Genomic DNA, 114,245 nt, shown 5'->3' on the forward strand with positions numbered 1-114,245 from the left:
CCTTATCCACCTCGCGCCGTCGGCGGTCACCACCTCTATGGCGCGCCTCTGCTCGCGCGTGAGCTCGTCGAGGAACAGGTTGAGCACGTCCTTGCCGGTGCCCTCGTGCGCCCAGATGAGGCAGCCGCGGTCGTGGTCGACGACCACCGTGACGTACTTGTGGCCCTTCTTGTACGACGTCTCGTCGATGCCGATGCGGCGCACGCCGTCGAACCTCGAGGCGCCGCGCGCGGCCTCCAGCTCGGCGTAGACGCGCCTGCACACGCCGCCCACGCTGTGCCACTCGACGCGGGCGAGCTCGGAGACCGCCGAGGCGGTGCAGCGGACCGCCAGCCACGCCACCCAGTCCTCGAAGTCGCGCGTGAAGCGCGCCCCGTGCCGCGCCCAGGGGACGGCCTCGGTGCGCACGCCGTGCTCCGGGCAGCGCACCCTGCAGGGCGCGTACTCCAGGTAGCAGGCCGAGCGCGCCAGGTCCATCGCCCTCCACAGCCTGGGGGCCCCGCGGTTCGCCATGTCGTAGAAGTCGCAGGCCCTGCCGCATACGGGGCAGCGGCGCTGCTCGCGCTTGTAGGGCCGGACGCTCACGACGATGCGCTCGGCCTCGATGCGCGCGCCCAGGACGACCGTGCGGGCCAGACCGAGGGCGAGAAGTAGTAGACTCTTCATGCGTCACACCTCTTCGGTTGTCTGAATTTGGCTTAGCAATCATAGGCGGATGACGCGGAAACGGCCCCTCCCGGGGCCGTTTCAGTTCCAGATCGTTGTTTTCGCCCGCTGAGCTGGGCCTATGCCGGAATCTCTCCCACAGAAACCACCGAAGAGCCAGATTTCTTCTGGGGCGGTTGACAAGGGCTGTCCTTCAGCCCTGCAATTAAGAGGATGATGAGCTGGCTGAGCTCATGAAGGGCCTTGGGAGCGAGGGGTGCCCACCAGCAATTCAGCCTCGATGGTGATGCTTTTCACACGCGATAGATTTAGGGACTCCGCGTCGATGCCGAACAGCAGCGGCGTCATCTCGGCGAACACGCGGACGTCCCTTTCGGACATCTCGAAGGTGCGCGTCACCTTGATGCGGTCGGTCATCTTGAAGTGCTTCTCAAAGCAATCGGTCACCAGCTGGTTTGAGTATTCCTTGCTGCGCAAAGATCCTTCAGCAAGGTGGCGCAGCTCCGTAAGATGATTGCTGCCTGGAACCACTTTGACCAGCACTCCTGGCGCGGAGGCGTTTCTGGTTGGGGTGAGAACGCGCTTGAATTCGTCGTAGTTCGAGGGAGCGAATACGTCCACCACGCAGTTGATGGAGCCTTTCAGCACGGGGATGTTCGTCAGGTCGCCAACCAGCCATTTGACCGCCTTTCTGGAATCGTGGCGGGCCGCCATCAGCATGGCGTCTTTTGAGAGGTCAAACGCCACCACGTCGACACAGAGGTTTTCTCGGATTGCACGTGCATAGAAGCCTTCTCCGCATCCCGCGTCGAGCACGCGGAATGGCGTCGCGTTCACAGCTGCAGGACCCTCGCTTGGGGAAAGGGCCCTTCCTACCGCGGTGAGGACGGCTTCTTTCACGTGGTCGTAATACCCTGCCTCCAGGATTGCCATGCGGCTCTCAAAGGATTCTTTGCTGTAGTGGGCTGACTGCCTGGAGGGCCCTAGAAGGTTTACGTACCCCTGCTTTGCGATATCGAAGCAGTGCCTCTTCGGACATACGAGGCTCCCTTCCTGCAGCTTCAGGGCGCTGTGGCAAAGGGGGCAAGAGAGCACGTCGGCGCTGTCAGCAAATCGCGCGTATCTGTCGAGTACCATTGCGTCTCCTTTCGTCCAAGCAATTCTAGCATTCGATGCAGCCCTTTCTGCTGGCATAAAAAGCGTGGCCGAGGGCGGTGATACCCTGGCCACGCTCGTGTTCTATAACGGTGCGCGTCCTAACGGTCGGCGAGTGGCTTGTACTCCAGTGGCTCGATTACCGGACGGTATGCCGGGCGAATAATACGGTGTGCGCAGAAGAGCTCTTCCATGCGGTGTGCCGACCAGCCTGCCATGCGGGCCACGGCGAACATCGGCGTAAAGAGCGTCTCGGGTACGCCGAGCATCTTGTAGATAAAGCCCGTGTACAGGTCAATATTGGCGCAGATAGGCTTGGTCATGCCGTGGTCGCGCATGACCTGGGGCGCCAGGCGCTCGATGCGCTCGATCAGCGCGAATTCCTCGCCCAGATCTTTCTTGGCGGCGAGCGAACGTGCGTAGTGGCGGCAGACCTCGGCGCGCGGGTCGCTGAGCGTGTAGACGGCGTGTCCCATGCCGTAGATGAGCCCCGTGCCGTCAAAGGCCTGCTTGTCGAGAATCTTGCTCAGATATGCAGCGACCTCGTCATCGTCTTCCCAGTTGGAAACATGCGCGCGAATGTCCTCGTGCATGGATACGACCTTGGCGTTGGCACCGCCGTGACGCGGGCCCTTGAGCGAGCCGATAGCCGCGGCGTAGGCGGAATACGGGTCGGTGGCCGAAGACGACAGCACGCGGCAGGCGAAGGTGGAGTTGTTGCCGCCGCCGTGCTCGGCGTGGAGCATGAGCATCACGTCGAGCAGCATGGCCTCGTCGCGGGTGAACGCCATGCCGCCGCGCAGGACCTGCAGAATGGTCTCGGCGGTGGAGAGACCGGGCGTGGGGTGCGGCACGTGCATCTCCGAACCGTGGCACTTTGCGATCGATGCCATGTGCGCAAAGGCGGCGATGCGGGGCAGACGTGCCAGCATGGAAATGGCAACGTCGATCTCGTGCTCGGGTGTGATTACATCGGGCTCGGCATCGAAGGCATAGAGCAGCAACACGGCGCGCTGAAGCACGTTCATGATGCTCGAGGATACCGTGGTCATGGGGAACACGCGGACGTATTCGTCGCTCAGGTGCCTAAAAGCACCCAGGCGTTCGCAAAAACCGTCAAGCTCTTCCTTGGTGGGCAGAGAGCCCGTGATGAGCAGGTAGGCGACTTCTTCGTAGCCGTAGCGGTTCTCGGCCTGGGCATTGTTGACCAGATCTTCGATGCTGTAGCCACGAAGCGTGAGCTTACCCTGATCGGGCACAGCCTTTCCGTCGACCTTGTTGTAACCATGCACATCCGAGATGCGAGTGAGGCCTGCAACCACACCCGAGCCATCTGCATTGCGCAGGCCGCGCTTGACATCGTGCTCGACAAACAGCTCCTCGTCATAAGGGTCGGTCGGCAGGCCGTAGTATAAATTTTCGCTTTCGGGCGAAATCTGGCGGCTTGCTTCGTAGTCCAAGACCAGGCGGCTCAGGTGGTCGTCGAAGCGGTAATAGATTTTCTTGGCGTCGTAGGCCATGCGCGCTCCTCTCCGGGCTATGTGGCGACGTTGCGCCTGGGCGCACGTTGGGCCGTCGTCACGCAGCCTGTTCGCTACAGGCGGTACATAAAGTTAAAGACGTCCTCGCGCTGGATGGACACGTTGACGCCCGAAAGCTCGCCGGCCTCGGCCAGGGCCTTCTGCAGCTCGGCGAAGTCGAGCTTGGACTCGGCGGTGTCGGCCAGCATGGTCATGGTGAAGATGTCCTCGATAATGGACTGCGTAATGTCGCGGATGTCGACATTGGCTTCGCCCAGGACGCGGGTGACGCCGGCGACAATGCCGGGGCGGTTCTTGCCAAGGACGGTGATGACGATACGGGAGGACGAGATCTCGGCCATGGGAAACCCTTTCGCGTGTTAGCGGCGCGCGGCGGCGCTCCGCTACGGTACAGTGTTCATCATTGTACCTGTCCCGTGCAAAAAGGGGCACCTTTGCTGCGGCGTTACACGTCTGCAACATGGAGCGCTTGTCTCGTAGGGTGTATTTTTGGCACCCTGGACAGCTCGGGCGGCTCTGTTGGCGCCGCGATCGGGCAGATTCGCCTGTGCACTCCGGCGTAAAGACCGTGAACCTTTTGTGGGACGCTCGACGCCGTGGTAACATAGCCGAGTTTGTTGTCTTGGTCGGAAACCAAGACGCCTTATGCGCTGATCGGTAACCAGCGCCTGACCAATAAGGAGTCCTACCATGAAGCAGGGTATCCATCCCCAGTATGTCGAGTGCACGGTGACGTGCTCCTGCGGCAACACCTTCAAGACGCACGCTACCGTGTCCGAGATGAGGGTCGAGCTTTGCAACGAGTGCCACCCGTTCTACACCGGCCAGCAGAAGTTCGTCGACACCGGTGGACGCGTCCAGCGCTTCGCCGACAAGTTTGGTGGCGCCGCTGCCGCCCAGCTCAAGAAGGCCGAGGAGGCCAAGGCCGCCAAGGCCGCCAAGGCTGCTGAGGCCGAGGCCGCTCGCAAGGCCGCCGCTGAGGCTAAGGCTGCCGAGAAGGCCAAGCGTGCCGCTAAGTTTGCTGAGGAGGCTGCCAAGCAGGCCGCCGAGGCTCCCGCAGAGGCTCCCGTCGAGGAGGCCGCTGTCGAGACCGAGACCACCGAGGCTGCTGAGTAAATAGCTCGCCGAGGAATCGCTCGCATTCATGGCAAAAGGGCCGTGCATCCAATTGGGTGCACGGCCCTTTTCTTATCGACGCAAAGTAGCACGTCCTCTTTGCACCGAACGGTGGGGATTTTTCGTTTGCCCAGATAAAACCTGCCAAAATAAACCTGTCCCTTTTTGGCAGGTAACCGATAGGAGGCTACGTGGACACATCGACGTCCTTGGGCAATCGCGAGCTCGCGGTGGCAAAGAAGCGTGCGCTCGATGCTGCCTATTTTAGGAAGGGTATCGCTGTCGCGGCGCTTTCGAGCTGTATGTATGCGCTGTACACGGCCTTTGTTACCGCCGGTCAGCTCTTTGGCGTTTGGGCCGGTTGGTTCGATGCATTTGCTCCCTCCGGCCTTTTGGCGGTATTCATCTTGCCCACAATCGCCTCGGGCGTCAATGACGTGCTGAGTGCCGTCTGGGCCACGTTTTTCACTGCCGGTCAGGGCAAACTCGCCGACCTAGGCCGCTGTATCGCCTCAAAGCCCGGCGTCATCGTTATCGCCGCCGCCTTCATTGGCGGGCCCATCGCTTCTGCCGCCTACGTTATCGCGCTTTCGCAGGCAGGCACGCTTGCCGTGCCCATCGCCGCGCTCAACCCCGCGATCGGTGCGGTGCTCGCCCGCGTGCTCTACCGACAGCCGCTTAGCCCCCGTGTCGTCACCGGCATCGTTGTCTGCGTGGTCGCCGGCGCCATGATCGGTAGCGCCGGCCTGAGCGGGCAGGCATCTTCTGGCATGGCGCTTGGCTTGGGCCTGGCGCTGTTAGCCGCCCTGTGCTGGGGCGTCGAGGGATGCGTGGGCGGCCGCGCCACCTGCATAATCGATCCTCAGATCGCCATCAACATCCGTCAGCTTGTCTCGGGCGTCGGCAACCTGTGCTTGGTACTGCCGGTCCTAACCTTGGCATGCGGAGAGCCCCTTGGTCAGAGTTACGTCCTTGTCGCCCAAGCGCTCACCGACAAATCCTCCGTCGTGTTTTTCGCCTGCTCCGGTTTTGCCGCCTACTTTTCGTTTATGAGCTGGTATCGCGCCAACTCCATGTGCGGCACGGCGCTGGGCATGGCCATCAACGGCACCTATACCTTTACAGCGCCGCTGTTTACGTGGATTATCGTCGGCCTGGTCTTGGGCTTTGACGGCTACGCGCTTCCGTCCGTCGCATGGGTGGCGGCCGTCGTCAACCTCGTCGGCATTTGCCTGATCGCCGTGAATCCCCTCGACATGGTTAAAAAGGACGGTGATCGGGATGCTTCCGCTTAACTATGCCATGCTCGATTATTTTGTTTGCCATGACGAGGCTTGCGTCGACGATGTGATGGCCGATCTCGCGGCCGAGTACGCATCGTTTGCCGCCTTTGCAAGGCCGCGCATGCAGGAGGCGCTCATGACCGCGCACAAGAATGGCCTGATTGACGAGGCGCGCTTTGATTTGAATGCCGAAGGCGAGCTTCGCGTCTACTATCGGGCGAGCGTCGAGCAGCGCAAAGTTATCGGCGCCTATCTGGGCCGTAGCCACTAAAAATAAAACGTCCCTTTTTGGCAGGTCGGTCGTAGTTATTACGTGGGGGATGAGGTCGAGCGTATAGCGTGCGTCCCGTTTGGCTAAAGTACAACTATCTGTGTTTAACTCGCCCAGTGCAGTGGCTACGGGCGATGGCCAAAAAAGGAAAACCACATGGGATTCATGTCAAAGCTGCTGTCCTTTGGATCCGATAAGGACCTTAAGCGCTACTACAAGATCGTTGACCAGATCAACGGGCTTGAGCCTCAGTTTGAGAAGATGACCGAGGAGGAGCTTCGCGGCCAGACCGATAAGTTCCGCGAGCGTTACGCTAACGGCGAGTCGCTTGACGACATGCTCCCCGAGGCCTTTGCCACCGTGCGCGAGGCTTCAAAGCGCATCACGGGCATGCGTCACTTTGACGTACAGCTCATCGGCGCCATGGCGCTGCACGAAGGTCATATCGCCGAGATGAAGACCGGCGAAGGCAAGACGCTCGTCTCCACCCTGGCCGGCTATCTTAACGCCATCGCCGGCAAGGGCGTGCATGTCGTTACCGTCAACGACTACCTGGCAAAGCGCGACTCCGAGTGGATGGGCCGCATCTACAAGTATTTGGGCATGACCGTCGGCCTGCTGCAGAACAACATGCCGCTCGAGCTTAAGCGCCCGGCCTACCAGGCCGATGTCACCTACGGCACCAACTCCGAGTTTGGCTTTGACTACCTGCGCGACAACATGGTCACCCGCCCCGAGCAGCGCGTCCAGCGCGGCCACAGCTACGCCATCGTCGACGAGGTCGACTCCATCCTGATCGACGAGGCCAGGACCCCGCTGATCATCTCGGGCGCCGGCACCAAGTCGGCCAGCACCTACAAGGACTTCGCGCGCGCCGTGCGCGGGCTGGAGCGCGGCGAGGACGTGTCGCACGATATGCTCACCGCCACCGAGGACGTGGAGCCCACGGGCGACTACGTCATGGACGAGGCCAAGCACACCATTGCCGCCACCGAGCGCGGCCTCAAGAAGATCGAGCGCCGCCTGGGTATCGAGGACATCTACGCCGACCTTTCGGGCCAGCTGGTCAACCACCTGCAGCAGGCGTTGAAGGCCCAATACATGTTCCACCGCGACAAGCAGTACGTCGTTACCAACGGCGAGGTCAAGATTGTCGATGAGTTCACCGGCCGCATCATGGAGGGCCGTCGCTACTCCGAGGGCTTGCACCAGGCTATCGAGGCCAAAGAGGGCGTGCTCGTGCGCGAGGAAAACCAGACGCTGGCTACCATCACCCTGCAGAACTACTTCCGTCTGTATGACAAGCTTTCCGGCATGACCGGTACGGCGCTTACCGAGGACGCCGAGTTCCGCGAGATCTACAAGCTGCCCGTCGAGGTCATCCCCTCCAACAAGCCCGTGCAGCGTGTCGATCATGAGGACCTGGTGTACCGCACCATCCAGGCCAAGTACAACGCCGTTGCCGACGACGTCGAGCGACGTCACGCCAAGGGCCAGCCGGTCCTGGTGGGCACCGTCTCCATCGAAAGCTCCGAGAAGCTGTCGGCCGCCCTTACCAAGCGCGGCATCGCGCACGAGGTCCTCAACGCTAAGCACCACGAGCGCGAGGCTCATATCGTTGCCCAGGCCGGACGCTACGGCGCCGTGACCATCGCTACTAACATGGCCGGTCGTGGTACGGACATCTTGCTGGGCGGCAACCCCGACGAGCTGGTGCGCGAGCGCCTTGAGTACGAGGGCCTGACCATGGAGGACGTGACGCCCGAGCAGCTCGAGCAGTTTAACGCCGAGGCCAAGGAGACCTGCAAGGCCGAGCGCGAGCGCGTGCTTGCCGCCGGCGGCCTGACCGTCATCGGTACCGAGCGCCATGAGTCCCGTCGTATCGACAACCAGCTGCGCGGCCGCTCCGGTCGTCAGGGCGATCCGGGCGAGACCCAGTTCTACCTGTCGCTCGAGGACGATCTGATGCGCCTGTTCGGTGGCGACAAGATGGACCGCGTCTCCAAGATGATGGTCACGGCAGAAATGGGCGACGACATGCCCATCCAGCACAAGATCATCTCCAAGGCCGTCGAGAGCGCTCAGCACAAGGTCGAGAGCATCAACTTCTCCATGCGCAAGAGCGTTCTTGAGTACGACGACGTGATGAACAAGCAGCGCCAGGTTATCTACGCCGAGCGCAACAAGATTCTGGACGGTAAGGACCTGACCGACCACATCACCGAGGTCATGCACGACACCGTGTACCGCTGCGTGCAGGAGTTTTGCACTAAGGACAGCCACGACGGCGAGCGCGACCTCGATGGCCTGCGCAAGTGGGTCGTGGAACTGACCGGTCATATCGATACGCCCAAGTTCCCCGACGAGGATTACGAGGCCCTTGCTGCCGATGTCCTGGCCTACGTCGAGAAGTGCTACAACATGAAGGCCGAGCGCTTGGGCGAGGACCTCATGCGCGAGCTCAATACTCAGGTTATGTTGCGCGTTATCGATACCCGCTGGATGAACTACCTGCAGGAGATGGACTATCTCAAGACCGGTATCGGACTGCGCGGCTTTGGTCAGCGCGACCCGCTGGTCGAGTACAAGACTGAGGCCTATGGTGCCTTCCAGATGCTCGTTGACACCATGTACGAGGATTACCTGCGCACCGTCCTGCGCATCGAGATCAAGGCCGCCCCGCAGGCTGTGGAGCGCAAGGAGGACCCCGCGCTCGAGGGTGCGCGCTTCTCCGGCCCCGCCGACGTCGATGGCGACAACGGCAACTCGGTCCTGCGCAAGGAGGCACGGGCACAGGCTCGCACGGCCGTCCAGGGCGGACCGGCAGCCGTCAACAACGGCGCTAAGGTGACCACCTACCGCAAGTCCGAGAGCGACGACCCGTATGTCAACGTGGGCCGCAACGAACCGTGCCCTTGCGGCAGCGGTAAGAAGTTCAAGTACTGCCACGGCAGGAATCGTTAATGGCGGATGCTTTAGAGGTAACGCCCGCCGAGTTGGACGCGTTTGCGGACCGGCTCGGCGAGGTTGAGTCGTATCTTCATTTGGACGAGAAGCGCACCCACGTGACCGAGCTTGAGGCCAAGAGCGTCGCTCCCGGCTTTTGGGACGACGCCGATGCCGCTCGCGCCACGATGGAAGAGATTGCGCGCGCCAAGGAGGATATCGCCGCCGTGGATACCGCGCGCGGCGAGCTCTCCGATGCCCGCGCGGCGCTGGAACTTGCCGAGGAAATGGGCGATGACCCCGATGCCGCTGCACTGCGTGAGGAGGCTGCCGCCACGGCTGATCGTCTGGCACGCGCCATCGATGAGCTCGAACTTTCGAGCTGGTTTACCGGCGAGTTCGATCACGGTGACGCGATTGTGACCATCAAGCCCGGACAGGGCGGCTTGGAGGCGCAGGACTGGACCTTCATGCTCTTTAAGATGTACATGAAGTACTGCCAGCGCCGCGGCTGGAAGGTCACCATCAACGATTGCCCCGCTGCCGAGGTCATTGGCATTGATCGCGCGACCTTTACCGTTGAGGGCAAGGATGCCTTCGGTATGCTTCGTGCCGAGGCCGGCGTTCACCGTTTGGTGCGCATTAGCCCCACCGATGACAAGAAGCGTCGACAGACTACGTTTGCCGGCGTCGAGGTCATTCCGGTGCTGCCCGACGATATCGATATCGAGATCAACCCCGACGATATCCGCGTCGACGTGTACCACGCAAGCGGCCCGGGCGGCCAGGGCGTCAACACCACCGACTCCGCCGTGCGCGTGACGCATTTTCCCAGCGGCATTGTAGTGACCTGCCAAAATGAGCGCAGCCAGATTCAGAACAAGGCCGCGTGTATGCAGATTCTCAAGGCCCGCCTGTACGAGATTGAGCTCGAGAAGCGCGCCGAGGCGCTCGACGAGATCCGCGGTCCCAAGACCACGATTGGCTTTGGCAACCAGATCCGCAGCTACGTGCTCTATCCGTATCAGATGGTCAAGGACCTGCGCTCGGGCGTGGAGACCAGCAACGTCGACGCCGTTCTCGACGATGGCGACTTGGATCCGTTTGTGATCGGCTACCATCGCTGGGCTACCGGCAATGCTGATGCGGAGTCTCCGTCCGCTTAAGCCCCGGGTGAGTCACGGACCGACACTAAACTCTGGACAGGCGGTTTTATATCCAGAGCAAACCCGCCGCGGGGTGGTTTTTCCTCGGCGAATCGGTAGAATCGAATACGGTAAGAAGTTCAAAGCGCACCCAAGGGGGTGCGCTTTTTTGAGGGAGGTAGCATGGCATATCGTCTGGATATCAAGCGCATTCTTTCAATGAACTTCTTCCGCGATCTACCCCAGATCATGCTTGGGTGCGCTTTGGCGGCCATCGCGACCGACCTGTTTTTGATTCCCAACGGTCTTGCCGCCGGTGGCGTTACGGGCCTTGCGACTATTATCCAGGCGGTCGGTGCCGCGCGGGGCGTGTCGCTGCCCGTCGGTATCCAAACCATCGTGATGAATGCCTTGCTGTTGCTGGTCGTCATGCGCGAGGGCGGCATGTTCTATGTGGTACAGACGGCGACAGGCTTTGTGCTACTGGGCTTCTTTACCGACCTGTTTGCCCCGTTTGTAGCGCCTCTGGCAGATTCAGACCTGATGCTTCCCGCTATGTGGGGCGGCATTATCACGGGCATTGGTTACGGCATGGTGTTACGCGCCGGCGCCAACACCGGCGGCTCCGACACCATCGGCCAGATTATCTCGCGTAATACCTCGCTGCCGGTGGGTTCGACCGTCATGGCGATCGATGTCGCCGTATGCGCGGCATCGGCCCCCGTTTTCTCTCTAGAGAACGCGCTGTATGCAGGGCTTTCGATGGTAATTAGCGGCTATGTGATCGACGCTGTGGTCGATGGCGGCAACAAGCGCCGTATGGTGCTCATCATCTCGGAGAATTTCCCCGATATCGCGGCCGATATCATGTATGGCCTGGGTCGCGGCTGCACTAAATTTAAGGCGACCGGCATGTATTCGGGCGCTGAGAAGCCGGTGATTATGGTGATCGTTAGCCGCCGCGAGCTCAATACACTCAAGACCATCGTGCGCGAGCGCGATCCTCAAGCTATCGTGACGGTCGCCGACGTTACGGAAGCCTTCGGTGAGGGGTTCAAGGACATTAACGCGTAGGGTAGACTGCGCTCCATCCAAAAGACGTTCACATTGATAAACCGATTCATCAGCGGGTCTGCCAGCTAAATTATTCAAATAATGATAAAAACTCTGGTAAAGCCTTCAGTTTCCAGCATAATGAATGGCGCACGTGCATTGCGGCTGGGTTGGGATTACCTTCTGCGCCGTGCGCATCTTGTCTAAAGAGGATGAAAGGAAGGCACAATGAGCGACGAAGAGCTCAAAAAGGTTGCCAACGAGGTAAGGAAGGGCATCGTCACCGGCGTGCACGCTGCCAAGTCCGGCCATCCGGGCGGTTCGCTCGGCTCTGCCGACATCATGACTTATCTGTACTTTGAGGAAATGAATATCGACCCGGCCTATCCTCGCAAGGCCGACCGCGACCGCTTTGTGCTCTCCAAGGGCCATTGCGCTCCGGGTCTGTACGCCGTGCTCGCCGAGCGCGGATTCTTCCCCAAGGAGGACCTCGAGACGCTGCGCCATATCGGCAGCCACCTGCAGGGCCACCCCAACATGAACGACACCCCGGGCGTCGACATGTCCACCGGCTCGCTGGGCCAGGGCATCTCCGCCGCCGTGGGCATGGCCGTCGCCGCCAAGCACTGGGGCGATACTTACCGCACGTACGCCCTGCTGGGCGACGGCGAGAGCGAGGAGGGCCAGGTCTGGGAGGCCGCCATGTTTGCCGGCAATCAGCAGCTCGACAACCTCTGCGTGATCGTTGACCACAACGGTCTGCAGATTGACGGTCCCGTCGAGGAGGTCAACGATCCCATGCCGCTCGCCGACAAGTTCCGCGCCTTTAAGTTCCACGTGGTGGAGCTCGCCGACGGCAACGACTTCGGTCAGATTCGCGCCGCCTTTGCCGAGGCTCGCGCCACCAAGGGTCAGCCTACCGCCATTATCGCCGAGACCATGAAGGGCAAGGGCGTTTCCTTTATGGAGAACCAGGTTGGTTGGCACGGCAAGGCCCCCAACGATGAACAGTTTGAGCAGGCCATGGCAGAGCTCACGGCCGCCGGAGAGGAGCTCTAGGATGGCAGACGTCAAGAAAATCGCCACGCGTGTAAGCTACGGCGAGGCCCTCGTTGAGCTCGCTGCCGAGCACGACGACTTTGTGGTCCTCGACGCCGACCTGGCTGCCGCCACGCAGACCGGTAAGTTTAAGGCCGCCTGCCCCGACCGCTTCTTTGACGTGGGCATTGCCGAGAGCAACCTGATGGGTGTCGCCGCCGGTATCGCGACCACCGGTCGTACTGCCTTTGCGAGCACCTTTGCCATGTTTGCCGCCGGCCGCGCTTTTGAGCAGGTCCGTAACTCCATCGGCTATCCGCACCTCAACGTCAAGATCGGCGCCACGCACGCCGGTATTTCGGTGGGCGAGGACGGTGCCACGCACCAGTGCTGCGAGGATATCGCCCTTATGCGTGTTATCCCTGGCATGACCGTGATTGTCCCGGCCGACGACGTGGAGGCCCGCGCCGTGGTCCGCGCCGCCTACGAGTGCGACGGCCCCGTGTACATGCGCTTTGCCCGTTTGGCCTCGCCGGTCATCAACGACCCCGAGACCTACAAGTTCGAGCCGGGCCGCGGCATCGTCATGCGTGAGGGCGCCGATGTGACCATCATCGCCTGCGGCCTGATGGTTGGCGAGGCTCTCGAGGCTGCCGAGCAGCTCGCTGCCGAGGGCATCGACGCCGAGGTCATCAACATGCACACCATTAAGCCCATCGACGCCGATCTGATCGTCAAGAGCGCCGCCAAGACCGGCCACGTCGTGACCGTCGAGGAGCACTCCGTGATCGGTGGCCTGGGCAGCGCCGTTGCCGACGTGCTCTGCGCTCAGTGCCCGACGCCGCTCAAGAAGATTGGCGTCAACGATACCTTTGGCGAGTCCGGCCCGGGCGCCGAGCTCCTGCACAAGTACGGCCTGGATGCCGCCAACATCGTGGCAACCACCAAGGAGTTCTTGGCCTAGGGCAAGACGAGGCAAAGTATCGCTTTAGCAACCGTATGCAAGCCAGAACAGGGGCGCCCCCAAAGAGGGCGCCCCTGTTTTTTCGGCAACAAACAAATCGGGCCCGCACCAAGCAAGGGCTACCTCCGGGAAGCGGGCCCATATCAGCAAAGTGCAACTCAGCCCTTCCAACTTTGTATATGCAGCACCCCAAGAAAAACGCGGCGACTCCTTAGTAGCCGCAGGCCGCGCACAGGGCTACCTCCCAAATCATTCCGCAGGACGGAGGAGTCCCCGCAGCGCGAAGCGCGTAGCGGGGACTCCGACATGTCCGAGGACGATTTGGGAGGTAGCCCTGTGCGCGGCCGGTGAGACCAAAACCCTGCCATGCTTCTTATGTGCAGTGAAGCTAATGCTGCTAAAATACAAAGCGCTCATGTAGTTTAAACGCACGATGATAAGGAGCACCAGTGGGTAACCACTTCCGTACCTCCGGTGCGGGCGATGAGGCCCCCAAGACACGGCAAGGTGTCCCGGGCACACGTTTCGCCACTCCGGATTCAGAGGGCCAGCATAATGCCCAGGCCCCCGCACAGCCGGCAGATCAGGCACGGCCGGCATCCGATCCCTTTGCCTACAATCCCACCAGCGATGTCGAGCTTTCTGCCGCTGCGGGCTTTGAGCCCGTCCAAAAGGTGACTGCTCGCGTGAACCAGCCTCAGACGTCAGCCGAGCCTCAGCCGACCATGGCGGGCATTCCCGATCCCATGGTTCCTGCTACGCCCGCGCCGCAACCGGCGCAGTCCGGCCTCTTTGCCGGCATTCCCGATCCTACGCAGCCCGCTGCGCCCATGGTCGAGAATGATCAGGCTGCCGAGGTCGCAAGTCTTGACAATGCGCTCAACAACCCCGATTTTACGTCGGTGTTCGCGCCTATCGATCCGCAGGCAAGTCGCAAGAAGATGGCCAAGCAGGCCGGTGTCGAGCCCGTCATTCTGATGGAGCATGTCACCAAGATCTACCCGGCACAGCCCAACAAGCCCGCACTCGACGACATCAACATCGAGATCTATCCGGGTGAGTTCGTCTTCTTGGTCGGTCATTCCGGATCGGGTAAGACCACGCTGCTTTCCACGCTCAACCGTGATGTCAGGCCTACGAGCGGTCGCATTTTGGTCGCCGGTCAGGATCTCATGAAAATCAAGAATCGCAAGGTTCCCTTCTTGCGCCGCCAGATTGGCGCCGTGTTCCAGGACTTTAAGCTTTTGCCGCAAAAGACCGCCTATGAAAACGTGGCGTTTGCCCTGCAGTGCATAGGCAAGCCCAAGGGCGTCATTCGCAGCCAGGTGCCCGAGGTACTGCGTCTGGTCGGTTTGGCCGATCAGATGGACTCGCTGCCCGATCAGCTTTCCGGCGGCGAGCAACAGCGCGTGGCCGTCGCCCGCGCCATGGTCAACCGTCCGCCGCTGCTGATTTGCGACGAGCCAACGGGCAACCTCGACCCGGCAATTTCGCTCGGCATCATGAAGCTGCTCGAGCGCATTAACCGCACCGGCACGACCGTGATCGTGGCTACCCACGATCGCGAGATGGTCGATAGTATGCATCGTCGCGTGATCGCCCTCGAGGGCGGCCACGTAATCCGCGACCAGGAGAGGGGAGGTTACGGCAACTATGGCACCAACTAACGTGGGCTATTCGCTCAAAGAGGCAATGAGCCACTTCTTCCGTAACTGGACCACCTCGCTCGGCGCCGTCATCACGATTTTCCTATCGCTGTTTATCATCGGCCTGTTCATCATGGGTTCCGCGATGCTGAACTCCGTGATCGGCACCGTTGAGGATCAGGTTGTTATCAACGCGTTTATTAGCGATGACGCCGACCAGGCCGACGTCCAGGCTTTCGAGAGTGAGCTCAAGACGTGGAACAACGTTAAGTCCGTGACCTATAAGGACAAGGACGACGCGCTGGCCGAGTACACGAGCAAGATGTCGGGTAACGCCGACGCCACTCTGAGCGCACTTGATGGCCAGAATCCGCTGCCTGCTTCGTTCGCGATCGAGATGGACGATCCGTCCCAGGTCGAGAGCACGGCCAAGAAGCTCAAGAAGAACTCCGATTTCCAGAAGATCGCGGATGACGGTGACGTCGATGCGAGCGTTCTGTACGGTCAGGAGGAAGTGAGCCGCCTGTTCCAGGTGACGAACTACATCCGCATCGCTGCCGTTGTGCTTGTTGGTTTGCTGACGTTTATCGCGTTCATCTTTATCAACAACACGATTCGCCTGTCGATTACGGCTCGCCGCCGCGAGATTGCTATCATGCGCTTGGTGGGCGCCAGCAATGGCTTTATTCGCGGTCCGTTTATCACCGAGGGCGTGCTGCAGGCCGTTTTGGGCTCGCTGCTTTCCATCGGTGTTTTGGAGCTGCTTCGCAACCTGTTGGTTCCGCGTCTTCAGGAGAGCATTGGCTGGATGTCGTTTGCGCTGCCGATGCAATACTACCTGGTGACGTATGCCGCACTGATTCTGGTCGGCGTGATCATCGGTCTCTTTGGTTCCGCCATTGCCATGCGTCGCTACCTGCGCGTGTAGACACAGCTGGAATTAGTTTTGCTAACGGGCCGTCCCGCTCTGGGGCGGCCCGTTTTTTGATTCCCGTGCGACGGAGGAAAAGGGCTCACCGGCAGTTCGGCTTGTCTCGATAATTCGATTTTCTCCGTCACATAGGGATCATGACGCGAGGTGCGTGCCCCGTTGTTGATTGGGTAGACTCTTTGATGCGTGCGGTTTAGGCCTGCACGGTGTTTTGACATGATGCGGTTGCGCCTGCGGGCCCCGCAACAGATAGTAAGGAGGCGCCATGGGGCGCAATAACAAACATAAGCGTAGCGCTCGCAACAAGCGCGCGCCGGTGCGTAGCGAGCGGCGTCCCAGCCTGACGGGCCGTGTGCAGCTCCATGAGCACAGCGCCTATGTTGTCACCGATAATGGCGACTATAAGGTTATGGGTCGCGGCAAGCGCGAGATTATGGACGGCGACATCGTGGCCGTGAGCATTAAGACCGGACCGCGCGGCGATCGCCGTGCCGTGATCGAGGGCGTTGTCGAGCGCGCGGCCATAAGCGTGGTGGGCACGTATCAGACGGCAGGCCCCCTCGGTGTGATCGAGCCGCTTGATTCGCGTCTCAAGGCCGATTTCTTTATTTTGCCCGAGGATACTTCGGCGGAGCGTTTGGGCGTGCATCCGGGCGATGCAGTCGTCGCACGCATTTTGACCTATCCGACACGCCTGGAATCGGGCACCGTGACTCTTGAGCGCCGCATTGGCGGCGACGATGCGCCCGACTTGGGCGTTCAATATGTCATGGCTCGTTACGGCTATACCGATAGTTATCCCGAGACCGCCCTTGCCGAGGCCGAGGAGCTATCGCTCGACGTGGCGACAGCTCTTAAGGACCCACTTCGCCGTGATCTGCGCGACCGTTTTATCATCACGATCGATCCGGTCGACGCGCGCGACTTTGACGACGCCATCTCTTTGGAGCGCACGACGCAGGGCGGCTACAAGCTGGGTGTCCATATCGCCGATGTATCGCATTATGTGGCCTGGGACGGACACATCGACCTAGAGGCTCGCCATCGCACGACGTCGGTGTACCTTGCCGATCGCGTGCTTCCCATGTTGCCCGAGCGCCTGTCGAATGACCTGTGTTCCTTGCGCCCCGACGAGGATCGCCTGGCGTTTACCGTCGACATCGAGCTCGATGCGCAGGGGCACGTCCGCCACTACGATCCGTATCCTAGCGTGATTCGCTCGCGCGTGCGCATGGACTATGACGGTGCCGAGGCACTGCTGGTGCGTGCCGGTGCGGTGGAGTACTCCGTGTTGGAAGGTGCCGCCGAGGATGTTGCTGCAGCCGAGGCGTCGCGCGAGGAGGCGCTTGAGCGCGGTTTGACTTGCGAAGAGACTGCCCGCGACTACGACGTGGATCTGAGCGATTTCCTAGTTGCTGCCAACGAGCTTGCCGAGCGACGCCGTCGCATTCGCCGTGCGCGCGGCTCGGTCGACTTTGACACGGCGGAGATTCGCGCTTTGCTGGACGAGGACGGCATTCCCGTGCAGATCGTGGCCCGCGAGCGCTCGTGTGCCACGTCGCTCATCGAGGAAGCTATGCTGCTTGCCAACGAGTGCGTTGCCGAGTGGCTGGCAGACCGCGATATTGAGGCATGCTATCGCGTGCATGAGGATCCCAGCCCCGACAGCTTGCACGGGGCCGCTGTGGCGCTGGCGCAGCTGGGTATCATCGACGATCGCCGCGCGGCCGGCATTGCCCTGGGAAGTCCCGATGAGCTGCAGGCGGCGGTTGACGCTGCCGCTGGCACGGCAAATGCCCCGCTTGTCAACACGTTGCTATTGCGCAGTATGCAGCGCGCGCTGTACAAGCCGCGCAACGAGGGCCACTTTGCGCTCGCCGCGCCGTGCTACTGCCACTTTACGAGCCCTATCCGACGCTATCCGGACCTTGTTGTCCATCGCGTGCTCAAATTGCAGCTGGCGTATGAGCAGCTGGGCGGCAAGGATGCCTTGGTGCGCACGCCGCGGCTGATCGGCAGGGGTCGCGAGTCGCTGCCGCGCATCTTGCCGCAGATTTGCCGTGCATGCAGCGATGCCGAGCGTGCGGCCGACGCCGCCAGCCATGCGACGCAAAAGATTAAGATTGCCCAGTATTACGAGGATCGTCTGGGCGAGCGCTATGCCGGAACCATTTCGTGGGTCAGCAGCATGGGCCTCTTTGTGCGCCTCGACCTGACACAGGTCGAGGGCTTGGTCTCGATTAAGAGCTTGGGAAGCGAGTGGTTCGAGTTTGACGAGGACGCGCTCACGCTCACGGGTGCCGACACGGGGACTCGCTATGAGCTGGGGCAGCGCGTGATCATCGAGGTCTCGCGCGTCAACACGACCCGCGGGCACTTGGACTTTAAGCTCATCCATTAGTTTGGCCAGAAAAAACTTGGTTGGCGACCGGGTGCATAAGATTTTTGTTCCCGGCAGGCACTTCGACATTATTGACCTGGGTTTCGATGCTGCGGGCGATGTCACCGCTATCGTGCTGGTGCTGCTGGTGGCCGCGTTGGCGCGTTATGCCACTCGTCCCATCGGCGCCCATGCAAGACGTGTCTGGATACCCAAGATACTACCGGCATCGTTGGATACTCTTTATGGCAACCGGTTACAATGTCAACTGTCGATACGCGCCATCGACGCTTCGGCGCTTACCCAGACATGCGTCTTTACGAAGAGGAGATTCCTGTGGCAGTGCTATTTGTTGAGTATCCCAAGTGCTCTACCTGTAAAAAGGCTAAGGCATGGCTGGATGAGCACGGGGTTGAGTATATCGATCGCGATATCGTAGCGGATAACCCAACAGCCGAGGAGCTTTCCGCGTGGGTTGCGCGGTCGGGATTGCCGGTGCGACGCTTCTTTAACTCGTCGGGCATGAAATATCGAGAGCTTGGTCTGAAAGCGCGCCTGGATGCGGGTATGACGGACCAGGAATGCTGCGAGCTGCTGGCGACTGACGGCATGCTGGTTAAGCGCCCGCTGCTGGTGGGCGACGACTTTGCGATCCCCGGCTTTAGGGAAGCGGCTTGGACCGAGGCGTTGCTGTAGCGACTGCGGGGAAGCTGTATCCCGTTTTGGATGCCGATTTTGGGATACAGTTTTCGCTGACAGGCTTGCTCCGGTCAGTTTTTGAACCGCGGCCACCCGTGCGGGCCGAAGAGCTATGCGTGCTTGTCGAAGTATCGCTTCGCCATCCTTTGTCCATAAGGGGCAGATGTGTCGCTTCACAGGTCCTTCACGGGTTGGCTAAAATCAGGCCAATTTTAAAAAAGTTAAAATAAAGACTTGCGTCATCGCGATGCTTCCCGTATATTTCTTTCTTGCGCAAAGGCACAGCCGAGCGCAGCGATGCAGTCATTGGGATGTCGTCTAATGGCAGGACAGCGGATTCTGGTTCCGTCAATGGGGGTTCGACTCCCTCCATCCCAGCCATTGCATTTGCTACATATGGCCCGTTCGTCTAGCGGTTTAGGACGCCGCCCTCTCAAGGCGGAGATCACCAGTTCGAATCTGGTACGGGCTACCACAAATTGAATGCCCGGGCCTCGCAAGAGACCCGGGTTTTGTGTATACACCGCATGTGTGGAATGAGCCGCGTTTCACCTGGACCGAGGAGTTGCCATGGACCTGCCCATCAGCCTACAAGACATTACGTATGCCGAGAATTACCTGGCGCAGGGAGACCTGGCCACGGCGACGCCGCTGCTGGAGCGTTTGGTGGAGCTCGCCGAGGAGTATATCGATGCCGAGTGCAAAACGGAGGAGAACCGCCAGTACTTTAGCTTCGATAGCAAGTTTGAGCGCCTGGCCTACCGCCGCGTGGAAAAGGATCCACGCGAGCTGGTGCAGGTCGAGGTGCCGTTTGACCGCCTGTACTCCGACATGGCGTTTGCCTACATCCGTCAGCAGGATTATGTGAGCGCTCGCAATGCCTTGATGCAGGCCGTGCGCTGGGACCCCATGAACTGCAACTACCGACTGGATCTGGCCGAGCTGTTCCGTGCGCTCGAGGACAAGCAGGAGTGGGCTTCGCTTTCGTTTTCGGTGCTGGAGCGTGCGAGTGACGGCAGGTGCGCCGCCCGCGCCTACGCCAACTTGGGCCAGTACTTTTTGGAGCCCGAGACCGAGAACGTCTCGGCGGCCGTGGGTTGCGCACGTCTGGCGCTGCGCTTGGCCCCTGGCGATTCACATACGACGCGCTTGCTCAGCAAGATCCATGCCACCTATCCGGATGCCGCCGACGAGAGTGATGAGCATGTGATGGGCGAGCTGGCGTTGCAGGGCGTACCGACCTCGCCTTCGGCCGAGATTGCCATTTGTCTGATTATGTGTGCGACCGACGCTGCGGGCGACGGTGACAAGCAGGAGGCTACACGCCTGACGGTCCGTGCCCGCGACCTGGTGGGCGAGGAGGCATGCGCGGCGATCATTAAGCTGGTGCGCGAAAGCGATGCCGAGCTCAACGCCGAGCGCAAGGCCAAACGCGAGGCCGCGAGCGGGAAAGCCGATGACGCCGAGGAGGCCGGCGATGCCCAGTAAGCGCGAGCGCAAGCTCATCTCCAAGAATCGTTCGGCGCATCACGAATACTTTATCGACGAGACCTTTGAGTGCGGCATTGAGTTGAGCGGTACCGAGGTCAAGTCGATTCGCGAGCGCGCCTGTCAGATTACCGATACTTTTGCGCTGATTCGCGGCGGCGAGTGCTGGCTGGTGGGTTTGCACATCCATCCCTATAGTCACGGTGGCGTGTGGAACCGTGATCCCGATCGCCGGCGCCGTCTGCTGCTGCATCGCAAGGAGATTGATTTTCTTGACGGCAAACTGCGCAACCGCGGCTATGCACTGGTGCCGCTCGAGCTCTACTTTAATACCGATGGTCGCGTTAAGCTGCTGTTGGGCCTGGGCCGTGGCAAAAAGCTCTACGACAAACGCGAGGACATGGCCAAACGTGACGTTCAGCGCGAAATCGATCGCGCGCTTAAGGAGCGTAATCGCTAAGGGTTGATATCCGGGCGGGCGGGGATGTTCATCCATCACTGTTGTCGTACTCCCGGTCTGCTCCTCGCAAGTTGCGGTGGAATAGTTCCTGTTTGTTGGGTATCCAGGCTTAAACAGGGACTTTTTCACCGCAACTGCGTGTGGCTCATTTTTCTTACCGTTCTGACACATATGTCTCATTGTGGGTATATACGTCTGCAAGGCTCAATTCCGAGTTAGGGGAGTGATCGTTTTGGATAAAGCTGCGTTCTTTACGATGCCGTGCGGGCTGTATGTGGTGAGTGCCGCGGCAGATGGATCGCGCGCCGGCTGTATTATCAACACCGCAGTGCAGGTGACGTCCACGCCGCCGCGCATTTCGGTTGCCGTGAACAAGGAAAATGTCACGTCTGGCGTTATCTCGTCTGCCAAGGCCTTTGCGCTGACCGTGATCGATCAGACGGCCGATATGCCCTACATTGGTAACTTTGGATTCCGTACCAGCAGCAACTATGACAAATTTGCCAAGTACGAGACGCGCGAGACCGCACTGGGCATGCCCTATGTTCCCGAGCATGCGGCAGCCTTGTTTAGCTGCCGTTTGATCGACACAGTGGATGTGGGCACGCATCTACTGTTTATCGGCGAGGTCGAGGATGCCGAGCGCCTGAGCGACGAGACGCCGCTCACCTACGATTACTACCATAAGGTCCTGAAGGGCAAGACGCCGCCCAAGGCGTCTTCGTACCAAGGGTAGAAATGCGGTAAAACCGCTTGCATTATATTATTAAGAATATATACTAATTAAGCAAAGTACACCAGCAGCCACGTTCGAGAGGAGAACATCATGGCCGAGGAAAAGAAGACGTACAAGTTCGTGTGCACCGTTTGCGGTTACGAGGTAGAGGTCGACACGCCCGAACTGCCCGAGGATTACGTGTGCCCGGTGTGTGGCGTCGGTCCCGATCAGTTTGAGCTCGTCGAGGAGTAGTTCGTAGAAACACGACTTGCAGCAACATGTAGCTCTGTCCAAGGGCCCCGGTCGGATATCCCGGCCGGGGCCCTTTTCCTCCGTCCCCAAGGGATCACGGCTGCTATTAGCCGATCCTGTCTGTTGTGAGTCCGGCCGACCTTTTGTTTTAACCTGCAACATCTAACGGCTCAAAACGGGTCTTCCTGTTACAGAACGAGACAAACCAAAACCATCATTCTCAAAATCTCAATCTATAACATTTAGGCACGTAAAACCCCTCTACTTGTTACAGATCGAGACAAAAGGTTGGGGCTGAAGAAATATCTCGATCTGTAACATCTGGGCGCGGAAATTGGGTCCACTTGTTACAGATCGAGACAAACTGAAACTATCTCTCAGAAAATCTCAATCTGTAACATCTAGGGGCTCAAAGCGGCCTCATGTGTTACAGATTGAGACGTTATATCTGGACAGTCACGCCATCCCATTACATCCCCGTTAGCAGCACGATGTCGAGAATCGTCACGATGACACCGATCCCTACGAGCAACGCGTTGAGCGGGCGCGAGTTGGCGTATTTGCCCATGACGCGGGGCGAGCTGGTGAGTCGTATGAGCACAAAGACCGTAATCGGCAGCTGAAGCGACAACAGTGCCTGACTCCAAATGAGACCCTCAAAAGGATTCGGGACGATCAGGCACGCCGCCACTGCGCCGACGAAACAGGCCGCCACTCCGATCGAGGAATGTCGGTCGTGGATGTCGTATTCCTCGTCGAATATGCCCGCGGTGATGGTGCCCGCCGCCATGCCCGCCGTCACGCTACTCGATATGCCCGCAAACAGCAGTGCCACCGCAAAGATGGTCGAGCTTGCCGGGCCCAGAATGGGGGAGAGCGTGGCCGCTGCGACGGCGAGGTCGTCTACGACAATGCCGTGCGCAAAGAAGGTCGTTGCGGCCAGGATGACCATGGCCGAGTTGATTGCCCAGCCCACACCCATCGAAAAGAGCGTGTCGAAGAGCTCGTAGTGCAGGCGTTCTTCGATAACCTGCTCGCCTTGGCCTTCGAAGTGCATGGATTGGATGACCTCGGAGTGCAGGAAGAGGTTGTGGGGCATAACGACCGCGCCTAGGACACTTACGATAATCGCGACTGAGCCGGTGGGCATACTGGGTGTAATCCAGCTTGTGGCGGCTTGCGGCCAGTCGACCTTGACCAGCAGAAGCTCGGCTAAAAACGAAAGTCCCACCACGCCCACGAAGGCGATGATCCAGCGTTCGGCGCGTTTGTAGGAGCTTGTCATGAGCATGACAATCGATGCCGCCGCCACGATGATGCAGCCGGCACGTACGGGCAGGCCAAAGAGCATTTGAAGTGCGATCGCACCGCCCAGGACTTCGGCCATGGCGGTGGCGACCGTGGCTAGATACGCGCTGCCGAGTATCGCACGCCCGACGAGGCGGGGCAGGTGGCGCGTCGTGGCCTCGGCAAGACACATGCCCGTGGCGATGCCCAAGTGAGCCGCGTTGTGTTGCAGCACGATGAGCATGATCGTGGACAGCGTGACGATCCACAGCAGCGCGTAGCCAAACTGCGAGCCGGCGGCCATATTGGAGGCCCAATTGCCCGGGTCGATAAAGCCGACGGTCACGAGCAGCCCGGGGCCGATATGCCGTGCGATGTCGAGTCCGCCGTGGCCGCCGGTGCGCGGGGAGCCAAAGTGATGTTTGAGATGGTCGATCATGGTGCACTCCTGCGTGCCGTTTGTTTGACGCCGCAAAGGATACCCGTTTTAGGCTCAAAATTTGACCATGACTAACAAAATTGTTGTATTTGAATAGGGTGGTAAAAGGGGGTTGCCGAAATGTCTTGATCTGTAACAACTAGGGATGGAAATTGGGCCTAGGTGTTACAGATCGAGACAGGAAGAAATGGTCCTATGGAAAATCTCGATCCGTAACAGCTGGCCGCCAAAACCGGCCCCTCGTGTTACAGATTGAGACATTCGTAACCGTCTCTCGAGAACATCTCAATCTGTAACAGTTGGTCGTCGAAATTGGGTCTTCCTGTTACAGATTGAGATGTTTGAAGCGGTGAGCTTACAGGCCGAACCTGGGGCCCTTGTTGTTGCCCTTGAGGTCGGCGGTGTCCACTCGTAGGGCGTGCGTTACGCAATTGTTTCGAAACGGGCGGGAAACACAATGGGCCGGCGATGCTTCTAGTATGCCTATTCAACTGACTGTCTAAATATCTAGGGGAGGATCGCGATGCAGGCAGATTCCGCTCAGCAGCAGGGCCTTTATCGCCCCGAATTCGACCACGATGCATGTGGCATCGGCGCTCTTGCCGATATCAACGGTGAGCGCCACCACCAGATTCTGGACGATGCGCTGTCCATTCTGGTCAACCTGGAGCACCGCGGTGGCACGGGACTCGAGAAGAATACCGGCGACGGCGCCGGCATCCTGTTCCAGGTTCCGCATCACTTTTTCCGCAAAGAGGCTCAAAAGTGCGGCCAGATTCTGCCGGCAGAGGGCGACTATGGCGTGGCCATGCTGTTCTTTCCGCAAGACGACAAGGGCGTAGAGGATGCCCGCCGCGTGTTTGAGGAAGGCTGTGCCGAGGCCGGCGTGCCGCTGCTCTTTTGGCGCGAGGTGCCGGTCGACCCTCACGATCTGGGCGAGACGGCCCGCGCCTGCATGCCCACCATCCTGCAGGCCTTCCTGGGCCGTCCGGACGACACGCCCGCCGGCGATGCCTTTGAGCGTCGCCTGTACGTGTGCCGCCGCACCATCGAAAAGAAGGCCGACGCCGAGTTTGCCCTGCGCGACAAGATCTTCTATGTGTGCTCCATGAGCTCGCGTACCATCGTGTACAAGGGCATGCTGGTCGCCACGCAGATGCGCCGCTTCTTTATCGATCTCAACGACGCCGCCGTTAAGACGGCCGTGGCGCTCGTCCACTCGCGCTACTCCACCAATACCACGCCTAGCTGGGAGCGCGCACATCCCAACCGCTTTATTATCCACAACGGCGAGATCAACACCCTCAAGGGCAACGTCAACTGGATTCGCGCTCGCGAACCTAACCTGTACAGCCCCGTGCTGCAGCATGATCTTGAGCGTGTGATGCCCATCATCAACCGCGAGGGTTCCGACTCCGCGATTCTGGATAATGTGCTCGAGTTTTTGGTCATGAACGGCCGTCCGCTCACGCGTGCCGCGTCCATGTTGCTGCCCGAGCCGTGGGACCACAACGACAACCTGAGCGAGGAGCGTCGCGCCTACGATGCCTACCAGTCCATGCTCATGGAGCCCTGGGACGGCCCGGCGGCCATCGCCTTTACCGACGGCCGTACGCTGGGTGCCGCCCTCGACCGCAACGGCCTGCGCCCGGCTCGCTACTACGTGACGCGCGACGGCCGCTTTATGCTGGCAAGCGAGGTGGGCACCATCGAGGTGCGCCCCGAGAATATCCTGACAAGCGGTTGTTTGGGACCGGGCCAGATGCTCGAGGTCGATTTTGCCCGCGGCCGTGTGATCTACAATGACGAGCTGCGCGCCCGCTATGCCAAGGAAAAGCCCTACCGCGATTGGATTGCCGAGGAGACGCTGACTGTTGATGCGCTCGACAAGCCCGCCGCGGCAACGCCCGCCGAGGATGCCGAGGTGCCTGCCGCCGTGCGTATGGCCAAGCTCGGCTACCACTGGGATGATGTTGACGAGGTCGTGCGCCCCATGGCCCAGCAGGGCAAGGCCCCGCTCGCCTCGATGGGTATCGATGCGCCGCTGGCCTGCCTGTCCAAGAAGACGCGCTCGTTCTTTGACTACTTCTATCAACTGTTCGCCCAGGTCACGAACCCGCCGATCGACGCCCTGCGCGAGCATATGGTCACCTCGACCACGCTCTACCTGGGCAACCACGGCAACCTGCTCGAGGACTCTCGTACGGCTTGCCAACTCGTGCGTCTGGAGCGCCCACTGCTGAGCGAGGAGGAGTTCGACCGCATTTGCGCGATTGACCGTGTTGGCTTTAAGACCCGCCGTTTCCGTGCTGTTTACCGCCGCGATGCCGGTGAGGGCGCGCTGCAGGCTGCGCTCAAGCAGCTTGCAGAGGACGTTGAGGCTGCGGTCCGCGACGGCGTGAACATCGTGGTGTTGAGCGATCGCGCCGGAGCGGACGAGGTACCCGTGCCGTCGCTGCTCGCCGTGGGCTGCGTGCACAACCACCTGATCCGCGCCGGCGTGCGTACCTTTGCCGACATCGTGGTGGAGTGTGGCGACGCCGTGTCTCCGCACGACTTTGCGGCGCTGGTGGGCTACTCCGCGAGCGGCGTCTATCCGTACAACGCGCATGCGTGCATTCGCGACCTGGCGGCGCGCGGCGATCTGGACGTGACAGCCGAGCAGGGCATCGCCAACTACAACAAGGCTGCGACCGCCGGCATCGTTTCCATTATGTCCAAGATGGGCATCTCCACGGTGCAGAGCTACCATTCGGCGCAGATCTTCGAGGCCGTGGGCTTTACGCCGGAGTTCGTCAACGCGTACTTTGCCGGCACGGTGAGCCGTGTGGGTGGTATGGGTGTCGAGGACGTTGAGCGCGAGCAAAACGAGCGCTACGACGCCGCGCTCGCTATCCTTAAGAGCCCGGCTCCCGATCAGCTGCCCACGCTGGGTCTGACCAAGTGGCGCCCGCTCGGCGGCGAGGATCACCTCATCGATCCGCAGACTGTCTACTTGCTGCAGACCGCCTGCCGTGAGGACAGCTACGACACCTTTAAGGAGTACAGCGCCCGCCTGCACCGCACCGGCCGTGCCGTGCGCCTGCGTGACTTGCTCGACTTTAATGCCAACGGCCGCAGGCCGGTTTCGCTCGACGAGGTGGAGCCTGCGCGCAACATCGTCCGCCGCTTTAACACCGGTGCCATGTCGTACGGTTCTATCAGCAAAGAGGCGCACGAGTGCATGGCCATCGCCATGAACCGCCTGCATGGACGCTCTAACTCGGGCGAGGGCGGCGAGGATCCGCGTCGCGAGACCCCGCTGGCTAACGGTGACTCCAAGAACTCCGCCATCAAGCAGGTGGCAAGTGCGCGCTTTGGCGTAACGAGCCGCTACCTGTGCAGCGCTTTCGAGATTCAGATCAAGATGGCCCAGGGCGCCAAGCCCGGCGAGGGTGGCCACCTGCCCGGTAAGAAGGTCTACCCCTGGATCGCCGAGGTCCGTCAGTCCACGCCCGGCATCGGCCTGATCTCGCCTCCGCCGCACCACGACATCTACTCCATCGAGGACCTGGCAGAGCTGATCTTTGATCTTAAGAACGCCAACCCCGGTGCGCGCGTGTCGGTCAAGCTGGTCAGCGAGGCCGGCGTCGGCACCATCGCCACCGGTGTGGCCAAGGGTGCCGCCGACAAGATCTTGATCAGCGGCCACAATGGCGGCTCGGGTGCCGCGGCGCGCGATTCCATTTGGCACGCCGGCCTGCCGCTGGAGCTCGGCCTTGCCGAGGCTCAGCAGACGTTGCTGCAAAACGGCCTGCGCTCCCGCGTGGTGCTCGAGGCCGACGGCAAGCTCATGGACGGCACCGATGTTGCCGTCGCCTGCCTGCTGGGCGCCGAGGAGTTTGGCTTTGCGACCATGCCGCTCATCTCCATGGGCTGCCTCATGCAGCGCGACTGCCAGCAGGATACCTGCCCGGCCGGCATCGCCACGCAAAACTGTCGCCTGCGTCGCGGCTTCCGCGGCAAGCCCGAGCACGTTGAGCACTTTATGCTCTTTGTTGCCGAGCAGCTGCGTGAGGTCATGGCGAGCCTGGGCTTCCGCACCGTCGACGAGATGGTCGGCCATCCCGAGTGCCTGCGCCAGATCGAGGTACCGGGCAACCGCAAGGCCAACCTGCTTGATCTGTCGCCCGTGCTGGCGAGCGCGACCTGCGAGTTCGGTGCCCATATCCCGGGCGCCGACGGTCGCCACTTCCTGCCGCAGATGGCTGCGGACAGCGAGCTCGACAAGACGCTCGACTCCACGTTGTTCGTGCCCTATACGGCCGATGCCCGTGCGCACCTGCGCCCGATTCGGTTCCGCGCCGATATCGCCAACGTCAACCGCTGCGTGGGCACCATCCTGGGCAATGCGGTGACCAAGGCGCATCCCGAGGGCCTGCCCGCCGGCTCCATCACCATCGATTGCGATGGTTCGGCCGGTCAGAGCTTTGGCGCCTTTCTGCCGCGCGGCATTACGCTCAACGTGTGCGGCGACGCCAACGACTACTTTGGCAAGGGCCTTTCGGGCGGCGAGGTGTCGGTGCGCCCCAACCCGCATGCGACCTACAAGTTCGACGAGAACATCATCGTGGGCAACGTGGCGTTCTTTGGTGCCACGAGCGGCCGCGGCTTTATTAACGGCCTTGCCGGACAGCGTTTTGCCGTGCGTAACTCCGGTGCCACCGTGGTGGTCGAGGGCTGCGGCAACCATGGCTGCGAGTACATGACGGGCGGCCTGGCGCTCATCTTGGGCGAGGTCGGGCAGAACTTCGCCGCCGGTATGACGGGTGGCGTGGCCTATGTCTTTGACCAGTACGGCACGCTCGAGGCCCGTGTGAACCACGAGAGCGTGGAACTCAAGGCCCCGACGGCTGGCGAGCTGGCACAGATTCGCGCGCTCATCCAGGAGCACGTGGACGCGACACAGAGCCCGCGCGGCATTAAGCTGCTCTACAGCTTCGACTCGATGAGCAAGCACTTTGTGAAGGTCATTCCGACCGAGTACGAGCGCGTGCTGGCGATTGTCGCTGCGGCCGAGGCCGTGGGCAAGACGCATGCGCAGGCCGAGGAGTTGGCGTTTGACATCGTGACCGGCCGCGCGAGCGCCGCGGATGTCGCTCGCTTTGATGTCGCGGGCGGTGCTGCGCCCGTGGCTGTCAGCTCTGTTGCTTCGACCAAGAAGGAGGCGTAAGTGCCATGGGTAAGCCCGGTGCTTTTCTTGATATCGATCGCGTGACCCACGAGCTGCGCCCCGTGGAGGAGCGCAGCCGCGATTTCGATCCGCTGTATGTGGAGCTCGACGACGATGCGCGCCGCGCCCAGGCGAGCCGCTGCATGATGTGCGGGGTGGCGTTTTGCCAGATGGGTGCGAGCTTTGGCAAGGCGCGTCCGAGTGGCTGTCCGCTGCACAACCTGATTCCCGAGTGGAACGAGCTGGTGTATCGCGGTCGCTGGGACGAGGCGGCCGAGCGCCTGTCGCTCACCTCGCCCATGCCCGAGTTTACGAGCCGCGTGTGCCCGGCACTGTGCGAGGCTGCGTGCAACCTGGGTTCGGTCGACGGCCAGCCCACAACGATTCACGATAACGAGCGCGCGATCAGCGACCACGAATGGGCAAACGGCGGCCCGCGTCGCTTTGAGCCGGCAGGGGAGGACGCGCCCTCGGTCGCCGTGGTGGGCTCCGGCCCGGCTGGCCTGGTGGCTGCATGGGAACTTGCGCGTCGCGGTGCCCGCGTGACGGTGTTTGAGCGCGACGACCGCCCAGGCGGTCTGCTCATGTACGGCATTCCCAACATGAAGCTCGAGAAGTCCGTGGTCGAGCGCCGCGTGGCGCTCATGCGCGAGCTGGGCATTGTCTTTGAGCTGGGTACTGACGTTACGAACCCTGCGGTGGCGGCCAAGCTCAATGGTTTTGACGCCGTTGTGGTGGCTGCCGGTGCTCGTACGCCCCGCGGTCTTTTGGCTACGAATGTGGATGCCCCGGGCGTGGTGTATGCCGTGGACTACCTGACGGCTTCGACCGTCTCGGTGCTCGATGGCGGTGAGCCCGCGGTGAACGCGCGCGGCCTGGACGTTGTGGTCATTGGCGGCGGCGATACCGGCAACGACTGCGTGGGTACCGCGGTGCGCCAGGGCGCACGCAGTGTGCGTCAGTTTGAGTTCTTGCCGGCCGCACCCGATAAGCGTGCGGCGAGCAATTCCTGGCCGCAGTGGCCCAACGTTAAGAAGACCGACTACGGTCAGCAGGAGGCTATCGCTGCCATGGGCGGCGAGATGCGTGCTTGGGGCGTGGATACGCTCGAGGTATTGCTGGACAAGAAGGGCGCTGCCGCGGGCCTGCGCGTGGTCGATCTGGACTGGTCGGCCGGCAAGCCCGAACGCATTGCGGGCTCCGAGCACGAGGTGCCGGCCCAGCTGGTGCTGATCGCCTGTGGCTTTACGGGTCCGGAGCACGGCGTGTTCGACGCTGTTGACGTGCCTATTGCCACGGCGGGCCGTCCGTTGCCCGTGATGGCCTCCGAGGACTCGCATCTTGCGGCTCGCGTGGATGGCGTTGCCGCGGATGCCGCGCCGGTGTATGTGGCCGGCGATGCCCGCAACGGCAGCTCGCTCGTGGTGAGTGCCATGGCCGATGCCCTCGCCTGCGCAGCCGAGGTCGCCGAGGCGCTGGGGCTGTAAGACAATCACGGAGTTACTCAACAATCGAATCGGCAAGGGCTGTCCCCAACGGCCGGCACATAAGGAGCGTCCCCAAGTGCCGGCAGCTGGGGACGTTCCTTACGTGCCGGCATCCGGGGACACTCCTTGCGGGTTTGCGAGCGTTTTGCTCGTTTGCCGACGTTTGGCTGCCTACCCGTTGGCGTTTGCGCTCGTTGCGCTCTGCTGTTTATGTGGCGGCTTTAGTTGTTTGCGGACAGCGGCGCGGGTGATTCGTCTAGTTCTACCCGCGATTTTGTGGCAATTTGCATAATCTGCAAGTATCCCGTCAAGTGCTTGGTCAGCATCTGGTTTGCAGCCCGATGCCCATTTTGCCCGTGATGGCGGCGACCACCCGCCCTCCTCGTAAGCTCAAATTGAGGTTTATCAGTTTGAGGAGGATGCCATGGCTGATCATGTTTTGGACCGGGGACGTCTGGCCGAGGCCGTCGGTGACGATATCGCCGGCATGGCCCAGTTTTGGATGCTGCGCAAGTTTCAGTTTTTGGAGTCGGCGCGTACACAGTTCGAAGTGATAGTCGATCCATGGCTCAGCTATTGCGAGGAGCCCTCGCAAAATGAAATCATGGCCTATAACATGGCATTTACCGATTGGCTGCTGTTCGAGCGTCCCTATTACCATGGCAAGACGCTGCTTGAGCTGTATGTTGACGAGCCGCCGGCGTCGCTTTCGCCCGTCTCGCTCAGACGGCTCGAGCAGGTGCGCGGCACGCACTATTTCTCGCGCTTTGGCATTTTGGATAAGGATCCCGCGACCGGTATGGTCGCGCTGCGTGACACGCGTACCGACCGTCGCTTTGACGTCTACGATCCGCATATCGTGCAAAAGGAGCACTGGCGCGATGGTGCGATTGCGGTGCGCCTCGCGTGCGTCGACGATGTCTGGCTGACGGCGGGGCAGCTCTACCTCTATGACATTGCGCGCCTGAGCGACACGGCGGTCGACGGGCCTGGCGCGGTGCATCCTGAGGACCTAGAAGATGGCTTCGATACCTCGTGTATCAGCTTCTTCTTACGGCTGGTTCGCGACATCATGGGTGCCCAGGGGCGCTACGTAAAGTCACTCAACATCTACAAACAGGAATGGGAGTAGGGGATGGGCAGTCGCGCCGCCGCCGCCCGTCTATTTGTCTCGGTCTGTAACGTCAAGGGACAAAAAACCGGTCCACCCGTTACAGATCGAGACGAGTGCTTGGGCGTTGCTGGTTTGTCTAAATCTGTAACGTTTAGGGGTCTGGAGAACGTCTAACTGTTACAGATTGAGACGTTTGGAACCCGGCAGGGGGGGATGTCTCGATCTGTAACATCTGCAGGTCAAAACTCGATCCAACTGTTACAGATCGAGACGTTTGGCACCTAGCTGGGGAAATGTCTCAACCTGTAACATCTACAGGCCAAAATTCGACCTAACTGTTACAGATCGAGACAAAGGTTGGGCGCGGTGCCGAACAATCTAAATCTGTAACAACTAGAGGCTCAAAGACTGTCTTCCTGTTACAGATCAAGACATTTGTCAGCGGAGGCAACGGTGACGATGGTCCATTTGTCTGACGTGGTGGTGATGAAAGTGTCTAATACCGTTTTCAAACACAAACATGCAACACGTAGCACCTTGGCGCGGAATAGGATGCTTGCCAGGCTCACGGAGACGGCTGAACAAGGCGTGCTGCTTGCGACGCACGACAATGCCGAGCTCATGTGGCTGCGGCGCCATGTGGGCACAGACGATATTGCGGAGCCCGAATCGCACCTATTCTGTTTTCAGCATGAATGGGATGCGTTGACGCCGCCGGAGCGGGCTCGGTGGACCATCAAGGGGCTTGCGGAGTTTCATCCCGATTGGGCGTTTTGGGGGTATGACGCCGCGCTGATATGGGGTCTGGAGGTGCCGAATGATCTGCTCGGGCCGCGTTACTTGGTCAAGACGGGTTGTTCGGTGGCGTTGAGTACGGGATATAGGCTGCTGCGTCCGCAGGCGGCGGGTGCGCTTGAGTGCGTCGACGGCGTGCGAGTGACGCCGTTTTGGCGCACGGTGGAGGATTGTCTGCTGCGTGCGCCGTTTTCATATGGTCTGGCGATTGCCGATTCTGCGCTGCGGGCGAAGGGCATATCGCGCGTCGACCTCTGCGAACGGCTCCAGGCCGATTGCGAGGGCAGACGCGGGTATCGCAGAGCTCAGGTGATTGCGTCGCATGCGGACGGGCTGTCCGAAAACGGTGGCGAGTCTCGGTTCCGAGCGTTCTTTATTGCATACGGTTTTCCGGTGCCAGAGTTGCAGGTGGAGTTTCGCGATCCGCTCGATTCGAGCCAGGTGTTTCGGGTCGATTATTTCTGGAGGCTCGAGGACGGGACGTGCGTGATTGGCGAGCTCGATGGAAAGGGGAAGTATACCTTACAGAACGGTGGGGATCGGGAGTCGGTCGACCCGTTCGTAGCAGAGCGTCAGCGGGAATCTCATCTGACATTGCTCGGGCACAAGGTGCTGAGGTTCACGTTTGATGAGCTCAAGAACCCGGGGAAGCTGGCTGAAAAGATGAGGCTGGCGGGTATTTCGCAGCGGGCCGATTTGGCTGAGGGATGGAAGCGTCAGTGGTATGGGCGCTGAGGGATACGACTAACGTGGATGTGGTTGTTCCTGTCGAGTTTGTCTCGATCTGTAACAACAAGGGGCCGTTTGGCCTCGTAACTGTTACAGATCGAGACAGAAGGTTGGCTGCCGCTAAAAGATCTAAATCTGTAACATCTAGAGGCCGAAAACCTGTCTACATGTTACAGATTTAGATGTTTGACGACAGGGCTGGAGAATATCTCGATCTGTAACATCTAGCGGCCAAAATTCGACCCAACTGTTACAGATTGAGACAAAGGCTGGACGCGGTGCCGAAAGATCTCGATCTGTAACATCTGGCTGCTAAAACCTGGTCTACCTGTTACAAATCAAGACGTTTTGCTGGAACGGCCGGAGCATTGCCGTGCTGTCTCCGTTTGCCCTCACAGCTCTCTCGTCCCTCCGCTAACCGATATGTTCGACTTTAGTTTGCCGCATTAGGTGATAATGGACAAATGTTCAAGTTAATCGTGAGGGAGGAGCTCGATATGGCGTCTGCCGATCGTTCCACATTGTTTATCAACGCGACCGTCCTGGATGGTTCGGAGCATATGGAGCCGCAGCCCGACATGGCCGTGGCCGTTGAGCGCGGTGTCATCACGTGGATGGGGCCGAGTGCTGTTGCGCAGGCGCCTGCAGGTGCCGAGGTCCTCGACCTGGCCGGGGCGTATCTCATGCCGGGCCTCATCAATATGCATGTGCATCTGTGCGGCTCGGGCAAGCCGGTTTCGGCGGGCGATGCGGGCGCGCTGATGAAGAAGCTCGATAATCCCGTTGGCCGCGCCATTGTCCGCCGCATCCTTAAGGGCAGCGCCCAACAGCAGCTGGCAAGCGGCGTGACCACGGTGCGCGGCGCGGGCGACCCGCTGTTTGCCGATCTGGCCGTGCGCGATGCTATCGACGCCGGCAAGTATCAGGGTCCACGTTTGGTGGCGCCGGGAACGGGCGTCACGGTGCCGGGTGGCCACGGCGCGGGCTTGTTCGCCCAGGTGGCCAACAGTCCCTCCGAGGCGGCCGAACAGGTGCGCGACCTGTATGCGCGCGGTGCCGACGTCATTAAACTGTTCGTGACGGGCGGTGTGTTCGATGCGACCGAGGTGGGCGAGCCGGGTGTGCTGCGTATGCCGGTGGAGGTTGCCGCGGCGGCGTGCAAGGCAGCGCACGATATGGGCCTTCCGGTTATGGCTCATGTCGAGAGCACCGAGGGCGTGAAGGCCGCGCTCGAGGCCGGCGTCGATACGATCGAGCACGGCGCTCCGTTGACGCCCGAGATCCTGGAGCTGTACCGCGGCGCCGCGGGAACTCAGCTCGAGGGGCGTGCGCCGAGTGTGACCTGCACGATCAGCCCCGCACTGCCGTTTGTGCTGCTCGATCCGGAGAAGACTCATTCGACCGAAACGCAAAAGAAGAACGGCGATATCGTGTGCTCGGGCATTATCGAGAGCGCTCGTGCGGCGCTGGAAGCCGGTATCAAGGTAGGTTTGGGTACGGATTCGAGCTGCCCGTTCGTGACCCAGTACGACATGTGGCGCGAGGTGGCCTATTTTGCCAAGTACGTGGGCGTGAGCAATGCGTTTGCGCTGCATACGGCTACGCAGGTCAATGCTGAGCTGCTGGGGCTGGGCGGCGAGACCGGTGCAATCGAGTGCGGCAAGGCTGCCGATATCCTGGTGACGCGCGAGAACCCGCTCGATGACCTGTGTGCTCTGCGCGAGCCGATGCACGTGATGTGTCGTGGCGATCTGGCGCGCAAACTCAAGGTGAAGCGTATTCCCGAGGTGGACGCTGAGCTCGACACGATTATGGCCATGCCAGCCGAGGCGCTTGCCGAGGAGCTTGCTCGCGACGGCGTGGCGTAGGTGTGACGGGGGCGGGCCCTTTGTCGCATTCAAAAAAGCCGAGGTCCCGGTGCGAGGCCTCGGCTTTTATTATGTCCTGCGGTATGGCGGCTACGAGCGCGTCTCCATCTTGGCATGGCACTTGGGGCAGGTGACGCGGATTTTGCCTTTGCCCTTGGGGACGGAGAGCATCTGGCCGCAGTTGGGGCACTTGAGGTATGCCGTGGTCTTGCGACCTTTCCACATCTTCTTGGCCGTGCGCTTGGCACGCTCAAAGTCTTCCTTACTGGTGCCGGCCGCGCGTGAGGTGCTGGCCGCTGCAGCGCCGCCACCCAAGCTGGCGACAAACTTGCCCAAGCCGGGGACCTTAGCCGAGCCGGCGACAAAGGCCTCGTTCTCCTTGCGACGTGCGTCGATGTTTTTGGACAGGCCGCGCAGCACGCCGATCACGATGACGGCGATGGCGATCCAACTGAGCCACTGGATGCGGGCCATCGATCCGATCATCGCGATGACGATGCCCGCAAAACCCATCACGATGGTGAGCTCGTCGGCGCCATTGCGGCCCTTCATAAAGTCATTCATGCAAATTGCCTTTCGTTCGATATGCCGCACGCCTTTATACCCGATTTAGAGCAAGGGGGACAGGTTAATCTGCACCAATGTGGTGCAAACATACCTGTCCTCGGAACATCAAGACGGTGCAAAGTGGTTTGTCCTCAATGCGCCGATTACTTAGAGAGCTTGTCGACGACGCGTTCGATCTCGGCGAGCTTCGCGGCTTTGAGGTCTTCGTCGCCCGATTCGATTGCCGAAGTCACGCAGCCCTCGATATGCGCCTTGAGCACGTCGGCGTTAATGCGCGCGAGGAGTGCCTGTGTGGCCATGAGCTGCGTGGAGATATCGACGCAGTAGCGGTCCTCCTCGACCATCCGCAGGATGCCGTCGATCTGGCCGCGCGCCGTCTTGAGCATACGGTTCACCGATTTGTGGTCTGCCATCATGGCGGGTCCTCGTTTCTGGTCGATGGGGTCGAATGCTTTTGATAGCAGCTAGGCTGCGGTCACGGACAGGGCGTGGAACTTCTCGCCGGCGCTCTCGACGGCGGCAGCGAGCTGCTCAGCGGCCACGGTGTCGGCGCACTCCACCTGTACCGTCTGAGTCTCGTGATCGGCATCGGCGTCGGTCACGCCGGCAACGTTGAGCAGTGCCGTCTCGACAGTAGCGTCGCAGTGGCCACACATAAGGCCGGAAGTCTTAATTGTGTAACGCATGGGTATTCCTCTCTGTTATGTCGGCTTTCCCAGGCACCCGACCTTGACCTTCAAGCCGTCGCTCGCGTACCAAAGTACGCGTCGCTCCTCTTTCAGGTCAATCTCGGGCACCTGGAAAACCCGTTCTAAGTGGACGTAATGGTGAGCCTATTTTGCCACTTTAGGCTTAAAGGATTTCAGGCGCAGCGCGTTGCTTACGACGCAAACGCTCGACAGGCTCATGGCTGCGGCGCCAAACATCGGCGAGAGCTGCCAGCCGGTGAGGGGGAAGAACACGCCCGCAGCGAGCGGAATGCCGATACCGTTGTAGAACAGCGCCCAGAACAGGTCTTGCTTGATGTTGCGAATCGTGGCGCGCGAAAGCTCGATAGCGCGGGCGACGTCCATGAGGTCGCTGCGCATGAGTACCACATCTGCCCCTTCCTTGGCGATGTCGGCGCCGGTGCCGATAGCAAGGCCCACGTCGGCGCGCGCCAGGGCAGGGGAGTCGTTGATGCCGTCGCCCACCATGGCGACCTTGCCGCCCGCATCCTGCAGTTCGCGCACGTGGCGTTCCTTGTCGGCGGGAAGCACGTCGGCAATGACCTGCTTGCTGCTCAGTCCTACGCGGCGGGCGATTGCTTCGGCCGTCACACGGTTGTCGCCGGTGAGCATGTGCACGTCGACGCCGAGCGAACACATTACAGCGATGGCCTCAGCGCTCGTCTCCTTGACCTCGTCAGCTACGGCAATGGTGCCGACAAGCTCGCCGTTCTTGGCAAAGAACAACGGTGTCTTGCCCTCGGCGGCAAATCGCTCCGCAAGTCCTGAGGGCACGGTGATACCCAGCTCGCTCATCAGGCGAACGTTACCGGCAGCGATGGCGTTTTGTCCCTCGCGCGCCGTAACGCCTCGTCCAGGCACGGCGGCAAAGTCCTCGACCATGCGCGCCACGATTCCGCGCGCCTCGCACTCGGTCATAATCGCCTCGGCCAGCGGATGCTCGCTCGAGCGCTCCAGCGCGGCAGCGAGCTTCAGTAACGCCTTTTCACTCATGGCGGGCGAGCCGTCGGCGCGCGTGGCTACCGCGATATCGGTCACGGCAGGTTTGCCGCGGGTGACCGTACCCGTCTTATCGAGCACCACGGTACCCACGCCGCGCAGGTTCTCCAGCGCCTCGGCGCTCTTAAACAGAATGCCCATCTCGGCGCCCTTGCCGGTGCCTACCATAATGGCGACGGGCGTGGCTAGGCCGAGCGCGCAGGGACAACTGATCACCAGCACGGCCACGGCGGAGGTAAGTGCCTCGTTTATGCTGCCGGTCAGTGCCATCCACACCGCAAAGGTCACGGCCGAGATCACGAACACCACGGGCACGAACACGCCGGCGACCTTGTCGGCCATGCGGGCGATGGGCGCCTTGGTGGCGTTGGCGTCCTCGACGAGCTGGATGATCTTGGCGAGTGATGTCTCGGCACCAACCCGCGTGGCGCGGAAGGTAAACGAGCCGGTGCGGTTGACGGTGGCGGCGTTGACGGTGTCGCCGGCGGTCTTTTCCACGGGGATTGACTCGCCGGTGAGCGCACTCTCGTCCACGGCCGAGCTACCCTCGAGCACCACGCCATCGACGGGGATTGACTCACCGGGGCGCACGCGCAGGACCTGGCCGGGAAGGATGCTATCGACGTCGACGGTGGTTTCGCTGCCGTCGTCGGCAACGACGGTCGCGGTTTTAGGCGCCAGATCGATGAGCGCCTCGATGGCGCCGCCGGTTTTGGACTTGCTGCGCGTCTCGAGGTATTTGCCCACGGTGACGAGCGACAGGATCGTGCCCGCGCTCTCAAAATACAGATTGTCCATGCCTGTCATCATGGCCTCGTGCACCTGCCCCGTGGCCAGCTGGTCGGCCATGATGAACATGGCATAGAGCGACCAGGCAATGGAAGCGGTGGCGCCCACGGCAATAAGGGCATCCATGGTGGGTGCGCCGTGCGCGAGTGATTTAAACCCGTTGATAAAGTACGCGTCGTTGACGTAGACGATGGGGATGAGCAGGACAAGCTCGGTGAGGGCGAGCGTCATGCTGTGGATATGGTCGGTGAAAATGCCGGGCAGCGGCCAGCCGAGCATGTGTCCCATGCCTATGTAGAACAGTGGGATGAGGAAGACGATCGAGACGATGAGGCGGGTGTGCATAGCAGAGGCGGCGGCCTCCAGCTTTTTGGTGGGCGACTCCATATGGGCGGCGCCGGACCTGACTTGCGCGCTGCCGTTTGAGCCGGCGGCACCGGTGCCCGTGCTGACGGGTGAGGCCGAGTAACCCGCGCGGTCGACGGCGGTGCAGATATCGTCGGGGGAGACCTGCGCGGGGTCGTAGTCGACCATCATGGAACCGGCGAGTAGGTTGACCGCGACGCTTTGGACGCCGTCGAGCTTGCTCACGGCACGGTCCACGTGCGCCTGGCAGGCGGCGCATGTCATGCCGCCTACGTCGAACTTATCTTGAGCCATGGCCTCTCCTTTCTGTGGTTCGGTGTTGGAATTGTTAACCTTTCGATACTATACACCCATACCCCCTGGGGGTGTATGGCAAAAGTTGAAATGTATGACATTCCGATACGGGTGTCGACTGCCAAGTTAGTGCACCATCCTCGCCCTTCGTCTCAATCTGTAACATCTAGTTCCGTTTTTGCTGAGTAACTGTTACAGATTGAGACAAACAATTCGGCGGTTGCTTAACATCTCGATCTGTAACATCTGGCAGGGAAAATGACCTCTATCTGTTACAGATCGAGATGTTGTTTTGCGAGGTTTTGGTTTGTCTCGATTCGTAACGTGTAGACCTGGTTTTGCCTCGTAACTGTTACAGATTGAGACAATTGGCCCAGACCCGCCCCGCCCGCCCCGTCATCTGTGGTTTACGTGGGGGCATACGGAGTGCAGGTATACTAACCCGCGGCGAATCTGCTCCATCGCTTAGAGCTGCTGCGTCTGGACGGCGCGTGATATGGCTGCCAAAGCGATCGCCAGCGTGCTGAGCAACGTCCTCTCTGTGCGCACCCTTTTTTGTATGTACTAGCGCACTACCAAGCACGCCCGCGCGGCCGCATGCCGTGCCCCTTGCGCGTGCAGATAAGGAACAACAACATATGCGTAATTCTGTATCCGACGTCACCGACGCCGAGATCCTGGACGAGACCAGCGAGGCCATGGCCCAGGCTGCCTTCGATGCGGCCGACGAGGCCAGCGCCGCCGAGACCGTCGAGTTCGCTACCGAGAACCTGCCCGCCTTTGACGAGCTGGGTCTTTCGGACGAGATACTTCGTGTCATCGAGAACCTGGGTTACACGGCGCCGACGCCCGTGCAGGCCGGCTCGATCCCCGTGGTGCTCGAGGGCCGCGACCTGCTTGCCGCCGCTCAGACCGGCACCGGCAAGACGGCCGCCTTTTTGCTGCCGACCATGAACAATCTGGAGCACATCGCTCCTCCCAAACCTGTGCGCGAGCGCGGCGGCCGTAACCGTCGTCGCGGTGCTAAAAAGCCCGAGGGCAACGGCCGCGGCCCCGTGATGCTCGTCATCACCCCTACGCGCGAGCTCGCCCAGCAAATCGACGAGGTCGCGAGCAAGATCGCCGACGTCACCGGCCATGTTGCCGTGACCGTCGTGGGCGGCGTGAGCTACAAGCCGCAGACCGCTGCCCTCAAGTACGGCTGCGACATCCTGGTCGCAACGCCGGGCCGTCTGGTCGATCTGATCGAGCAGGGCGCTTGCCACCTGGACGAGGTCAAGGTGCTGGTGCTCGACGAAGCCGACCGCATGCTCGACATGGGCTTTTTGCCCGCCGTTCGCCGTATTGTGCGCGAGACGCCGGCCGAGCGCCAGACGCTGCTGTTTTCGGCGACCCTCGACGAGGAGGCCGTGGGCGAGATCACCGACCTAGTGAGCGACCCGGCCCGCGTGGAGATCGCGCCCGCCACGTCGACCGCCGACACCGTCGACCAGTTTGTGTTCCCGGTGTCCATCGAGGCCAAGAACAACCTGCTGCCCGAGTTCCTCAAAAAGGAAGGCCCGGAGCGCACCATCGTCTTTATGCGCACCAAGCACCGTGCCGACAGCTGCTGCCGTCGTCTGGAGCGCAAGGGCATCAAGGCTGCCGCGATTCATGGCAACCGCAGCCAGGCCCAGCGCGAGCGCGCACTTTCGGCCTTCCGCGACGGTACCGTCGACGTGCTGGTGGCAACCGACGTGCTCGCCCGCGGCATCGACATCAGCGACGTGCGCTACGTCGTGAACTTTGACGTGCCGGCCGAGCCGACCGACTACATCCACCGTATTGGCCGTACGGGCCGCGCCGGCGAGCTGGGCTGGGCCATCACGTTTGTGACCGAGCAGGACGTGGATGAGTTCTACGAGATCGAGAAGCTCATGGACAAGACTGCCGACATCTACGAGGCCGGCGACCTGCACGTGGGCCCCAATCCGCCCGCGGTTGACCCCGAGCGCGACCCTGCGGCCTTTAAGGTGAAGAAGAAGACCAAGCGCGGTAAGTCCAAGAGCAAGAAGAAGCTTGAGCAGGCGCGTCGCGACGGCAAGCGCAACGGCGACGATTACGGCGATGTGGCCGGTCGTTCCAACCGCGGTCGCGATGAGCGTCGTGGCGACAGCGAGCGCCCGAGCCGTCCCAAGCGCGGCGGCAAGACCCGCGTGCGCGAGGGCGTTCAGGCTCGCGTGGACGAGGCCGTGGAGAGCGTGGCCCGCGAGGTGGCTGCCGAGGAGCGTGCCGGTGCTGGTGCCGTCGAGCCGGCCCCGCGCGGCAACCGTGCCGAGCGCCGTGCCAAGCAGTTCCAGGGCGAGGCACATCGCCGTCGCCGCGAGGACGAGGACCGCGGCGGTCGTCGCCGTGTTGAGCGCGAGGAAGAGGGCCGTGGCTCGCGCGGCGGCAAGCGCGGCGCGGGCGACCGTCGTCGTTCCGGTCGCGATGACGAGCGCGGTGGCCGCGGCGGCGAGTGCCGTGGCGGCAAGCGCTTTGAAGAGCGCGGTGGCCGCGGCGGTGAGCGTCGCGAGGATGCTCGCGGCAATGGCGGCCGCAGTGGCGCCGGCCGTTCTGGCGAGTCGCGCGATCGTCGCGATCCGCGTGCCAGTCGAGATCGTCGCGATGACTGGCGCAACTACGACGATACCCGCGAAGAGCGCCGCGGCGGCTATCGCGGCGGACGTGGCAGCAACCAGGCCGGCTCCCGTGGTGGCCGTGCCGGCGGTCGCGATAACCGTGGCAGCTATGGCAACAGCCGTGGCGGCAAGCGCGGCGGCAGCTCCCGTCGTCCCGGTGACGGCGGCGGCAAGCGCAAGTAACATACGCGTCGCGCGGTAAGGCGACACGAGTTTGGGCCTCGAGCAGACTATGCTCGGGGCCCTTTTAGTGGGCTCAGTATTAGGTGGGGCGAGTCTTCTTCGCGGAAACGCGCGGAGACGGTCGTGGCAAGAGATACGGGCTATCGACCTAGTTGGAGATTCGCGTATGCGGGGGCCGACATCAACGCAGGGCATGAGGTTTTCTGCTGACGCGCCGCGGCCGCGGTGCCCGGGCGGACACGCCGGGGATTTCGCCCGCTGCCTGGCGCCCTTGCCGCCATCCGGCGTTCGCGCTCGCATTCTTTTGGATGCGGGCGTGTTTTTCGTGGCGCGCACGGGTCCCCCGGGGCGCGCCGTGCATTTTCGGGAGTTTTCAGCAAGCCGGGGTGGCTGCATACGCGCCGGAATCGTCTTTTTGAGCCAGCGGGATCCTTCGGCAGGCGATTTGGGTTGGCTGACGGCGTCCGGCGCGGCGATAACGCGCGTTTCGCGTCGCGCCGTGCCCCAAAACGACGCCAATCGCGCGGCGTCCACGATTCGCGGTACCGCCTGCGGGGGCCGCGATGCTGAAAACTCCGGTTTTTGCACGGTACAAGCGGGGGTACGTTGGGACGAGAAGGGGTGCCCCCGTCTTTTTATGCATGGCATAAGCGAAATTATGCAAGACAATAGGGCGCCATGCGCCGGATACCCAGCCTGGGCGCGCCATACGCCGACGCTTAGGCCCTCGATATCTCGGACATCATCACGCTCTAAATACTAACCCAGCAACAAAATAATCCGTCTTTTCTCCGTCCCCATGGGACCGGGTGTGGTATTCTATCTGCCGGGTATAACCTAGGAATACCAAGTAATACCAACGCCGCAGAAACAAACTCCAGATGCGGGCCAATCGGGTTGCCTTCACAGCCCGTCGCCCAGCCGCGTGGCCCGCATCTATCCGCACTACCGTTGTTTCAAAAAGGAAGCGCCATGGCAGAACACATGACCCCGGTTGTCGCGAAGGTCTTGCCCGAGGAAAAGGCGGCCTTCGCGGCGGCAACCCAGCTCGTGGGCACCACGCCGTCCAACGCCATCCGCATGTTTATCGCCGCGTTCAATCGCTGCGGCACCTTCCCGTTCGACATCTCGCCCAGCGGGGCCTTTGGCACTGCACCCGATTCTCATCAACAATGACTGTCCCAAACTGCCGGTACTTGGGGACGTTCATTTTCTGCCGGCAGTTAGGGTAGTCGTTGGGGACGTTCTTAAATGACTACCTGTCGGGAGGAGGTTGGCATGCTCAATGCGATGATTTGGGCGCTTGCCTGTTTTGGCGTCGTCGCTGTCGATATTGCCCTGAGCGTCGTTTTGTTCTCCGCCCTTGGCGTCGCATCGGTGTTCATGGGTTTTTCGATCGATGACCTCGACATTCAATTGCTTCAGGCCGCCGCTCAGACGGCGTCGTTTTTGATGGCGCTGCTGTGGTGGCGTTATCTGTGGCCGCGCTCGTTTATGGCGCGTTCGCAAAGCGAGCATCCGCTCGGCGGGGGAGCGCGTGGGGCGTGGAAACGCATCGCCTGCGTTATCGTGATCGGTCTTGCCCTGCAGGTGGTCGTTAGCTACGTGACCGACGCCGTGCTGTCGCTGTTGCCCGATGCCGCGGCCGACTACAGCGAGCTTGTCGAGGAAACGGGCATGGGCGATACCAGTCCTCTTGCCGTCCTGACCACGGTGCTCGGCGCGCCGTTTTGCGAAGAGCTCCTGGTGCGCGGTGTCATCTTTGAGTTTTCGCTGCGTGCGTTTAATCCCCAGTGCCGTCCGCTCTGGAAGCGCCGGCGTCGTGCGAGTGCGCAAGACGGCGCCATAGTGTCCTGGGCGGCCCCAAGCACGTGGGGTGTCGCCGCGGCGATTATGCTGCAGGCGGCAATCTTCGGTTTTATGCACATGAATTGGGTGCAGGGTTGCTACGCGGGTGCCGCCGCCCTCATCTTTGGTTGGGTGCTCGTGACGACCGGAAAGCTCCGCTACACGATCCTGCTGCACTTTGCTTTTAATGCCGGGTCGTATCTCATGGGCCTGCTGTGGTTTGTGAACACGCCGCTCGACGTGGCAATTACGGTCGCTATCGCCGGCGTCATCCTCGTTGAGGCAATGCGCTCGTTGCGCCACGCGTGTGGGATGGACGCAGCGAGCGCATTGTTGCCTTAGTTGCGCCTGCCGTCTCCGTTGGCACCCTGACGCCCCTGAGCCGCACGGTTGCGGCCGGCGGTGTTCTGCGCGCGCGACATGCCGCCGTGGCCCTTGCTGCCCTTGGGCCCCTTGGCTCCAGCGCCGCCAGTGCCACCGTGGCCCTTGCCGCCCTTCTTGCCGGTGCCATGTCCGCCGCCGGCAGATGTCTCGCCCGGGCGTGGCGGCACGGGGCGGATCAGGCAATGCTTGGTGTAGCCGATCAAATCGCGACGCCCGGCTTTCTCTAGCGCCTCGCGCACGAGCTTGTAGTTCTCGGGCTTGCGATACTGGATGAGCGCGCGCTGCATGGCCTTTTCGTGCGGGTCGCGCGCCACATAGATCGGCTCCATGGTGCGCGGGTCCACGCCGGTGTAGTACATGCACGTCGACATGGTGGACGGCGTGGGGTAGAAGTCCTGCACCTGCTCGGGCATGTAGCCCATGTCTCGCACGGCCTCGGCAAGGTCCACGGCTTCCTTCATCGTCGATCCGGGGTGGCTCGAGATCAGATACGGCACCACGTACTGCTTGAGTCCGTACTCGCGGTTCAAGCGTTCAAATTTGCGGCAGAATGCGTCGTAGACGGCTCGGCTCGGTTTGCCCATCACGGAAAGCACCGCGTCGCTCACGTGCTCGGGTGCTACGCGTAGCTGGCCCGAGACGTGGTGCTCCAGCAGCTCGCGCAAAAACTCGTCCGAGGCATCGGCCATGGTGTAGTCGAAGCGGATGCCGCTGCGGACAAAGACCTTCTTGACGCCCGGTAGCTGGCGCAGGTCGCGCAGCAGCTGGGTGTAGCCGCTCTCGTCGACCACCATGTTCTTGCACACGCTCGGCCACAGGCAGCGCTTGTTCTTGCATACGCCGTGCTTGAGCTGCTTGTCGCAGGCGGGACGGCTAAAGTTGGCCGTCGGCCCGCCCACGTCGTTGATATAGCCCTTAAACTCGGGATCGCGCGTGAGCAGCTCGGCCTCGCGCATGATCGAGTCGTGGCTGCGCATCTGCAGCACGCGACCCTGGTGGAAGGTGAGCGCGCAAAACGAGCACTCGCCAAAACAGCCGCGGTTGGAGCTGATCGAAAACTTGATCTCGGCAAAGGCCGGCACGCCGCCCGCTGCGTCGTAATCGGGATGCCAATCGCGTGCGTAGGGGAGTTCGGCAACCTCGTCCATCTCGTCGGTGGTGAGCGTCGCCGACGGCGGGTTCTGCACCACATAGACGCTGTTGGGGTAGGGCTCTACCAGGCGATGTCCGGTGATGGGGTCCATATTCTGCTGCTGCACGTTAAAGCTGCGCGCGTAGTTGAGCTTGTCGGCGGTAAGGTCGTCCCAACTGGGCAGCAGGTCATAGTCGTAGACCTCGTCGAGCGAACCCGTGCGGTAGACGGTGCCGTTGATATAGGTAATCTGATCGACGGGCAGTCCCGCGTCGAGCGCGTCGGCGATCTCGACAATCGCGTGCTCGCCCATGCCGTAGATGAGGATGTCGGCGCCCGAGTCGAGCAGTACCGAGCGCTTGAGCTTGTCCTGCCAGTAGTCGTAGTGGGCCAAGCGACGCAGGCTTGCCTCGATGCCGCCGATGATGATGGGGGCGTCTTTGAATGTCTGGCGGATGAGGTTGCCGTAGACCGTGACGGCACGGTTGGGGCGGTGTCCCTCCTCGCCACCGGGGGTATAGGCGTCGGTGTGGCGGCGGTGCTTGGTCACCGAATAGTGGTTGACCATGGAGTCCATGTTGCCGGCGCTGACGAGAAAGCCCAGGCGCGGCTTGCCGAGCACGGTGATGCTGGTGGGGTCGGTCCAGTCGGGTTGGCAGATGATGCCCACCTTGTAGCCGTGCGCGTCGAGGACGCGGCTGATGATGGCCATGCCAAAGCTGGGATGGTCCACGTAGGCGTCGCCGCAGATGTAGACAAAGTCGCACTGGTCCCAGCCGCGCGCATCCATGTCGGCGCGGCTGACGGGGAGGAACTTATCGCGGCCCGGGCGCCAGGGGCGGACAGGCGCTGCCGGGGCATGCGCGGGGCGCGAGCCCTGGGCTTTGCTTCCACGCTTTTGCTGCTGGCCGCGTTGGGCATGCTTGCCGTGCTGGTTGTGCTGAGCGTCCTGGGGCTTTTTTGCCACGATTCCTCCCGGTGTTTGTATGCTGCACGTAATTGTAACCAGTCTTTTTGGGACGGGGCTAAAAAGACTGGTGGAGTACACGAGGTGTCGGGTGTCGATGCCGCGCCCGCCGTTTGTTTCCAGACGGTGTATCTGCGCGTTGGGGAGTCCGTCTCGCGGGCGCGCCATGTTGTCAATGGGTTACAGTATGAACGGCGGCTATGTTTCCGCCAACGCACGAGAGGGTCGTCAACAAGGAGGGCGCACGACGATGCAGCGTGCCAAACAGATATCGGAGTCTATTGAGCTGGGCATCATCTTGGCGCTCGCCGGTGGCTTTATGGACGTTTATTCGTACATTGGGCGCGACCATGTTTTCGCCAACGCGCAGACGGGCAACATCTTGCTGGTGGGCGTGAGTATCTCGGAGGGCAATTGGGCGCTCGCGGGGCGCTATTTCTTCCCTGTGGTGTCGTTTGCCGTGGGCATTATGCTTGCCGACCTGGTACACGAACGGTTTGGCAGCGTGATTCACTGGCGCCAGGTGACGGTGTTCTTTGAAGCCGTCATCTTGCTGGGCGTGAGCTTTATCCCCGGTGGCGGCTACAACTTGCTTGCCAACTGCCTCATCTCGTTTGCCTGTGGTATGCAGGTCGAGAGCTTCCGCAAGATCCACGGTCACGGCATTGCCACGACCATGTGCATCGGTAACCTACGCAATGCGCTGCAAAACGTGGACGACTACATCATCACCCACAAGCGCGGCTTTTTGGAAAACGGCCTGCTGTACTTTGGCGTGATCTTTACCTTTGTGTTTGGCGCTGTGCTGGGAAACTGGTGTATTGAGCGCATGGGGCTGCACGCTATTGCGGTGGCGAGCGTGCTGCTGTTCGTGGCGTTTGCCATCATGTTTATCGACCGCGAGCGCGACCTGCGTTTTCGCTGGAAGCGCGCCTGCGAAGATTGGAAAGAGGCCTGCCAAAAATAGCGGCAGGATGTGGCAAGGGGCTGACCCCTTGCCACACTGATCAATAATGGGGAGGGGACGGTCATCTCGGCCGCCCCTTTTTGTTTAGTGGTCAGGCGGTGACGATACCAGTTGTTGAAACGCTTTAAATAATCTGACGTTCTCACGCGTTTTTCGCTTCAAAAGCGTTAGGATGGGAGCCATAGCGTGGGGCGTAATGGGTGCCCCGCACACGATGGGAGGCTATCAATGGCTAATCGTTTCGTTCTCAACACCATCTCTTATCATGGTTCCGGCGCTATCAAGGAGATCCCCGGCGAGCTCCAGCGTCGCGGCTACAAGAAGATTTTCGTCTGCTCCGACCCCGATCTGGTCAAGTTTGGCGTTACCGCTAAGGTGACCGACGAGCTCGATGCCGCCGGCATCGCTTGGAGCCTCTACTCCGAGATCAAGCCCAATCCCACTATCCAGAACGTCAAGGACGGCGTCGAGGCCTTCAAGGCCGCCGAGGCTGATGCTATCGTGACCGTCGGTGGCGGCTCCTCTATGGACACTGCCAAGGCCATCGGCATCATCATCAACAACCCCGAGTTCGCCGATGTCCGCAGCCTCGAGGGCGTTGCTCCCACTAAGAACCACGCCGTGTTCACCATCGCCGTGCCGACGACCGCCGGTACCGCTGCTGAGGTGACCATCAACTACGTCATCACCGACCCCGAGAAGGTCCGCAAGTTCGTGTGCGTCGACACCAACGACGCCCCCGAGGTCGCCGTCGTCGACCCCGACATGATGGCTTCCATGCCCGCCGGCCTGACCGCTTCCACCGGCATGGACGCTCTGACCCACGCCATCGAGGGCTACACCACCAAGGGCGCTTGGGAGCTCTCCGACATGTTCCACTTTGAGGCCATCAAGCTGATCAGCGAGAACCTGCGCGACTCCGTTGCCGAGGCCAAGTCCGGCCAGCCCGGCTCCGGCCGCGAGGGCATGGCTCTTGGTCAGTATGTTGCCGGCATGGGCTTCTCTAACGTTGGCTTGGGCATCGACCATGCCATGGCTCACACCCTGTCCGCTCACTACGACACTCCGCACGGCGTCGCTTGCGCCATGCTGCTGCCGATTGCCATGGAGTTCAACAAGCCGGTTTGCGCCGAGCGCCTGGCCAAGGTCGCCGTCGCCATGGGCGTTGACACCACGGGCATGAGCACCGATGAGGCTGCCGACGCCGCTATCGCCGCCGTTAAGCAGCTCTCCGCTGACGTGAACATCCCGCACGTCTGCGAGGCCATGAAGGCTGACGAGATCGAGGTCCTGGCCAAGGACGCCATGGCCGATGCCTGCTTCCCGGGCAACCCGCGTGAGGCGACGCTCGACGACGTCATCGAGCTCTTCAAGAAGATCTGCCCGGCTGCCTAGCCCAGTTTGGTGGTCCTTCGCCCGTAGGCGTATGGTCTTTTGACTTGCCGCTGGCCCCGCCGCGCTACGCACGGCGGGGCTTTTTGTGCTGCGTCGATGTCTTGGGACGGGTAAAACTAAAGCATGCTGCCCGCTGCGGATAGGTGGTGCACTTCCCAGCGTGCATTTTTGGGAGTATTCAGCAAGCTCTTAAAAATGCATAACGTTTTGAAGGGTCCGTAGTGGCCCACAGGCGCCCATCGACAGCCATTGTGGGCGGGCTATCGATGAGTGGAGGGGGTTGTTACTGAGTTTCTGCTTTGCGACGACCTGCAACACTGCTGTAACCGCGTCGTTTTGTCGTTCGCGATGGGGTCGTTGGGGCCCACGGTGCTGAATACTCCGTTTTTTGCACGGCCCAAGGTGGGGTACCCTGAGACGAAGCAAAAAGATTCCTCATTTCTATGCAGATACCGATAGGATTTATGCAAGATTGGGATTGTAAGACGTGCGCGTGCACAAAACCGGTGCGGGGACGTCGGGAGGCGGCTCGGCTCCTAGGGCATTGACCGTGCAGAACGGTTAAAATCGGGACTCGGTCTTAGTTTTACTTGGAAGGACGCATATGGCTTCTAATATTGATGCTTCTCTAGAGGAGACGCTCTCCTATATCGCGGGACAGCTTAAGACGCTGACTTCTATTGCTTCGCCTACGGGCTATACCCGTGCGGCGACTGATTATCTAATGGAAACGTTGCGCGATATGGGCTTTGGCCCCGAGCGTTCCAATAAGGGCAACGTGCTGGTTGAGCTTGGCGGCGAGGGCGAGCCGCTTGTGTTGGCGAGCCATGTCGATACCCTGGGCGCCATGGTGCGCTCCATTAAGGACAATGGTCGCCTGCGTCCCACGACGCTCGGCGGGCATCAGTGGTCTACGGCCGATGGCGAGAACTGCACCGTCTACACGCGCGATGGCAATGTGTACACGGGTGTGGTCCTCAATACCGAGCCTTCGGCGCACGTGGCCGACGAGCCGGTCAAGACCATCGAGAAGAACATGGAAATCCTGCTCGACGAGAACGTTGACAGCAAGGATGATGTGCTTGAGCTGGGCATTCAGACGGGCGACATCATCGCTATGGATCCGCGTACCACGGTGACGGAGAGCGGCTACATTAAGAGCCGCTTCTTGGACGACAAGCTGTCGGCCTCCATTTTGCTGGGCTTGGCGCGTGCCGTCGCCGCTGGCGAGGTGTCGCTTTCGCGCAAGGTGTCGCTGCTCTTTACGGTGTACGAGGAGGTCGGCCACGGTGGCGCTTTCGTGCCGGCCGACACGCGCGAGATGATCAGCGTTGACATGGGTTGCGTGGGTGACGATCTGGGCTGCACCGAGCGCATGGTGTCGATTTGCGCCAAGGATTCGGGCGGCCCCTACAACTACGATCTGGTGACCACGCTGTCCAATATCGCGCGCGAGCTGGAGCTCGATTACGCCATCGACGTGTACCCGCATTACGGCTCGGACGTTGAGGCCACGCTTTCTGCCGGCTACGACATCCGTCACGGCCTGATCGGCCCTGGCGTATACGCGAGCCACAACTACGAGCGCAGCCACATCGACGGCGTGCGCAATACCTACGAGCTGGTTCGTGCCTACGTTCAGCGCTAGGGGAGCAGCTTGCGACTCGGCTGACCAATCGCTAAAGCCCGATTTCTCGGGCTTTTTTCGCTTTAGGTCGTTTAGTATTATGATGTATCTAATCTATTAACTAAACGTGTAAATTACTTAACGAGGTGATGCGGTGTATGGATACGTCTGAGTACTTGTCTATGGGTGATGCTGCCCGCCTGCTGGGCGTTACGAAAGCCCGCATATCTCAACTTGCCGCATCGGGAACGCTCGCGTGCGATATTGTGGGCGGACGGAAGATGGTCGAGTACAATTCCGCGGTCGCTTATCAAAAGGTCCGCAAACGTGGACGCCGTCCTGCGGCCGATGTGGGGCGCAAGTTTACGCTGATGTCGGCCGACCATGAGGTCGCGCATGTCTCATTTGATCCGTCGCGCGAATTTCCCTTCGAAATCGCGGAGGTCCTCGATGCACAACGAATGCCGTTTGGCACGTGCTCGAGCTCTTCTCCTACGGTGAATAAACGGGAGCTCAACGTGTGGTGGAGCCATCGGTCAGTGCCCGATGTTCGCCCCGGACTCGTCTCGCGTTATCGTGAACTGGGAATTGCCAGTGGCATCGAGGTCCCGGTTCGGTGCCTGGGCCTCTCGCTTTCGGATTGCTATTGGCTGCGGCCGGCAGAATGCGACGGGCTCAAATGGCGAAACCTCAATTACTTCGAGAATGATTTTGAGCGATCGGCGCCCGAGGGACGTTCGGGTTGGCTGGAGGGCATCGGTCTTAAAAATCCCGACAACACATCCGAGGGCGAGCTTCCTAAATCGTGGATGATTCGCAATGCTGTTCGCGTTCTGGTCAAGGGGTGCGGCATGGACGATCAGCGTCCCTTTAACGAGGCGGTTGCAACGGCTCTACATCGTCGCTTGTTGTCGGAGGGCGAGTTTGTTCCTTATACGGTTGAGCGGATGTTCGATGGCCCTGTGTGTCTGTGCGACGACTTTCTTGACGGCCGCGAGGAATACGTTCCGGCTGTTTACGTTAAGGGCGCACTTGGTAGCCAGCGGGGAAACTCGACATACGACCGGTACTGCCGCTTCCTTGGTAAGCATGGAGCAGACGAGGCTGCCGTGAGAAGGTCTATGTCGCAGATGATTGTCTGCGATGCCCTTTTGGCCAACAGCGATCGCCATTGGCGAAACTTCGGCATCATCCGCAATGTCGACACCCTGGAGATAAGGCCTGCTCCGCTGTTCGATAGCGGCAACTGCCTATGGTACAACGTACCAACTGCCGTGCTCGCAGCTGGGGAGTTTGGGTTTTCTGCTAAGCCGTTTGGGCCCGACCCTTCCGTCCAGCTGGCGCTTGCGGACTCACTCGATTGGTTCGATTCATCGCGGCTCAACGGATTTGTTGATGAGGCGATCGAGATTCTTTCGCAGAGCGAATGGGCCACAGCGGAGGGCCGGCTCGAGTCCATTTGCCGCGGCCTCGAGCGTCGCGTTATCGAGGTGAATGCTGCTGTTGAAGTGCTTCGACACGTGCGGCGATAATCCTGCGGCTACCTGATGGCGGCGGTTACCGTGCCGCCGCCCAGGACGACGTCGCCGCGATAGATAACGACGGCCTGGCCGGGGGCGATGGCTCGCTGCGGCTCGTCAAAGGTCAGAAGCATCTGTCCGTCGGCGCCACGTGTAAGGGTCGCTGCCTGGTCCTTTTGACGGTAACGGTACTTGGTGCCCACGCGAATGTCGCCGGACGTGAGCTCTGCCTCCATACGGTCGGCAGGGGCACTCCAAATCCAGTCGTTGGCCGTGAGCGCTGTCGCCGTCAGGTCCTCAGCCTCGCCCAGATGCACAATGTTGTTGGCGGCATCGACGCCCGTTACATACACGGGGCGCGCCATCGCGACGCCCAGGCCCTTGCGCTGGCCGACGGTATAGCGCAGTGCGCCGTCGTGGCGTCCGACCACGCTGCCGTCGCGCCATACAATATCGCCCGGCTCGGCGGCATGCCCGCAGCGGCGCTCGATATAGCCCGCGTAGTCGCCGTCCGCGATAAAACAGATATCCTCGCTCTCGGCCTTCTTGGCGTTGATGAAGCCCTGCTCGGCGGCAATGCGGCGCACGTCGCGCTCTTTGTCCAACCCTGCCAGCGGAAAGATTGTGCGTGCCAGGCGCTCTTGCGTGAGCGAATACAAAAAGTAACTCTGGTCCTTCTTGGAGTCTTCGCCGCGGTGCAGCTGCCAGGTGCCATCGGGCGCTTGGCTCGTTTTGGCGTAGTGACCCGTGGCAATGTAGTCACAGCCCATATCGAGCGCCGCGTCGAGCAGCGCGCCAAACTTAATATGGCGGTTGCAGATGATGCACGGGTTGGGCGTCAGCCCCTCCTGATAGGCAGTCACGAAGCGCTCGATAACGTTGCGGTCGAAGGCCTGCTGCAGGTCGAGCACATGGTGAGGTATCCCCAGGCGATCGGCGACGGCCTTTGCATCGGCGATGTCACGGTCGACCTTGCTCATGCCCGTGACGGGATCGGGCGCAGGGCAGGTGAGGCGCATAGTGGCTCCGACGCATTCGTAGCCTTGGCACTTGAGCAGATAGGCAGTCACGCTGGAATCGACGCCGCCGCTCATGGCGACGAGCACGCGCTTGTTGTGCATGGGGAGGTTCTCCTTGGTGGCATGTGGCCAAAAAAGAAAAGCGGCGCGGGAGGCTGGTTCCGCGCCGCAGACATTGTAGCAAGTTCGGACGTCTCGTGGGACACCCTGACGGGATGGGCTCAGACCGCCGGGAGAGAGAGGAGGCAGGTTCGTCCCTGAGCTCAACCTATGGGAAAAAGGCTCTAGTCCTGGAACAGTGCCGTGGACAGGTAGCGCTCACCGGTATCGGCGAGCAGTGCCACGATGGTCTTGCCCTCGTTCTCGGGGCGCTTGGCTAGCTGCAGCGCGGCCCACACGGCGGCACCGGACGAAATGCCCACGAGCACGCCCTCCTTGTGGCCCACGGCGCGGCCGGTGGCAAAGGCGTCGTCGTTCTCGACGGGGATGATCTCGTCATAGACCTGGGTGTCGAGGACGTCGGGCACAAAGCCGGCACCGATGCCCTGAATCTTGTGCGGACCGGCCTGGCCCTTGGAGAGTACCGGGGAGGTGGCGGGCTCGACGGCGACAACCTGAATCTCGGGGTTCTGCTCCTTGAGGAACTCGCCCACACCGGTCACGGTGCCGCCGGTGCCAACGCCGGCGACGAAAATGTCGACCTTGCCGTCGGTGTCGTCCCAGATCTCGGGGCCGGTCGTGGCCTTATGGATGGCGGGGTTGGCGGGGTTCACGAACTGGCCGGCGATGATGCTGTTGGGAGTCTCCTTCTGCAGCTCCTCGGCCCTGGCGATGGCGCCCTTCATGCCCTTGGAGCCGTCGGTGAGCACGAGCTGTGCGCCGTATGCCTGCATAAGCTTGCGGCGCTCGACGGACATGGTTTCGGGCATGGTGATGATCACCTTGTAGCCGCGAGCCGCCGCCACCGAGGCGATGCCGACGCCGGTGTTGCCGCTCGTGGGCTCGATGATGGTATAGTCGCCGCCGCGCACGAGCTTGCCGGCCTTCTCGGCCTCGTCAATCATGTTCTTGGCGACGCGGTCTTTGACGGACCCGGCGGGGTTGAAGTATTCCAATTTGACGAGCACGCGGGCCTTAAGGTCCTCATCGGCCTCAAAGTGAGTGAGCTCCAAAAGCGGGGTGTGGCCGATAAGCTGATCGATGGACGTATAAACCTTGCTCATGGTGAACCTCCAAAGTGTTCAAATGACTGGATACCGTGTGGTTTTACGGTGGCCTAGTAGATAAACCCATAAACCTTATAGGTTGTTTGTTTAGCTGTTGGCAAGCATAGTAGACACTAAAGCCTAGTAATGCAATAGGAAATAGGAGATTATTACGAGCTGATTAACCACCTTGACTGGAATGGGTATTTTCAAAGCCAATTTTTCGGCTAGAATTTCAACGGATTAAAAGACCGAAAGGCAGCACTATATATGTTGGTTTCTACTAAGGGCAGGTACGCCCTGCGCGTTATGGTCGACCTGGCCGAGCACCAGGCGGCCGGCCGCATCCCGCTCAAAGAGATCGCGGCGCGACAGGGGATTTCCGAGAAATATCTCGAGAACATCTTGGCTACGCTCGTGCGCGCCAACATGCTCTCGGGCATGCGTGGCAAGGGCGGCGGCTACGTGCTCACGCGCCCGCCCGAGCAGTACACGGTGGGAGAGATCTTGCGCCTGACCGAGGGCAGCCTGGCGCCGGTCGCCTGCCTGGATGGCGACTGCAAGGGCTGCTCGCGATCTGACGAGTGCCCCACGCTCGACGTGTGGAAGAACCTGGACAAGCTCATCAACGACTACCTCGACGGTGTGACGCTCGATGCGCTCGTCGCCCCCAACGGGGGCTACGACTACGTCATCTAGCCCCACCAGCCATTTGGGGACGGGGTAGAAATGGTAGATTCTTTTGTCCTCGGAGGCTTGACAAAGGCGAAGGCCGTCCATCGTTGCGATGGACGGCCTTCGTTTTGGCGTGTTGTGGCGGTCCGTATCCGGTTGCTTTAGTTCCTGGCGATGCTGTCGAAGATGCTTCGAGTGATGGACACCAAAATGCTACCCATAAAGGCCGACCCAAAGCTGGCAATGGAGATGCCCGCACCCAGCAGATTTACCGATAGGTAGCTGGCAAGCTCGAGCATAAAGCTGTTGACTACAAGCTGAAAAATACCCAGCGTGATAATGGTGAGCGGCAGCGAGATGACCGTCAGGAGCGGCTTGACGAGCGAGTCGACGACGTTGAGGAACAGTCCCACAAAGGCAAAGCAGACCCAGGCGTCGGCCATGCCGAAGGGCTGAATGCCGGGGACGAGGAACGTGGCGATCGCGATAGCGATTGAGGTCAAAAGCCAGTTGAGCAAGAAGCGCATGGTGGGTTCCTTTCCGGTGCGCGTGACGTGTTGGTGGCGCGTAAGCTTGTTTGCCGCGGCGAATCGGATGGTTGCCTTGGCGTGCGCCTCTGCGTTGGGCGCCCATTGTCTCAGATATTCGTGGAGCTTGCGTGCGCATTCGGTTTCAAAACGGCGTTCGTCCTAAAAAACGCGCCGCTGACAGAGAGTCTTGTCACTTTAGTTTGGTGGTGTGCTAAACTGCTACGGGCAAAAGCTACATGCGTTGCCCTATTGCATAGAATGGGCGAACGATGCCCGGTGCCAGTATCAACTTCGATGCCTTTTGGCGGGTTTGGCGGTGATCGATGAATATCGAGAACATGTTTGACAAGCCTGATGTCAAGCAGCTAGTCCACGCATTTAGTCTTTTGGACGACGAGAAAGATATCCAAGCGTTTTTGACCGATATCTGCACACCGCGCGAGATTTGCGATCTATCGCAGCGTCTGCAGGTCGCGCGCTACCTGGACGAGGGCGAGCCCTATGTCGAGGTTCAGGTCCGTACCGGCGCTTCGTCCACCACGGTGAGCCGTGTATCCAAGGCGCTCAACGGCGAGTACGGTGGCTACCGCAAGATCCTCATTAAGCTGGAGGATGGCGAATAGGCCGCGGCAAAACGAATTGTGAAAAACCGCTCCTCCGGGGGCGGTTTTTATATGCCGAATAATTGGTGCAAAGGGGCCAGGTTCGCTTGCACCAATGTGGCGCAAGCGAACCTGTCCCCCTTGCACCGACGGACGAGTCTGCCCCCTTGGCACCAATGTGGTGCAAAGCGACTTGTCTCCAAAGCGCCAAAAGATGAAGCTGCGGTGGCAATGTGTCCGCTTGGGCGGGTAGGATGGATGCATTGATTATTGCGAACAGTTTGAGTGGAGGGCCATGCCTGTTCGAATCTATACCACTAATGCCGGCACGGATTTGAGCGATGCCGAATCGGCGCTGCTTGCCGACCTTATTGCCCGCCACGGGCGTGCCGTGCTGCTGGCGCCAACGTTTGCCGAGCTCGACCTGTGCCGTCATGATGCGGCGGAAGCCGGCGTTTCGCTGGGCATCGATTACAAGACGCCCGCGTCGTGGCTTCGCTCGCTTTGGGAGCTTTTGGGCGACGGGCGCGGTTTCGTCGACAACCTGCAGCGCCAGATGCTGTTTTCGGACATGGTCACGCGTCTCGATGATGTCGACCTGCAGCCGCTTTCGCGCAGCCAGGGCACGGTGCGCATGCTTGCGCGCATGGCCCGCGATGTGCTGCCAGGTGTGGCGGGGACAGCTGCCGAGCGATGCCGTGGCAACAATTGCCGGCCTGAGCCAAAAAGCGATGCCGAGGCTCGTGTGTTCGAGCTTTTGCGTGCCTACGCGGGCGGTTTGGACCGTCGAGATATGGTCGAGCCCTGCGAGGCGGCTGACATTATGGCCAGCGCCCTGGCCGATAATCTGCCGGCGTGCGCCCGTGCCGTCTGTGTACGCGGCGTCACGTCGTTTACGCACGGTCTGCTCGAGCTGCTGTCTGCTGTGGCGAACAGTGGGGGAGAGGTCGTCGTGCTGCTTGCTCGCGAGCAGGCGGCGATGCGCGAGGAACTTGCCGCGGCATTTGATGCCAGCGGTGTGCTGTTTGAGGTCGCGCCGCTGGGGGAGGACGCCGTCGCGTCTGATGCCGCTTGTGGAGCTACCGCTCAGCCTGCCTTTATTGAGGTCGCTGGCCCCCACGCCCGTGCTCATGCTTATGCGGACGCAATTGATGATCTGGTAAAAGCGTGCCAGGGTTTCGGGGCCGACGATACCGCCGGCCTCTCCGCCGACCCCGTACGCGTGCTCGTTGTTTCTGCCCGGGCACCCCAGCTGTTCGGTGAGCTCGCCTCTCGTCTGGCGGCTCGTCATATCGCTGCCGAGACAACTGAATTCACGGCGTTTTCCCAATCCATTGCGGGCAGGCAGTTTGCGGCGCTTGCCAGCTTGATCGAGCGCATGAAGGCGGCCGATGAGGGTGTGGCGTCAAAGACCGAGTGGTGGCCCGCGCCGGAGCTTACCGACTGGATCTACAGCCCGCTTTCGGGCGCTGATGCAGCCAATGCCCGTATCTTCGATAAGAATATGCGTCTCTCGCGTAGCAAGACTACCGCGGGCGCTAAGAGCCTGCTGCAGAGCGTGCAAGGCCAGGTGAGGGGCGCACGCAAGGCGGCGAGCGACGAAAACTGGTTTAAGAACGTACCGTGTGTGGTCTCGGACGTGTTCCAGGCACTGTGGCGCGACAAGCCCGTGACGGCGGTCAAGGCCATGCTTGCCGTTGCCGAGGCGTTGCCCGATCGCTCGCTGGGCAGCCTGGATGGCCAAGCTCGTCGCCAAGCGGAGACGGCCCTGCTGCGCCACGCCATCGACATCCTTATGAATGACGCCCGCGCGCTCGACGTGTCGCAGGCCGCGACCGTGCCCGTGCTCGATGGCATTCGCACCAAGGTGGACAAGCGTAGCACCGCCTACGATTACGAGACCTACGAGGTTGACGGTGCGCCACGTGCCCAGGTTCGCTTTGCCTCGCTTGCCGATGCGGCGGCTCTGCGCCCCGGCAGCTACGATGCCGTGCTGTTTGCCGATGTCGATCTGGACAGCTATCCGCTCTCACACGAGGAAGGACCGTTGGCCACGTTGGCTGCGAGCCTTGGTCGCGAGGGCGTGACGCTTGAGCCTGCGGCCTTGTTGCGCGTGCGCTTTGGCCACGCGATGCAGGCGGCACGTGGCCCGGTTGCGCTTGCGCGCGTGACGCACGATCGCCAGGCGCGCGAGTGCTATCCGGCTGCCGTGTGGACCGAGTTGCGGGCGCATGCCGAGGCCACCGGTGCCGCTCAGGTGACATGCGTGGGCGAGGGCGATATCGTAGGTGATTTTGACCCTGCAGCCGGCAAGGGCCTCAAGCGCGAGCGCGTGGCATGCGAGGCTCCTCAGCATTTGAGCGAGGCGGCCGTGCCATATCTGGTCTTGCGCCATCGGGAGGGCGAGGGCGAGGACGCGCCGCTTGTACCGCGTCTGACGTCTGCCTCGCAGATCGAGGCCTATTCCACCTGCCCGCTGTGCTGGTTCGTCTCGTATCGCGTTAAGCCCCAGTCTATCGACGCGGGTTTTGGCAACATGGAGAAGGGCAACTTTGTCCACGACGTGCTGGAACATCTGCATGCCCGTTTGCCCCAAGAGGGCATGGAGCGTGTGACGCCCGAAAACCTGCCGCGTGCGCAGGAGCTGCTGCACGAGGTCTTTGCCGAGACCTTGGCCGAGCACGCCGGCAAGCGTGGCAACGAGGGCCCGCTGGTGCCGCTCTCGCCGGTGGAGGAGCGCCAGGTTGCCGAGATCTTGCCGCAGCTGGAGGGCGTGCTTGCTTACGAGTCCGAGGCGCTTGCCCCCTTCGCTCCGCGCTACCTGGAGTTTGCGTTCAACGAGCTCCAGGTCGAGTATGCCGGCTGGCCGCTCGGCGGGCGCATCGACCGCGTGGATGTGGATGCCGAGAATCGCGCTGTGGTGATTGACTACAAGCATCGCACGGGCGTTGAGGAGTTTAAGCTCGCCGACCCCACGGTGCGCGACGAGGAATCGGGCACGGCGCCCATCGACGATCCGCGCTGGTTGCCGCCACATACCCAAACGCTCATCTACGCCCAGGCCATGCGCCGGGCGCTGGATTTGGATACCCGTGCGGCGCTCTATTTTTCGACCAAGGGCGGCAAGCCGGCGTTGCGCGGTGCCGCGAGCGCCGAGCTGCTCGAGGAAGAGCGTGGCGACGGTCGCATCCCGGGCCTTAAGAAAGGTTTTCCCGGCGAGGGTGGCAGCATGGACTTCGACGCCCTGCTCGATCGCGTGGAGGCCGGCATCGCCGAGCGCTTGCGCGAACTCGAGGCGGGCAACGTCACTGCTGTCGACCCGGCGTCGACGCAGGCCGCGCATGCCCGCTGCTCGTATAACCACGAAGGAACGTTTGTAAGGAGGGACGTGTAGACCATGGATCTTTCGACCTTGATGCCGCAACAGCTGCAGATCGTCAAGACGCTCGACCGTCCGCTGTTTGTCTCGGCGGGCGCCGGTTCGGGCAAGACCTTTACCCTCACGCGCCGCATCGTCTACGCGCTCTCGCCCGAATCCGGTCCGTTCGTCGAGCATCTGGACCAGGTGCTCGCCATTACCTTTACCAAGGATGCCGCGGCCGAGATTCGCGATCGCGTGCGCCGTGCGCTTATCGACGAGGGCATGGACGAGGAAGCGCTGACCGTCGACGACGCGTGGATCTCGACCATTCACGGCATGTGCTCGCGTATCCTGCGCGCACACGCGCTGGAGTTGGGCATCGACCCCGAGTTCACGGTGCTCACCGATACCGACGAGCTCATGGACCAGGCTGTTGAGCATGTGCTGGCCCGCGCGACGGCACCCGATGCCGCCCCCGAGCTCGCGGCATCGCTCAAGGCCCTCTACGCCTGGTATCCCATGGCGGGCGAGGGCGGCCCCTTTGGTGCCGGCACGACCATCAAGGGTCTGGTGCGCGACCTGCTGGAGCTGTCGAGCCAGCTGCCGGGCGGTATGGACGACGTGTGCGTGGCGCGCGGCCAGGCCGATACCTCGGCGCTCGCCGATGCCTATCGCGCGGCGCTGGGCGCAAGCAAGGCCGCGACCGAGAAGGCGCAGACGGCGCTCGACGCCATCGACGCGTTCGAGGCGAGCGGCAAGACCATGGCCGATGCGGCGCGACTCATGATGTCGTGCGCCATGCCGCGCGCGAGCAAGGCATTCCCCAAGGAGCAGGTCGAGCTGCTCAAGGCCGAGGCCGCCGATGCATTTATCAATATCGTGCTTGCCTGCGGTGGCCCCGCGCTCGATGCACTGGTGGGCTTGGCCCGCTCTGTAGAGGCCGAGTATCGCGCACTGAAGGCTGCCCAGTCCGCCCTCGATAATAACGACCTGCTGCGCATGGCCTACGAGGCCCTGCGCGATTACCCTGCCATTCGTGCTGCGTACGAGGGCCGCTTTAAGATGGTCATGATCGACGAGTTCCAGGATACCGATCAGATGCAGGTCGATCTAATCCGCTACCTGACGGGTGCGGGGGAGCGCGCGCTGTGCACCGTGGGCGATGCGCAGCAGTCGATCTATCGCTTCCGCGGCGCCGAGGTCGAGGTGTTCCGTCGCCAGGAGCGCAAGGTGGGATCGACGGCGGCGTCGGAGACGGTTGCCACGTCCGATGCCCCCGCCGGCGAGCTCGTCAAGCTCGTTCGCAACTTCCGCAGCCACGACGAGGTGCTGCGCTATGTGGCCCGCGTCTTCGACGGCGACGACGGCGGCCTGATGCAGGGCTTTTTGGATCTTGAGGCGAGCGACGGCCGCAAGGACACGCTGGTGGCGGATGCCTCGCGCCGCCAGGCCCTCTTTGTTGCCGGCGGCAGTATGCAGGAGCGCACACAGGCCAAGGCCCGCGCGATCGCGGAGCGATTCCGCGCGCTTGCCGATGCCGGCCAGCCCCAGGGCGGCATGGTGCTGCTGCTGGGCCGCATGACCAACGCAGACGTCTACGCACAGGCCTTCCGTGACCAGGGGCTCGACTGCGTCATCGCGGGCGGCTCGGTCTTTGCCCAAGCTGCCGAGGTGCAGACGGTGCGCGCCCTGGTTTGTGCCCTCGCCAATCCGGCCGATACGGCGCAGGGTCTTATGCCACTGCTGGCCTCGCCGATGTTTGCGCTGGGCGCCCAGGAGTTCCTGGCGCTGGCGACCAAACTCGACGATCAGACGGGCGAGACGTCGCGCCGCAACATCGATGCGGGCATCATGAGCGATTCCGATGTGCCGGGCTTGCAGGGCTTGCCGCTCGTGACGCGTGCCCGCGAGGTGCTGCGCTACGCACTGCGTCGCGTGGGGCGTGATTCGTTCGCCGCCATCGCGCGCGACGCGGTCAATGCCTCCGGCTGGTTCGTGCGCCTGGCGCAGCGCGGCCCCGAGGGCAAGGCCATCGCCGCCAACGTGCTCAAGGCGCTCGATGCCGTGGCCGAGGCGGAGGCCGAGTTCGGTAACTCGCCGCGCTCCATTGCGCTTGCCTTCGATCGCTTCCTGGCGGGCAAGGAGGCCCCGGGCGCCCTCAACGAGGAGGGCGACGGCGCGGTGCGCATCATGACGGTTCATGCCTCCAAGGGTCTGGAATATCCGGTCGTGGCGGTCGCCGAGTGCTTTGGCGTGCGTAAGTCCTCGGGTTCGGCACAGATGGGTCGCCTCGAGGGCGGAGCGCAGGTCGTGGCGCTGCCGGCACGCTTCGACGGCGTTAAACTCTCGGACGGTACGTTCGTAAAGGGCGATGACGTCAAAAAGCAGTTTGAGCATGCGTTTAAGGGCAAGGGCACGTCGCTGTGGCTACCGCCGGAGCTCATGGAGGACGTCTGTGCGACGGGTTCTCCCGCCGAGGCATTTGCCCGCCTGCGCAACGACGACCTGCAGCTTTCGCTCGAGGAGCGGGCCCGTTTGCTCTACGTTGCCATGACCCGTGCGCGCGAGCTGGTGATCTTGGCGATGGATGCCGGCGTGAGCCGTGGCAAGCTGTGTGCGCCGACCTTCGATGTCGAGACCGATCTGACCTACGACGTGCTGCGCCGCATTCTGCCGACCGGCGCTCTGGACATGCCGCAGCTCGATGCCGACCGCCTGGTATTCGACAACTCCCAGCCGGGCGACTACGAGCTCATTTCGCTTTCGGACTTTACCTTTGGCGAGCAGGCGTTTGAGGCCAACGCTTCGCTGGATGCCGAGGGCAGGCTCGTTCGTGGCGATACCGATGTTGCCGATAATGCTGCGCACTCAACCGTGCCCGGTCCTGCCGACCCCAAGCCCGATTCATTTGAACTCGTATATCCCCAGGCGGCGGGCGTGCGCATGGGCACGTGTCCGTTCCCGGCGCGTGATTCGTACAGCTATTCGTCGATCGCCGCGGCGCTCCATGCCGAGACGGAAGACCGTGCCGCCGAGGCGCGTGTTCCCATGGACGAGGCGGGCGACGATGCCGAGTCGGATGGCTCGGAGATGGCCGATGCAGACGTGGCTGCTGTCGAGCCCGCCGGCAACCCCATGGCGCTGGGCTCGGCGTTCCATGCCGCCTGCCAGTGGCTCATCGAGATGGGTGCCGATGCGCTGCCCGCTGAGCGTGCCGATGCGCTGACGCGCCTGTGGTGCCTGACGCCGGAGCAGCGCGAGCGTTTTGACGTTGCCCTGAATCGCTGGCTCAGGTCGTCGGTCCGTGCCGAGCTTCTTGCCTGGCCGTGCGTCCGTGCCGAAGTGCCGTTCTTTTCGCTGGGCTGCGAGGACAAGGACATTGCCCGCTACGGTGCATATGCCGAGGGCGCTATCGATGCGCTGGCGACCGACCCGGCCGATCCGTCACGCGCACTGGTCATCGATTACAAGACGGGTGGCACACCGGATGAGACACCCGACCAGCTGCTCGAGAAGCACGCCCTGCAGGCGCGCGTCTATTCGGATGTTCTGCATAAGGCGGGCTTTAAGACGGTGACCGTCAAGTTCGTCCGCGTGGAGCAGACGGCCCCAGCTGTCTTAGTCGAGCTCGCCGAGCCCCAGGTGGTCACCTACAACCTCTAGCCCTCAATAACGTGCGGTGGAATCCTTTTCGATTCCACTGCAGCTCAGGGGTAGCTAATTTGGGACGGGGCTCTTTTAGCTACCCCCATACATCGGTTGAGATGTATTCCGACCCCGACTCGTTCGCCGTCAGTCAAAGGGTAGCTAAAAAAGCCCCGTCCCAAATTGAACTGCACCCCAAAACTTGGACGGCTTAAATAAGAACTACGCCGCAAGGGACTGTCTCCGGAACTCCTCCGGGGTCAGTCCCTTCAGTTTAACCTGGCGCCTCCTCGTGTTCCAATGGACCACGAAGTCGTCGAGGTCCGCCTTGAAGGACTCGAAGTCCGGCCACGTCCTTCCGCGGAAGAACTCGTCCTTGATGTGGCCGAACACCTGCTCCGTCGCGCCGTTGTCGATGCAGTTGCCCTTCCGGGACATGCTCTGCACCACGCCGGCCTCCTCCAACCGTCTGCACCAACCGGCCTGCTGGTACTGCCAGCCCATGTCCGAGTGCAGGATCGGCCTGGAGCCCTTGGGCTTCTTGGACACGAGCTGGTCGAGCAGCTCGTGCTGCTGAGCCATGTTGGGGTGCAGCGACGTGGACCAGGCGACGATCTCCTTGCTGCCGAAGTCGTAGACCGGCGCGAAGTAGGCCTTGCCCCAGGGCTGTTTGAACTCGGTGACGTCGGTGCCCATCTTTTCCCACGGCCCGTCGGCGGCGAAGTCGCGCCCGATGACGTTCTCGAAGGTCTTTCCGACCTTGCCCCTGTACGAGTTGTACCTGTGGTAGTCGGTCTCGCGGCGGATCCCGCAGCTGATGCCCATCTCGCGCATCATCTTCAGCACGGTCTTGTAGGCTATGCGCACGCCCTGCTCGGCGCGCAGGCACATGGCGATCTGCCTGTGGCCGCACCCGTTGGCCGTGCGCGAGAATATCTCGGCGGCGGCCTCCCAGAGCTCGGGCCTGGTGGGAGCCTTCGGGTGCGACAGCGCGTAGTAGTAGCTCGACCTCGCCAGGCCGGCGCACTCCAGCAGGCACCCCAGCCCGTACCCCTCTTCGCGCAGGGCGCTCACGGCCTCGACCTTCGCCCTGGTCAGAGTCCGTCCCTCTCGACCAGGGCACGCAATTTTTTTAGGTAGGCCACCTCGGTCTCGAGCCTTCGGCAGCGCTCCTCGAGCTCCTGCTCGCGCGTGCGCGGCCTCGCCTTGGAACCGCTCGGCCGGCCCTTGGGCCTGGGCCTGAGCGCCTCGGCGCCGCCCTCGCGGTAGAGCGCGCACCATCTCTTGAGCGGCGCCAGGGACATGACCCCGAACGCCTCCATGGCGTCCCGCTTGCTCATGCCGCCGTCGACCACGGCCGAGGCGGCGGCGACCTTCTGCTCGTATGTGTACCTGGTCTGCTTGCCGTCCATGGATAGCAGCACCTCGCTTCCGAACGACCGGTATACGTAGAGCCATTGTCTCACGGTGTCGCGCGGGACCGACAGCGCCTTCGCCGCCGACTCGGAGCCGTGGCCTCGCTCGAAGAGCCCGATCGCCGCCTTCCTGGCCTCGATGTCGTGCTTCACCCTCAAGTCGACACGCATAAAAAGCCTCCCATTTCTCATGTCCAAGAAATGGGAGGCAGTTCAAATTAGCTACCCGTGTGGGTTTGGCTAGGTTCGGGCGCTGTCCGTGCCGTGGGGTAAAATCGTTCAGTCAGAACACGAACCCGCATCGGAGCTCATCACATGGCATTCGTCCATCTGCACAACCACACTGTTTTCTCCATGCTCGACGGCGCAACCCGTATCCAGGATATGGTCAACCGTGCCGTAGAGCTGGGCATGCCCGCCGTTGCCATTACCGACCACGGCTACATGTATGGCGTGCCCGATCTGGCGCTGGCCTGCGACGCCGTCAACCACAATACGCCCGAGTACAAAACGTGGAGCCACGACAAGGCCTTCTTGGAAAAGGACCGCCGCGACGAGCTGGTGGAGCCCGATCCCGAGGCAAACCCGCGCGAGCATGCCCAGTATGTGAAGGACATGGCCATGTGGGACGAGAAGGGCAATATCGACGAGCTCAAGCCGCCTCTGGTCATCAAGCCCATCTTTGGCTGCGAGGTCTACTTTACGCCGGACGAGACGCTTGCCCGCGACCACAAACCCGAGCTCTACCACATGATCCTTCTGGCCAAGGACCAGGAGGGCTACGTCAACCTGATGCAAACGGTCTCCGAGGCCGCCGTGCAGGGCTTTTACTACAAGCCGCGCGTGACGCTCGACAACCTGCGCCGCCACGCCAAGGGCATGATCTGCACCAGCGCCTGCATCGCGGGCATCATCCCCAAATACATCGACCGCGGTGACATGGAAGGCGCCATCAAGTGGGCCGAGACCTTCCGCGACACCTTCGAGCCTGGTGACTTCTACATCGAGATCCAGGAACACGGCATCACCACCGATAACGGCCTGACCGACGAGCAGATGGACCGCACGCTCATTGATATCGCCAAACAGGTGGGCGTCAAGGTCATCGCCACCAACGACTTCCACTACCTGCGCCGCGAGGACGCGCCCGTGCAGGACGTCATCATGTGCATCGGCATGAACGCCAAGGTCGACGACCCCAACCGCATGCGCATGACCGGCTCGGAGTTTTACATGAAGACCGAGGAGGAGATGCGGGCGATGTTCCCGTATTGCCCCGAGGCCTGCGACAACACGCTCGAGATCGCCGACAAGTGCTACGTTGAGCTGGACTGGGACTCCATCATCCTGCCGCGCTTTCCGCTGCTCGATCCCGGCGAGACGCACGAGAGCCAGTTCCGCCGCGAGTGCGAGAAAGGCCTGCGCCAGCACTACGGTGACGACTGGGCCACGCGCGAGATCGGTGGCGTCAACATCAAAGAGCGCTTTGAGTACGAATACAAGGTCATTTGCGACAAGGGCTTTGCCGCCTACTTCTTGATCGTCGCCGAGTACGTGCAATGGGCCAAGGACAACGGCATCGGCGTCGGCCCCGGCCGTGGCTCGGCCGCCGGCGCTATCGTCGCCTACGCCATGAACATTACCGCGTTCGACCCGCTCGAGAACGGTCTGATGTTCGAGAGGTTCCTGTCCCCGCAGCGTACCGAGATGCCCGATATCGATATGGACTTCGACGATGAGCGGCGTCTCGAGGTCGTGGAGCACGTTCGCCAGCTCTACGGTCCCGAGAAGGTCACCCACGTCATCACCTACTCGACCATTAAGGCCAAGCAGGCCATCAACGACGCCGCGCGCGTCCTGGACTACCCGGTCTACATGGGCCAGCGCCTGTCCAAGATGGTCTCGAGCGACCCCAAGGTCAAGCTCAAGCAGGTGCTCGAAAAACAACCCGGCAAAGAGGATCTGTTTAACCCCGACTTTGCCGAGGCCTATAAAAAGGACGACGACGCCCGCCGCATCATCGACACGGCGCTCTCGATCGAGGGCCTCACCCGTGGCGAGGGCGTGCATGCGTGCGCCGTTCTGATCTGCCGCGACCCCGTCAACGAGCACGTGCCCACCAAGCTCGACACCAAGGGCGGCGTCGAGATTACCCAGTACGAGGGCCATACCGTTGCCGACATGGGCCTGCTCAAGATGGACTTCTTGGGCCTGCGTACGCTGACGGTTATCTCCAAGGCCAAGGCAAACATCAAAAAGAACTTCGGCATCGACATCAAAGAGGAAGAGATTCCCTTTGACGATCCCGAGATATTTAAGCTCATGGGCTCCGGCCACACCGCCGGCGTCTTCCAGGTCGAGTCCGCCGGCATGACGGCCACGATCAAGAACATGAAGCCCACCGAGTACAAGCACGTCGTGGCATTGATCGCCCTGTACCGCCCGGGCCCGCTAGGCGCCGGCATGGTTTCGTCCTACATCAACCGTATGAACGGCAAGGAGCCGGCCGTCTCCTACGACGACCGTCTGGACGACATCTTGGGCGAAACCTACGGCACCATGGTCTACCAGGAGCAGGTTATGCTCATCTCCGTCGAGATGTGCGGCTTCTCCAAGGGCGAATCGGACTCGCGTATCCGTAAGCCCGTGGCTAAGAAGAAGATCAAGCTGCTCACGTCGACGGTACTCCACTGGGAGGATGGCTCGGACGAGACCACCTACGACCACTGGATGAACGGTGCCATCAAGAACAACTACACGCGCGAGGTCGCCCAGAAGATTTGGGACGATGTTCTCGAGTTTGCGTCCTACGCCTTCAACAAGTCGCACTCCGCCGGCTACGCCATCTTGGTTATGCAGACGGCGTGGCTCAAGGCGCACTATCCGCACGAGTACATGGCGGCCGTCCTGACGTCCTATACGGGCAAGACCGACAAGATCGTGCACTACGTCTCGGCATGCCGTCACGACGGCATCCCCGTGCTTTCGCCAGATGTCAACGAGTCCGGTACCGAGTTCACGGCTACCAAGGAGGGTGTGCGCTTTGGTCTGGCCGGCATCCGCGGCGTGGGCACCGGCGTGGCGCAGGCGATTATCGCCGAGCGCGAGGCGGGCGGTCCGTTTAAGACGCTGCATGATTTTGTCGAGCGCGTGGACTCGGGCCAGGCCAACCGTCGCGTGATCGAATCGCTCATCAAGGCAGGTGCCTTCGACTCCACAGGGTATCCGCGTCGTCAGATGATGCACTTTGTGGACAAGAACAACCCCGAGAACATCATCGATGCCGCGGCAAAGCGCCAGAAGGATCGCGCGAGCGGCCAGACGTCGTTCTTCGACATGTTTGGCGACGTTGAGGGCTCGGGCTTTGAGGTGAGCGTACCCGATCCGGATGGCCAGGAATGGGACCGCCACCTTAAGCTGAGCCAGGAGAAGGAGGTTCTGGGCATCTATGTCTCGGACCACCCGCTGCGCCCGTTTGAGTATGCGCTCAGCAAAGCGCGCGACTTCTCGTTTTCGCAGATCGACACCGGCTACGAGGTGCAGAACCCCACGGGCGGCACCATCAACCAGGAAATTCCCGAGGGCAAGGCGCTGTGGTGGGCCGGTATGGTCTCGAGCGTGTCCAAGCGCGTGACCAAAAACGGCGACCCCATGGGCATCGTGCAGCTCGAGGACATGGAAGGCGAGGCTACGGTCGTGGTGTTCCCCAAGACCTTCAAGGAGGCAGAGGGGTATCTGTACGGCGAGGTCGACCCCGAGACCGGCGCGCAGCTGTCCGATGCGTTTGTGCGCATTAAGGGCAAGCTCGAGCGCTCGGACCGCGGCGACCAGATCATCGCGCAGGAGATTGTGCCGCTTGAGCTCAACGAGGAGAACAACAAGCCCAAGGTGTTTGAGGTCATGGTGCCCAACAGCCGCTTTAGCCAGGGCAACATGGCGCGTCTTGCCACGGTGCTCACCGCCAACCCGGGCGGCGACCGCGTAGAGATCTTTATCGAGCAGGCGGACGGGCGCGTGCTGCGTGCCGAGGTACCTGCTAAGGTCAACGCACGTTCGATTCCGCTGTTGGCCGAGGCCAAGGCCATCGTGGGTAACCAAGGCAGAGTGACGGTGATCTAAGGACGCCGTTGGCGGGGTAGCTAATTTGGGACGGGGCTTTTTTAGCTACCCTTTGGCTGACGGCGAATGAGTCGGGGTCGGAACACATCTCAACCGACATATGGGGGTAGCTAAAATAGCCCCGTCCCAAATTAGCTACCCTGTGCGAGATTGGAGGAAGCGATGGCGCAGGGGACGTTTGTGCAGGCGCTTCGTAAGGAGGCGGCGCTCAGCAGTACCTTTATGAAGGGGCGTTCGCTCATGCTCAACGGCGCCGTGCTGTCGTTTGAGGACTCCGGCTCGCGCTTCTCCAAAAACGTGAATATCGAGGGCACGGTGCGTGGATCGCGCGGCGACCTGTATAAGACGCACGTGGCGCTCGATATGGACGAGCACGAGGTTGTCGACTACGACTGCGATTGCCCCGCCGCCTTCCGCTATTCCGGCATGTGCAAGCACGCCATCGCCACGGCGTTGGCGTATCTGGATGCCAGCGGCGCCGAGCCCGTCGAGGGTTTGCGCACGCCGGTCCGCACGTTTACGGTGCCGCCCGCACAGTCCAAGCAGCCCACACGCCCCGCGCCCAGCGCATCTCCGGTCAACCCCAACTTTCCCTTCCCGGCGCCCGTGCCCACGAGCCCGAGCCTTGTGGCAGCGCTTTCCGATCTTTCGGACGCGCGCATGGATAAACTCGTGGCCATGCGCCGCAAGCTCGCTGGCACCATTGATCCCGATGCGCCCAAAGCAGTGCTGGAGCCCTCGCTGGTGCCGTACTACAATCCGCTGTTTGCCGATCGCTTTAGCTGGGCGCTCGAGTTTCGCATCCGCTGCGGTTCGGTGTCCTACGTGGTTAAGGATATCGACGGCATGGCCGATGCCTATGCGCGCGGCGGTACGTTCTCCTATGGCAAGAAGCTTACGTTTGCCCATGTGTCCGAGGCTTTCGATGACGTGTCGGCAAAGCTGCTCGATTTTGTTGCAATGACGGTCGCCTACCTAGGCGATATTACGAGCTCGCGCTCGGCATCGTACGACTTTGCCCGCAGCGGTTTTGTCGCCGAGCGTCAGCTGCCGGTATCCGAGTATTCCATCGTGTCCGTGTTGGACCTGCTGCGTGGCAGGACCATGTCCTTTGAACCTGCTTGGTCGCGGGGGACGACGACGCACCGCGCCTACGAGGTGACAGTTGAGCCGTTGCCGGAAGGGGAGGGCGAAGTTCCGGCTAAGCGCCCGCCGCTGATTGCTGCCAAGATTGTGCCGGCAGCCGGGGGCAGCTACGACTTGCGCCTTCCGGCCGATACGTACTGCTTTGCCTCGGGCGACGTCGCCTATCTGGTCGATACGCGCCGCGCGCGCCGTACCGACACGGCGTTTGCCCAACATGCCGCGCCGTTCCTATCGCACTTGTTGCCCTGCCGCACACCGGTCCATATCGCCGCCGACCAGGTGGGTGAGTTTTGCCGCATGGCGCTGCCTATCTTGCGCGACTACACCGACCTTACCGCGCCCGCTGTGCTCGATACCGTGGCGCCCGAGCCAAGCTTTGCCATGGCGATCGGTGTCGACGATGGGCTCGTGACCTGCAAAATTACGGTTACCTACGGCGACTGGTCGGCAGATCTCTTTAGCATGGGCGCTCCGGGCAGCCCCTTCGAAGAGCAGCGCCCGGGCGTGCCGCCGCGCGACGAGGTGGCAGAGTTTCGCGTTATGGATACGGCGGCTCTGTATTTCGACTTTTACGAGGGTGGCCTGGCGTTTGAGGAACGCGATGACGAGAGCCTGTTCCACTTGCTGACTGAGGGCCTGTCTGCCCTGTCCGAGCTGGGCGAGGTCATGCTCAGCGACCGTCTGCGCCAGATCTCGGTCCGCCCTGCGCCCAAGCTTTCGGTGCGCGCCACCGTCAAGAGTAACCTGCTCGACGTCGAACTGGGCGCGAGCGGCCTTTCGGCGGCAGACCTTGCCATCTACCTCGATTCCTACAAGCGTCACCAGACGTTTGCTCGTCTCACGTCGGGCGACATCATTCGCCTGGACGAGGGAGCGCGCGCCGCGTTTGGCCTTGCCGAGGATCTGGGGGTCGATGCTGTCGACCTGCTCGACGGCGTGTCGCTTCCCGCGTCGAGTACCCTGTTCGTCGACAGCATGCTTGCGCGCACGCCCGCGCTCGAAGCCGATCGCGACGCTGCATTCCGTCGCACCGTCGAGCGCCTGGACACGCTCGGCAAGATGGACTTTACGGTGCCGGCCTCGCTCAAGGCCACGCTGCGTGGCTACCAGGTCGACGGCTACCAGTGGCTCGGTTCGCTCGAGCATCTGGGCCTTGGCGGCATCTTGGCCGACGACATGGGCCTGGGCAAAACGCTCCAGATGATCGCGCATATCCTGGCGCGCGTGGAGGCGGGGGACGCTAAGCCCACACTCGTGGTATGTCCCGCATCGCTCGTGTACAACTGGACTGCCGAGCTGGAGCGCTTTGCCCCCTCGATTGATGTGTGCGCCATTGTGGGCGCTAAGGCCCAGCGTCGCGTGCAGATAGCCGGCGTGGCCGAGCACAACGTGGTCGTGACGTCGTATGACCTCATGCGCCGCGATATCGACGAGTACGTCGAGCAGGACTTTGCCCGCGTGGTGCTGGATGAAGCCCAGTACATTAAAAACCCACTCACGCAGGTGGCACGTGCCGCCAAGCGTCTGCCGGCCGGTGTGCGCTTTGCCCTGACGGGTACGCCCATCGAGAACCGCTTGTCCGAGCTCTGGAGCATCTTCGACTTTTTGATGCCGGGCCTGCTCGGCACGCGCGAGTCGTTTGCCAAGCGCTTCGAAAGCCCGGTCGAGCACGCCGAGGGTGACAGCGCCGCTCGCCTGCAGGCGCTCGTGTCGCCGTTTGTGCTGCGCCGCGTCAAGGAAGACGTGGTGGCCGACCTGCCCGAGAAGATCGAGGATACGGTGATGGCGCAGCTCACCGGCGAGCAGCGCAAGCTCTACCTGGCCAACCAGGACCGCATTGCCCAGCAAGTGCAGCACCGCGAGGCCGGGGAGTTCAAAAAAGATAAGCTCAAGGTACTTGCCGAGCTCACCAAGCTGCGCCAGATCTGCTGTGATCCTCATCTGCATTACGCGGACTACAAGGCGGGAAGCGCCAAGCTCGATACGTGTATGGAGCTCGTCCACGGCGCGCTCGACGGCGGTCATCGCATCTTGCTGTTCAGCCAGTTTACGGGCATGCTCGATATCATCGGCAAGCGCCTGGCCAAGGAGGATATCGCCTTCCTTAAGCTTACGGGCGCATCGTCTAAAGAGAGCCGCGCCAAGATGGTTGCGCAGTTCCAAGCGGGCGAGGTGCCGGTGTTCTTGATTTCGCTCAAGGCGGGCGGCGTGGGCCTTAATTTGACGGCTGCCGACGTGGTCATCCACTACGACCCGTGGTGGAACGTGGCGGCGCAGGACCAGGCGACCGACCGCGCCCACCGCATTGGCCAGCAGCACACCGTGACCGTGTACAAGCTCATCGCCAAGGACACGATCGAGGAACGCATCATGCAGATGCAGGAGTCCAAGCGCGACCTGGTCAACAGTGTGCTCGGCGGTGACGGCATCTCGTCGGCGCTGTTTACCCGCGAGGATGTTCTGGCGCTGCTCGGTGGCGACGGTCGCTAGCTGCGCGCGGGATGGGGCCGCCGGGCTGGGCCAGGTCGCCGGTTCGTCCTGGCCCGACCGTTTATCCAACCCGTTATGTGTTCATTTGCAATGCCATGGATGGTTCGGCGCTCTTTGGGCATAAGAACTATCGAGAACATCGGCACATCAGCAAAGGAGAACATCATGGCGAAATTCTTTAAAGACTCCGACGGCAAGCTCGTTGCCGCTCTTGGCGACGACGTTGCGACCCCTGCCGGCTGCACGGAGCTGACGGCAAACACCGAGGATGCGGCGCACGAGAAGCACGTGCCTGTTGTCGAGACCGAGCGCGACGGCCACGTCATTCGTGCGCGCGTGGGCTCGACGGAGCACCCCATGCTGCCCGAGCACTACATCGAGTGGATCGCGCTTGAGGCCGAGGGCCGCCTGGAGGTCCATTACCTTGAGCCCGGCATGAAGCCCGCGACGTTTTTCGCTGGCGGCTCCAAGACCGGTACCGTCTATGCCTACTGCAACCTGCATGGGCTGTGGTCCGCGACGTTCTAGGAGCGCGCCCCCGCTCGGGGTATCATAGCTAGCATATGCACATGCAAGCGCCGGCTGCATTATGCGGCCGGCGCTTTTACTACGGTTTCGATGGTTTACGACGGAAAGGGCTGGGCCATGAAGCTCGCACTTGCACAGATCGATATGCGCCTGGGTGATATTGAGGGCATTTGCGGTCGCATCGAGGACCAGGCTTGTCTGGCCCACGAGCGCGGGGCGCGCGTGCTGTGCGTCCCGGCTCCGCTCTTTATGGGTGCTCTGCCCGGCGGCCTGGTGGGTACTGCCGACTTTGAGCACGACATGCTGACAGGCCTGACCGGTGTTGCCGAGCGTATCCAAGAGCTCGATATGATCTGCATCGTGCCCGCGGCCGTTTCGTTTGAGGGCCAGCCGCTGCTCGACTACATGATGCTCAAGGACGGTCATGTGGTGCCGGCGCGATCGAGCATTGCCCTGCAGCGTGGCGAGAACAACGACACGCGTTGGGCGCCGCCGGTGTTCGACGTGGACGGCGTGCGCATCGCCGTGATTTTTGACTTGGACCGCGAACTCGAGATGTTGCCGACCGGTGTTGACCTCATTGCGTATTTCCAATTCAACGCGTTTGACATGACCGACCGCGAGACTGCCGCCATCGCCGCCGTTCGCAGCGGTGCCTACCGCAAGATCGCATCTAAGCGCAGCGTGTGGTTTGCCTGCATGGCGCCGGTCGGTGCGTACGACGAGTCGGTATATACCGGCGGTTCGTTTGTGCTCGACGACTGCGGTCGCGTGGTGGCCCAGGCGCCGTGTTTTGAGGAGAGCCTGCTGGTTCAGGAGATTCAGCGCGGCGTGATGCTCGATGCCCTGGAAGATCACGAACTGCCCGAGTTCCGTTCCGAGGAGTGGCTGTGGCAGGCGCTGGTGCTCGCCGTGCGCGACAACGCCCGCGCTCGCGGCGTGTCGCGTGCTGTGGTGGCACTCGAGGGTGACTTGCCGTCGTCCCTGCTGGCGGCACTTGCCGTTGACGCTCTGGGCCCGCGTAATGTGATTGGCCTTGTGCTGGGGCGCAACCGTATCTTTACGCCGGCTCAGGAAGAGGCCGAGGCTGCCCGCTGTGCCGCCGTCCGCGCGATTGCCGAGCGCCTGCACATTCGCACCGTCGAGCGCGATGCACCGGATGCGGCGCGTGTGCTCGATCGCGACGTGTCGGCGGGCGATGCCGAGCGTCTGCGCTCGCGTGCACTGGGCCTGATGCTCGAGGATACGGCGCTCGAGCTGGGCGCCATGGCGTTGAGCCCGCTCTCCAAGACCGAGTACGCGCTGGCGGCGCCCGCACTGTCCGGCGGCTACCAGGGCGACTTTGCGCCCTTTGGCGATGTGTACCTGTCGACGCTTGAGTTTGTGGCGCGCGTGCGCAACCGCACGTCTGCCGTGGTGCCCCAAGAGCTCGTGACGCTCAACGCGGTGGAAGATTGTATGGAGCGAGTGCTGGCGCAGGCGCTCTCGACGCTCGACGGTCCGGTCGATATGCTCGACCGCGCGGCACAGCTGCTCGGCGGGCTTGAGCCGGGTGAGGTCGATGGCGCGCTCGAGGCGCACGTGGACCGCAATCGATCTTTCGACGACATCCCGATGGCCGCTGGCAAGCCTGAGGCCTGCTCGCTGCTGCTGATGCTCGTTCGACAGGGTGAGGCTGCCCGTCGCATGTTGCCGACGGCGCCGATCGTTTCGGCCCGTTCGTTTGCCGAGCGCGCTTGGCCGTACATGCTTGCGTGGTCCGATTTGGGGCTCAACGGCAAGGAGCGCATGACGGTTGATTCACTGGCGCGCGCCGAAGTGCGCCGCTTTGCCGATAGCGATACGGGCGATCGCATGCGCGGTGAGATGATGGGTCTGTTGGGTGAGCTGTTGGGTATTTCGCCCGAGCAGATGGAGGAGCTGCGCTCTGAGGACGGTCAGCGTCGTTTGCACGAGGGAATGAAAAAGTTCGAGGGCGAGGTCCAGGACGCCATCGAAAGGATGATGGGCGGCCAGGGCGGACCGCAGGGCGGGCCCCAGGGTACGCCGATGCCACATCCGCCGGTGGATCCCCGTCAGTTTCCTTTTTTCTCGCAGAACTAAACTGGGGATGGGGCAAAGGTTACGCGGTTTTGCCAAACCGCGTAACGAGTCGACGCTACGCGAGCCCCTGCCGGGCCATCTGCCGCTCAAACCGTCGCTTGCGTACAGAAGTACGCGGCGCTCCTCTTTCGCGACACCTTGCCACGGCAGGGACTCGCTCGCTGACTTATGCTCAACCTATGGTTCGACCTTGCTTGCCAGATACGGTCGCTGTTGTGTTATTCTAGAACAGACGTTCGTGAATAGTGCGTGGGGCCTTGCCTTGCGCTGCGCTTGTGACGAGGGGAGGTTGGCTTGGTTATCTTGGGTATCGACCCTGGTTTGGCCCATACGGGGTGGGGGATTATCGAGGAGCGACGTGGCGAGGTTCGCTGTCGTGCCTATGGCTGCATCGAGACCAGTGCTGGAAGTCCGCTCGCGGTGCGCCTGTCGCATATCGCCCGCGACCTCAAGGGCGTTGTCGAACGCTATCGTCCCGATACCGCTGCTATCGAGAGCATCTACTTTGGCGCTAACGTTCGTTCGGCCATCCCCACGGCGCATGCCCGCGGCGCTGCGCTTGTGGCGCTTTCGGAGTGCGCGCTCGAGATTGGCGAATACACGCCCATGCAGATTAAGCAGGCTGTTGTGGGCACCGGCGCCGCAGATAAGCGACAGGTCGCCTACATGGTGCGTACGCTTACGCAGCTCGATCACGACCCGCACCCCGACCATGCCGCCGATGCCCTGGCCTGCGCCATCTGCCACGTTAACCTCAGCCGCACCCGAGCGCTTACCGGCGGCGAGTTCTATCAACAGAGAGGAACCGGATACTGATGATCTCCCAGCTCCACGGAACGCTTGTCGAGGCCACGATGAGCTCTGCTGTCGTCGATGTGTCGGGCGTGGGCTTTGAGCTCGGCATCTCGGGCAGCACTGCGGCCACGTTGCCGACGCCCGGCGGCGAGGTTCGCCTCTACACGCGTATGCAGGTGCGCGAGGACGCCATGACGCTCTTTGGATTTGCCTCCAAGGACGAGCGCACGATGTTCGACCGGCTCGTGTCCGTCTCGGGCGTTGGCCCGCGCTTGGCGCTCGCCGTGCTTTCCACCTATACCGTGGGGCAGCTGTATTCGCTGGTGATGGCCGAGGACGACAAGGGCATGGCCAAGGTACCCGGTGTGGGTAAAAAGACAGCTCAGCGCCTCATCCTGGAGCTCAAGAGTACCTTTGCCAAGGATAAGGGCTTTGTGCCGGTCGACGTGATTCCCGGACAGGTTGCGATGCCCGTGCCCACTGCCGCTCCCTCGGCCATCGATGATGCCCGCGCGGCACTCCTTTCCATGGGCTTTAGCCCGCAGGAGGCCGATGTTGCTCTGAGCGGGTATGATGGGCAGGATATGCGTGTCGAGGATCTGCTCGGCGCGGCGCTTAAGCGACTCGGAATGGATGCGTGATGTGGGAAGCCGATGACTCTCAGGACCTGTGGGCGACGCCCGGCAGCTCGCCGGCGGCATCCATGGCGCATGGCGAGCGCATGGTGGGCTCGGAGCTGACGCCCGAGGACCTCGATGTCGACCGTACCCTGCGCCCCCAGCGTCTGGACGACTACTGCGGTCAGGAGCATATCAAGCAGAGCCTTCGCGTGCTGATCGAGGCGGCGCAGAGCCGTGGCGAGACGCTCGACCACGTGATCTTCTCGGGCCCTCCGGGTCTGGGCAAGACCACGCTGGCTACCGTTATCGCCAACGAGCTGGGCGCTCAGATTAAGACGACGAGTGGCCCGGCCATCGCGCGCACCGGCGACCTGGCGGCCATCCTTACCAACTTACAGCCGGGTGACGTGCTGTTTATCGACGAGATCCACCGCCTCAACCGTTCGGTCGAGGAAGTCCTGTATCCCGCGATGGAGGACTTTGCGCTCGATATCGTGATTGGCAAAGGTCCGGCGGCGCGCTCGATTCGCCTGGATATCCCCAAGTTTACGCTGGTGGCGGCAACGACCCGCTCGGGTATGCTGACCGGCCCGCTGCGCGACCGCTTTGGTATTTCGTATCGCCTGGACTACTACACGGTCGAGGAGCTTGCCCAGATTGTGACGCGCTCGGCAACCATTTTGGGCGTGACAATAGACCATCCGAGCGCGCTCGAGATCGGCTCGCGCTCGCGTGGCACGCCACGTCTTGCCAACCGCTTGCTCAAGCGCGTGCGCGATTACGCCCAGGTGCGCGGCAACGGTCCTATTGAGCTTGATATCTGCCGTCAGGCGCTCGAGTTCTTTGAGATTGACGAGCTCGGCTTGGACTGGATGGACATTCGCATCTTGGAGACGCTCGCCAAGACGTTCTCCGGCCGTGCCGTTGGCTTGACCACGCTTGCTAGTGCGGTGGGCGAGGATCCGGGTACGCTCGAAGATGTCTACGAACCCTACCTGTTGCAGTGCGGGTTGATGATTCGCACACCGCAGGGTCGCCAGGCAACCCTGCGCACATTCGAGCATTTGGGTATCGAGCCGACCCTGTAGGAATGGGCTTGTTTTAGCGCATCTGTAGGTTATCGCTGGGCATTGGATAAACATATCGCCGTTCATCGGTTATGGGCGTTTTACTATTGCGCGCCCGTGCTATGCTGAATTGGTCTTTTTCTCATTCGGTAACGAAAGGACCGCCCATGCCTACTGATATCGAAATCGCACGTTCCGTCACGCCGCTGCCCATTACCGAGGTGGCCAAGAACGCCGGCGTCGACGTTAAGCACCTGATTCCGTACGGCTTCGACAAGGCTAAGGTCGACTATTCACTGCTCAACGAGCCGACCGATCACCAGGCCAAGCTTGTCCTCGTGACCGCTATCAATCCCACGCCCGCAGGCGAGGGCAAGACCACCACGACCATCGGTCTGGCCGACGGTCTGCGTCGTCGCGGCGTCAAGAGCGCCGTTGCCCTGCGCGAACCTTCGCTCGGTCCCGTCTTTGGCGTCAAGGGCGGTGCCGCCGGCGGCGGCTGGGCCCAGGTCATCCCCATGGAGGATATTAACCTGCACTTTACCGGAGACTTCCACGCTATCGGTGCCGCCAACAACCTGCTGGCCGCCATGCTCGACAACCATATTCAGCAGGGCAACCAGCTCGGCATCGATGTTAAGCGTATCACCTGGAAGCGCGTCGTCGACATGAACGACCGTCAACTGCGCCATGTTATCGATGGCATTGGCGGCAAGGCCCAGGGCGTGCCGCGCGAGGACGGCTTCGATATCACCGTTGCCTCCGAGGTCATGGCGATTCTGTGCCTGTCCACGAGCATCAACGACCTCAAAGAGCGCTTGGGCGAGATCGTCGTCGGCTACAGCTATGCCGGCGAGCCCGTCCGCGCCCGCGACCTCAAAGCTCAGGGCGCCATGGCTGCGCTGCTTAAGGACGCGCTCAAGCCCAACCTGGTGCAGACGCTCGAGGGCACGCCCGCGTTTGTCCACGGCGGTCCCTTCGCCAATATCGCTCACGGCTGCAACTCCATCATGGCCACCCGCATGGCCATGCGTTTTGGTGACGTCGCGATTACCGAGGCCGGCTTTGGCGCCGACCTTGGTGCCGAGAAGTTCCTGGACATCAAGTGCCGCATGACGGGCGTTCGCCCCAGTGCTGTCGTGGTCGTCGCCACCGCCCGCGCGCTTAAGTACAACGGCGGTGTCGCCAAGGCCGACCTCAACGACGAGAACCTCGAGGCCCTTAAGGCCGGCATGCCCAACCTGCTGCGCCACGTCGACAACATCCAGAACGTCTATGGTCTTCCCTGCGTGGTCGCCATCAACCGCTTCCCGACGGACACCGAGGCCGAACTTGCGCTCATCGAGTCCGAGTGCCAGAAGCTCGGCGTCAACGTTAAGCTGTCCGAGGTTTGGGCCAAGGGCGGCGAGGGTGCGCTCGACCTGGCCGATGAGGTCATGCGCCTGATTGAGCAGCCGAGCGAGCTCAAGTTTGCCTACGAGGACGGTGCCGATGTGGCCGATGCCCTGGAGGCCGTTGCCACCAAGGTCTACCGCGCCGATGGCGTCGACTTTACGCCGGCTGCCAAGCGCCAGCTCGCCGAGCTGCGCGAGAACGGCTTTGGTAACCTGCCGGTGTGCGTCGCCAAGACCCAGTACAGCTTTAGCGATAACGCCAAGGCTCTGGGCGCGCCCGAGAACTTCCGCATCACCGTGCGCGAGCTCAAGGTTTCCGCCGGTGCCCACTTTGTGGTCGCGCTGACCGGCAGCGTTCTGACCATGCCGGGTCTACCCAAGGTTCCCGCGGCCGAGAACATCGACGTCGACAACGACGGCAACATCACCGGCCTGTTCTAAGCCTGCTGCTCATAGCCGCCTGCCCGCCCCGCCGTGCCTACCAAGGCCCGGCGGGGCTTTGTGCGTACCTATACCGATAGCTACGTTCCTCCGTATCGTTCGGAACAGGTGACGAGGTCGGCGTACTACAAAATTCGAGCTATTCCAACGGCCAGGATGTGACGCCTGAGTATCCTTGCGCCACGCATGTGCCCAACGAGTAGGGCAAAGCAACAGGGAGTGAACTTAACAGTCCCCGGTGGCGCAAAACGCAGCGCCGCCGGGGACCTTTTGATGCAAATTGGCTCCGAGACAAGCTGTCTGGGCCAGCCGCGCCACGATAAGCGCCCATCTACTACGTTTGCCAGGGTTGGACCGACCATGGAGCGTTTTTTAACAATGCGGCAAGACGTTTACCTGCGGTTTTGTTAACGCAAATTTGGCTGTGGTTGGCACCCTTGGGTTAAACGTAGTAGATGGGCGCATTTTGTGGTGCACAGCCCAAGAAGAGGTCGTTAGCCGCGCTGGAGGCCGAAAAGTTTGGCGTTGCGCTCGGCGACCATCATGTTGATGTCGGCGATTTCCATCTCGCCGTCAATGTAGGGCTGGTAGGTACCGTACGGATCGCCTGCTCCCAAGCTGCAGCTGCCGCAGTTGTCGCAGCTGCCGTTGCCGCAGCCAGCGAGCGCCAGTTTAATGATCTCCTCACGCTCGGCACGCGTCGTGTCCTTGATGAGCTTGCTTTTTGCCATGACATATCCTCGATTCGCTTGTGACCGTCGGCCGCGCATGTCTTGTAGATACCGGCGGGCTTTGTCCATCATAGGCTTTTGCGCGGGTAGAATGCATGGATAACTTGATGCTTACAGGCGACGGAAAGGAAACGTTGCATGGACCAGGACAAGACGACTGTGATGAGCGGATATGGCTCCGCACAGGCCGGCGGTAGCGCCGACACGACCCGTATCGTGCCGAATCCCGGCAATGCTGTCCCCGATGCGACACAGATGTCTGCCGATCCCACACAAGTTATGGGCTATGGCGATGCACCACGGGATCCGTTTGATTATGCACCGCAGGACTCGTATGGCAACGCGACGCCGGACCCGTATGGCAATGCGGCGGCAGATGCCTATAACAACCTGCCGCAAAATCCCATTCCGCAGCTCCAGCAGACGACGTATATGCCGCGCACGGCACAGCCGCGCTACGAGTCGCACGACCGATACGCGTGCGAGCCGTATCGTGAGTATCCCAAGTCCATCCCCCAGTATGGCGAGGACGAGGAGAAGAAGCCTTCGCGTTCGTCGAGCGTGATTAAGAAGATCCTCATCGTGCTGGCGATCTTCTTTGCCTTGTCGGTTGTGTTCGCCATTGTGTCGGGCATGCTCAACAAGCGGGGCGCCACGACTGATACCACGGCCGAGCAGACCGAGACTGCCCAGTCCGGCACCGTCGACCTGAGCGATATCCCGGGTCAGTACTGGTCAAACGCCAAGAAGCTCCTCAAGTCGCGCGGGGCCGACCTTTCGAACGCCGTGATCCTGACCGATGATGGCTCAACACCTGTTGTCGATGCCAATTGGGTCGTGACGTCTGCCTACTATAACGACAACAGTAACCTCGAGATTCAGCTCACGCGCAAGGACAGCTCGTCGGGCAACGCGTCCGGCGGCCAGGGCGCCACGGACAGCTCGAGCTCCAACACGCTGGAGGACCTGAGCAACAAGGCGCAGGAGCTTGGGGATAAGGCCCAAGAGCTGGGTGACACGGCTCAGAATCTCGGCGATACTGCACAGAACCTGGGCGATATGGCAACGAACGCCTGGGATGCCCTACAAAATGGCATTTCGGGCGCGCAGGGAAACTAGCGGTCGAGCGGCTAGAGCCTTAGCGGTGCAAACAAAAACGGGACGTAGGATCGCGTGACCGGGCGCATGGGCGCGTTGATCGGCGGTCCTGCGTCCCGTTTTGCTGTCGATTACAGCTGCTCGGCCGGACGGTCGGGCGAGCTAAAGCCCGAGTCAAACGTGACAACGCATGATGCATCGGGCCTGCGCTCGTGCACGATATGCGTTACGCGCTCCAACAGCTCGTCGTCGGAGATGCGAAAGCCGTCGGGACGCACCAGGTCAAATGACACAAAGCCATCGTGCTCGTGCAGGTCATGGATGGAGAGCGCGGGATCGATCTGTATGACGCCACGCTTGACCCAGCCGCGCAGATCGTCGCCGGTGGTGGCGATGGGGTCGCAGTGCAGCGTGATGTCGATGCCCATCTGGCGTTTAATATCGTGTTCGATGGTGTCCAGGATCTCGTGGTGCTCAAAGGCATCGCCCTCGCCGGGCATTTCCACGTGTGCGCTGGCAAACTGACGGCCGGGGCCGTAGTCGTGCACCATGAGGTCGTGTGTGCTCAAGACCTGGGGGTACGACATGATCCTATCGCGGATTTCCTGGACGAGCTTGGGGTCGGGCGCTTGTCCCAACAGCGGGCTGATGGCGTCGCGCACCAGGCCCATGCCGCTGATGCAGATGAAGATGCCCACACCCAGGCCTGCCCAGCCATCGAGGTCAAAGCCGGTCGTCTGCGAAATAAGCGCCGCCGCCAAGACCGAGCCCGAGGTGATGACGTCGTTTTTGGAGTCCTGCGCCGTGGCGATGAGCGTCTCCGAGTCGATGCGGTCGCCCAGCGCGCGGTTGAATGCGGCCATCCATAATTTGACGAGCATGGATAAGACGAGGGCGGCTAGGGAGACCAGCGTGTAGGCGGTGGGGGAGGGCTTGATGATCTTGGAGATCGATTCGAGCACCAGGTTGATGCCGACGGCACAAACGAGGACGGCGACAAACAAGCCGGCGAGGTATTCGTAACGGCCGTGGCCATAGGGGTGGCCTTCGTCTGCCGGGCGGCTGGCAAGGCGGAACCCGAGCAAGCTCACAATGTTGCTCGAGGCATCGGAGAGGTTGTTAAAGGCATCGGCGACAAGCGAGACAGAGCCGGCGAGCAGACCCGCGATGCCCTTGGCCAGGCACAGGGTTATGTTGAGGCCAATGCAGATGAGGCTTGCGGCAAAGCCCGCGTTGGTGCGACAAGATGCATCGACCGGCTCGCCCTCGCTGCCAGGAACAAGTGTATGTACCAGCCGATTTACAAATAGCATGGCGTACCTCCTCGCATCCTCGTTTAAGGGGATAGTGTAGCTCGCATGGGCGCGCCGTGCGCCGATGCTCAGAAAATGCAGCAATGGTCTGCTGGAGCTAACGAGCGGGGCTTCTTGTCCGACCGGGTGCTCCATTTTGGGCCACATGGGTATGGGCATGTGCCTGCCTGCTCGACATACTTAATGTCGACAGCCCCTGCGTAAAGGAGGACGTATCCATGGACGAGATGTTTGCCATTAAATGCCAAAACTGCGGCGGCCCCATGTACTCACACCAGGCTCAACGCAGCTTTGAGTGCGCCTATTGCGGCACGGTCGTTCCGTGGCAGGCCGATGCGGGGGAGCCCAAGAGCGCCCTGGGCATTCGCCATGCGCCGCTGACGGTTGTCGATGGGCTGCTTAAGCTCACCCATGTGTCGCAGCTCGAGCGCCCGGTGGACCCCGACTGGTATTTCTTTCATGCGCACTGGCGCAACCAGTCGGTTCTGGAGCATCTACTGTGGGAGGACCGCGGCACGGCGCAGGAGTTCCAGGAAGCCACGCATGTGAGCATCCCGTGCCCCTTCTGTGGCGCATCCTTCGAAGGCGAGTCCACTCAGCGCGTGTTTGAATGCCCGTCCTGCGGCAATAAGATCGGCGTTGCAGACCTGCTCAAGCCCGGTGCTTTTAGCAAGCGCCTGACCATGGGCGTTGGTGCGGAGTATGTACCCGAGCAGGGTATTCCCTGTGAAATCTCGCCGCAGCAGGCACGTGCTAACGCACTGCAGCTGGTGCACCAGTATGCGGAAGCCTTTGCCGGTCACGATGTAGAAGACGCGATCCAAAACGACATGATGCTCTTCTACTTTCCCATGGCGCTTGCGGATTTGCGCATGATGGCGTCCTTCCCGGGCAAGGGGCTGAGCAAGGAGACCTTGGTGTACTACGAGGTGCTCGACTGGGCATATCCGCGGGCAAACTACCTGGACGTTCGTCTTATGGGCATTTTGGAGCCGTGGGACTTTGGCAAGGTGGGGCCGTTCGATCCTGCCATGCAGGAAGGCGACTTCCGCGTTGTCTCCGTCGATGCGTCTACCAAGGACCAGGTGGTCATTGATAAGCTGGCGCTCGACATTGCCGGCAACGATGCCGAGGCGGTGCTAGGGCTCAATAAAAAGAGTATCCGCACGTGGGCGCGCAAGGCCCGCAAGCACAAGGATGGTCTGGTGATGGTGCCGGTCTACTTTGTCGATCGTCCGGCGTCGGACAGCCGTGAAGGCGAGCAGGTGCGCATTGCCGTAAACGGCCAGACGGGTCGTGCGGCCGCGGTAGTGTTTAGCGACAAGCGCGAGACACATGTGGTGGCACCGCTCAATCCCAACGTGATGCTGTCGAGCGAAAGCACCGTGCACGCCACGCCCATCGAGGTCAAATACGTTAAATCGCCGTTCCTATACCAGATCGTGCGCCGCGGAGGCGGCGAGCAACCGCGCCAGGTGGCAGCGGTGGCCGAGGGCTCCTACCGAGAGGAAAAGCCCAAACGCCGCGGCCTGCTGGGTGCGCTATTTGGGAAGTAGGGGAGTAGTACCGGTTGTTGCTGTAACTTGAAGATTAGGGCTACGGGGCGGCTCGCAGGGGTGCGGGCCGCCCCGTTTTTGTGCGGCGGCAGGACCCGCAGGCACTCCATTAAACGCTCACGCTCATAGCACGAACGTTGAGCAACATTACGTTTGCCGATGGCTATTAAAAAATGTCCGTATGTGGTAGTAGCATCAAAAAAGAGGGGTCCCGAATGGAACCCCTCTGGCAAGTCAAATTGTCCCCTACGGGACGCCTTCCAAGGAAGGCATTTTTGGCAAAGCCGTATTTTGACTCGCAGTGTCGATGTAACTGGTAATCGACAAGGCAACTGTAACACAGCGCGGAAGGGCTGGTCGACATGAATTTAAGAAACTACTCTGGCGACTACAATATCGGCCTCGACATGGGAACCGGCTCCGTTGGTTGGGCGGTGACCGATGCCCAGGGCAAGCTTCTGCATTTTAAGAAACAGCCGACGTGGGGCAGTCGTTTGTTCGATAGCGCGCAGCCGGCGTCCGAGGCGCGCGTTCATCGTGGGCAGCGTCGCCGTTACGTGCGCCGTCGTTGGCGCCTCGACTTGTTGCAAAAGCTGTTCGAGCCTGCGATGAGCGAGGTCGATCCGGGCTTTTTCATGCGACTTAACCAGTCGCGGACCATTGAGGGCGATCCGATCTTTACCAAGGACTTCACGAAGGCCGATTACTACGATCGCTTCCCGACCATCTATCATCTGCGCACTTACCTTATGGACACCGATGAGCAGGCCGATCTTCGATTGGTGTATCTCGCAATCCATAACATCGTTAAGCATCGCGGTAACTTCTTGCGCCAGGGGGAGAAGCTGACGGCAAAGACGGCAAAGACATCCGATGCCCTTAAGAATCTCAATGGCGCTCTGAAGGCATGGTGTGAATCGAGAGAATATGAGTTCGCGAAGCTTGATGAACTTTCTGTAGCGAAGATCTTGGCTGATGAGCGATCTTCTCGTTCGCAAAAGGCAAAAGACATTCAGGCGCTTGTAAAAGTGGATACTGCGGATGCGGCTGCGAACAAAAAGCTGGCGAAGGGTTTGTCGAGCGCTGTCGTCGGTCTCCAATGCGAGTTCAAAGATGTGTTTGGCGAGTTTGAGTGCGAGGCAACTAAGCTCGCGCTTTCGGATGACGAGAAGTTAGAAGCGCTGCAGGCCGCATGTCCTGATGACTGCGTGGAGCTTCTTGAGTCCGTTTGCGGTGTTTACTCTGCTTACGTGCTGCAGGGGCTCTTGTCCTATGCTGAGGGCCAGACAATCTCGGTCAACATGATCGAAAAATACAATTGTTACGCGAATGATCTTGATCGACTCAAGACTTTGGTCCACGAATATGCTCCCGGCTCATATGAGTCTTTCTTCCGCGGCGCAACCTATCACGATTCGAACAGCGATGACCCCTCGCGCGACTACGATGCCTCTAAGGCACAGGGTTACACCGCATATGACCTGCATAAACTGTCCTATGATGACTTTGCTAAATCCGTAAAGAAGCTCTTTGCGGGAACGGGTGCGGAGACGGATGAGCGCTATATCGCCATGATGGACGCATTCGACAAACAGCGCTTTTTGCGTCGCCTTAAGACGAGTGATAACGGTGCCATCTACTATCAGCTGCATCTTGAGGAGCTGCAGGCCATTCTCAAAAACCAGGGCCGCTTCTATCCGTTCCTTAAGGACGAGGCTGCAAAGATCGAGAGTCTGGTTACGTTCCGTATCCCGTACTATGTGGGACCGCTGACGCCTAAAAATGCTGCCCAGGACAAACACGGCAACCATCGATTCCAATGGTCCGAGCGTAAGCCCGGCATGGAAGATGCGACGATTACGCCTTGGAACTGGGATACCGTAATCGATAAGAACAAGAGCGCCGAGAACTTTATCATGCGCATGACGGGCGATTGCACGTATCTTGCTGGTGAAAAGGTGCTTCCCAAGCAGTCTCTGCTCTATGAGGAGTTCTGCGTTCTGAATGAACTCAATGGTGTTCGCTGGTCCGAAGATGGTGACGATTGGCAGCGCCTGGATGCCGCGCAGCGCGAAGGCATTGTCCATGAGCTTTTCCATAAAAAACGTCGCGTTACCTACAAGATGATTGCCGACTGGCTGGTAAAAGAGGGCGACGCGACAAATCCGGTTGTCCGCGGTGGCCAGGGTGAGAGCGGTCTTGAATCAAAGATGGGCTCGTACATCTTCTTTGCCAAGGACATCTTTGGCGTGGACGAGTTGAGCCGCGCCGAGTATCCGGTTATCGAAAAGATCATTCTTTGGAACACGTTGTTCGAGGACCGCTCGATCCTTAAGGAAAAACTGCAGGATGAGTTTGGCCCCAGTGGCAACGGAATGCTCGATGCCGAGCAGATTAAAAAGATCTGCAAAAAGCGCCTGACTGGTTGGGGACGTTTGTCAGAGAAGTTCCTGACGGGTATTAGGATTGATACGCAAGCCGGTCGCTCTATGAGCATCATGGACGTGCTGCGAGAGGGAAACCCCAGCTCCGAGCGTCGCCTGGGCGAGACCATGGTGATGATGGAGATTCTCCACGACAACACACTGGGCTTCCAGGAAAAAGTGGATGAGCACAATCGCAAATACTATGCCGAACATGAGAAGACTCTAGGCGTAAATGAGCTTCCCGGATCTCCGGCGATTCGTCGCAGCCTGAATCAAGCGATTCGCATTGTTGACGAAATCGCAAGGATTGCGGGGCACGCGCCGGCTAACGTTTTTGTTGAGGTGACTCGCGACGAGGACGAAAAGAAAAAGGGCAAGCGGACTACGAAGCGCTGGGACGCCATCGAGGACGCTCTCAAGGCGTTTAAGGCCGAGGGCGGCAACCTGGCTGTTATGGACGATTTTAAAGAGCTCAAGGCAGCCAATGTAGACCTTGACGAGCGCCTGACCCTCTATTTGATGCAGAACGGAAAATGCCTGTATTCCGGCCGCGCTATCGATCTCAATAAACTTATGGCGGGCTCGGGCGAGTATGAGGTCGACCATATCATTCCGCGTGCCTACATTAAGGACGACAGTCTCGAAAACAAGGCGCTGGTGTATCGCGAGGAAAATCAGCACAAGACCGACCAGCTTTTGATTGATAAGAGCATTCGCTGGAAGATGGGCGAGACGTGGAAACAGCTGCATCAGGCGAAGCTCATTGGCGATAAAAAGTATCGCAACCTGCTGCGTTCTTCCATAAACGAGAACGCTATGAAGGGCTTTGTCGCGCGTCAGCTCGTGGAGACGAGCCAGATGGTTAAGATGGCGCAGGCGTTGCTTGAGGCACGTTATGCCGATGAGGGGACGAAGATCGTTCCCGTTAAGGCGAGCGTGTCGCACAACCTTCGTGAGGCGGCCGGCTTGGTCAAATGCCGCGAAGCCAACGATTTTCATCATGCGCACGATGCCTATCTGGCATGCCGCTTGGGGCTGTTTATTCAGATGCGCCACCCCGGAATGTATGAGAACCCCATTGGCTACTCGCATGTGATTAAGAAATACGTGCGCGAGCAGTCCGAGCTGTTTAAGAAAACCCATCGCATGCCTGGATCTGCCGGATTTGTCGTCAATAGTTTTATGACTGCGGGTTTTGACCCCGAGACGGGCGAGGTCTTTGACGATGCCTGGACCGAGGACGACGAAGTCAAACGTTATAGGGGAAAGTATCTTCCGGACGGTTGGAACGCGGCGGCAGAGGTCGAGGGCATTCGTCGTGCGCTCAACTACCGCCAGTGCTACATCTCGAGGATGCCGCAGGAGGATACGGGCGCGTTCTGGAAGGCAACGATTTACTCGCCGCGTGATCCCAAGATGGGCGCAAAGCTTGAGTTGTCGACCAAACAGGGGCTCGACGCCAAACAATACGGCGGTTTTTCGAGCCAGCAGTTTGCGTATTTCTTTATCTATGAGGCCAAAAAGAAGGGAAAGCCGGTATTCCGGTTCTCTCAGGTTCCCGTGTGGCTTGCGGCGCGCATCGAGGGAGACTCGGCAGCGCTTGGTGAGTATGCGAGGGGACTTGCGGAGAAGGAGGGCCTGGAGTACGTCGGTATCACGAGGTCGAAGATCTACAAGAAACAGCTGATTGAGGTGGATGGAGACCGTTTGATTATTACTGGCGCAAAGGAGGTCAGATCGGGTTCTCAACTGGCGTTTTCGCAGGATGAGATGCTGCTGTTAAATATGTCGAAAACGGATGAAAAGCCAAGCATTCTTCCTTTGCTTGAGGGGTTGGTGAACAAGATTGGTTACGCTGCTGATGCAACTTGTGGAAAGTTGTCCAGGCAGCTTAAGCTCTCTCGGCTGTCTTCCGTGTCGGTGCTCGATGAATCGCAGCAGCGTGAGCTTACGTTTGGCCTAATTCGTATCGAAAACGGTACGGATCGAGTTGTAGACCTCTCTGGAATTGGCGGGCCTGCAAAGGCGGGCGCTATGGTGACGGACATATCAAAACTAATCAACGACCCAGCAATTCCATTCTTTATCGTTGACCAGTCTGTAACGGGCATGTTCGAGAGAAGGACCCGTGTCGGGCTTTAGGAATATCGTCATTTCCAGCCCTTGCAAACTGCAATACAAGGGCGGCTACATGGTTGTCCGTCGCGAGGACGACACGGCGAAGGTCCACCTTTCGGAGATTTCGTCGGTCGTCCTCCAGACCAACCAGGTGTTCATAAGCGCTTATCTGCTCTCGGAGCTTGCCAAGGCAAAGGTCGCGTTTGTCGTTTCTGACGAGAAGTGCGACCCTATTGGGCAATATTTACCACTATACGGAGCACATAACACCAGCAAGCGTATTGCGGAGCAGCTTGAGTGGGGCGAGCCGATCAAAAAGCGCGTATGGCAACGAATCGTGCGCGACAAAATCAAGCATCAGTCTGATGTGCTCCACGCCCGTGCGCGTGAGGAGCAGGGCGAGACGCTCAAGAGCATTGTTGCCGAGGTGCGATCGGGTGATACGACGAATCGCGAAGGACATGCAGCCCGGCTGTATTTCAGCTCTCTGTTTGGTTCGCCCTTCTCGAGGGATGATGACATACCCTTGAACGCTGCTCTCAATTACGGGTATGCGATTTTGCTGTCGAGTGTCAATCGTGAGATTGCGGCGCGCGGATACCTTACGCAAGTGGGGATTTGTCACAGAAATGAGTTTAACCAGTTCAACTTGAGCTGTGATTTTATGGAACCGTTTAGGCCCCTTGTGGACCGTATTGTGTTCGATAACTTTGACGGTGAGTTCTCTAAGGAGACAAAGCTGCTTTTGGTCGACATGCTTAATCAGGGGATCGCATATCGAGGCGGCACGTATCGCGTGGGCTCCGTAATTTCTCTGTATGTTGCCGACTGCCTCAAGGCTCTTGACCGGAAGCTGTCGGTAGATGAGATCGAGTCGTTTGAGGTCGTATGAGTGCCGGGGAAAGGATCAGATATATGAGGCTTGTTGTCTTCTTTGATTTGCCCGTCGATACTCCTGCGCAGAGAAAAGACTACCGGGTGTTCCGCAAGTTTCTTCTTAAAGATGGCTATCTTATGCTCCAGGAATCCGTGTATGCAAAGCTTGTTGTTAATGATGGGGCGGCGGGAAGCGCAGTGCAAAGACTCAGGAAGCATCGCCCGCCAGCTGGCCTTGTACAGGTTTTGCGCGTGACCGAATCTCAGTTTTCGACCATGGAGTACATTACGGGTAACCGCGAGGCTCATGAGGAGATAGACACGATGGAGGAGCTCCTGGTTTTATGAGGCTCGTGTTTTCGGGACTTGAGAACTCGCTGGAGCTAACAGCAGGGGAGACATCGGTTTTGCAAGTCGAGAACTCGGCTCTATTCGCACGGATTGCAGCTTCTTTGCAAAACGGATTGGGGCGCCAGGCGTTGGAGCCTTATTCCCTTTGGAAAGACGATGAGGAGATCAAGCCCGGCAGCGCTCTAATGGTGGTGCCTGATGCGCTGAATCTTCCATGGGATGACCGTTCGTTTGTGACCGCAGTCACCAAGAAGGTAGAGCGCGAGTTCCTCGAAGACGAAGATTTGCGTATGCAAGTGGAAGAGGCTGAACGAGCAATAAAACTGCGTTTGGGTGGATTGAATCTTGGTTTTAATGCCGACTTGGGGTTTGGTTTAGAATGGGATCTGAAGCGCTACCTCAAGTTTTTAGGGTTTGGTGCAGCGCCTCAAGAAGATAAATCGTTCCTTGATAATCTGCTGAATTTTCTTTCATTTGCTCTTGACGCTGGCTGCAGAAAGACAATCGTATTTGTTAATCTCAAAACTTTTTTGACGGAAAATGAGCTGCAAACGCTCTATGACCACGTGTTTTTCCTTAAGTTGAGCCTGTTGCTCCTGGAGAATAAAAAAGATACCATGTCTTACGGACACGAACATAAACTAACGGTTGACCTGCAGTTTTTAGAGCATTGAAAGAACCGACCGGTTAGATTGAACGTCCCGTCGCAGTAGGGAATTTGCTCCAATGGTTTTGGAGCAGTGTCGATCTAACTGGTAATCAAACGACATCGCTTCCATATTCGCGAGGCTCGTGTTTTGGAGCAGTGTCGATCTAACTGGTAATCAAACTGCTCTCGACTACTTGCCCCATGAGTCGCTGTTTTGGAGCAGTGTCGATCTAACTGGTAATCAAACTAAGACATCGCTGCCATATTCGCGAGGCTCGTTTTGGAGCAGTGTCGATCTAACTGGTAATCAAACGACCTCGAGACATATGCACAGGTATACTCGTTTTGGAGCAGTGTCGATCTAACTGGTAATCAAACCGCCAGCGCGATACTGCCTAGGTACGCAATGTTTTGGAGCAGTGTCGATCTAACTGGTAATCAAACGCACGCTCCTGGTCCTCCCCACGGGGTGCGTTTTGGAGCAGTGTCGATCTAACTGGTAATCAAACTCCCAGCGGGAGATAATCACGTCGCAATAGGTTTTGGAGCAGTGTCGATCTAACTGGTAATCAAACCAGACCTCGAGACATATGCACAGGTATACTGTTTTGGAGCAGTGTCGATCTAACTGGTAATCAAACGTTCAAAGCAGATTGTAAAGAGTGCGACGTGTTTTGGAGCAGTGTCGATCTAACTGGTAATCAAACAATTCCGCTGATCGCACCGGCAAGGCCATTGTTTTGGAGCAGTGTCGATCTAACTGGTAATCAAACCGAGAGCATACTTACCGACGTTATCGAGCTGTTTTGGAGCAGTGTCGATCTAACTGGTAATCAAACGAGATTAGGTGAGCATAGGCGCGGGGTGTGTTTTGGAGCAGTGTCGATCTAACTGGTAATCAAACTCCGCTCGCCCTGTATGTTTGGAGTGACCAGTTTTGGAGCAGTGTCGATCTAACTGGTAATCAAACTCCGCCCGCCCTGTCCGTTTGGAGTAACCAGTTTTGGAGCAGTGTCGATCTAACTGGTAATCAAACCTCTCGATTATAGGTTAGGAGCCTAAGTATGTTTTGGAGCAGTGTCGATCTAACTGGTAATCAAACACTTTTTAAAAAATTTTTTCCAAACAAGAGTTTTGGAGCAGTGTCGATCTAACTGGTAATCAAACATAGAACTGACTAACAAAGCCACTGACTATGTTTTGGAGCAGTGTCGATCTAACTGGTAATCAAACACGTCCGGTGCCATATCTCTTTCCTGTGGGTTTTGGAGCAGTGTCGATCTAACTGGTAATCAAACCAGATTCGTATCTGATACTGTGGCAACTACGTTTTGGAGCAGTGTCGATCTAACTGGTAATCAAACAAGAGTGGGCTACTTTAGCTCATAAGCACTAGTTTTGGAGCAGTGTCGATCTAACTGGTAATCAAACCGTATGACAGACAGAAAGAGCTTTGATCTAGTTTTGGAGCAGTGTCGATCTAACTGGTAATCAAACTAATGCCTCGCCGATATAGGCGGAATAATGTTTTGGAGCAGTGTCGATCTAACTGGTAATCAAACCAATTTATTCTAACCAAGAAAGGACCGGTCGTTTTGGAGCAGTGTCGATCTAACTGGTAATCAAACCCGAACATGTTCGGGTTAAACCGAAAAAGGTTTTGGAGCAGTGTCGATCTAACTGGTAATCAAACCGATTTCCCTGACGTGTTCGAGCGTCGTGGTTTTGGAGCAGTGTCGATCTAACTGGTAATCAAACTGACTGATGCCTTGGCGGTCTCACTGGCTTGTTTTGGAGCAGTGTCGATCTAACTGGTAATCAAACATGATACTGAGCAACACGTCCTTGACTTGCGTTTTGGAGCAGTGTCGATCTAACTGGTAATCAAACTTGGATTAGCTGATTCCATTATAGCTAGTGGTTTTGGAGCAGTGTCGATCTAACTGGTAATCAAACCTACCTTGTAGGTATGAGCCTTGATCCACTGTTTTGGAGCAGTGTCGATCTAACTGGTAATCAAACGAGTGATAGACTAGTAACCAACGGGGAGAGGTTTTGGAGCAGTGTCGATCTAACTGGTAATCAAACTTTATCCGCGCTTAATGGGCGCTCTTTCGGGTTTTGGAGCAGTGTCGATCTAACTGGTAATCAAACCCCAAGGTTGTTCAAATACTGTCAACCATTGTTTTGGAGCAGTGTCGATCTAACTGGTAATCAAACGCGCGCAGAGAAGCGCGGCAACCAAACACCGTTTTGGAGCAGTGTCGATCTAACTGGTAATCAAACCAGGCCTCGGCACCGAAAACATCACGGTGAGTTTTGGAGCAGTGTCGATCTAACTGGTAATCAAACCTCGTCGATTTCGTATACGACCTCCTCGCGGTTTTGGAGCAGTGTCGATCTAACTGGTAATCAAACAAAGTAATGCTTTGGAAGGACAACAAATAGTTTTGGAGCAGTGTCGATCTAACTGGTAATCAAACTCTTCGATTAGCTCAGTCATTGCAAGGGATGTTTTGGAGCAGTGTCGATCTAACTGGTAATCAAACTAATCGCATATCGGCTACAATGTTTCACGGTTTTGGAGCAGTGTCGATCTAACTGGTAATCAAACGGGAAGGCGGCGTTACGATGAGGACGAAGGGTTTTGGAGCAGTGTCGATCTAACTGGTAATCAAACCACCAGTCTTGAGGTCGTACACGCCGTTGGGTTTTGGAGCAGTGTCGATCTAACTGGTAATCAAACGGGCGATCTGGTCGCAGCCTGGAACTACTGTTTTGGAGCAGTGTCGATCTAACTGGTAATCAAACCGCTTCAAGCACGCGCCAGCCGACGCAATCGTTTTGGAGCAGTGTCGATCTAACTGGTAATCAAACGAGCGCCAGTACCTGTGTTCGGCTATCTTTGTTTTGGAGCAGTGTCGATCTAACTGGTAATCAAACGAGTTAGGGATGCCGCAGGTGCGGACGGCCGTTTTGGCGCAGTGTCGATCTAACTGGTAATCAAACGCTAAACCCCCCTTTAGCGAAGCCGAAACCGTTTTGGAGCAGTGTCGATCTAACTGGTAATCAAACGCACGCGCTTCGGCAAGGACTCCAAGAAGTGTTTTGGAGTAGTGTCGATCTAACTGGTAATCAAACACCCAATTCGACCCATCAGCCATTCGCATGTTTTGGAGCAGTGTCGATCTAACTGGTGATCAAACTTGGCCTTGAATGCGTCCAACTACTTCTTGTGGTCGTCCGCCTTGCCCGCAGCCTCCTTGAACTCGTCACTCTGCGTCGTGAGCGCGTTTGCACTCTCGGCATGCTCCTCGGATCTGGTCAATCTTCTCCTCCTCGATGCCCATTGCCTTGAGCATCCTGCGTGTGAGTGTCAACTTCTTTCTCCCGTTCTTCGGAGTGGATGACGCGCTGTCGCCCCTTGCCTCGGGACCGGCGCGCGCCGCGTTCCCTCGCGGCGCGGACATTGTCGGCACGGAGTAACGCGGGCGTCAGCCGCCGAGATGCTTCTGCATGATGGCGCGGTATGTCGGTGCGTGGTCCTTTGCCGCCGGCTTGAGGTAGGGCTGCGGCTTCTGGTGCCTCGTTCCCAGTTCGACATATGGCGCGTACTCGACGTTCGTGCCGATGACGGCGCACTTGCCGCCTCCGTCGACGATGTGGGTGGTGGAGTTGCGCAGGCGGCCCGTGTCGACCGGGCAGGCGCGCTTGGCGTAGCCCTCGGCGACGAGGCCGATCTCCTCAAGCGCCGTGGCGAGCGCCTGGTCTATGGCCTCCGCGATGGCCTCGCGGTTGTCCTCGCGCACCTCGACGAGCCCGGAGATGTCGGAAGCGGTCAGGCCCTTGGCGCTGCCGCGCGTGAAGCCCTTGGCGCCCATGCCCTCCGTTACGGCGCCGTTTCGGTCAGTCCACGTGTCGTTCTTGGAGCTCCACTTCTCATTGCCGACCTTTCGCGGCGCGTCCATCAGCCCAGCACCTCCATGCCGTAGCCCACGCGGCCGGACACGTCGACCTCGCACGCCTCGACGGCCCGCGCCGGCACGCCGGGGCTGCCCAGGGTGCAGCCGTCGCCCGGTCCCACCTCGTCGCCTCGCACGGTGCAGATAAGCACGTCGGGCTGGGTGAAGCCGAAGCCGAGCCTGATGGCGCAGTCGGAGCATCTCTTGCATTCGGTTATGGGGTTCATGGGGTCCTCCCTCGTTCGGGAGGATGGTCACGCCGCGGTCACGCGGCATGAAAAAGCCCCGCCGTGGCGGGGCCTCACAGTCAGACGAACGGGGCTATGTCCTTTGCCTCCTTGAGGAACTTCCTCACCTTGGCCATGAAGGAGTTGTCGGTCAGGTACTCGATGCCGCGGGGCGTGATGCAGGCGCCGTCGAGGCCGTAGACGCGGTCGAACGTGTTGTCGACCTCGACCCTAATCGCTCCCGAGATGAATCCGTAGTCGAGCAGGCTGCACAGGATGTAGTGCCAGTACCGCTCGTTCGCGCCTGCGGCGAGGGCGATCTCGTCGAGCCTCTTGGGGTCGACGTCCTCCCCGCCCTTCAGGCACGTATAGAGGTACAGGAGGATGCGGTAGACGATCACGTGGTAGTCGTTCTTAGCCATTGACGCTCCTGACGCCGTGTTCGAGTTCCCAGTCGATGTCGCGTTTCCATGCCTCTTCCCACGTTTTCGGCGGGTTTTCTCGCTCGTCCTCGAGAAGGGCCTCGAGAGCTTCATCAGAAATACCCGCCAACTTAACGGACACGGGCCGGTCGTCGACGCCGAAGGAGCTGTAGTCTATAGCTTTTCCCATTTGATGCCATGGCTCCTTTCGTAGGCCCTCATCACTTCGATGATCGCGTCGTATTCATCAAGCCCCATTTTAACCTTCTCGGAAACCTTCTTGTCGAATGACTTGCCGAGAAATGGCACTTCTCCCACCTTGTAGTAGTAGACCTCTCCGTTGTGCAGGGCGACCAGCCCGCAGCCGTATCCGTTGTATCCCGCTGACGCGAAATCGCTCCCGGTTGGCGGTATGTTCGTCGGATGGTTGTGTACAGATATGAGATCACCGCGGGGGTGGCTGGAAATCGCCCTCTCGACTTCGGCGTTTCTCGCCGTCTCGAACGGCGCTGTGCCGGAGGTGCTCCTCGCGACAACCTTCCCGCTCGACCTGGAGACCAGCACGAGGTCTTCGAGCTCGCTGCCCGAGCGATGGGTCAGCATGGCGACAGCGGACTCATGTAGCGACTTGACGGCATCCCTCGGCATATCAAGCTTCGAGAACTTCGCGGCATAGCCGTCCGACTTCACGATGTCCATGTCGACCTTCGAGCCACGGGCCGAATGCCGCTTCGAGGTGATACCCCTCTCCGTCGCCAGCGCCGTGTCCAGTACCTTCTGCTGGTCGCCGGCGCTCATCTTGCGGAACGAGCCAGGTGGGATGCCGCGCTCTCTGTTTTGGAGCAGTGTCGAGCCAGCTGGAAATCCGGCCCTGCTGCGCGTCACCATAGCGACCTACAGGCCGGGGCCCCGCCGACGAGGTCGCGCGCTACCAGGCGAAGAAGCTCGCGAAGGGCGGCGACGCGGCGTTCGCCAGGGCGTGCGGCGAGTACGCCCGTAACGACGCGCTCCGAAGCCTGAATGAGACGATCATCTCCAACGTGGGCCGCGACAGCGGCAAGGGCGTGCGCTTCGCGCGCGTGCCGACGGGCTTTGAGACCTGCACCTTCTGCATCATGCTCGCGAGCCGCGGCGCGGTCTACCACACGCGCAAGTCCGCCGGCGAGTTCAAGCACTTCCACCGGCACTGCGACTGCAAGGTGGTCCCCGGCTTCGAGGACGACCCGGACGCGGAGCTCGTGGAGGGCGTGAACCCGGAGGAGCTGCGCGACCTGTACGTTCGGTTCAAGGAAATAGACGACTGCGGTCTGCCGAGGATTCAGGAGGATGCACTCAAGCATGCATGCCTCGATCGGTTCGCTGCCCAGTCCGGCAGACAGCGGATACCTTCGTCTGAGCTTTCCGAGATATTCGAGGCGGCAAGAAGAGACGCTTGGAATAGGTTTGCGAGGGAGAAAACCGAACAGAACTACGAAGCGACTTTCGGGGAGTTTGTGCGGCTCCTTGGTGGGCAGTACGGGGCGACATGGGAATGCGGCTCGATTAGGAATATCGGGGGGACGGCTGTATATGCCAACCCAAATGGCGATGAGCTCTGGGTCGCAGCCAAGATTTCGCCCTATGAGCGCTTCATAAAGTTTCTTCCGTCAGATCAGGATGTCGTCCCTGATATCCAGACATCGTTGGGTTATGCCGAAATTAAATGTCCAACTTCGGCTAAAAAATCTCCGCAAGGCTTCGCCACGCAAAGGCTCAGCTTGAGGCGGTGGGCTCCGGGGAGAAGGTGACTTATCTTGGATTGCAAAAGGTCAATGATGTTGACCGTGCCCGCGCAATCGCCGCGGACATGCAGTCGGGAGGGACGGCCGTGAACGTCTGGTGCATTCTGCCTGACGGCCAAGTCGCACGTCCATAGAAAAAGCGCCCGCGGCCTCGGTTCCTCACCCAGGTCTAGGCGCTCTTTTTAAGATTATTCTACCACATCGACCGCGGATTAAACTGCGGGCCACATCTTACCGGGGCGTGGCGGAATGGCAGACGCGCGTGCCTCAGGAGCACGTGGACATCGCCCGTGCGGGTTCGAGTCCCGCCGCCCCGGCCAAAACGTTGAAGCAGGCCATCCGCACGGGTGGCCTTTTTCATGCCTAAAAGCGCCCCGCACGGGGCAAGACGATGCCCCGCACGGGGCGGAAATGGAGGGAGTGTGGCCCAGGAGACCACGCCCACCGAGACCAAGCCGACCGAACCTGCACAGGGCGGAGGCGCCGGTCAGGAGCCCGACTACAAGGCGCTCTACGAGAACGCGCTGAAGGAGTCGCGCAAAGACTCTCGCAGCCTCACGCAACATCGACCTCTCCGCGATGCCTTCTGGCTTGTTTCTGCTGCCGCCGCGCCCTAAAACAGGCAGCTCTCAATCAGATCCTTCCCTCGTAGAGTGTCGATCCACTCCCGTGGAATTGCCTCGATACCGTAGGCCGTGCCGGCGAGGGCGCCTGCGACGGCTGCAGTGGTGTCGGTGTCGTCGCCCAGGTTGACGGCGGCAAGCACGCAGTCTTCGTAGCTGCTGGTGTTGACGAAGCACCAGGTGGCTGCCTTAAGCGTGTCGCGCACGAAGCCGCCGGATCTGATTTCGTGCTCGGGTACATCTTTCAGACAGAGTGCCCATTCGGGGAGCGCGCCGTCCATCGCGGACCTCAACAGCTCGATGAACGTGACGCATGACTCGGTCGACGTTCTGTGAGCGTGCGTTATCGCGGAGATCTCACGGATCTCTTCGTCCGTCGCGTCGACAAACGCCAGGGGAGCGATGCGCATGAGCGATCCGTTGCCGTTGTCGCGCTCGCCGGAGCCTCCTTTGCCGGTGCGCAGGGCTCGAGCGGTCGTGCCGCCGTAATCGAAAACGCCGTCAATCGTATACTCGCCACGGGCAATCCAGCCTACGAACTTGTCGCGCATGTCTGCGGTGTCGATATGCTCGAGCTCCCTAATCGAGTCACAGGTAGCAAGCGTCATAGATGTGTCGTCGCTCCAGGTGCCGGCGGGTTGCCCATGCGTGCCATAGCCAATCATGTCGGTGCATTTGAACGTGCCGCGAGGCATAAACTCGTAGGGAACGCCCAGTGCGTCGCCAACGGCAAGTCCGTAGATGCAGTCGCGCAGTGTTGTTTTCGGTCTGTCTGTCATGGAAAACTCCTCTTGCACTTCGGATTGGAGATGCGCGGCGATCAGCGGCAATATGTCCAGCTCGATTCGCGATGCAGTGCGTCGCGAATCGAGAGAACACAATGGTCAATATGTCAAAATGGTATGCATAGACGTCTCTTTACACGGCAACAGGCATTTCTTTTGGGCGTCCTGCCTTTGGTGCATCGGCGAGTCGTGCCTCGATGGAAGCTTTGGACACCATGCGCTTGGTGCCATCCTTCCATGAATCCAACAGTCCTGCATTTATCAGTTGCGATACCCGTGCTGAGCTAACACCGAGCATACGAGCGGCATCCGCTGCGGTGACGGTGGGGATGTCGCCGAGTTCGCGACTGACGGCCACGGCAATAATCTTGCCACCGTGCTGCGGCTCGTGGCCAAAGTCCGGCGCAGGCAGGTCGACGCCGCCCATTAGGTGGTCATCGACCATGCATGCGAGAAAATCAGCGGCGCTTTCGACAGCGTCGTTTAGGCCGGATCCGAACGTTCCGCTTCCGCCCAGCGAGCCACATGGCACGGCATCGACCATGCCGTCCGAATCAAAGAACTCGGATTCCCATACGTAAACCATGTAAGACCTCCTCCGATGCCGGCGATTTGAGGAACATCCTAAGAGCTCACCAAGCGCATCAAACACCTTTATTGATTCTAGTTTGAAGCCTCGTGCGGACACGATTTTGGTGCTCCGCGCACGACCGCGAAAAGGGTTTGCGGTGACTAAAATGTGGCCATAGAGGCAGTTTTAGCGAACCCCGCGGGAGCGACACGCATGGATAACAACACTTTGCTGTTCCAGGACAAAGGTTCGGGTAGGTTTAAAGACGTTAAGATCTACCCCAACCGTATTGAGGTGCTCAAGAAGGGCACTTTCGGCGGCAAGCACACCGAGATTGTCTATCTTAAGGACATTACGGGCGTCAATAGAATCAAAGGCCGCGATGTTTTCCTACGTAACAGGCTGTTGACTGCTTGTGTCTTTAGCCTGAGCAGCCGCTCCCAGGCCCAGGAATTTGTGAACGCGCTGAACATGGTGATGTAGCATATGGCGGCGTTCGGGCCACGGTAAAAATCGGGGGCGCAGAACGGTATCCTGCGCCCCCGATTGAGTCGATGTGTCCAAACGGTCGGCTTGCCTATTCGCTAGCGCCTTCGCTGTCTTCGCGGTCGTTGACAAGCATTGCTGCGCCGGCGACCGTTGTAGCTATGGCGGCGGCAGCGAGCCCGGCGGCAATGCCAGAGCCGTCGCCCGTGTCGGCGAGCTTTCCGCCCGAGCCCTTGCCCTTGTTGCCCTTACCGTTCTTGTTCGCGCTGCCCGCGTTGGCGCCGGCGCCGCCTGCACTGTCCGAGGCCGCTACGGTAAAGCTTGCGGCTCCGTCGCTGGCGAGCGTGTAGTTCTGCGCCGCGTCGCCCAACAGGTCTTTTTTCGCACGCACCCAGTACGTTCCCGCGGCAAATGCCTCACCCTCGGCCATCGCCGTTCCCGGAGCGCCGTTTGCATCGTGCATAAACTCGAGTTGGGCGGTGCAGGCATCGTTTTCGAGCTTGCCCTCGAGTGACGCCGTAATCTTGGCGCGCACGTCCTCGCCGGCCTTAAGGCCCTCGAGCCCCTTAAAATGGGGTGTCAACGCGCGCGGATCGATATCGATGGGCACGGAGCCCCGCAGCGCCGTAACGGTCTCGTTGCCCAAGGCGTCGACATCCACATATACGATTTCAAACACATGGCCCGAAGCCGCCACGTTGAGTACGTTGCTGCTGTCGACGAGGCGGAAATAGCCCTTGCCAACGGTCTTGCCATCCTGGAGCGAGGCATCGCTCGGCGAGTCGCCGTACGTCATGCGCATGCGGGTCGGGAGGTGGTACGAAGCCGTCTGCTTGTGCTCCGTATTGTAATTGCGCTGATAGATGCTCCGGGCCAGCGCCGCATCAACAAAGTCGGATGCGATGATGCCAATGTGCTTGAGGTAATCTGGCTCTGTTTCCTCGGTGCCGTCGGGATTGATGTACGGGCTCTTGTACAGATGCTCGTTGACCACTCGCGCTGCGGTAAAAGGGTTGTTTTGCGTGCAGCTGGTGTAGTTGATAGACCAGCAGCGCTCCGTTGCCTGCATCGTTGTTTCATCCGCGGCAGTGATATCTACGGTGTTGCGCTTGAGTTCGGACGCTGCCTTCAGGGCGCTATCGACCCATGCTATCTTACTGGATCCCGTGCAGCTGTAATGGTCTTGGGCATATACCTTTGTGCAATAGGGCTCTATGTTGCCCGCATTGCCCGTAGCCTCAAAGCCTTGCGCGTCTTTGACGAGACACATAGAGGAGCTGTCTGAGTGTGCTGCGATTTTGTCGTCCCATTCGGTGAGGTCGAGACCCCACGTGCGGCCGTTTGCGCTGCTGCCGGCGAGTCCAAATCGACGCAGCAGGACGATCTTTCCGCGCGCCTCGCCCAGTGTGGGAACGTGGCTCGACGTGTAGAACAGATTGGGATTATCGTCCATAACCTTGGCGAAAGCCGTCGTAGCACTTTCGTCGGTGGCTTCGTTGTTGCCTCGTGACACAAGCATGATGAGCGCTTCTGACGAGTGTTCGTTCAAAAATGTTTTGAAGTAACCGATGACATCGGAGAGCTGCATATAGTGCCCGTCTTTTTTGAACAGGTAGCCTCTTCCATGGACGATTCCGGGGTCGTCGTGCTCGTTGTTCCCTCCAAGTCGGATATCAAAATAGCGAATGCCTTCGAGCAACTGCGTGGGTATGTAATCCTGCTGGCACTTTACAAGCGAGGTTTGGGGCTCGGTGTCGTTGTCGACGCTGCAGGTACTCGAATCGTGAGTTCCCGGGATGCTCAGCTCGTCGAGGTACTTGTTGTCGTCGACGTGGCTCATCCAACATGGTCCGTCGATGTAGCTGCTATACGTGGTCCAGTCGATGCTGCTAACTGTGGCATTGGTCTCGCCCATGTCGTAACCGACAAGTTCGAGTTCCCACGGAATGCTCGTCCTCTTGTGGCAGATCTTGTTGTCGTCTTGGTCTTTGCCGTCCTTTTCTATGGCCAGGTAATTAAAGTCTTTGTCCTCGTTTGTGCGGTCTCGGATGATGTAGGTTCCGTCTTGCTGGCGGTCGAACGCAAAAGAGCGGCTGGGCTTGTCGTCATGCTCGCCACTCCATACGTGGATGACCTTTCCATCTTCGTCCGAGTCGCCATCGACCGACCAAATGCTGTAGCCCGTCTTCTTGTGCTCTTCGAAATTGAGCAGGGTGCGGATGGCATACCATTTTGTATTATCTGTATCGGTCGCTACGTGCTCAAGGATGAGCTTGCTGGACGTGCCGTCATTAAATAGGTGGCAGACGTTGCCGATGACGTTGCCGTCTTCGTTGACGCTCGCGGTGCGAAAATAGCCCGCGGGGCGAAGGCGAATGACGAACTTGTCGAGGCTGGCCGCTGGATCGGCCGTGCCGTCCGCAAAGGCTGTCCGCGGACTAATGCCCAGCATGGCGGTTTCGGGCAGGCTTGCCAGAGGCGACAACGCTGCAAGTCCAAGGCCCAGCGTAAACGCTCGGCGACTGATGGCGTGATGTTCGGTCATAAATCCTCCATTCGCAGGGTGCGGCTGCGCGCTCGTTGTGGTCACTATACTGCCCAGACGTTTAAAGAAGCCGGTTTAATTGTCTGCGCGGCGCAATAAATCGGCGGGCGGACGTGTGAACTGCACCCCAAAACTTGGACGGCTTAAATAAGAACTACGCCGCAAGGGGCTGGTTCCGGCATCCTCGCGTTCGTCGGCTACCGGCATAAGAAAGTTTTTCATGATCGTGTCTCCTCATCTGTAACCGTGCATGGATTATCTGCCTTTACTGTACGCGCGGGCGGCTCGCGCGGGTGGGCCATGTGTCCCATGCTTGCGGTGCCGACGCCTATCGTGTGTCATAGAAATCCGCGATGGCCAGGTTCGCTGACGCTCATGTGCTTATGGGCTAGACTTAGCACCATTACTTGATCGATACAGTTGGCCGGCGGTTGCCGCCCGACCGATCTATATGACTTGAAGGTGCGTGCGTATGAGCCAAGAGATGATGGATAAAACCTGTCGCGGATTTGCCGAGGCACTTGCCGCGCGCGAGCCGGTTCCCGGCGGCGGTAGCGCGAGCGCCTTTGTGGGCGCGCTGGGCGCCTCGCTTTGCGGGATGGTCGCGCGCTACGGGGCGACGAACCCTGCGCTTGCCGATCGAGCGGACGATTTGGCGCACGCGTTTGCCCGGGCGGATGAGTTGGCGCAGGAACTTGTGGACCTGGTCGCCGAGGACGTTCGTGCCTACGGGCAGGTGTCCGCGGCGTACGGTATTCCGCGTGACGATCCGGCTCGACCGGCTGCGATTCAGGATGCGCTGCACGTGGCGGCTATGCCACCGTATCGCATTATGGATGCCTGCGGGCGCGCGCTGGCGCTGCTCGAGGACATGGCGGACAAGGGGTCGCGCCAGCTGCTGTCCGACGTTGCCTGCGGCGCCGTGTTCTGCCGCGCCGCCATGCAGGGTGCGAGCCTGACGCTCTTTGCCAACACCACATCTATGAAAGACCGGGCGCGCGCCGAGGAACTCGAGGCGGCGTGCGATGATCTGTTGGATACGTGGCTGCCGCGCGCCGATGCGCTGGCGCGCCGCGCCGCCGACGCCGCTAGGAAGAGGGGATAGCCATGGCAGAGCTGCTCAAAGGCGCTCCCGTTGCCCGTGCCTTGACCGAGGAACTCGCTGCTCGCTGCGCCGTCCTGCGCGAACGCGGCGTTGTGCCGACGCTGGCCATCGTTCGTGTGGGCGAGCGCGAGGACGATCTATCGTACGAGCGCGGCGCCCTCAAGCGCTGTGAGAAGGCTGGCATTGAGGCTCGCCGCGTTTTGCTTCCCGCCGATGCTTCGCAGGATGAGCTGCTGGCGGCTATTAAGGACATCAATGCCGACCCCGCCGTTCATGGGTGCCTAGTGTTTCGCCCGCTGCCCGCTGGGCTTGACGAGGATGCGGTTGCCGCGGCACTCGATCCCGCCAAGGATGTCGACTCCATGACGCCGGCTTCGCTGCTTACCACGCTTTCGGGGCGAGGCGAGGGCTTTGCTCCTTGCACGGCCGAGGCCGTGTTGGCGTTGCTGGACCATTACGGCTTTGAGCTGGATGGGGCCAAAGTCGCGGTCGTCGGTCGGTCTCTGGTGATTGGCCGTCCCGTTGCCGCCATGTTTACGGCTCGCAATGCCACGGTGACGACGTGCCATACGCACACGCGCGACCTTGCTGCCGAGTGTCGTGCGGCTGATGTAGTGGTTGCGGCCGTTGGACGCGCGCGCACGATTGGCGCGGATGCGGTTCGCGAGGGCCAGACGATCATCGATGTGGGCATTAACTGGGACGAGGCCGCTGGCAAGCTGGTCGGGGACGTCGATTTTGATGCTGCGGAGCCGATCGTTGGCGCCATCACACCCGTGCCGGGCGGCGTGGGGGCTGTGACCACCGCGATTCTCGCCAAACACGTGATCGAAGCGGCCGAGCGCACATCGAAATAGGCTTTTGACCACGGGGGCTGCCGAGGCCGTGGTTTCGCCCTTTTTGCACCGAAGCGATACACTGTTGCCGTTTGATTTTTTCGCTCAAGGAGGATGCGCATGCCGTGCACAACGATTTTGGTCGGTAAGAACGCGAGCTATGACGGGTCGACGCTGGTTGCCCGCAACGAGGACTCGCCCAATGGGGTATTTGAGCCCAAGCGCATGCGCGTAGTGCATCCCGACGAGCAGCCGCGTGTCTACACGAGTGTCCTGAGCCACCTGACCGTTGAGCTGCCCGACAATCCCATGCGTTACACAAGCGTCCCCGACGTTGTCCCGGGTCATGGCATTTGGGCCGAGGCCGGTTTCAACGAGCTCAATGTTGGCATGTCCGCAACCGAGACGCTCACCACCAACGAGCGCGTCCGCGGCGCCGATCCGCTCGTGGACTGCGTGCCCGCCAAGGGTAACGAGGGCGAGGACGGCTATGTGCCGGCGCAGCCCGGCGGTTTGGGCGAGGAGGACATGGTGACCCTGGTGCTGCCATACGCCAAATCCGCCCGCGACGGCGTGCGCATTCTGGGCGACCTGCTCGAGCGCTACGGCACCTACGAGAACAACGGCATCGCTTTTAGTGACGTTGACGAGATCTGGTGGCTCGAGACCATCGGCGGCCACCACTGGATCGCCAAGCGCGTACCCGACGACGCCTATGTGACCATGCCCAACCAGCTGGGTATCGACAGCTTTGACTTGGACGACGCCGAGGGCGCGCAGGTCGACCACATGTGCTCGGCCGACCTGCGCTCCTGGATGGCCGAGTGGCATCTGGACCTGACGCTGGGCGTTAAGGGCGACGGTCCCGCCGCGGTCTTTAACCCGCGCGAGGCCTTTGGCTCGCATAGCGACAGCGACCACGTCTACAACACACCGCGCGCCTGGTACATGCAACGCTGCCTCAACCCCAGCGATGTGTGGGACGGTCCCGACGCCGACTACACGCCCGAGAGCGACGACATTCCCTGGAGTCGCGTGCCCGAGCGCAAGGTGACCCTCGAGGACATCAAGTACGTGCTTTCGAGCCACTACCAGGGCACGGAGTACGACTGCTACGGCAGCAAGGGTACGCCCGCCACGCGCGGCGCCTATCGTCCCATCGGCATCAACCGCAACAGCCAGCTCGCCGTGCTGCAGCTGCGCCCCTATGCGCAGCCGGCGTATCGCGCCGTGCAGTGGATGGCGTTTGGCTCTAACTCGTTTAACGCGCTTGTGCCGCTGTACGCCAATGTCGAGACCATGCCCGAGTACTATGCCGACACGCAGGCTCGCGTGACGTCCGAGAATTTCTATTGGGCGAATCGCCTGATTGGCGCCTTGGCCGATGTCCGCTTCCATGAGTGCGGTCGCGCGGTCGAGGATTATCAGGAGAAGGTCGGCGGCATGGGCCACAAGCAGATTCACGACGTCGACGCCGTTGTCGCCGTACTGCCCGAGGCCGAGGTGCCCGCCGAGCTCGCCCGCGCCAACGAGGCCTTTGCCGAGCTTGTGCGCGTGGAGACCGATGCCCTGTTGGGCAAGGTGCTCTACACCACGAGCTGTGCCATGAAGAATTCCTTCGCGATGAACGATAACGTAAGGTAAAGATAACCTTGCAACGAGCGAGCGGGGCAAACGCCGTCAAAGGCTTTGCCTCGCTCGATTTCTATCCCGGTGACAAACGATTTTGTGTCGTTTGCTCAATCTTGGGTACAAGTAGGCCAATGAAGTTGTTCACGATTGGAGCCAACCATGGTTATGAAATTCGATCAGCTTGTTAACGGTGCCATCAACGTGGGCTTCGGCGCCGCCGCCGTTGCCGTCGAGGGCGGCAAGAAGGTCCTCGACGACCTCAATGCCAAGGGCGAGCAGGTGCGCAAGGACGCCGGCACCCCCGATGTCGCCCGCAGCGTGTCCGACATGTTCGAGCAGGCCGGCGGCACCATCTCCGACCTGACCGAGCGCCTGGGCATGCAGGGCGAGACTGCGGCCCAGCGCGTGCTCGACGAGCTCATCCTCGCCCGCGTGCGCGTCATGACCGCCCCCGAGCGCACGGCCTTTTTGGCCCATGTGCGCGACATCGTCGATTCGGTCGAGGACAACGTGACCTCGGTGCCCGTCGAGTCCGTTGAGCCCGACGATGCAGAGGACGCCGAAGAGGCCGAGTAGCAGCGCAGATGGCAGATTCCACCACCGATTACAACAATCAAGACCCCTTGGGTGACGAGGCGGCGGTTGTCGACGAGGTCGAGGCCGCCGTCTCGGGCGCTCGCAAGAAGCCGCGCGCTGTCGATATGGTCCCTGAGGAGCCCGACGCGATGGCGCCGGACGAGGAATACCAGCTCACGCCGGCAGGTCGTCGTGAGCGCATTGGGCAGATCGTTCGCCTGATCAAAAAGTACCGCGTATGGGACAACCTCACGCCGGTGCGCCTGCGTCGTCTGCTCGAAGAGCTCGGTCCCATGTTCGTTAAGATGGGGCAGATTCTGGCCAACCGCTCCGAGATTTTGCCGCAGCGGTTTTGCGACGAGCTGCGCCGTCTGCGCTCCGACGTAGAGCCGGTGCCGTATGAGGTAGTGCTCCGCTGTTTGGAAGAGGAATATGGCCAGCGCCTGGGGCAGATATTCGACGCGATCGACCCCAACCCGCTCGGTAGCGCGTCGCTCGCGCAGGTGCACCGCGCCCGTCTGGTGACCGGCGAGGACGTGGCCGTTAAGGTGCAGCGCCCCGGCGCGCAGCAGGTGATGGCTCAGGACATCGACATCATTCGCTCGGTGGTACGCATCGTTTCCAAGTTCGTCAACACTGATCAGTTTGTGGACCTGCATGGCGTGGTCGAAGAGCTGTGGACCTCGTTTCGCGAGGAGACCAACTTTTTGGCCGAGGCCAAAAACCTCAACGATTTCTATGACTTCCACAAAAGCGTGCATGGCGTCTCGTGTCCCAAATCCTACTTGGACCTTTGTACCGAACACGTCGTGGTCATGGACTACATTGACGGCATCTCGATTGCCGACCCCGAGCGCCTGGTGGCCGAGGGTTATGACTTGGAAAAGATTGGCGCCGCGATCGTCGAGGACTACTCGACGCAGGTGCTCGACGACGGCTTTTTCCATGCCGACCCGCATGCGGGAAACATCATCCTCAAAGACGGTATCGTCTACTTTATCGACCTGGGCATGGTCGGGCGCATGTCGAGTCACGACCGCGGTGTCGTCAAGGACATGATTTTCGCCGTGGCCGAAGGCGACGTTCCCAAGCTCAAGGATTCGCTTATGCGCTTTGCCGTGACGCGCGGCGATTCTGCCGAGCTCGACCATTCGGCCTTTTTGTCCGACTTGGACTTTATCGTCGCCGACTTTGCGGGGCTCGATCTTAAGGACCTGGATATCGGCGAGTTTTTGACCTCGCTGTTAAATCTGGCGCGCAAAAACGACGTTGAGCTGCCGAGCGTGGTGACGATGTTCGCGCGCGGCATGGTGACGCTCGAGGGTCTGCTGACCGAGTATATGCCCGACGTCAACATGATCCAGATCATCCAGACGCACATCAAAAACGAGAAGAGCACCTATGCGCGCGTCCGCGAAATGGGGCACGATCTTGCCGCGAGCAGCTATCGCGCGGCAAAAGGCTCGCTCGAGGCGGCCGAGTATCTGGGCTTGGCGTCGCGCATGCTCACGCGCGGCCAGCTTAAGGTGAACACGCAGATCATGAGCAGCGATAAGGCGCTGCGACAGCTGGGTGGAATTATCGACCGCATGTCGATGGCAATTGTGATCGCCGGCCTGTTTATCGGCTCGTCGGTTGTGTACTACGCGCGCATCGAGCCGGTTGTGTTCGGTATTCCGGTCATTGGCTTTATGGGCTACGTGAGTGCGCTGGTGCTGGCGCTGATGCTGGGCCGCGAGATCTGGCGCAACAGTCACGGCGGCAAGCGTTAATGGCCCCTGGGGGACGGAGGAAAACGGATCATTTTGCCTTGCGTCGCGCCGGCGTGGGCTGGTCCGAACAAAACTATGCCGGTTTACGGGGCTGGAGCGCCGAACCTCGAGCATACCGAAATTCGCGCTTTTAAAACCGCAGGTAGATGAGTCGTTGGTTTTCGAAAATGGCAGATATGGTTGCGAAGTGCTGAATCAGCCCCGTAAACCGGCATAGTTTTGAAACGGGCTGTTCTTGCAAGGTCCGACGACAGTCCTTCCTATCGCAAACCATAGCTTTTACCTTGGGCTTCGCCTGTGTGCGGGGCCCTTTTGCGTGCTACCATACTGACGGTAATAATCGATGGCCTAGATGGTGGTGCGGAGACGCACGAATGCGCGGCTTTCCTGCGTGTTTGGGAGAATCGGGGTGCAAGTCCCCGGCTGTACCAGTAACCGTAATTCCTCTTGGCCCGGGATGGCCGCGCCGCAGATCGGACGGCGCGCCCGGGTCGGTAAGGTTAAGTCGGATCGCCTCCCATCTTGTACGCGGCCGCGGCGCATGCCGCCGGCACGCGTTGGGCTCTGGAGGGAAGGGGGGACCCCGATGGGGGTACTCGAGCGCTATGCGCGCGATGACGTGGGGCAGCCGCTGGGCAATGCTCCAAGTTTAGACAATAGGAGACAAATGGATATGTTTGAGGACGAGTGCCAGCGCGCCTCGTGGCGTCGTCATGGAGCGATTGCCCGTGGCGTAGCCAAGCGCGGTCTGGTGGCGTTCCTGGCTTTTGCCATGGCTTTTGGTACCACACCGTCGCAACTTTGGGCCGAGGGCGCCGAGGGCGTCGCCGAGGCCGTGGCTCAGGCTGCGGAGACGAAGTCGGCGGAGGAGCAGGCTGCCGGCGAGGGTGACGCCGATGCTGCCGGTACGGATGCCGCCGCGTCTTCCGGTACCGTTGCGACCTCCGAGCAGTCGAGCGCACCGCAGCCGAGTGCTGCCCAGAGCGCAGCGGGGAGCAGCGCCGTCGCGGTGCAGAGCGATGACGCACTTACGATTTTCTCTCTAACGTTCGAGAACCTATCGACCGGCGAGCAGTCTTATGCCGGTTACACTACGTCGGATACGATTTTGGTCCATGCCTTTCAAAAAGTTAATGGGGCTAGGACCGAAATTGATTCATCCGATCTCAGTTATCAGTGGCAAGAGGGTCCTAAACAGAGCAGGAAAGACTCGGATTACACCGATATTCCCGGCGCTACTGAGCAGACCCTAAAGCTTGCCGAGTATGCCGGTAAGTCTGTCCGTTGCGTGGTGACACCTAAAGCGGGTGGCGACTCATATGCTAATCGCGGGACGACTCTGGTCACCGCCGCCGATAGCGTCAGTGTTTCGAGCGTCACCCTCGATAAGAGCGGTAAGGTTTACGTCGGAGATGTGATTTCTGCAACGGCGAAGTCGGGTACAACGGACGTCTCCGCGGACTCTCGCGTTTCCTGGCAGTGGTACTACGGCGACTCGAGTTCCGTTAGCGCTTGCACCAATAAAATCACTGGGGCAACGAGTCGTACTTTTACGGTTACGGCTGACCTGTTTGGCAAATACCTCGTTGCCAAAGCTACGAGCGCTTCTGGCGAGACTACTCCTTACGTTGCCGTTGGTCCTGTTTCGGAGGCTGGCGCGGTCGAGCTGTACGGCGTTACGGTCGAGGGCGCTTCTTCTACTGGGGCCGTGCATGTGGGCAACGTGCTCACGGCTAAGGCGACCAAGGGCAACTCTTACACGAACGTTGGATCTACCGATACCGTTCACTATCAGTGGCAGTACGCCGATGCCAAGTCGACGTCCGACGCCGCGTTCAAGAATATCGACGGTGCCGCCGACTCTGCCAGCTATACGGTTGCGGCCGATATGGTGGGCAAGTACATCCGCGTGATCGCCACGAGTGAAAACTCCGTTAAGAGCACACAGAAGAAGTACTACGGCAGCACCACCTCGGTTGACCCCGTGGGTCCGGTGACGCTTGCCGGTCAGTACACGCTTAAATCTGTCGAGCCGGCAGAGGCTTCGACGGCTACGCTCAACGTGGGCACGACGCTTACGCCCAAGGTCCGTATCCCCGACTCTTCGAGTTGGTCGGATTCCGCTCTGCCCGATGACGCCAAGCTGACCGTCACCTGGTACGCCAAGGGCGCCGATGACGCTAATTGGACCAAGGTCACCGATAACCTTGACGCCTCCACCGGTGCGCTGACTATCACCGATGCGCTTGTGGGCAAATCCCTCAAGCTCGAGGCCTCGGCGCTCGACAACACCGTTACGTGGACCTCTAGGGACACGGTGCTGCCGGCGGGGGAGTATAACCTGCTGCGCGTCGTGAGCACGCCTCCGCTCCAGAGCAAGTTGACCAACCTTGTCGCGGGCGATAGCGTCTCTGCCGATGTGTACGCTAAGCGCGTCGACGGCTCGACCACTAACGGCGTTAAGCTTTCTGCCGACAGCGCCGATATCTCTTGGTATGCGGCCGACGCCTCCGATGCGGCGGATGATGATTGGACTAAGCTCGAAGTAACGGGTGCCAAGATCCAGGTTCCCGATGCGGCCGGTAACAAGTACCTTAAGGCTGTTGCTGCGAGTGGCTCTTCCGAGGTCGAGGTCGTCTCGGCCAACAAGGTCATCAAGGCCGGTTCGCTCGAGGCTGCAGTCCAAAAGCTCAGCGATAAAAACGCGCTGATAAGCGTCGCCTACAGTGCTGATGGCGGTAACGTCAACGACGCGTTGAAGGCTCAGCTCGAGCAGCTCGGCTTTGATGATATCGACGTTAAGACTAAGACCGCCAGCTTCAGCTCTTCGTATGAGGGCGCTGAGGTCGGCATCTCCTCTACGTACGATAAGACTAACGGCGATGTCACGTTCTTCTATCTCGATCCCAACGCGTCTAGCGGCTGCAGCATTGACCAGCTGCGTCGCGCGAGCGTTACGTTCGTGCTCTCGCGTGATGGCAAGTCGGTTGAATACAAGCCGACTAAAACTGTTGAAATCGCTTGGAACGAAGGCAAGCTTCAGGACCTGCTCGACAACGCCGCCGAGCAGCTTTCCATCGGCTATGCCACGGGCGATACCGCCGAGAGCGTTACCCAGAATCTGACGCTGCCATACAGGGCGGGCGCCAACAAGAAGTTCTCCGTCGAGTGGACGAGCTCCGATACCGATGCCCTGTCTGTTTCGGGCAACGGCTGGGACGACTACACGGGCAAGGTCGCGCGCAAGTCGAGCGACCGCGAGGTCACGCTGACCGCCAAAGTCTCGGTGTTGTCGAACGTCTCCGATGTCAAGGTGACCGGTGGGGCCACGCATGCCGTTACTGTCAAGGGCGACCCCGATAAGGTTGCATCCGACAAGGCCGACCTGCAGGCAAAGGTCGATGCGGCGTTTATTTACAACAACATCAAGTACTCCGGTACCGATGCGGTTGCCAATAAGGACGGCTTGACCGCCGACCTGCAAATGCCACAGCCCAAGAACCTTGGCGTCGACGGCAAGTATTACAAGGTCGAGTACTCCGCCAGCACCGATGACATCACGTTTAACGGTTACAAGGGCACGGTCTATCAGCCGCTGCCTGGCGCCGAGGCAGCGAAGACCAAAGTCACCCTTACGGTGACCGATAAGTCCAACGCCGAAGTCACGGCAAGCAGGACCCTCGACTTTGCGATTTCTCCGCAGAATCAGGACGAGCTCAATGCCGAGTTGTTCCACCTTAGCCTTGCGAAGTCTTCGTTCTACTTGGGTATTCTTGATGGCCAAAATGCCTCCAGCGTGACGGGCAACCTGCATGCACCGCTTAAGGTGTATGGCCAAGGACTCGGCGTTAACTGGTGCTATTCCACCGAAGAGGCTGCGGGACATTACGGCTTCGTGTTCAGCGACCTCCCCGGCGGCACGGAGAACACCTATCGTTTGCTCAAGTCGAGCAAACCGAGGGTTATCGCACATGAGAACCTTATCCTCACTCAGCCCGAATACAACACGAAAGTCACGATTAGCGGCCGTCTGAAGAGTGAGCGTTTTGCCCGTTATGCCGAGCGCTATCCCGACAATTCGGACTACGCGGTGCTTGCCGGCTTGGATGTTTCTGCGACGGTAAACGTCAAGGGAACGACGGGGCTCGACAACCCGAACGAGGGCAAGACCATTACGGTGACGGCCAAGGTCACGGGCGTCTCCGCTAGTGATGCCGACGGCAACTACACCGAGCAATCGGTGGTGCCCTTGACCGAGCTTACGCTTCCCGCCGACGATGACACGACGGCCGAGTCGGTACTCGAGCAGCTTATGACGGCTGCCGGTTGTACGAACCTTGAGGCAAACGCCTTGGGTCTTACGAGTGCGACGATGCCCGATGGCCGCGTGCTGGGCACAACGAGCGCCGCGCCGTACAGCTTCTGGTCGTTTTACGTAAACAATGGGTTTGCGAACTTCGGCGCCTCGAGCTATTGCCTTAAGAACGGTGATTGCGTCGAGTTCCGTTATGTTAAGGGTGACGGCACGCAGAAGCCCTCGACGGCTCCTGCTACCAATCCCGGAACGGAGCATCCCGATGTCGATGCGGCATGGAATGGTTTTGCGAACGGTGGCTCGGGATCCTCGACGGACGCCCTTACGCCTACAACAAAGACAGATACGCCTTCTTGGGCGCTCAACCTTTTAACCGAAGAGCAGCAGAAGGCAGGCGCAAGCGCCTCTGCGTCTGACCCCATTGTCGCGAACGGAAAGGTGTACCTTGTCACGGGCGCTTCGGTATGGGGCGGAAAGACGTGGAATGCCGTTCTGAATGAGATCGACCCCGAGACGGGTTCCGTCGTACGCTCGCTTGAGCTTGGCTCTTCCATGGATAGCACCTGCCGTCCCGTTATTGCGCAGGGCATCATTCTGATTCCGCTTTCCGGTGGCTATCTGCAGGCTGTTTCGGCGAAAACGTTTAAGACGCTGTGGTATTCCGATGCCTTCGCTATGCAGAATCAATCTTCGTTGACCGTTGACGGCGACTACGTCTATATCAACACCCTTGATTGTTGGTCTGCCAATGGCAATGATGTGCAAAACGGTACGGTCAGGCGCATCAATATTCACACGGGCGCCATCGCCGGTAGCGCCTCCGTCACTGACGGAGGTTACTACTGGTCTGGCGGCCTGATGGTAAATGGCTACTACGTTGTCGGCAGCGACTTCGGCCAGGTGCGCGTGTATTCCGCCGATCTGTCGAAGCTTGTCGCCTCGTTTAAGCTATCTGGTGGCAATATCCGCTCGGCGCTTACCGTCCACGATGGCTATGTATACGCCGTTACGCGCGATGATGGCACGTTGCACAAGCTGACTATTGGTTCGGATGGCTCTATTACCGAGGCCGGGAAGGTGCAGTTTGCCCCATACTCGACTTCAACGCTCGTGTTTAGCGGCAAATATGCCTTTATTTGCGGTGCGACTGCGAACAATTGGAAGGCTAAGGGCCTGCTTTCGATCATCGACCTTTCCGATATGAGCGTGAAGCAGATTACGAAAGCCGATGGCGAAGAGCTCGGCTTCGAATCGAAGAGCACGCCGCTCGTCTCGACGCGTGATGGCGAGACGTACGTGTACTTCACCCTGAACGGCGCCAAGGGTAACTGGCCTAATTACACGAGCGGCGGCGGCGTGTACATGTACAGGCTGGGCGATGCCGAGGCGACCGAAGTGTTTGTTCCCGGTTCTGGTTATGCAAACTACTGCATGGCGTCGGTTGTCTGCGACGAGTTCGGTAACCTTTACTACACGAACGACTCAGGTCACTTGTTCTGTGTGAAGTCCCAGGCCCATCGCGTTAAGTTTGATGCTCGGGGCGGCTCTGCGACTGGCGATCAGACGCCTGCTTCTGGCTCGACCGTCACCAAGCCTGCCGATCCGACGCGCGAGGGCTACACCTTCGCTGGTTGGTATACCGACGAGGCTTGTACAGAGGCGTATGACTTTAGCGTTGCGGTGACGGCTGATATGACGCTGTATGCCAAGTGGACCAAGAATGCCGTTACCCCTGGCGGTAACGGCGGCTCTGGCTCCAACGGCGGCAACGGCGGCTCGGGTAATGCCGGTGCTGGTTCTGGCTCCGGCAACGGCACAAACGGCCAGCAGAGCGGCGGCGCTGTTGCTCCGGGTCAGAAGCCGGTGTCCACCACGACCACGACCGAGACCAAGGACGGCAAGGATCCCAAGAAGGATTCCGACAAGTCCGACAAGAAGGACGGCAAGAAGTCTGACGAGAAGTCCAGCAAGTCCAGCTCCAAGTCCGATACGGGCTTGGCTGCCGCGACTACCGCTAAGAAGTCCGCTGAGGCTCCGGCACAGGAGTCTGGCTTCAACCCGCTCGCCATTGTCGGCGTAGCGGCCGGCGTGATCGGACTTGCGGTCATTGGCGTGTTCGTGTTTACCAAGCGTCGGTAGGTGAGAGCTGTGTCCAATAAACCTCAGGATGCCGACTCCAAGCAATCCGACTCGTCGTTCATTCAGCTCGACGATGCTAAGCAAAAGGGCGCCGCTTCGGCGGCGTCCGCCCCTCGGCGCAAGGCGCTACTTGGCTCTCTGACGGCCGTCTGCATCGCGCTGATTGTCGTCTCGCTGGGCTTTGTTCACCCTTCTGCCAGCGGCGCCTGGTCCATCGATTGGATCGCTCGGGCCGTGGCGGGGAGGAGCGTTGCCGACTCTGGCTCTATCGCCTCTCGCAAGACGGAGACAGTGGGCTCCTCGTCTTCCGACGCTGTGGACTCCGAGTCCAAGGATTCGAATGAATCGGATTCCAAGGACGCTTCCGAGTCTTCGGACAAGAAGTCGGGCAAGGAATCGAAAGAGAAGAAGTCCGAAGGCAAGGGCGGCAAGAAGTCCAACAACGCGTCTGCCGGACAGGGATCCGAATCCGCTGGTGGATCGAGTTCTTCAAACGGCTCCTCTTCGGGCGGCGGCTCGGCGGCCGGCGGTGGGTCTGCATCCAACAGCGGCAACGCTTCTGCTGGCAATCAGGGCAGCTCGCAGCAGCCTGGCTACGTTACCGTGACGGTCTCTGTGACGTCGAGTGCCGTGGGTAACCCGGTGTCTTCTGGCGGTACGTTCACCTTCAACGAGGGCGCTACCCCCTACGATGCCCTGTGCGCCCTGGGCCTTTCCGTCAATGCGCACGGCTCATCGTACGGCACGTATGTCGCCGCTATCGGCGGTTTGGCCGAGAAGGAGCACGGTGGTACAAGCGGCTGGATGTACTCTGTCAACGGCGTAACGCCCAACACGGCTTGCAGCAACTACGCTCTCTCCAATGGCGACAGCGTGGTCTGGTATTACGTAACGGGCTAAATGCCTTGACATAGCGCACGGAGCGGACGGTTCGGACAAACACCCGAGCCGCCCGCTTTTAATACGGATGGGATGGGGTTCCTCAATCGAGGTTCAACCGGAAATTGCATCCTACTCTGAAGGTGAATTCCGGGACGCAATTTCCGCATCAGCATCCATTGGGAAAGCGCATCTCGTTCTAGACAC

At 60.4% G+C, this 114,245-nt stretch carries 82 protein-coding genes, 3 tRNA genes, 1 pseudogene and 1 CRISPR repeat array; of the genes and pseudogenes, 59 read left to right on the plus strand and 27 right to left on the minus strand.

The features are described 5' to 3' along the window. From ACQRAJ_RS03170 to ACQRAJ_RS03190, 5 genes and pseudogenes are all read right to left on the minus strand, one after another. Nucleotides 1-666 (minus strand): helix-turn-helix domain-containing protein (locus ACQRAJ_RS03170; protein ID WP_427747704.1); only part of this gene is annotated, 666 nt, incomplete at its 3' end. A 231-nt stretch (nucleotides 667-897) separates the two neighbouring features. Next, nucleotides 898-1,599 (minus strand): methyltransferase domain-containing protein, encoded by a 702-nt coding sequence (locus ACQRAJ_RS03175; protein ID WP_052241580.1) that lies wholly within the window; start codon nucleotides 1,597-1,599, stop codon nucleotides 898-900. Between the two features lie 63 nt (nucleotides 1,600-1,662). Further along, nucleotides 1,663-1,860, minus strand: a pseudogene (locus tag ACQRAJ_RS03180) (putative RNA methyltransferase); the annotation flags it as partial. Between the two features lie 62 nt (nucleotides 1,861-1,922). Continuing rightward, the gene (locus ACQRAJ_RS03185; RefSeq protein ID WP_427727403.1) at nucleotides 1,923-3,341 is read right to left on the minus strand and encodes a citrate synthase; all 1,419 of its coding nucleotides are present in this window, start codon (nucleotides 3,339-3,341) and stop codon (nucleotides 1,923-1,925) included. A 74-nt stretch (nucleotides 3,342-3,415) separates the two neighbouring features. Beyond that, nucleotides 3,416-3,703, minus strand: coding sequence for an ACT domain-containing protein (locus ACQRAJ_RS03190; protein ID WP_006235289.1), 288 nt, complete (start codon nucleotides 3,701-3,703; stop codon nucleotides 3,416-3,418). Nucleotides 3,704-4,052: 349 nt separating this feature from the next. On the opposite strand from ACQRAJ_RS03190, the gene rpmE reads away from it, so the two are divergent. From rpmE to ACQRAJ_RS03280, 18 genes are all read left to right on the plus strand, one after another. Beyond that, on the plus strand, nucleotides 4,053-4,478 hold the full coding sequence (rpmE, locus tag ACQRAJ_RS03195; RefSeq protein WP_427727405.1) for a 50S ribosomal protein L31: 426 nt from the start codon (nucleotides 4,053-4,055) through the stop codon (nucleotides 4,476-4,478). A gap of 191 nt (nucleotides 4,479-4,669) precedes the next feature. Further along, a complete protein-coding gene (locus ACQRAJ_RS03200; RefSeq protein WP_427727407.1) occupies nucleotides 4,670-5,773 on the plus strand; it encodes a hypothetical protein in 1,104 nt (367 codons plus the stop codon). Then, entirely contained in the window at nucleotides 5,760-6,032 is a 273-nt protein-coding gene (locus ACQRAJ_RS03205) for a hypothetical protein (protein WP_427727409.1), read from the plus strand. Before ACQRAJ_RS03200 ends, ACQRAJ_RS03205 begins: the two co-directional genes overlap by 14 nt. 156 nt (nucleotides 6,033-6,188) lie before the next feature. Beyond that, a complete protein-coding gene (secA, locus tag ACQRAJ_RS03210) occupies nucleotides 6,189-8,996 on the plus strand; it encodes a preprotein translocase subunit SecA (protein WP_427747705.1) in 2,808 nt (935 codons plus the stop codon). Continuing rightward, on the plus strand, nucleotides 8,996-10,144 hold the full coding sequence (gene prfB, locus ACQRAJ_RS03215; RefSeq protein WP_427717736.1) for a peptide chain release factor 2: 1,149 nt from the start codon (nucleotides 8,996-8,998) through the stop codon (nucleotides 10,142-10,144). The genes secA and prfB overlap by 1 nt, the downstream gene beginning before the upstream one ends. Before the next feature lie 162 nt (nucleotides 10,145-10,306). Continuing rightward, nucleotides 10,307-11,197 (plus strand): YitT family protein, encoded by an 891-nt coding sequence (locus ACQRAJ_RS03220; protein WP_427747706.1) that lies wholly within the window; start codon nucleotides 10,307-10,309, stop codon nucleotides 11,195-11,197. Nucleotides 11,198-11,404: 207 nt separating this feature from the next. Further along, nucleotides 11,405-12,235: a transketolase gene (locus ACQRAJ_RS03225; protein WP_427747707.1), complete on the plus strand. Its 831-nt coding sequence runs from the start codon at nucleotides 11,405-11,407 to the stop codon at nucleotides 12,233-12,235. Nucleotide 12,236: 1 nt separating this feature from the next. Beyond that, entirely contained in the window at nucleotides 12,237-13,178 is a 942-nt protein-coding gene (locus ACQRAJ_RS03230; RefSeq protein ID WP_427747708.1) for a transketolase family protein, read from the plus strand. 449 nt (nucleotides 13,179-13,627) lie between these two features. Continuing rightward, the gene (ftsE, locus tag ACQRAJ_RS03235) at nucleotides 13,628-14,845 is read left to right on the plus strand and encodes a cell division ATP-binding protein FtsE (RefSeq protein WP_427747709.1); all 1,218 of its coding nucleotides are present in this window, start codon (nucleotides 13,628-13,630) and stop codon (nucleotides 14,843-14,845) included. Further along, complete coding sequence (ftsX, locus tag ACQRAJ_RS03240) at nucleotides 14,832-15,752, plus strand: permease-like cell division protein FtsX (protein ID WP_154515997.1); 921 nt, start codon at nucleotides 14,832-14,834, stop codon at nucleotides 15,750-15,752. Before ftsE ends, ftsX begins: the two co-directional genes overlap by 14 nt. Before the next feature lie 268 nt (nucleotides 15,753-16,020). Next, a complete protein-coding gene (locus ACQRAJ_RS03245) occupies nucleotides 16,021-18,156 on the plus strand; it encodes a ribonuclease R family protein (protein ID WP_427747710.1) in 2,136 nt (711 codons plus the stop codon). Between the two features lie 315 nt (nucleotides 18,157-18,471). Beyond that, entirely contained in the window at nucleotides 18,472-18,831 is a 360-nt protein-coding gene (locus ACQRAJ_RS03250; protein WP_427727422.1) for an arsenate reductase family protein, read from the plus strand. A 310-nt stretch (nucleotides 18,832-19,141) separates the two neighbouring features. After that, nucleotides 19,142-19,215, plus strand: a tRNA-Gln gene (locus tag ACQRAJ_RS03255). Between the two features lie 17 nt (nucleotides 19,216-19,232). Then, nucleotides 19,233-19,309 (plus strand) — tRNA-Glu (locus ACQRAJ_RS03260). Between the two features lie 95 nt (nucleotides 19,310-19,404). Beyond that, a complete protein-coding gene (locus ACQRAJ_RS03265; RefSeq protein WP_427727424.1) occupies nucleotides 19,405-20,322 on the plus strand; it encodes a hypothetical protein in 918 nt (305 codons plus the stop codon). Continuing rightward, complete coding sequence (smpB, locus tag ACQRAJ_RS03270) at nucleotides 20,312-20,782, plus strand: SsrA-binding protein SmpB (RefSeq protein ID WP_006235325.1); 471 nt, start codon at nucleotides 20,312-20,314, stop codon at nucleotides 20,780-20,782. The genes ACQRAJ_RS03265 and smpB overlap by 11 nt, the downstream gene beginning before the upstream one ends. A 232-nt stretch (nucleotides 20,783-21,014) precedes the next feature. After that, nucleotides 21,015-21,518, plus strand: coding sequence for a flavin reductase family protein (locus tag ACQRAJ_RS03275; protein WP_427747711.1), 504 nt, complete (start codon nucleotides 21,015-21,017; stop codon nucleotides 21,516-21,518). A gap of 90 nt (nucleotides 21,519-21,608) precedes the next feature. Next, the gene (locus tag ACQRAJ_RS03280; protein WP_035137395.1) at nucleotides 21,609-21,752 is read left to right on the plus strand and encodes a rubredoxin-like domain-containing protein; all 144 of its coding nucleotides are present in this window, start codon (nucleotides 21,609-21,611) and stop codon (nucleotides 21,750-21,752) included. 469 nt (nucleotides 21,753-22,221) lie between these two features. Here ACQRAJ_RS03280 and ACQRAJ_RS03285 read toward each other — a convergent pair whose 3' ends face one another. Next, the gene (locus tag ACQRAJ_RS03285) at nucleotides 22,222-23,478 is read right to left on the minus strand and encodes an Nramp family divalent metal transporter (protein WP_427717762.1); all 1,257 of its coding nucleotides are present in this window, start codon (nucleotides 23,476-23,478) and stop codon (nucleotides 22,222-22,224) included. A 523-nt stretch (nucleotides 23,479-24,001) separates the two neighbouring features. Here ACQRAJ_RS03285 and gltB point away from each other — a divergent pair. From gltB to ACQRAJ_RS03310, 5 genes are all read left to right on the plus strand, one after another. Then, complete coding sequence (gltB, locus tag ACQRAJ_RS03290; RefSeq protein ID WP_427747712.1) at nucleotides 24,002-28,690, plus strand: glutamate synthase large subunit; 4,689 nt, start codon at nucleotides 24,002-24,004, stop codon at nucleotides 28,688-28,690. Between the two features lie 5 nt (nucleotides 28,691-28,695). Continuing rightward, nucleotides 28,696-30,177 carry a glutamate synthase subunit beta gene (locus ACQRAJ_RS03295; protein WP_427747713.1) on the plus strand — a complete coding sequence of 494 codons (1,482 nt, stop codon included), beginning with the start codon at nucleotides 28,696-28,698 and terminating at the stop codon, nucleotides 30,175-30,177. Between the two features lie 424 nt (nucleotides 30,178-30,601). After that, nucleotides 30,602-31,309: a hypothetical protein gene (locus ACQRAJ_RS03300; RefSeq protein ID WP_427747714.1), complete on the plus strand. Its 708-nt coding sequence runs from the start codon at nucleotides 30,602-30,604 to the stop codon at nucleotides 31,307-31,309. Nucleotides 31,310-31,744: 435 nt separating this feature from the next. Beyond that, a complete protein-coding gene (locus ACQRAJ_RS03305; protein ID WP_427727431.1) occupies nucleotides 31,745-32,821 on the plus strand; it encodes a hypothetical protein in 1,077 nt (358 codons plus the stop codon). 491 nt (nucleotides 32,822-33,312) lie between these two features. Then, nucleotides 33,313-34,683, plus strand: coding sequence for an amidohydrolase family protein (locus tag ACQRAJ_RS03310; RefSeq protein ID WP_427747715.1), 1,371 nt, complete (start codon nucleotides 33,313-33,315; stop codon nucleotides 34,681-34,683). Between the two features lie 90 nt (nucleotides 34,684-34,773). On the opposite strand, the gene ACQRAJ_RS03315 is transcribed toward ACQRAJ_RS03310, so the two are convergent. The 4 genes from ACQRAJ_RS03315 to ACQRAJ_RS03330 all read right to left on the minus strand — a co-directional run bounded on the left by ACQRAJ_RS03315 (nucleotide 34,774) and on the right by ACQRAJ_RS03330 (nucleotide 38,426). Then, nucleotides 34,774-35,247 carry a hypothetical protein gene (locus ACQRAJ_RS03315; RefSeq protein ID WP_427747716.1) on the minus strand — a complete coding sequence of 158 codons (474 nt, stop codon included), beginning with the start codon at nucleotides 35,245-35,247 and terminating at the stop codon, nucleotides 34,774-34,776. A gap of 146 nt (nucleotides 35,248-35,393) precedes the next feature. Then, on the minus strand, nucleotides 35,394-35,666 hold the full coding sequence (locus tag ACQRAJ_RS03320) for a metal-sensing transcriptional repressor (protein ID WP_154515956.1): 273 nt from the start codon (nucleotides 35,664-35,666) through the stop codon (nucleotides 35,394-35,396). A gap of 48 nt (nucleotides 35,667-35,714) precedes the next feature. After that, nucleotides 35,715-35,936 (minus strand): heavy-metal-associated domain-containing protein, encoded by a 222-nt coding sequence (locus ACQRAJ_RS03325; protein ID WP_154515953.1) that lies wholly within the window; start codon nucleotides 35,934-35,936, stop codon nucleotides 35,715-35,717. A gap of 147 nt (nucleotides 35,937-36,083) precedes the next feature. Continuing rightward, entirely contained in the window at nucleotides 36,084-38,426 is a 2,343-nt protein-coding gene (locus ACQRAJ_RS03330; RefSeq protein ID WP_427747717.1) for a heavy metal translocating P-type ATPase, read from the minus strand. 638 nt (nucleotides 38,427-39,064) lie between these two features. Here ACQRAJ_RS03330 and ACQRAJ_RS03335 point away from each other — a divergent pair. From ACQRAJ_RS03335 to ACQRAJ_RS03345, 3 genes are all read left to right on the plus strand, one after another. Then, nucleotides 39,065-41,269, plus strand: coding sequence for a DEAD/DEAH box helicase (locus ACQRAJ_RS03335; RefSeq protein ID WP_427747718.1), 2,205 nt, complete (start codon nucleotides 39,065-39,067; stop codon nucleotides 41,267-41,269). Nucleotides 41,270-42,241: 972 nt separating this feature from the next. After that, the gene (locus ACQRAJ_RS03340) at nucleotides 42,242-42,445 is read left to right on the plus strand and encodes a type II toxin-antitoxin system RelB/DinJ family antitoxin (protein WP_117647680.1); all 204 of its coding nucleotides are present in this window, start codon (nucleotides 42,242-42,244) and stop codon (nucleotides 42,443-42,445) included. Between the two features lie 102 nt (nucleotides 42,446-42,547). Beyond that, the gene (locus ACQRAJ_RS03345; RefSeq protein WP_427747719.1) at nucleotides 42,548-43,459 is read left to right on the plus strand and encodes a CPBP family glutamic-type intramembrane protease; all 912 of its coding nucleotides are present in this window, start codon (nucleotides 42,548-42,550) and stop codon (nucleotides 43,457-43,459) included. Here the strand turns inward: ACQRAJ_RS03345 and ACQRAJ_RS03350 are convergent. Further along, entirely contained in the window at nucleotides 43,456-45,600 is a 2,145-nt protein-coding gene (locus ACQRAJ_RS03350) for a YgiQ family radical SAM protein (protein WP_427747720.1), read from the minus strand. The genes ACQRAJ_RS03345 and ACQRAJ_RS03350 overlap by 4 nt on opposite strands. Before the next feature lie 250 nt (nucleotides 45,601-45,850). Between ACQRAJ_RS03350 and ACQRAJ_RS03355 the strand changes: the two genes are divergently transcribed. From ACQRAJ_RS03355 to ACQRAJ_RS03370, 4 genes are all read left to right on the plus strand, one after another. Continuing rightward, nucleotides 45,851-46,567 (plus strand): YoaK family protein, encoded by a 717-nt coding sequence (locus ACQRAJ_RS03355; RefSeq protein WP_154515938.1) that lies wholly within the window; start codon nucleotides 45,851-45,853, stop codon nucleotides 46,565-46,567. 228 nt (nucleotides 46,568-46,795) lie between these two features. Beyond that, nucleotides 46,796-47,962 (plus strand): lactaldehyde reductase, encoded by a 1,167-nt coding sequence (gene fucO / locus ACQRAJ_RS03360; RefSeq protein WP_154515935.1) that lies wholly within the window; start codon nucleotides 46,796-46,798, stop codon nucleotides 47,960-47,962. Between the two features lie 604 nt (nucleotides 47,963-48,566). Next, nucleotides 48,567-49,610 carry a M42 family metallopeptidase gene (locus tag ACQRAJ_RS03365; RefSeq protein WP_427717792.1) on the plus strand — a complete coding sequence of 348 codons (1,044 nt, stop codon included), beginning with the start codon at nucleotides 48,567-48,569 and terminating at the stop codon, nucleotides 49,608-49,610. A gap of 137 nt (nucleotides 49,611-49,747) precedes the next feature. Then, nucleotides 49,748-51,121 carry a hypothetical protein gene (locus ACQRAJ_RS03370; RefSeq protein ID WP_427747721.1) on the plus strand — a complete coding sequence of 458 codons (1,374 nt, stop codon included), beginning with the start codon at nucleotides 49,748-49,750 and terminating at the stop codon, nucleotides 51,119-51,121. A gap of 8 nt (nucleotides 51,122-51,129) precedes the next feature. On the opposite strand, the gene mnmA is transcribed toward ACQRAJ_RS03370, so the two are convergent. Both mnmA and cysK read right to left on the minus strand, forming a co-directional pair. After that, entirely contained in the window at nucleotides 51,130-52,395 is a 1,266-nt protein-coding gene (gene mnmA, locus ACQRAJ_RS03375) for a tRNA 2-thiouridine(34) synthase MnmA (protein WP_427747722.1), read from the minus strand. Between the two features lie 17 nt (nucleotides 52,396-52,412). Then, nucleotides 52,413-53,351 carry a cysteine synthase A gene (gene cysK, locus ACQRAJ_RS03380; RefSeq protein ID WP_154515926.1) on the minus strand — a complete coding sequence of 313 codons (939 nt, stop codon included), beginning with the start codon at nucleotides 53,349-53,351 and terminating at the stop codon, nucleotides 52,413-52,415. Nucleotides 53,352-53,603: 252 nt separating this feature from the next. Here cysK and ACQRAJ_RS03385 point away from each other — a divergent pair, with 252 nt between their 5' ends. Then, the gene (locus tag ACQRAJ_RS03385; RefSeq protein WP_154515923.1) at nucleotides 53,604-54,032 is read left to right on the plus strand and encodes an RrF2 family transcriptional regulator; all 429 of its coding nucleotides are present in this window, start codon (nucleotides 53,604-53,606) and stop codon (nucleotides 54,030-54,032) included. A 137-nt stretch (nucleotides 54,033-54,169) separates the two neighbouring features. Here ACQRAJ_RS03385 and ACQRAJ_RS03390 read toward each other — a convergent pair whose 3' ends face one another. Further along, nucleotides 54,170-54,535: a phage holin family protein gene (locus ACQRAJ_RS03390; protein ID WP_427717799.1), complete on the minus strand. Its 366-nt coding sequence runs from the start codon at nucleotides 54,533-54,535 to the stop codon at nucleotides 54,170-54,172. 326 nt (nucleotides 54,536-54,861) lie between these two features. Between ACQRAJ_RS03390 and ACQRAJ_RS03395 the strand changes: the two genes are divergently transcribed. From ACQRAJ_RS03395 to ACQRAJ_RS03405, 3 genes are all read left to right on the plus strand, one after another. Continuing rightward, nucleotides 54,862-55,161 (plus strand): YerC/YecD family TrpR-related protein, encoded by a 300-nt coding sequence (locus ACQRAJ_RS03395; protein ID WP_154515917.1) that lies wholly within the window; start codon nucleotides 54,862-54,864, stop codon nucleotides 55,159-55,161. A gap of 274 nt (nucleotides 55,162-55,435) precedes the next feature. Continuing rightward, on the plus strand, nucleotides 55,436-58,534 hold the full coding sequence (locus ACQRAJ_RS03400) for a PD-(D/E)XK nuclease family protein (RefSeq protein WP_427747723.1): 3,099 nt from the start codon (nucleotides 55,436-55,438) through the stop codon (nucleotides 58,532-58,534). A gap of 3 nt (nucleotides 58,535-58,537) precedes the next feature. Continuing rightward, entirely contained in the window at nucleotides 58,538-62,164 is a 3,627-nt protein-coding gene (locus tag ACQRAJ_RS03405) for a UvrD-helicase domain-containing protein (RefSeq protein ID WP_427747724.1), read from the plus strand. Nucleotides 62,165-62,368: 204 nt separating this feature from the next. Here the strand turns inward: ACQRAJ_RS03405 and ACQRAJ_RS03410 are convergent, their stop codons facing one another. Further along, nucleotides 62,369-63,220, minus strand: coding sequence for an IS3 family transposase (locus tag ACQRAJ_RS03410; RefSeq protein ID WP_304211243.1), 852 nt, complete (start codon nucleotides 63,218-63,220; stop codon nucleotides 62,369-62,371). Nucleotides 63,221-63,240: 20 nt separating this feature from the next. Beyond that, nucleotides 63,241-63,558: a transposase gene (locus ACQRAJ_RS03415; protein ID WP_427747725.1), complete on the minus strand. Its 318-nt coding sequence runs from the start codon at nucleotides 63,556-63,558 to the stop codon at nucleotides 63,241-63,243. Between the two features lie 318 nt (nucleotides 63,559-63,876). Between ACQRAJ_RS03415 and dnaE the strand changes: the two genes are divergently transcribed. The 8 genes from dnaE to ACQRAJ_RS03455 all read left to right on the plus strand — a co-directional run bounded on the left by dnaE (nucleotide 63,877) and on the right by ACQRAJ_RS03455 (nucleotide 78,264). Next, entirely contained in the window at nucleotides 63,877-67,680 is a 3,804-nt protein-coding gene (gene dnaE / locus ACQRAJ_RS03420; protein WP_427747726.1) for a DNA polymerase III subunit alpha, read from the plus strand. Nucleotides 67,681-67,842: 162 nt separating this feature from the next. Next, nucleotides 67,843-71,316: an SNF2-related protein gene (locus ACQRAJ_RS03425; protein ID WP_427747727.1), complete on the plus strand. Its 3,474-nt coding sequence runs from the start codon at nucleotides 67,843-67,845 to the stop codon at nucleotides 71,314-71,316. 165 nt (nucleotides 71,317-71,481) lie between these two features. Continuing rightward, nucleotides 71,482-71,844: a desulfoferrodoxin family protein gene (locus ACQRAJ_RS03430; RefSeq protein ID WP_427747728.1), complete on the plus strand. Its 363-nt coding sequence runs from the start codon at nucleotides 71,482-71,484 to the stop codon at nucleotides 71,842-71,844. A gap of 117 nt (nucleotides 71,845-71,961) precedes the next feature. Next, nucleotides 71,962-73,947, plus strand: coding sequence for a hypothetical protein (locus ACQRAJ_RS03435; RefSeq protein ID WP_427747729.1), 1,986 nt, complete (start codon nucleotides 71,962-71,964; stop codon nucleotides 73,945-73,947). A gap of 294 nt (nucleotides 73,948-74,241) precedes the next feature. Then, on the plus strand, nucleotides 74,242-74,763 hold the full coding sequence (gene ruvC, locus ACQRAJ_RS03440; protein ID WP_035137351.1) for a crossover junction endodeoxyribonuclease RuvC: 522 nt from the start codon (nucleotides 74,242-74,244) through the stop codon (nucleotides 74,761-74,763). Then, complete coding sequence (ruvA, locus tag ACQRAJ_RS03445; RefSeq protein ID WP_427747730.1) at nucleotides 74,763-75,383, plus strand: Holliday junction branch migration protein RuvA; 621 nt, start codon at nucleotides 74,763-74,765, stop codon at nucleotides 75,381-75,383. Before ruvC ends, ruvA begins: the two co-directional genes overlap by 1 nt. After that, on the plus strand, nucleotides 75,383-76,450 hold the full coding sequence (gene ruvB / locus ACQRAJ_RS03450) for a Holliday junction branch migration DNA helicase RuvB (protein WP_196032309.1): 1,068 nt from the start codon (nucleotides 75,383-75,385) through the stop codon (nucleotides 76,448-76,450). Before ruvA ends, ruvB begins: the two co-directional genes overlap by 1 nt. A 146-nt stretch (nucleotides 76,451-76,596) precedes the next feature. After that, nucleotides 76,597-78,264: a formate--tetrahydrofolate ligase gene (locus tag ACQRAJ_RS03455; protein ID WP_427717820.1), complete on the plus strand. Its 1,668-nt coding sequence runs from the start codon at nucleotides 76,597-76,599 to the stop codon at nucleotides 78,262-78,264. Between the two features lie 494 nt (nucleotides 78,265-78,758). Here the strand turns inward: ACQRAJ_RS03455 and ACQRAJ_RS03460 are convergent, their stop codons facing one another. Continuing rightward, nucleotides 78,759-78,995 (minus strand): hypothetical protein, encoded by a 237-nt coding sequence (locus tag ACQRAJ_RS03460; RefSeq protein ID WP_035137347.1) that lies wholly within the window; start codon nucleotides 78,993-78,995, stop codon nucleotides 78,759-78,761. A gap of 138 nt (nucleotides 78,996-79,133) precedes the next feature. Here ACQRAJ_RS03460 and ACQRAJ_RS03465 point away from each other — a divergent pair, with 138 nt between their 5' ends. Next, the gene (locus ACQRAJ_RS03465) at nucleotides 79,134-80,114 is read left to right on the plus strand and encodes a hypothetical protein (RefSeq protein WP_427747731.1); all 981 of its coding nucleotides are present in this window, start codon (nucleotides 79,134-79,136) and stop codon (nucleotides 80,112-80,114) included. A gap of 110 nt (nucleotides 80,115-80,224) precedes the next feature. Here ACQRAJ_RS03465 and ACQRAJ_RS03470 read toward each other — a convergent pair whose 3' ends face one another. Beyond that, the gene (locus ACQRAJ_RS03470) at nucleotides 80,225-81,406 is read right to left on the minus strand and encodes a cation diffusion facilitator family transporter (RefSeq protein ID WP_427747732.1); all 1,182 of its coding nucleotides are present in this window, start codon (nucleotides 81,404-81,406) and stop codon (nucleotides 80,225-80,227) included. 218 nt (nucleotides 81,407-81,624) lie between these two features. Between ACQRAJ_RS03470 and ACQRAJ_RS03475 the strand changes: the two genes are divergently transcribed. The 5 genes from ACQRAJ_RS03475 to csn2 all read left to right on the plus strand — a co-directional run bounded on the left by ACQRAJ_RS03475 (nucleotide 81,625) and on the right by csn2 (nucleotide 89,407). Further along, nucleotides 81,625-82,962: a hypothetical protein gene (locus ACQRAJ_RS03475; RefSeq protein ID WP_427747733.1), complete on the plus strand. Its 1,338-nt coding sequence runs from the start codon at nucleotides 81,625-81,627 to the stop codon at nucleotides 82,960-82,962. Nucleotides 82,963-83,324: 362 nt separating this feature from the next. Then, nucleotides 83,325-87,530: a type II CRISPR RNA-guided endonuclease Cas9 gene (gene cas9 / locus ACQRAJ_RS03480; protein ID WP_427747734.1), complete on the plus strand. Its 4,206-nt coding sequence runs from the start codon at nucleotides 83,325-83,327 to the stop codon at nucleotides 87,528-87,530. Then, a complete protein-coding gene (gene cas1 / locus ACQRAJ_RS03485) occupies nucleotides 87,517-88,398 on the plus strand; it encodes a type II CRISPR-associated endonuclease Cas1 (protein ID WP_427727474.1) in 882 nt (293 codons plus the stop codon). The genes cas9 and cas1 overlap by 14 nt, the downstream gene beginning before the upstream one ends. A 23-nt stretch (nucleotides 88,399-88,421) precedes the next feature. Further along, entirely contained in the window at nucleotides 88,422-88,730 is a 309-nt protein-coding gene (cas2, locus tag ACQRAJ_RS03490; protein ID WP_154515878.1) for a CRISPR-associated endonuclease Cas2, read from the plus strand. Further along, nucleotides 88,727-89,407, plus strand: a complete 681-nt coding sequence (gene csn2, locus ACQRAJ_RS03495; protein ID WP_427727477.1) for a type II-A CRISPR-associated protein Csn2 — start codon at nucleotides 88,727-88,729, stop codon at nucleotides 89,405-89,407. The genes cas2 and csn2 overlap by 4 nt, the downstream gene beginning before the upstream one ends. Nucleotides 89,408-89,462: 55 nt before the next feature. Beyond that, nucleotides 89,463-92,588: a CRISPR direct-repeat array (repeat unit 36 nt; unit sequence GTTTTGGAGCAGTGTCGATCTAACTGGTAATCAAAC). Between the two features lie 288 nt (nucleotides 92,589-92,876). Here the strand turns inward: csn2 and ACQRAJ_RS03500 are convergent. From ACQRAJ_RS03500 to ACQRAJ_RS03520, 5 genes are all read right to left on the minus strand, one after another. Continuing rightward, nucleotides 92,877-93,350 (minus strand): HK97-gp10 family putative phage morphogenesis protein, encoded by a 474-nt coding sequence (locus ACQRAJ_RS03500; protein WP_427727480.1) that lies wholly within the window; start codon nucleotides 93,348-93,350, stop codon nucleotides 92,877-92,879. Then, nucleotides 93,350-93,571, minus strand: coding sequence for a hypothetical protein (locus ACQRAJ_RS03505; RefSeq protein WP_427727483.1), 222 nt, complete (start codon nucleotides 93,569-93,571; stop codon nucleotides 93,350-93,352). The genes ACQRAJ_RS03500 and ACQRAJ_RS03505 overlap by 1 nt, the downstream gene beginning before the upstream one ends. A gap of 80 nt (nucleotides 93,572-93,651) precedes the next feature. Continuing rightward, entirely contained in the window at nucleotides 93,652-93,993 is a 342-nt protein-coding gene (locus ACQRAJ_RS03510) for a YjcQ family protein (protein ID WP_427727486.1), read from the minus strand. Then, nucleotides 93,986-94,183 carry a hypothetical protein gene (locus ACQRAJ_RS03515; protein WP_427727488.1) on the minus strand — a complete coding sequence of 66 codons (198 nt, stop codon included), beginning with the start codon at nucleotides 94,181-94,183 and terminating at the stop codon, nucleotides 93,986-93,988. Before ACQRAJ_RS03515 ends, ACQRAJ_RS03510 begins: the two co-directional genes overlap by 8 nt. Next, entirely contained in the window at nucleotides 94,168-94,881 is a 714-nt protein-coding gene (locus ACQRAJ_RS03520) for a hypothetical protein (protein ID WP_427727491.1), read from the minus strand. The genes ACQRAJ_RS03515 and ACQRAJ_RS03520 overlap by 16 nt, the downstream gene beginning before the upstream one ends. A 152-nt stretch (nucleotides 94,882-95,033) precedes the next feature. Here ACQRAJ_RS03520 and ACQRAJ_RS03525 point away from each other — a divergent pair, with 152 nt between their 5' ends. From ACQRAJ_RS03525 to ACQRAJ_RS03535, 3 genes are all read left to right on the plus strand, one after another. Further along, a complete protein-coding gene (locus tag ACQRAJ_RS03525) occupies nucleotides 95,034-95,780 on the plus strand; it encodes a hypothetical protein (protein WP_427727493.1) in 747 nt (248 codons plus the stop codon). Nucleotides 95,781-96,009: 229 nt separating this feature from the next. Next, nucleotides 96,010-96,094: transfer RNA gene (locus tag ACQRAJ_RS03530), tRNA-Leu, on the plus strand. Between the two features lie 102 nt (nucleotides 96,095-96,196). Then, a complete protein-coding gene (locus tag ACQRAJ_RS03535) occupies nucleotides 96,197-96,391 on the plus strand; it encodes a hypothetical protein (RefSeq protein ID WP_427727495.1) in 195 nt (64 codons plus the stop codon). Here the strand turns inward: ACQRAJ_RS03535 and ACQRAJ_RS03540 are convergent. After that, entirely contained in the window at nucleotides 96,388-97,176 is a 789-nt protein-coding gene (locus ACQRAJ_RS03540; protein WP_427727497.1) for an ADP-ribosylglycohydrolase family protein, read from the minus strand. The two genes, ACQRAJ_RS03535 and ACQRAJ_RS03540, sit on opposite strands and share 4 nt — an antisense overlap. A 139-nt stretch (nucleotides 97,177-97,315) precedes the next feature. Then, entirely contained in the window at nucleotides 97,316-97,768 is a 453-nt protein-coding gene (locus ACQRAJ_RS03545; protein WP_427727500.1) for a helix-turn-helix domain-containing protein, read from the minus strand. A 198-nt stretch (nucleotides 97,769-97,966) separates the two neighbouring features. Between ACQRAJ_RS03545 and ACQRAJ_RS03550 the strand changes: the two genes are divergently transcribed. Further along, nucleotides 97,967-98,236, plus strand: coding sequence for a hypothetical protein (locus ACQRAJ_RS03550; RefSeq protein ID WP_373116800.1), 270 nt, complete (start codon nucleotides 97,967-97,969; stop codon nucleotides 98,234-98,236). Between the two features lie 94 nt (nucleotides 98,237-98,330). Here ACQRAJ_RS03550 and ACQRAJ_RS03555 read toward each other — a convergent pair whose 3' ends face one another. Beyond that, a complete protein-coding gene (locus ACQRAJ_RS03555; protein WP_427727503.1) occupies nucleotides 98,331-100,784 on the minus strand; it encodes a phosphatidylinositol-specific phospholipase C in 2,454 nt (817 codons plus the stop codon). A gap of 75 nt (nucleotides 100,785-100,859) precedes the next feature. Further along, a complete protein-coding gene (locus ACQRAJ_RS03560; RefSeq protein WP_427747735.1) occupies nucleotides 100,860-101,006 on the minus strand; it encodes a hypothetical protein in 147 nt (48 codons plus the stop codon). Nucleotides 101,007-101,256: 250 nt separating this feature from the next. Between ACQRAJ_RS03560 and ACQRAJ_RS03565 the strand changes: the two genes are divergently transcribed. The 7 genes from ACQRAJ_RS03565 to ACQRAJ_RS03595 all read left to right on the plus strand — a co-directional run bounded on the left by ACQRAJ_RS03565 (nucleotide 101,257) and on the right by ACQRAJ_RS03595 (nucleotide 114,059). Beyond that, nucleotides 101,257-101,889 (plus strand): cyclodeaminase/cyclohydrolase family protein, encoded by a 633-nt coding sequence (locus ACQRAJ_RS03565; protein WP_427727505.1) that lies wholly within the window; start codon nucleotides 101,257-101,259, stop codon nucleotides 101,887-101,889. Nucleotides 101,890-101,891: 2 nt separating this feature from the next. After that, the gene (locus ACQRAJ_RS03570; protein ID WP_427727508.1) at nucleotides 101,892-102,746 is read left to right on the plus strand and encodes a bifunctional 5,10-methylenetetrahydrofolate dehydrogenase/5,10-methenyltetrahydrofolate cyclohydrolase; all 855 of its coding nucleotides are present in this window, start codon (nucleotides 101,892-101,894) and stop codon (nucleotides 102,744-102,746) included. A 99-nt stretch (nucleotides 102,747-102,845) separates the two neighbouring features. Next, nucleotides 102,846-104,369: a C69 family dipeptidase gene (locus tag ACQRAJ_RS03575; RefSeq protein WP_427747736.1), complete on the plus strand. Its 1,524-nt coding sequence runs from the start codon at nucleotides 102,846-102,848 to the stop codon at nucleotides 104,367-104,369. Nucleotides 104,370-104,522: 153 nt separating this feature from the next. After that, on the plus strand, nucleotides 104,523-104,933 hold the full coding sequence (locus tag ACQRAJ_RS03580; protein ID WP_427747737.1) for a hypothetical protein: 411 nt from the start codon (nucleotides 104,523-104,525) through the stop codon (nucleotides 104,931-104,933). A gap of 8 nt (nucleotides 104,934-104,941) precedes the next feature. Then, nucleotides 104,942-106,705, plus strand: coding sequence for an ABC1 kinase family protein (locus tag ACQRAJ_RS03585; RefSeq protein ID WP_427747738.1), 1,764 nt, complete (start codon nucleotides 104,942-104,944; stop codon nucleotides 106,703-106,705). 667 nt (nucleotides 106,706-107,372) lie between these two features. Continuing rightward, nucleotides 107,373-113,159: an InlB B-repeat-containing protein gene (locus tag ACQRAJ_RS03590; RefSeq protein ID WP_427747739.1), complete on the plus strand. Its 5,787-nt coding sequence runs from the start codon at nucleotides 107,373-107,375 to the stop codon at nucleotides 113,157-113,159. 9 nt (nucleotides 113,160-113,168) lie between these two features. Further along, a complete protein-coding gene (locus ACQRAJ_RS03595) occupies nucleotides 113,169-114,059 on the plus strand; it encodes a DUF4430 domain-containing protein (RefSeq protein ID WP_427747740.1) in 891 nt (296 codons plus the stop codon). The last annotated feature ends 186 nt before the right edge of the window (nucleotides 114,060-114,245 follow it).

This window comes from Collinsella sp. SGI.184 (genome assembly GCF_050313415.1).
In the GTDB taxonomy this organism is placed as follows: Bacteria; Actinomycetota; Coriobacteriia; order Coriobacteriales; family Coriobacteriaceae; genus Collinsella.

Bases quoted from the DNA above. Each gene is read 5' to 3' on its own strand.
- ACQRAJ_RS03335 (WP_427747718.1), top strand. From the start codon at position 39,065: ATGCGTAATTCTGTATCCGACGTCACCGACGCCGAGATCCTGGACGAG.
- ACQRAJ_RS03460 (WP_035137347.1), bottom strand. From the start codon at position 78,995: ATGGCAAAAAGCAAGCTCATCAAGGACACGACGCGTGCCGAGCGTGAG.
- gltB (WP_427747712.1), top strand. From the start codon at position 24,002: ATGCAGGCAGATTCCGCTCAGCAGCAGGGCCTTTATCGCCCCGAATTC.
- ACQRAJ_RS03575 (WP_427747736.1), top strand. From the start codon at position 102,846: ATGCCGTGCACAACGATTTTGGTCGGTAAGAACGCGAGCTATGACGGG.
- ACQRAJ_RS03500 (WP_427727480.1), bottom strand. From the start codon at position 93,350: ATGGACGCGCCGCGAAAGGTCGGCAATGAGAAGTGGAGCTCCAAGAAC.
- csn2 (WP_427727477.1), top strand. From the start codon at position 88,727: ATGAGGCTCGTGTTTTCGGGACTTGAGAACTCGCTGGAGCTAACAGCA.
- ACQRAJ_RS03355 (WP_154515938.1), top strand. From the start codon at position 45,851: ATGCAGCGTGCCAAACAGATATCGGAGTCTATTGAGCTGGGCATCATC.
- ACQRAJ_RS03185 (WP_427727403.1), bottom strand. From the start codon at position 3,341: ATGGCCTACGACGCCAAGAAAATCTATTACCGCTTCGACGACCACCTG.
- ACQRAJ_RS03520 (WP_427727491.1), bottom strand. From the start codon at position 94,881: ATGGTGACGCGCAGCAGGGCCGGATTTCCAGCTGGCTCGACACTGCTC.
- ACQRAJ_RS03430 (WP_427747728.1), top strand. From the start codon at position 71,482: ATGGCGAAATTCTTTAAAGACTCCGACGGCAAGCTCGTTGCCGCTCTT.
- ACQRAJ_RS03505 (WP_427727483.1), bottom strand. From the start codon at position 93,571: ATGAACCCCATAACCGAATGCAAGAGATGCTCCGACTGCGCCATCAGG.
- ACQRAJ_RS03510 (WP_427727486.1), bottom strand. From the start codon at position 93,993: ATGGCTAAGAACGACTACCACGTGATCGTCTACCGCATCCTCCTGTAC.
- ACQRAJ_RS03310 (WP_427747715.1), top strand. From the start codon at position 33,313: ATGGCGTCTGCCGATCGTTCCACATTGTTTATCAACGCGACCGTCCTG.
- ACQRAJ_RS03325 (WP_154515953.1), bottom strand. From the start codon at position 35,936: ATGCGTTACACAATTAAGACTTCCGGCCTTATGTGTGGCCACTGCGAC.
- cas9 (WP_427747734.1), top strand. From the start codon at position 83,325: ATGAATTTAAGAAACTACTCTGGCGACTACAATATCGGCCTCGACATG.
- ACQRAJ_RS03175 (WP_052241580.1), bottom strand. From the start codon at position 1,599: ATGGCAATCCTGGAGGCAGGGTATTACGACCACGTGAAAGAAGCCGTC.
- cysK (WP_154515926.1), bottom strand. From the start codon at position 53,351: ATGAGCAAGGTTTATACGTCCATCGATCAGCTTATCGGCCACACCCCG.
- ACQRAJ_RS03265 (WP_427727424.1), top strand. From the start codon at position 19,405: ATGGACCTGCCCATCAGCCTACAAGACATTACGTATGCCGAGAATTAC.
- ACQRAJ_RS03220 (WP_427747706.1), top strand. From the start codon at position 10,307: ATGGCATATCGTCTGGATATCAAGCGCATTCTTTCAATGAACTTCTTC.
- ruvA (WP_427747730.1), top strand. From the start codon at position 74,763: ATGATCTCCCAGCTCCACGGAACGCTTGTCGAGGCCACGATGAGCTCT.
- ACQRAJ_RS03315 (WP_427747716.1), bottom strand. From the start codon at position 35,247: ATGAATGACTTTATGAAGGGCCGCAATGGCGCCGACGAGCTCACCATC.
- ACQRAJ_RS03585 (WP_427747738.1), top strand. From the start codon at position 104,942: ATGGCAGATTCCACCACCGATTACAACAATCAAGACCCCTTGGGTGAC.
- fucO (WP_154515935.1), top strand. From the start codon at position 46,796: ATGGCTAATCGTTTCGTTCTCAACACCATCTCTTATCATGGTTCCGGC.
- ACQRAJ_RS03545 (WP_427727500.1), bottom strand. From the start codon at position 97,768: ATGGTTTACGTATGGGAATCCGAGTTCTTTGATTCGGACGGCATGGTC.
- ACQRAJ_RS03370 (WP_427747721.1), top strand. From the start codon at position 49,748: ATGGATACGTCTGAGTACTTGTCTATGGGTGATGCTGCCCGCCTGCTG.
- ACQRAJ_RS03385 (WP_154515923.1), top strand. From the start codon at position 53,604: ATGTTGGTTTCTACTAAGGGCAGGTACGCCCTGCGCGTTATGGTCGAC.
- ACQRAJ_RS03245 (WP_427747710.1), top strand. From the start codon at position 16,021: ATGGGGCGCAATAACAAACATAAGCGTAGCGCTCGCAACAAGCGCGCG.
- secA (WP_427747705.1), top strand. From the start codon at position 6,189: ATGGGATTCATGTCAAAGCTGCTGTCCTTTGGATCCGATAAGGACCTT.
- ACQRAJ_RS03555 (WP_427727503.1), bottom strand. From the start codon at position 100,784: ATGACCGAACATCACGCCATCAGTCGCCGAGCGTTTACGCTGGGCCTT.
- ACQRAJ_RS03230 (WP_427747708.1), top strand. From the start codon at position 12,237: ATGGCAGACGTCAAGAAAATCGCCACGCGTGTAAGCTACGGCGAGGCC.
- ACQRAJ_RS03365 (WP_427717792.1), top strand. From the start codon at position 48,567: ATGGCTTCTAATATTGATGCTTCTCTAGAGGAGACGCTCTCCTATATC.
- ACQRAJ_RS03475 (WP_427747733.1), top strand. From the start codon at position 81,625: ATGGACGAGATGTTTGCCATTAAATGCCAAAACTGCGGCGGCCCCATG.
- ACQRAJ_RS03515 (WP_427727488.1), bottom strand. From the start codon at position 94,183: ATGGGAAAAGCTATAGACTACAGCTCCTTCGGCGTCGACGACCGGCCC.
- ACQRAJ_RS03330 (WP_427747717.1), bottom strand. From the start codon at position 38,426: ATGGCTCAAGATAAGTTCGACGTAGGCGGCATGACATGCGCCGCCTGC.
- ACQRAJ_RS03225 (WP_427747707.1), top strand. From the start codon at position 11,405: ATGAGCGACGAAGAGCTCAAAAAGGTTGCCAACGAGGTAAGGAAGGGC.
- ruvB (WP_196032309.1), top strand. From the start codon at position 75,383: ATGTGGGAAGCCGATGACTCTCAGGACCTGTGGGCGACGCCCGGCAGC.
- ACQRAJ_RS03415 (WP_427747725.1), bottom strand. From the start codon at position 63,558: ATGGACGGCAAGCAGACCAGGTACACATACGAGCAGAAGGTCGCCGCC.
- ACQRAJ_RS03295 (WP_427747713.1), top strand. From the start codon at position 28,696: ATGGGTAAGCCCGGTGCTTTTCTTGATATCGATCGCGTGACCCACGAG.
- ACQRAJ_RS03465 (WP_427747731.1), top strand. From the start codon at position 79,134: ATGGACCAGGACAAGACGACTGTGATGAGCGGATATGGCTCCGCACAG.
- dnaE (WP_427747726.1), top strand. From the start codon at position 63,877: ATGGCATTCGTCCATCTGCACAACCACACTGTTTTCTCCATGCTCGAC.
- ACQRAJ_RS03280 (WP_035137395.1), top strand. From the start codon at position 21,609: ATGGCCGAGGAAAAGAAGACGTACAAGTTCGTGTGCACCGTTTGCGGT.
- cas2 (WP_154515878.1), top strand. From the start codon at position 88,422: ATGAGGCTTGTTGTCTTCTTTGATTTGCCCGTCGATACTCCTGCGCAG.
- ACQRAJ_RS03190 (WP_006235289.1), bottom strand. From the start codon at position 3,703: ATGGCCGAGATCTCGTCCTCCCGTATCGTCATCACCGTCCTTGGCAAG.
- ACQRAJ_RS03455 (WP_427717820.1), top strand. From the start codon at position 76,597: ATGCCTACTGATATCGAAATCGCACGTTCCGTCACGCCGCTGCCCATT.
- ACQRAJ_RS03340 (WP_117647680.1), top strand. From the start codon at position 42,242: ATGGCAGAACACATGACCCCGGTTGTCGCGAAGGTCTTGCCCGAGGAA.
- smpB (WP_006235325.1), top strand. From the start codon at position 20,312: ATGCCCAGTAAGCGCGAGCGCAAGCTCATCTCCAAGAATCGTTCGGCG.
- ACQRAJ_RS03405 (WP_427747724.1), top strand. From the start codon at position 58,538: ATGGATCTTTCGACCTTGATGCCGCAACAGCTGCAGATCGTCAAGACG.
- ACQRAJ_RS03425 (WP_427747727.1), top strand. From the start codon at position 67,843: ATGGCGCAGGGGACGTTTGTGCAGGCGCTTCGTAAGGAGGCGGCGCTC.
- ACQRAJ_RS03205 (WP_427727409.1), top strand. From the start codon at position 5,760: ATGCTTCCGCTTAACTATGCCATGCTCGATTATTTTGTTTGCCATGAC.
- prfB (WP_427717736.1), top strand. From the start codon at position 8,996: ATGGCGGATGCTTTAGAGGTAACGCCCGCCGAGTTGGACGCGTTTGCG.
- ACQRAJ_RS03540 (WP_427727497.1), bottom strand. From the start codon at position 97,176: ATGACAGACAGACCGAAAACAACACTGCGCGACTGCATCTACGGACTT.
- ACQRAJ_RS03300 (WP_427747714.1), top strand. From the start codon at position 30,602: ATGGCTGATCATGTTTTGGACCGGGGACGTCTGGCCGAGGCCGTCGGT.
- ACQRAJ_RS03470 (WP_427747732.1), bottom strand. From the start codon at position 81,406: ATGCTATTTGTAAATCGGCTGGTACATACACTTGTTCCTGGCAGCGAG.
- ACQRAJ_RS03570 (WP_427727508.1), top strand. From the start codon at position 101,892: ATGGCAGAGCTGCTCAAAGGCGCTCCCGTTGCCCGTGCCTTGACCGAG.
- ACQRAJ_RS03580 (WP_427747737.1), top strand. From the start codon at position 104,523: ATGAAATTCGATCAGCTTGTTAACGGTGCCATCAACGTGGGCTTCGGC.
- ACQRAJ_RS03550 (WP_373116800.1), top strand. From the start codon at position 97,967: ATGGATAACAACACTTTGCTGTTCCAGGACAAAGGTTCGGGTAGGTTT.
- ACQRAJ_RS03590 (WP_427747739.1), top strand. From the start codon at position 107,373: ATGGATATGTTTGAGGACGAGTGCCAGCGCGCCTCGTGGCGTCGTCAT.
- ACQRAJ_RS03390 (WP_427717799.1), bottom strand. From the start codon at position 54,535: ATGCGCTTCTTGCTCAACTGGCTTTTGACCTCAATCGCTATCGCGATC.
- ACQRAJ_RS03345 (WP_427747719.1), top strand. From the start codon at position 42,548: ATGCTCAATGCGATGATTTGGGCGCTTGCCTGTTTTGGCGTCGTCGCT.
- ftsX (WP_154515997.1), top strand. From the start codon at position 14,832: ATGGCACCAACTAACGTGGGCTATTCGCTCAAAGAGGCAATGAGCCAC.
- ACQRAJ_RS03400 (WP_427747723.1), top strand. From the start codon at position 55,436: ATGCCTGTTCGAATCTATACCACTAATGCCGGCACGGATTTGAGCGAT.
- ACQRAJ_RS03435 (WP_427747729.1), top strand. From the start codon at position 71,962: ATGAAGCTCGCACTTGCACAGATCGATATGCGCCTGGGTGATATTGAG.
- ACQRAJ_RS03320 (WP_154515956.1), bottom strand. From the start codon at position 35,666: ATGATGGCAGACCACAAATCGGTGAACCGTATGCTCAAGACGGCGCGC.
- ACQRAJ_RS03565 (WP_427727505.1), top strand. From the start codon at position 101,257: ATGAGCCAAGAGATGATGGATAAAACCTGTCGCGGATTTGCCGAGGCA.
- ACQRAJ_RS03560 (WP_427747735.1), bottom strand. From the start codon at position 101,006: ATGAAAAACTTTCTTATGCCGGTAGCCGACGAACGCGAGGATGCCGGA.
- rpmE (WP_427727405.1), top strand. From the start codon at position 4,053: ATGAAGCAGGGTATCCATCCCCAGTATGTCGAGTGCACGGTGACGTGC.
- ACQRAJ_RS03395 (WP_154515917.1), top strand. From the start codon at position 54,862: ATGAATATCGAGAACATGTTTGACAAGCCTGATGTCAAGCAGCTAGTC.
- ACQRAJ_RS03285 (WP_427717762.1), bottom strand. From the start codon at position 23,478: ATGATCGACCATCTCAAACATCACTTTGGCTCCCCGCGCACCGGCGGC.